General features: G+C 72.7%; 102 protein-coding genes and 3 pseudogenes (2 of these 105 only partly in view). 33 read left to right on the forward strand and 72 right to left on the reverse strand.

The annotated features are described in order from the left end of the window. Positions 1-494 carry the 5' portion of an aldo/keto reductase gene (locus AC0VYN_RS24500; RefSeq protein ID WP_475532712.1) on the reverse strand. It extends 478 nt beyond the left edge of the window, so only the first 494 of its 972 coding nucleotides appear in the window; its start codon is at positions 492-494; the stop codon falls past the left edge of the window. A 168-nt stretch (positions 495-662) separates the two neighbouring features. Then, positions 663-2,096: an argininosuccinate lyase gene (gene argH, locus AC0VYN_RS24505; protein ID WP_475532713.1), complete on the reverse strand. Its 1,434-nt coding sequence runs from the start codon at positions 2,094-2,096 to the stop codon at positions 663-665. 118 nt (positions 2,097-2,214) lie between these two features. On the opposite strand from argH, the gene AC0VYN_RS24510 reads away from it, so the two are divergent. The 5 genes from AC0VYN_RS24510 to AC0VYN_RS24530 all read left to right on the forward strand — a co-directional run bounded on the left by AC0VYN_RS24510 (position 2,215) and on the right by AC0VYN_RS24530 (position 6,228). Continuing rightward, positions 2,215-2,802 carry a pyridoxamine 5'-phosphate oxidase family protein gene (locus AC0VYN_RS24510; protein WP_475532714.1) on the forward strand — a complete coding sequence of 196 codons (588 nt, stop codon included), beginning with the start codon at positions 2,215-2,217 and terminating at the stop codon, positions 2,800-2,802. 3 nt (positions 2,803-2,805) lie between these two features. Next, complete coding sequence (locus AC0VYN_RS24515) at positions 2,806-3,501, forward strand: L,D-transpeptidase family protein (RefSeq protein ID WP_475532715.1); 696 nt, start codon at positions 2,806-2,808, stop codon at positions 3,499-3,501. 77 nt (positions 3,502-3,578) lie between these two features. Next, positions 3,579-4,961 carry a ferredoxin reductase family protein gene (locus AC0VYN_RS24520; protein ID WP_475532716.1) on the forward strand — a complete coding sequence of 461 codons (1,383 nt, stop codon included), beginning with the start codon at positions 3,579-3,581 and terminating at the stop codon, positions 4,959-4,961. 27 nt (positions 4,962-4,988) lie between these two features. Next, the gene (locus AC0VYN_RS24525; RefSeq protein ID WP_475532717.1) at positions 4,989-5,435 is read left to right on the forward strand and encodes an FMN-binding protein; all 447 of its coding nucleotides are present in this window, start codon (positions 4,989-4,991) and stop codon (positions 5,433-5,435) included. A gap of 55 nt (positions 5,436-5,490) precedes the next feature. Further along, a complete protein-coding gene (locus AC0VYN_RS24530; protein WP_475536976.1) occupies positions 5,491-6,228 on the forward strand; it encodes an FAD:protein FMN transferase in 738 nt (245 codons plus the stop codon). A gap of 398 nt (positions 6,229-6,626) precedes the next feature. Here the strand turns inward: AC0VYN_RS24530 and AC0VYN_RS24535 are convergent, their stop codons facing one another. Genes AC0VYN_RS24535 through argC form a run of 5 tightly spaced genes read right to left on the reverse strand, consistent with a single transcriptional unit; the run spans position 6,627 to position 11,451 of the window. Next, entirely contained in the window at positions 6,627-7,166 is a 540-nt protein-coding gene (locus tag AC0VYN_RS24535; protein ID WP_475532718.1) for an arginine repressor, read from the reverse strand. A gap of 7 nt (positions 7,167-7,173) precedes the next feature. Then, the gene (locus AC0VYN_RS24540; protein WP_475532719.1) at positions 7,174-8,379 is read right to left on the reverse strand and encodes an acetylornithine transaminase; all 1,206 of its coding nucleotides are present in this window, start codon (positions 8,377-8,379) and stop codon (positions 7,174-7,176) included. Next, on the reverse strand, positions 8,376-9,278 hold the full coding sequence (argB, locus tag AC0VYN_RS24545) for an acetylglutamate kinase (RefSeq protein ID WP_385458370.1): 903 nt from the start codon (positions 9,276-9,278) through the stop codon (positions 8,376-8,378). The genes AC0VYN_RS24540 and argB overlap by 4 nt, the downstream gene beginning before the upstream one ends. Beyond that, on the reverse strand, positions 9,275-10,426 hold the full coding sequence (gene argJ / locus AC0VYN_RS24550) for a bifunctional glutamate N-acetyltransferase/amino-acid acetyltransferase ArgJ (protein ID WP_475532720.1): 1,152 nt from the start codon (positions 10,424-10,426) through the stop codon (positions 9,275-9,277). Before argJ ends, argB begins: the two co-directional genes overlap by 4 nt. After that, positions 10,423-11,451, reverse strand: a complete 1,029-nt coding sequence (gene argC, locus AC0VYN_RS24555) for an N-acetyl-gamma-glutamyl-phosphate reductase (protein ID WP_475532721.1) — start codon at positions 11,449-11,451, stop codon at positions 10,423-10,425. The genes argJ and argC overlap by 4 nt, the downstream gene beginning before the upstream one ends. A 166-nt stretch (positions 11,452-11,617) precedes the next feature. Here argC and AC0VYN_RS24560 point away from each other — a divergent pair, with 166 nt between their 5' ends. Further along, positions 11,618-12,238: a hypothetical protein gene (locus AC0VYN_RS24560; RefSeq protein WP_475532722.1), complete on the forward strand. Its 621-nt coding sequence runs from the start codon at positions 11,618-11,620 to the stop codon at positions 12,236-12,238. Between the two features lie 63 nt (positions 12,239-12,301). Here AC0VYN_RS24560 and AC0VYN_RS24565 read toward each other — a convergent pair whose 3' ends face one another. Further along, a complete protein-coding gene (locus AC0VYN_RS24565) occupies positions 12,302-14,776 on the reverse strand; it encodes an alpha-L-arabinofuranosidase C-terminal domain-containing protein (protein ID WP_475532723.1) in 2,475 nt (824 codons plus the stop codon). A 135-nt stretch (positions 14,777-14,911) separates the two neighbouring features. On the opposite strand from AC0VYN_RS24565, the gene AC0VYN_RS24570 reads away from it, so the two are divergent. After that, positions 14,912-15,355, forward strand: a complete 444-nt coding sequence (locus AC0VYN_RS24570; protein ID WP_475536977.1) for a DUF6314 family protein — start codon at positions 14,912-14,914, stop codon at positions 15,353-15,355. A 36-nt stretch (positions 15,356-15,391) separates the two neighbouring features. On the opposite strand, the gene AC0VYN_RS24575 is transcribed toward AC0VYN_RS24570, so the two are convergent. The 3 genes from AC0VYN_RS24575 to AC0VYN_RS24585 form a co-directional block, all read right to left on the reverse strand. Further along, positions 15,392-15,976 carry a histidine phosphatase family protein gene (locus AC0VYN_RS24575; protein WP_475532724.1) on the reverse strand — a complete coding sequence of 195 codons (585 nt, stop codon included), beginning with the start codon at positions 15,974-15,976 and terminating at the stop codon, positions 15,392-15,394. A 73-nt stretch (positions 15,977-16,049) separates the two neighbouring features. Further along, positions 16,050-16,490 (reverse strand): GNAT family N-acetyltransferase, encoded by a 441-nt coding sequence (locus AC0VYN_RS24580; protein WP_475532725.1) that lies wholly within the window; start codon positions 16,488-16,490, stop codon positions 16,050-16,052. A 39-nt stretch (positions 16,491-16,529) separates the two neighbouring features. Beyond that, a complete protein-coding gene (locus AC0VYN_RS24585) occupies positions 16,530-17,984 on the reverse strand; it encodes an aminotransferase-like domain-containing protein (protein ID WP_475532726.1) in 1,455 nt (484 codons plus the stop codon). Between AC0VYN_RS24585 and AC0VYN_RS24590 the strand changes: the two genes are divergently transcribed. Both AC0VYN_RS24590 and AC0VYN_RS24595 read left to right on the forward strand, forming a co-directional pair. After that, on the forward strand, positions 17,983-18,945 hold the full coding sequence (locus tag AC0VYN_RS24590; protein WP_475532727.1) for a DMT family transporter: 963 nt from the start codon (positions 17,983-17,985) through the stop codon (positions 18,943-18,945). The genes AC0VYN_RS24585 and AC0VYN_RS24590 overlap by 2 nt on opposite strands. 44 nt (positions 18,946-18,989) lie before the next feature. Next, positions 18,990-19,184, forward strand: a complete 195-nt coding sequence (locus AC0VYN_RS24595) for a DUF1918 domain-containing protein (protein ID WP_385458379.1) — start codon at positions 18,990-18,992, stop codon at positions 19,182-19,184. A 1-nt stretch (position 19,185) separates the two neighbouring features. Here AC0VYN_RS24595 and AC0VYN_RS24600 read toward each other — a convergent pair whose 3' ends face one another. Beyond that, entirely contained in the window at positions 19,186-20,445 is a 1,260-nt protein-coding gene (locus AC0VYN_RS24600) for a glycoside hydrolase family 10-like protein (RefSeq protein WP_475532728.1), read from the reverse strand. A 176-nt stretch (positions 20,446-20,621) separates the two neighbouring features. Between AC0VYN_RS24600 and AC0VYN_RS24605 the strand changes: the two genes are divergently transcribed. After that, entirely contained in the window at positions 20,622-21,494 is an 873-nt protein-coding gene (locus tag AC0VYN_RS24605) for a 3-hydroxybutyryl-CoA dehydrogenase (protein WP_385458381.1), read from the forward strand. 194 nt (positions 21,495-21,688) lie between these two features. Next, positions 21,689-21,946, forward strand: coding sequence for a hypothetical protein (locus tag AC0VYN_RS24610; protein WP_475532729.1), 258 nt, complete (start codon positions 21,689-21,691; stop codon positions 21,944-21,946). A gap of 30 nt (positions 21,947-21,976) precedes the next feature. Here the strand turns inward: AC0VYN_RS24610 and AC0VYN_RS24615 are convergent, their stop codons facing one another. The 9 genes from AC0VYN_RS24615 to infC form a co-directional block, all read right to left on the reverse strand. After that, positions 21,977-22,522 (reverse strand): NUDIX hydrolase, encoded by a 546-nt coding sequence (locus AC0VYN_RS24615; protein WP_385458383.1) that lies wholly within the window; start codon positions 22,520-22,522, stop codon positions 21,977-21,979. A gap of 118 nt (positions 22,523-22,640) precedes the next feature. Then, positions 22,641-23,981 (reverse strand): transcriptional regulator, encoded by a 1,341-nt coding sequence (locus tag AC0VYN_RS24620; RefSeq protein ID WP_475532730.1) that lies wholly within the window; start codon positions 23,979-23,981, stop codon positions 22,641-22,643. Positions 23,982-24,468: 487 nt separating this feature from the next. Next, the gene (pheT, locus tag AC0VYN_RS24625; RefSeq protein WP_475532731.1) at positions 24,469-26,982 is read right to left on the reverse strand and encodes a phenylalanine--tRNA ligase subunit beta; all 2,514 of its coding nucleotides are present in this window, start codon (positions 26,980-26,982) and stop codon (positions 24,469-24,471) included. Further along, complete coding sequence (pheS, locus tag AC0VYN_RS24630; protein ID WP_385458386.1) at positions 26,982-28,103, reverse strand: phenylalanine--tRNA ligase subunit alpha; 1,122 nt, start codon at positions 28,101-28,103, stop codon at positions 26,982-26,984. The genes pheT and pheS overlap by 1 nt, the downstream gene beginning before the upstream one ends. A gap of 162 nt (positions 28,104-28,265) precedes the next feature. After that, positions 28,266-29,405 (reverse strand): sensor histidine kinase, encoded by a 1,140-nt coding sequence (locus AC0VYN_RS24635; RefSeq protein WP_475532732.1) that lies wholly within the window; start codon positions 29,403-29,405, stop codon positions 28,266-28,268. Positions 29,406-29,456: 51 nt separating this feature from the next. Beyond that, positions 29,457-30,305, reverse strand: a complete 849-nt coding sequence (locus AC0VYN_RS24640) for a TrmH family RNA methyltransferase (protein WP_475532733.1) — start codon at positions 30,303-30,305, stop codon at positions 29,457-29,459. Positions 30,306-30,486: 181 nt separating this feature from the next. Further along, positions 30,487-30,870, reverse strand: a complete 384-nt coding sequence (gene rplT / locus AC0VYN_RS24645) for a 50S ribosomal protein L20 (protein WP_004002577.1) — start codon at positions 30,868-30,870, stop codon at positions 30,487-30,489. A 97-nt stretch (positions 30,871-30,967) separates the two neighbouring features. After that, positions 30,968-31,162 (reverse strand): 50S ribosomal protein L35, encoded by a 195-nt coding sequence (gene rpmI, locus AC0VYN_RS24650; protein WP_003977225.1) that lies wholly within the window; start codon positions 31,160-31,162, stop codon positions 30,968-30,970. 111 nt (positions 31,163-31,273) lie between these two features. After that, a complete protein-coding gene (gene infC, locus AC0VYN_RS24655) occupies positions 31,274-31,939 on the reverse strand; it encodes a translation initiation factor IF-3 (protein ID WP_189230733.1) in 666 nt (221 codons plus the stop codon). Between the two features lie 388 nt (positions 31,940-32,327). Here infC and AC0VYN_RS24660 point away from each other — a divergent pair, with 388 nt between their 5' ends. Beyond that, positions 32,328-32,684 (forward strand): DUF1844 domain-containing protein, encoded by a 357-nt coding sequence (locus AC0VYN_RS24660; protein ID WP_385458389.1) that lies wholly within the window; start codon positions 32,328-32,330, stop codon positions 32,682-32,684. A 4-nt stretch (positions 32,685-32,688) separates the two neighbouring features. Here the strand turns inward: AC0VYN_RS24660 and AC0VYN_RS24665 are convergent, their stop codons facing one another. Then, a complete protein-coding gene (locus tag AC0VYN_RS24665; RefSeq protein ID WP_475532734.1) occupies positions 32,689-33,417 on the reverse strand; it encodes an SseB family protein in 729 nt (242 codons plus the stop codon). A 117-nt stretch (positions 33,418-33,534) separates the two neighbouring features. Here AC0VYN_RS24665 and AC0VYN_RS24670 point away from each other — a divergent pair, with 117 nt between their 5' ends. Continuing rightward, positions 33,535-34,536, forward strand: a complete 1,002-nt coding sequence (locus tag AC0VYN_RS24670) for a serine hydrolase (RefSeq protein ID WP_475532735.1) — start codon at positions 33,535-33,537, stop codon at positions 34,534-34,536. Here the strand turns inward: AC0VYN_RS24670 and mycP are convergent. Both mycP and AC0VYN_RS24680 read right to left on the reverse strand, forming a co-directional pair. Continuing rightward, entirely contained in the window at positions 34,521-35,702 is a 1,182-nt protein-coding gene (mycP, locus tag AC0VYN_RS24675) for a type VII secretion-associated serine protease mycosin (RefSeq protein WP_475532736.1), read from the reverse strand. The two genes, AC0VYN_RS24670 and mycP, sit on opposite strands and share 16 nt — an antisense overlap. Continuing rightward, complete coding sequence (locus tag AC0VYN_RS24680) at positions 35,699-37,138, reverse strand: hypothetical protein (RefSeq protein ID WP_475532737.1); 1,440 nt, start codon at positions 37,136-37,138, stop codon at positions 35,699-35,701. The genes mycP and AC0VYN_RS24680 overlap by 4 nt, the downstream gene beginning before the upstream one ends. Before the next feature lie 279 nt (positions 37,139-37,417). Here AC0VYN_RS24680 and AC0VYN_RS24685 point away from each other — a divergent pair, with 279 nt between their 5' ends. Then, positions 37,418-38,620 carry an amino acid deaminase/aldolase gene (locus AC0VYN_RS24685; RefSeq protein WP_475532738.1) on the forward strand — a complete coding sequence of 401 codons (1,203 nt, stop codon included), beginning with the start codon at positions 37,418-37,420 and terminating at the stop codon, positions 38,618-38,620. A 1-nt stretch (position 38,621) separates the two neighbouring features. Here the strand turns inward: AC0VYN_RS24685 and AC0VYN_RS24690 are convergent. From AC0VYN_RS24690 to AC0VYN_RS24705, 4 genes and pseudogenes are all read right to left on the reverse strand, one after another. Further along, a pseudogene (locus AC0VYN_RS24690) lies at positions 38,622-39,576 on the reverse strand (DUF2510 domain-containing protein). A gap of 36 nt (positions 39,577-39,612) precedes the next feature. Next, the gene (locus AC0VYN_RS24695) at positions 39,613-40,404 is read right to left on the reverse strand and encodes a 3-oxoacyl-ACP reductase (protein WP_385458395.1); all 792 of its coding nucleotides are present in this window, start codon (positions 40,402-40,404) and stop codon (positions 39,613-39,615) included. Further along, the gene (locus AC0VYN_RS24700) at positions 40,401-41,792 is read right to left on the reverse strand and encodes an aldehyde dehydrogenase family protein (protein WP_475532739.1); all 1,392 of its coding nucleotides are present in this window, start codon (positions 41,790-41,792) and stop codon (positions 40,401-40,403) included. Before AC0VYN_RS24700 ends, AC0VYN_RS24695 begins: the two co-directional genes overlap by 4 nt. A gap of 8 nt (positions 41,793-41,800) precedes the next feature. Then, complete coding sequence (locus AC0VYN_RS24705; protein ID WP_475532740.1) at positions 41,801-43,165, reverse strand: glutamine synthetase family protein; 1,365 nt, start codon at positions 43,163-43,165, stop codon at positions 41,801-41,803. Positions 43,166-43,236: 71 nt separating this feature from the next. On the opposite strand from AC0VYN_RS24705, the gene AC0VYN_RS24710 reads away from it, so the two are divergent. Further along, positions 43,237-43,971, forward strand: coding sequence for a FadR/GntR family transcriptional regulator (locus tag AC0VYN_RS24710; protein WP_475532741.1), 735 nt, complete (start codon positions 43,237-43,239; stop codon positions 43,969-43,971). A 68-nt stretch (positions 43,972-44,039) separates the two neighbouring features. After that, positions 44,040-44,741: a gamma-glutamyl-gamma-aminobutyrate hydrolase family protein gene (locus AC0VYN_RS24715; RefSeq protein ID WP_475532742.1), complete on the forward strand. Its 702-nt coding sequence runs from the start codon at positions 44,040-44,042 to the stop codon at positions 44,739-44,741. A gap of 214 nt (positions 44,742-44,955) precedes the next feature. Here the strand turns inward: AC0VYN_RS24715 and AC0VYN_RS24720 are convergent, their stop codons facing one another. Then, a complete protein-coding gene (locus tag AC0VYN_RS24720; RefSeq protein ID WP_475532743.1) occupies positions 44,956-45,912 on the reverse strand; it encodes a LysR family transcriptional regulator in 957 nt (318 codons plus the stop codon). Positions 45,913-45,982: 70 nt separating this feature from the next. Here AC0VYN_RS24720 and AC0VYN_RS24725 point away from each other — a divergent pair, with 70 nt between their 5' ends. Next, positions 45,983-47,140: a TDT family transporter gene (locus AC0VYN_RS24725; protein WP_451686967.1), complete on the forward strand. Its 1,158-nt coding sequence runs from the start codon at positions 45,983-45,985 to the stop codon at positions 47,138-47,140. Here the strand turns inward: AC0VYN_RS24725 and AC0VYN_RS24730 are convergent. The 4 genes from AC0VYN_RS24730 to AC0VYN_RS24745 all read right to left on the reverse strand — a co-directional run bounded on the left by AC0VYN_RS24730 (position 47,067) and on the right by AC0VYN_RS24745 (position 52,490). After that, entirely contained in the window at positions 47,067-47,795 is a 729-nt protein-coding gene (locus AC0VYN_RS24730; RefSeq protein WP_475532744.1) for a helical backbone metal receptor, read from the reverse strand. The two genes, AC0VYN_RS24725 and AC0VYN_RS24730, sit on opposite strands and share 74 nt — an antisense overlap. Positions 47,796-47,802: 7 nt before the next feature. After that, positions 47,803-48,372, reverse strand: a complete 570-nt coding sequence (locus AC0VYN_RS24735) for a helix-turn-helix domain-containing protein (RefSeq protein WP_475532745.1) — start codon at positions 48,370-48,372, stop codon at positions 47,803-47,805. Between the two features lie 421 nt (positions 48,373-48,793). Continuing rightward, positions 48,794-51,409, reverse strand: a complete 2,616-nt coding sequence (locus AC0VYN_RS24740; RefSeq protein ID WP_475532746.1) for an ABC transporter permease/substrate binding protein — start codon at positions 51,407-51,409, stop codon at positions 48,794-48,796. Next, entirely contained in the window at positions 51,402-52,490 is a 1,089-nt protein-coding gene (locus AC0VYN_RS24745; protein ID WP_475532747.1) for a quaternary amine ABC transporter ATP-binding protein, read from the reverse strand. The genes AC0VYN_RS24740 and AC0VYN_RS24745 overlap by 8 nt, the downstream gene beginning before the upstream one ends. Positions 52,491-52,645: 155 nt before the next feature. Here AC0VYN_RS24745 and AC0VYN_RS24750 point away from each other — a divergent pair, with 155 nt between their 5' ends. Further along, entirely contained in the window at positions 52,646-53,590 is a 945-nt protein-coding gene (locus AC0VYN_RS24750; RefSeq protein ID WP_475532748.1) for a 5'-3' exonuclease, read from the forward strand. Between the two features lie 164 nt (positions 53,591-53,754). Then, the gene (locus AC0VYN_RS24755) at positions 53,755-54,597 is read left to right on the forward strand and encodes a siderophore-interacting protein (RefSeq protein ID WP_475532749.1); all 843 of its coding nucleotides are present in this window, start codon (positions 53,755-53,757) and stop codon (positions 54,595-54,597) included. A 72-nt stretch (positions 54,598-54,669) separates the two neighbouring features. On the opposite strand, the gene AC0VYN_RS24760 is transcribed toward AC0VYN_RS24755, so the two are convergent. Continuing rightward, positions 54,670-55,251 (reverse strand): GNAT family N-acetyltransferase, encoded by a 582-nt coding sequence (locus AC0VYN_RS24760; protein WP_385458407.1) that lies wholly within the window; start codon positions 55,249-55,251, stop codon positions 54,670-54,672. 81 nt (positions 55,252-55,332) lie between these two features. Here AC0VYN_RS24760 and AC0VYN_RS24765 point away from each other — a divergent pair, with 81 nt between their 5' ends. After that, complete coding sequence (locus AC0VYN_RS24765; RefSeq protein ID WP_475532750.1) at positions 55,333-56,304, forward strand: RluA family pseudouridine synthase; 972 nt, start codon at positions 55,333-55,335, stop codon at positions 56,302-56,304. On the opposite strand, the gene AC0VYN_RS24770 is transcribed toward AC0VYN_RS24765, so the two are convergent. The 16 genes from AC0VYN_RS24770 to AC0VYN_RS24845 all read right to left on the reverse strand — a co-directional run bounded on the left by AC0VYN_RS24770 (position 56,298) and on the right by AC0VYN_RS24845 (position 72,654). Beyond that, positions 56,298-57,788, reverse strand: coding sequence for a cytochrome P450 (locus AC0VYN_RS24770; RefSeq protein WP_475532751.1), 1,491 nt, complete (start codon positions 57,786-57,788; stop codon positions 56,298-56,300). The genes AC0VYN_RS24765 and AC0VYN_RS24770 overlap by 7 nt on opposite strands. A 51-nt stretch (positions 57,789-57,839) precedes the next feature. Continuing rightward, entirely contained in the window at positions 57,840-58,460 is a 621-nt protein-coding gene (locus AC0VYN_RS24775; RefSeq protein ID WP_475532752.1) for a GTP-binding protein, read from the reverse strand. Beyond that, the gene (locus AC0VYN_RS24780; RefSeq protein ID WP_475532753.1) at positions 58,441-58,845 is read right to left on the reverse strand and encodes a DUF742 domain-containing protein; all 405 of its coding nucleotides are present in this window, start codon (positions 58,843-58,845) and stop codon (positions 58,441-58,443) included. The genes AC0VYN_RS24775 and AC0VYN_RS24780 overlap by 20 nt, the downstream gene beginning before the upstream one ends. Continuing rightward, positions 58,842-59,219 carry a roadblock/LC7 domain-containing protein gene (locus AC0VYN_RS24785; protein ID WP_202436838.1) on the reverse strand — a complete coding sequence of 126 codons (378 nt, stop codon included), beginning with the start codon at positions 59,217-59,219 and terminating at the stop codon, positions 58,842-58,844. The genes AC0VYN_RS24780 and AC0VYN_RS24785 overlap by 4 nt, the downstream gene beginning before the upstream one ends. 26 nt (positions 59,220-59,245) lie before the next feature. Next, positions 59,246-60,853 (reverse strand): sensor histidine kinase, encoded by a 1,608-nt coding sequence (locus tag AC0VYN_RS24790; RefSeq protein WP_475532754.1) that lies wholly within the window; start codon positions 60,851-60,853, stop codon positions 59,246-59,248. Between the two features lie 387 nt (positions 60,854-61,240). Further along, the gene (locus tag AC0VYN_RS24795) at positions 61,241-64,048 is read right to left on the reverse strand and encodes a DEAD/DEAH box helicase (protein ID WP_385458413.1); all 2,808 of its coding nucleotides are present in this window, start codon (positions 64,046-64,048) and stop codon (positions 61,241-61,243) included. Positions 64,049-64,174: 126 nt separating this feature from the next. Continuing rightward, positions 64,175-65,080 (reverse strand): twin-arginine translocase subunit TatC, encoded by a 906-nt coding sequence (gene tatC / locus AC0VYN_RS24800; RefSeq protein ID WP_475532755.1) that lies wholly within the window; start codon positions 65,078-65,080, stop codon positions 64,175-64,177. A 92-nt stretch (positions 65,081-65,172) separates the two neighbouring features. Further along, positions 65,173-65,454: a Sec-independent protein translocase subunit TatA gene (gene tatA, locus AC0VYN_RS24805; RefSeq protein ID WP_385458415.1), complete on the reverse strand. Its 282-nt coding sequence runs from the start codon at positions 65,452-65,454 to the stop codon at positions 65,173-65,175. A 266-nt stretch (positions 65,455-65,720) separates the two neighbouring features. Further along, positions 65,721-65,915 (reverse strand): hypothetical protein, encoded by a 195-nt coding sequence (locus AC0VYN_RS24810; protein ID WP_385458416.1) that lies wholly within the window; start codon positions 65,913-65,915, stop codon positions 65,721-65,723. Positions 65,916-65,963: 48 nt separating this feature from the next. Then, positions 65,964-66,197 (reverse strand): hypothetical protein, encoded by a 234-nt coding sequence (locus tag AC0VYN_RS24815; protein ID WP_361577975.1) that lies wholly within the window; start codon positions 66,195-66,197, stop codon positions 65,964-65,966. 56 nt (positions 66,198-66,253) lie between these two features. Continuing rightward, positions 66,254-67,339 (reverse strand): helix-turn-helix transcriptional regulator, encoded by a 1,086-nt coding sequence (locus AC0VYN_RS24820; protein ID WP_475532756.1) that lies wholly within the window; start codon positions 67,337-67,339, stop codon positions 66,254-66,256. A 17-nt stretch (positions 67,340-67,356) separates the two neighbouring features. Next, a complete protein-coding gene (locus AC0VYN_RS24825) occupies positions 67,357-68,310 on the reverse strand; it encodes a helix-turn-helix transcriptional regulator (protein WP_385458418.1) in 954 nt (317 codons plus the stop codon). 126 nt (positions 68,311-68,436) lie between these two features. Next, a complete protein-coding gene (locus AC0VYN_RS24830) occupies positions 68,437-68,808 on the reverse strand; it encodes an FKBP-type peptidyl-prolyl cis-trans isomerase (protein WP_328428862.1) in 372 nt (123 codons plus the stop codon). A gap of 58 nt (positions 68,809-68,866) precedes the next feature. Then, entirely contained in the window at positions 68,867-69,868 is a 1,002-nt protein-coding gene (locus AC0VYN_RS24835) for an FKBP-type peptidyl-prolyl cis-trans isomerase (protein WP_475532757.1), read from the reverse strand. Between the two features lie 155 nt (positions 69,869-70,023). Beyond that, entirely contained in the window at positions 70,024-71,385 is a 1,362-nt protein-coding gene (gene pafA / locus AC0VYN_RS24840; protein WP_055416065.1) for a Pup--protein ligase, read from the reverse strand. 9 nt (positions 71,386-71,394) lie between these two features. Continuing rightward, positions 71,395-72,654 carry an MFS transporter gene (locus AC0VYN_RS24845; RefSeq protein WP_475536978.1) on the reverse strand — a complete coding sequence of 420 codons (1,260 nt, stop codon included), beginning with the start codon at positions 72,652-72,654 and terminating at the stop codon, positions 71,395-71,397. Positions 72,655-72,761: 107 nt separating this feature from the next. On the opposite strand from AC0VYN_RS24845, the gene AC0VYN_RS24850 reads away from it, so the two are divergent. Continuing rightward, positions 72,762-73,772: a LacI family DNA-binding transcriptional regulator gene (locus tag AC0VYN_RS24850; RefSeq protein WP_475532758.1), complete on the forward strand. Its 1,011-nt coding sequence runs from the start codon at positions 72,762-72,764 to the stop codon at positions 73,770-73,772. 120 nt (positions 73,773-73,892) lie between these two features. Here AC0VYN_RS24850 and prcA read toward each other — a convergent pair whose 3' ends face one another. From prcA to arc, 6 genes and pseudogenes are all read right to left on the reverse strand, one after another. Then, on the reverse strand, positions 73,893-74,654 hold the full coding sequence (gene prcA / locus AC0VYN_RS24855) for a proteasome subunit alpha (protein ID WP_475532759.1): 762 nt from the start codon (positions 74,652-74,654) through the stop codon (positions 73,893-73,895). A 66-nt stretch (positions 74,655-74,720) separates the two neighbouring features. Then, positions 74,721-75,521 (reverse strand): proteasome subunit beta, encoded by an 801-nt coding sequence (gene prcB / locus AC0VYN_RS24860; protein ID WP_475536979.1) that lies wholly within the window; start codon positions 75,519-75,521, stop codon positions 74,721-74,723. Continuing rightward, a pseudogene (locus tag AC0VYN_RS24865) lies at positions 75,518-75,589 on the reverse strand (endonuclease VII domain-containing protein); the annotation flags it as partial. The gene prcB and the pseudogene AC0VYN_RS24865, both read right to left, overlap by 4 nt. Before the next feature lie 191 nt (positions 75,590-75,780). Next, positions 75,781-75,999, reverse strand: coding sequence for a ubiquitin-like protein Pup (locus tag AC0VYN_RS24870; protein ID WP_016325855.1), 219 nt, complete (start codon positions 75,997-75,999; stop codon positions 75,781-75,783). Between the two features lie 178 nt (positions 76,000-76,177). Continuing rightward, the gene (gene dop / locus AC0VYN_RS24875) at positions 76,178-77,689 is read right to left on the reverse strand and encodes a depupylase/deamidase Dop (RefSeq protein WP_451686938.1); all 1,512 of its coding nucleotides are present in this window, start codon (positions 77,687-77,689) and stop codon (positions 76,178-76,180) included. Positions 77,690-77,918: 229 nt separating this feature from the next. Continuing rightward, positions 77,919-79,685 carry a proteasome ATPase gene (gene arc / locus AC0VYN_RS24880; protein WP_475532760.1) on the reverse strand — a complete coding sequence of 589 codons (1,767 nt, stop codon included), beginning with the start codon at positions 79,683-79,685 and terminating at the stop codon, positions 77,919-77,921. Between the two features lie 245 nt (positions 79,686-79,930). On the opposite strand from arc, the gene AC0VYN_RS24885 reads away from it, so the two are divergent. Continuing rightward, positions 79,931-80,236: a ferredoxin gene (locus tag AC0VYN_RS24885; protein ID WP_475532761.1), complete on the forward strand. Its 306-nt coding sequence runs from the start codon at positions 79,931-79,933 to the stop codon at positions 80,234-80,236. 72 nt (positions 80,237-80,308) lie between these two features. On the opposite strand, the gene AC0VYN_RS24890 is transcribed toward AC0VYN_RS24885, so the two are convergent. The 3 genes from AC0VYN_RS24890 to AC0VYN_RS24900 form a co-directional block, all read right to left on the reverse strand. After that, positions 80,309-80,887, reverse strand: coding sequence for a hypothetical protein (locus tag AC0VYN_RS24890; protein WP_475532762.1), 579 nt, complete (start codon positions 80,885-80,887; stop codon positions 80,309-80,311). 297 nt (positions 80,888-81,184) lie between these two features. Continuing rightward, on the reverse strand, positions 81,185-82,087 hold the full coding sequence (locus tag AC0VYN_RS24895) for a tRNA (adenine-N1)-methyltransferase (RefSeq protein ID WP_475532763.1): 903 nt from the start codon (positions 82,085-82,087) through the stop codon (positions 81,185-81,187). A gap of 121 nt (positions 82,088-82,208) precedes the next feature. Continuing rightward, positions 82,209-83,792 carry a site-2 protease family protein gene (locus tag AC0VYN_RS24900; RefSeq protein ID WP_475532764.1) on the reverse strand — a complete coding sequence of 528 codons (1,584 nt, stop codon included), beginning with the start codon at positions 83,790-83,792 and terminating at the stop codon, positions 82,209-82,211. Between the two features lie 173 nt (positions 83,793-83,965). Between AC0VYN_RS24900 and AC0VYN_RS24905 the strand changes: the two genes are divergently transcribed. Both AC0VYN_RS24905 and AC0VYN_RS24910 read left to right on the forward strand, forming a co-directional pair. Next, on the forward strand, positions 83,966-84,949 hold the full coding sequence (locus AC0VYN_RS24905) for a RecB family exonuclease (RefSeq protein WP_475532765.1): 984 nt from the start codon (positions 83,966-83,968) through the stop codon (positions 84,947-84,949). Positions 84,950-84,963: 14 nt separating this feature from the next. Continuing rightward, positions 84,964-85,635, forward strand: a complete 672-nt coding sequence (locus AC0VYN_RS24910; protein ID WP_385459658.1) for a response regulator — start codon at positions 84,964-84,966, stop codon at positions 85,633-85,635. 130 nt (positions 85,636-85,765) lie between these two features. Here AC0VYN_RS24910 and AC0VYN_RS24915 read toward each other — a convergent pair whose 3' ends face one another. The 3 genes from AC0VYN_RS24915 to metH all read right to left on the reverse strand — a co-directional run bounded on the left by AC0VYN_RS24915 (position 85,766) and on the right by metH (position 92,166). Further along, entirely contained in the window at positions 85,766-87,370 is a 1,605-nt protein-coding gene (locus AC0VYN_RS24915) for an ABC transporter substrate-binding protein (protein WP_475532766.1), read from the reverse strand. A gap of 443 nt (positions 87,371-87,813) precedes the next feature. Beyond that, positions 87,814-88,515, reverse strand: a complete 702-nt coding sequence (locus AC0VYN_RS24920) for an HAD family hydrolase (protein WP_475532767.1) — start codon at positions 88,513-88,515, stop codon at positions 87,814-87,816. Between the two features lie 138 nt (positions 88,516-88,653). Further along, positions 88,654-92,166 carry a methionine synthase gene (gene metH / locus AC0VYN_RS24925; RefSeq protein ID WP_475532768.1) on the reverse strand — a complete coding sequence of 1,171 codons (3,513 nt, stop codon included), beginning with the start codon at positions 92,164-92,166 and terminating at the stop codon, positions 88,654-88,656. A gap of 388 nt (positions 92,167-92,554) precedes the next feature. Between metH and AC0VYN_RS24930 the strand changes: the two genes are divergently transcribed. The 5 genes from AC0VYN_RS24930 (at position 92,555) to AC0VYN_RS24950 (ending at position 98,992) form a co-directional block, all read left to right on the forward strand. After that, on the forward strand, positions 92,555-93,328 hold the full coding sequence (locus AC0VYN_RS24930; protein ID WP_385459666.1) for an IclR family transcriptional regulator: 774 nt from the start codon (positions 92,555-92,557) through the stop codon (positions 93,326-93,328). Positions 93,329-93,667: 339 nt separating this feature from the next. Beyond that, entirely contained in the window at positions 93,668-94,462 is a 795-nt protein-coding gene (locus AC0VYN_RS24935) for an MIP/aquaporin family protein (RefSeq protein ID WP_385459668.1), read from the forward strand. 84 nt (positions 94,463-94,546) lie between these two features. Continuing rightward, entirely contained in the window at positions 94,547-96,085 is a 1,539-nt protein-coding gene (gene glpK, locus AC0VYN_RS24940) for a glycerol kinase GlpK (protein ID WP_385459670.1), read from the forward strand. 8 nt (positions 96,086-96,093) lie between these two features. Continuing rightward, the gene (locus tag AC0VYN_RS24945; RefSeq protein ID WP_475532769.1) at positions 96,094-97,710 is read left to right on the forward strand and encodes a glycerol-3-phosphate dehydrogenase/oxidase; all 1,617 of its coding nucleotides are present in this window, start codon (positions 96,094-96,096) and stop codon (positions 97,708-97,710) included. Positions 97,711-98,008: 298 nt separating this feature from the next. Further along, on the forward strand, positions 98,009-98,992 hold the full coding sequence (locus AC0VYN_RS24950; protein ID WP_475532770.1) for a PAC2 family protein: 984 nt from the start codon (positions 98,009-98,011) through the stop codon (positions 98,990-98,992). A gap of 59 nt (positions 98,993-99,051) precedes the next feature. Here AC0VYN_RS24950 and mshC read toward each other — a convergent pair whose 3' ends face one another. The 4 genes from mshC to AC0VYN_RS24970 all read right to left on the reverse strand — a co-directional run bounded on the left by mshC (position 99,052) and on the right by AC0VYN_RS24970 (position 102,540). Further along, a complete protein-coding gene (gene mshC / locus AC0VYN_RS24955) occupies positions 99,052-100,281 on the reverse strand; it encodes a cysteine--1-D-myo-inosityl 2-amino-2-deoxy-alpha-D-glucopyranoside ligase (protein ID WP_475532771.1) in 1,230 nt (409 codons plus the stop codon). 103 nt (positions 100,282-100,384) lie between these two features. Next, a complete protein-coding gene (locus AC0VYN_RS24960; RefSeq protein ID WP_475532772.1) occupies positions 100,385-101,215 on the reverse strand; it encodes an SCO1664 family protein in 831 nt (276 codons plus the stop codon). After that, positions 101,179-101,769: a DUF3090 domain-containing protein gene (locus tag AC0VYN_RS24965; RefSeq protein ID WP_475532773.1), complete on the reverse strand. Its 591-nt coding sequence runs from the start codon at positions 101,767-101,769 to the stop codon at positions 101,179-101,181. Before AC0VYN_RS24965 ends, AC0VYN_RS24960 begins: the two co-directional genes overlap by 37 nt. Positions 101,770-101,853: 84 nt before the next feature. Continuing rightward, positions 101,854-102,540, reverse strand: a complete 687-nt coding sequence (locus AC0VYN_RS24970; protein WP_451686915.1) for a histidine phosphatase family protein — start codon at positions 102,538-102,540, stop codon at positions 101,854-101,856. A 63-nt stretch (positions 102,541-102,603) separates the two neighbouring features. Here AC0VYN_RS24970 and corA point away from each other — a divergent pair, with 63 nt between their 5' ends. Next, a complete protein-coding gene (gene corA / locus AC0VYN_RS24975; protein ID WP_385472817.1) occupies positions 102,604-103,599 on the forward strand; it encodes a magnesium/cobalt transporter CorA in 996 nt (331 codons plus the stop codon). Positions 103,600-103,641: 42 nt separating this feature from the next. Here the strand turns inward: corA and AC0VYN_RS24980 are convergent. Both AC0VYN_RS24980 and AC0VYN_RS24985 read right to left on the reverse strand, forming a co-directional pair. Then, positions 103,642-104,429 (reverse strand): annotated as a pseudogene (locus AC0VYN_RS24980) (ferritin-like domain-containing protein). Between the two features lie 244 nt (positions 104,430-104,673). Continuing rightward, on the reverse strand, positions 104,674-105,729 hold the full coding sequence (locus tag AC0VYN_RS24985; RefSeq protein ID WP_386925509.1) for an LLM class F420-dependent oxidoreductase: 1,056 nt from the start codon (positions 105,727-105,729) through the stop codon (positions 104,674-104,676). 110 nt (positions 105,730-105,839) lie between these two features. Here AC0VYN_RS24985 and AC0VYN_RS24990 point away from each other — a divergent pair, with 110 nt between their 5' ends. Further along, positions 105,840-106,826, forward strand: coding sequence for an aldo/keto reductase (locus AC0VYN_RS24990; RefSeq protein WP_385472810.1), 987 nt, complete (start codon positions 105,840-105,842; stop codon positions 106,824-106,826). Further along, positions 106,823-109,120, forward strand: coding sequence for a helix-hairpin-helix domain-containing protein (locus AC0VYN_RS24995; protein ID WP_475532774.1), 2,298 nt, complete (start codon positions 106,823-106,825; stop codon positions 109,118-109,120). The genes AC0VYN_RS24990 and AC0VYN_RS24995 overlap by 4 nt, the downstream gene beginning before the upstream one ends. A gap of 90 nt (positions 109,121-109,210) precedes the next feature. On the opposite strand, the gene AC0VYN_RS25000 is transcribed toward AC0VYN_RS24995, so the two are convergent. After that, positions 109,211-109,942: a hypothetical protein gene (locus AC0VYN_RS25000; protein WP_475532775.1), complete on the reverse strand. Its 732-nt coding sequence runs from the start codon at positions 109,940-109,942 to the stop codon at positions 109,211-109,213. A gap of 47 nt (positions 109,943-109,989) precedes the next feature. Between AC0VYN_RS25000 and AC0VYN_RS25005 the strand changes: the two genes are divergently transcribed. Further along, on the forward strand, positions 109,990-110,178 hold the full coding sequence (locus AC0VYN_RS25005; protein ID WP_161163089.1) for a DUF5703 family protein: 189 nt from the start codon (positions 109,990-109,992) through the stop codon (positions 110,176-110,178). A gap of 83 nt (positions 110,179-110,261) precedes the next feature. Here the strand turns inward: AC0VYN_RS25005 and AC0VYN_RS25010 are convergent, their stop codons facing one another. The 3 genes from AC0VYN_RS25010 to AC0VYN_RS25020 all read right to left on the reverse strand — a co-directional run. Continuing rightward, positions 110,262-111,062 (reverse strand): chaplin family protein, encoded by an 801-nt coding sequence (locus AC0VYN_RS25010; RefSeq protein WP_475532776.1) that lies wholly within the window; start codon positions 111,060-111,062, stop codon positions 110,262-110,264. Between the two features lie 165 nt (positions 111,063-111,227). After that, positions 111,228-111,461 carry a chaplin ChpH gene (gene chpH / locus AC0VYN_RS25015; protein ID WP_385473610.1) on the reverse strand — a complete coding sequence of 78 codons (234 nt, stop codon included), beginning with the start codon at positions 111,459-111,461 and terminating at the stop codon, positions 111,228-111,230. 168 nt (positions 111,462-111,629) lie between these two features. Beyond that, positions 111,630-112,833: the 3' portion of a M20/M25/M40 family metallo-hydrolase gene (locus AC0VYN_RS25020; protein ID WP_475532777.1), read on the reverse strand. It continues 122 nt past the right edge of the window; only the last 1,204 of its 1,326 coding nucleotides appear in the window; its start codon lies off the right edge, out of view; its stop codon occupies positions 111,630-111,632.

Here is a 112,833-nt window from a genome sequence, read left to right on the forward strand (position 1 = left end):
GCGGCCTCGGCGAGCCCGGCGTGGAGCTTGGCGTCGGTGAGGGCCGGGCTGTCCGGGGTGAGGGAGTGGATCTGGTAGAGGTCGAGCCGGTCGCCGAGGAGCGCGTCGGTCTCGGCGCGCTGGCGCTCGTACGTGGCGACGCCGTGGTCCTTGACCTCGTGCTGCTCGGCGTCGGCGGACCAGTCGGCGGTGTAGGTGTAGCCCCACTTGCTGCCGACGACGACGTCGTCGGCGTCGGGACGCCCCCGCAGCCAGGCGGCGAGGAACTCCTCCGACCGCCCGTAGGAGCGGGCCGCGTCGAAGTAGCGCACGCCCTGCGCGTAGGCGGCGTCGAGGAGGTCGTGGGTCCGTTCGCGCAGCGCCTCGACGCTGCGGTCCTCTCCGAGGTCGCGCGCTCTGCCGAGGTTGATGTAGCCGGGGCGGCCGACGGCGGCGAGACCCAGGCCGATGTGGCAGGTCGGGGTCGTCGCGGCGGCGAGACGGGCGAAGGGCATCGCGGGCTCCGTTCGGTCGGCTCCGGTACGGCTTCGACCAACGTACCCCCGATGCCCTCCGCCCCCGTGTCCGGACCGGCCGGTGCGTCGGCGGGCGCGGGGCCGCCGGGGCGTGTCGCGCTCGGGCGGCGGAGCCGGCCGTGTCCCGGCTCCGCGCGCCTGCCGGGGTCAGGCCTGCTTCTTCGCCCCGGCCCACGCGTGCTGGGCCGCCACGTCCGCCTTGACCTCGGCGAGCTGCACGGCGACCGCGCTGGGCGCGGTACCGCCGCGGCCGTTGCGGGAGGCGAGGGCGCCGGGGACGTCGAGCACCGAGCGGACCTCGGGGGTGAGGTGCGTGGAGATCTTCGCGAACTGCTCGTCCGTCAGCTCGTCCAGTTCCTTGCCCTCGGCCTCGGCGGCCTTCACGCACTCGCCGGCCACCTCGTGCGCGACCCGGAACGGCACGCCCTGCCTGACCAGCCACTCGGCGATGTCGGTGGCGAGGGAGAACCCGGCCGGGGCCAGTTCCTCCATCCGCTCGCGGTGCACGGTGAGGGTGGCCATCATGCCGGTGAAGGCCGGCAGCAGGACCTCCAGCTGGTCGATGGAGTCGAAGACCGGCTCCTTGTCCTCCTGGAGGTCGCGGTTGTACGCGAGCGGGAGGGCCTTGAGGGTGGCCATCAGGCCGGTGAGGTTGCCGATGAGACGGCCGGACTTGCCGCGGGCCAGCTCGGCGATGTCCGGGTTCTTCTTCTGCGGCATGATCGACGAGCCGGTGGAGAAGGCGTCGTGCAGGGTCACGAAGGAGAACTCCTTCGTGTTCCAGATGATGATCTCCTCGGCGATGCGGGAGACGTTCACCCCGATCATCGCGGCGATGAAGGCGAACTCGGCGACGAAGTCCCGGGAGGCCGTGCCGTCGATGGAGTTGCCGGCGCTGCCGCGCTCGAAGCCGAGGTCGCGGGCGACCGCCTCCGGGTCGAGGCCGAGGCTGCTGCCCGCGAGCGCGCCCGAGCCGTACGGCGAGACGGCCGTCCGCTCGTCCCACTGGCGCAGCCGCTCCGCGTCCCGGGACAGCGCCTGGACGTGGGCGAGGACGTGGTGGGCGAAGAGCACGGGCTGGGCGTGCTGGAGGTGGGTGCGGCCGGGCATCGCCACGTCCGGGTGGGCCTCGGCGAGGCCGATCAGGGCGTCCTGGAGGTCGGCGATCAGGCCGGCGACGACGCGGGCGTGGTCGCGCAGGTACATCCGGAAGAGGGTGGCGACCTGGTCGTTGCGGGACCGTCCGGCGCGGAGCTTGCCGCCGAGGTCGGGGCCGAGGCGCTCCAGCAGGCCGCGCTCCAGGGCCGTGTGGACGTCCTCGTCGGCGATCGTGCCCGTGAAGGAGCCGTCGGCGACGTCCGCCTCGAGCCGGTCGAGCCCGGCGGTCATCCGGGTCAGCTCGTCCTCGGTGAGGAGACCCGCCCGGTGCAGCACGCGCGCGTGGGCACGTGAACCGGCGATGTCGTAGGGGGCGAGCCGCCAGTCGAAGTGGACGGACGCGGACAGCTTCGCCAGGGCCTCGGCGGGGCCGTCGGCGAAACGGCCGCCCCAGAGCCGTACGTCACCGTTGTTGCTGCTCACTTGTGTCGCTCCTCACCGTGCAATCACTGGCTTGCATGAGTATGCAGAACCCTGCATGATTCGTCAATCTCACTGGTCCGTGGGACGCGCTCCGCCCCGCGGACCATAATCGTTAGACATGGGAAAGACTTATGAGCGCATAGACGGCCGGCTCCGCACCTTCATCGAGGCGCAGCCCCTCTTCTTCACCGCCACCGCTCCCCTGACCGCCGACGGGACGGTCAACCTCTCGCCCAAGGGACTCACGGGATCCTTCGCCGTCCTCGACGAACTCACCGTGGCCTACCTCGACTTCGCCGGCTCCAATGCCGAGACCATCGCCCACCTCCGGGAGAACGGGCGGATCACCCTCATGTGGTGCGCCTTCCAGGGCCCGCCGAACATCGTCCGGGTGCACGGCCGCGGGGAGCCGGTCTTCCGCGACGACCCGCGCTTCCCGGAGCTGCTGACCCACTTCCCCGACATCGACACCGGCGCGCACGGACTGCGCGCGATCATCGTCGTGACCGCCGAACTCGTCCGCGACACCTGCGGGTACGGCGTCCCCTTCATGGCGTACGAGAACGACCGGGATCTGCACGGCAAGCGGTTCGCGCGGGAGGACGACGCCTCGCTCAGCGCGTACTTCACCAAGAAGGAGCACATCGCGACGAGCCTGGACGGACTTCCCGGGCTGCCGCTGCCGCTGCCGCCGTCTACGGTCTGAGCCATGCGCCCCGGTGCCCTCGCCGCCCTCCTCGCCCTGTCCGCCCTGGCCCTGGGCGCCGCGCCCGTGCCCCGGCCGCTGCCGGCCCGGATGGCGGACACCGGCGGCGGCACCCAGCTCATCGTCGCGGTCGCCCCGGACACCGACTCGACCACGGGCACCGTCACCTGGTGGGACCGCCGGGGCGGCCGGTGGGTGAGGACCGGTTCGGCGCCGGCCCGCTTCGGGGCGAAGGGGCTGACGGACGGGGCGACGCGCGTCCAGGGCACCGACACCACCCCGACCGGCCTGTACGACCTGCCGTACGCCTTCGGTGTCCAGGCCGCGCCGGACGGGACGGCGTACCCCTACCGTCCGGTGCGCGAGGACTCGTGGTGGTGCCAGGACAACGCCTCCCTCGCCTACAACCGCTGGACCGAGCCCCGCCCCGCCGACTGCCGCGCCACCGAGGCCGAGCACCTGATCACGTACGGCACGCAGTACGCGCACGCCGTGGTCGTCGGCTTCAACTACGAGCGTCCGGTGCGCGGGCGCGGTGCGGGCATCTTCCTGCACGTGAACGGGCGGGGGGCGACGGCCGGCTGCGTGTCGGTGCCGAACGACGCCATGCGGCGCATCCTCACCTGGGCCGACCCGGCGGCCCGGCCGCACATCGCCATCGGCACGCGGGGCGGTGCCACCGCGGTGACCCGCTACTGAGTGAGCGGCCCGGACTGAACATCCGGGCGGTGCGACGCGTATCTGTGGGCCAGCGGTCGAGTCCCCACGGAGGAACCGTGACCACCACGCTCGCCGGCGGCCGTGCCGCCCGCCGTCAGACGATGCGGCGCATCCGCCCGCGCCGTTCCCCGGCCGTCCCCCTGCTGCTCGCCGTGTGGGCGGGCGCGGCGGGCGTGTTGTGGCTGTGGTGGCGCAACACGCCCGCCATCACCGACGACACCGGGAGGGTCCTCAACGCGGGCCGGATCACCGGGCTGCTCGCCGGCTACCTCATGGCGCTGGTGGTGCTCCAGATGGCCCGGGTGCCAGCGCTGGAGCGGCGGGTGGGCTCCGACCGGGTGGCCCGGTGGCACGCCATGACCGGCCGCTACACGCTCTGCCTGGTCCTCGCGCACGTCGTCCTGGTCATGTGGGGCTACGCGGTGCAGGCCGGCCTGGGCCCCGGCGGCATCGTCCGGCAGACGGTCGACTCCGTGACCCACCTGCCGGACATGGGCAAGGCGGCCGTCGGCACCGCGCTGTTCCTGCTCATCGGGCTGCTGTCCGCCGGCCCCGTGCGCCGCCGGATCCCGTACGACGTCTGGTACCACGTGCACCTGCTCACCTACGCGGCGGTGTTCCTGACCTTCTGGCACCAGCTGGCCACCGGCAACGACTTCGCCGTCGAGCCGGTCGCCGGGACCGTCTGGTACGCGCTGTACGGGACGGTGACGGCGCTCGTGCTCTGGTACCGCGTCCTGACCCCCCTGCGCCTCAACCTGCGGCACCGGCTGCGTGTCGAGGCGGTGATCGAGGAGACGCCCGGGATCGTGTCGGTGCTGATCGGCGGGCGCCGGCTGCACCGGATGGGCGCGGAGGCCGGCCAGTTCTTCCGCTGGCGGTTCCTGGCGCCGGGCATGCGGTTCAGCTCCCACCCGTACTCGCTGTCGGCGGCGCCGCGCCCGGACATGCTGCGGATCACCGTGAAGGCGATCGGCGACCACAGCGCCCGGCTGCGCGAGCTGGCCCCCGGCACCCGGGTGTGGGCGGAGGGCCCGTACGGCGCGCTGACCGCCCGGCGCCGCAGCCGCGGCAAGGTCCTGCTGGTCGCCGGCGGGGTCGGGATCACGCCGATGCGGGCCCTGTTCGAGACGCTGCCCGGCGCGTCCGGCGACATCACCCTGCTGTACCGGGCCAACAGCACCCAGGAGCTCGCGCTGTGGGACGAGCTCTCCCGGATCGCCGACGAGCGGGGGGCCCGGCTGATGTACGCGGTCAACAGCCCGGACGGGGAACGGCCGGACATCTCCGCGGAGAGCCTGAGCCGCAAGATCCCGGACGTGGACCGCCACGACGTCTTCCTGTGCGGGCCGCCCGGTTTCGCCCGGTCGGTCTACGAGGCACTGCGCGGCGCGGGTGTCCCCGCCCGCCGTATCCACCACGAGTCGTTCGCGATGTGAGCGACGGACGTCAGGAGCTCAGCGGAGATGAGGAAGAGCCACCCCGTGCGGCGTGCCGTGCTCGCCGGCGCCGCGACCGTGTCCGGGATCGTGCTGCTGCTGTCCCTGAAGCCGGCCTCCGACCCGGGTGCCGCCGCGGCGGCGGGCGGTACCGTGCCGCCGGCCGCCGCGCCGTCGCCGCAGGGCGGGCGGGGCGCGGGCGCCGGTACGGTCACCGGCGACGTGGCCGACACCCAGTACGGGCCCGTGCAGGTGCGGGTCACCGTCAGCGGCGGCGGGATCACCGCGGCCGAGGCCGTCCGGGCGCCCGGCGGCGGGCGCAGCGGCCAGGTCACCGCCGACGCCGTGCCCCGGCTCAACCGGGCGGCGGTCCTGGCCGGCGACGCCGACATCGACGCCGTCTCCGGAGCGACCTACACCAGCGCCGGATACCGGCGGTCCCTGCAGTCGGCGCTGGACCGGGCTGGTGGCTGACGCGGTGCCGGGACCCGCACAGGCTCCCGCCGCGGTACGCCGGGTGGTGGAGACGATGGGGACCGTCTTCTCCTTCGACGTCCGCGGCGGGGCACCCGCTGCCGTACGCGCCGCGCTGGACGAGGCGGCCGCCGGGCTGCGCCGGGTGGACGAGGTGTTCAGCTCCTACCGGGAGGACAGCCAGGTCTCCCGGCTGGCGCGCGGCGAGCTGGCCGTCGGACAGTGTGCGCCCGAGGTGGCCGAGGTGCTGGGGCTGGCGGCCGAGGCGGAGCGGGTGAGCGACGGCTGGTTCAGTCCGTCGTACGGGGGGCGGCTCGACCCGTCCGGGATCGTCAAGGGCTGGGCCGTGGAGCGTGCGGCCCGGCTGGTCGCGGGGGCGGGCGCGAGCGGTGTCAGCGTCAACGGGGGCGGTGACGTGCAGATGCTCGGGACGCCGGAGGCGCGCAGGCCGTGGCGGGTGGGGGTGGCGGATCCCCTGCGTCCGGGCGGGCTGGCGGCCGTCGTCTCCGCCGCGGGCGCGACGGAGCTGGCCGTCGCGACGTCCGGGACCGCGGAGCGGGGGGCGCACATCGTCGATCCGCGCACCGGGCGCCCCGCGGTGACGGACCTGGTGGCGGTGACGGTGGTGGCGCCCCGGCTGACGTGGGCGGACTGCTGGGCGACGGCGGCGTTCGCGATGGGGTCGCGGGAGGGGGTGCGGTGGCTGGAGTCGCTCGACGGGGTCGAGGCGCTGTTGCTGACCGCGGGCGACGAGGTGCGGTGCACCGGGGGTCTGGCGGGCCGGCTGGGGTGAGCGGAGCCGGCGGGTGCCCGGCGTCCCGGCTCGGGTATCGGCGCTTCACCGGCCCGCGGTCGCGGGGTGCCTCCCCCACTCTCGGCTTCGCTCGAGCGGGGGGGGGGACCCCCATTGCCCACCCGTGCCACCCTGGGGGTACCTCCCAGGCCCTCGAGGCCCTGGGGGAGGCACGACGTCCCGCAGCTGGGGTGGAACAGGTGAGCGGGCCACGACTGCCCGCGGCGGCAGCGGTGCGGGCGGGCGGACGGGCGGTGCGAGTGATCGTGGCCGGGGCGGGCGCTCCCCTCGAGGGGCGCGGGGAACTGCGCGACCAGCCACCGGCCACCCGCACCCTGCGTCCGGCGGAAACCCCCGCGGCGCCGAGACCGGCGTGTCACGGAGTAGCCGCGCGGCGCTCAGTGGCCGTTCTGGGCCAGGCGCAGGAGGTGGTCCGCCAGGGCCTTGCCGCCCGTCGGTTCCCTGCTGATCAGCATCAGCGTGTCGTCGCCCGCGATCGTCCCCAGGATGTCGTGCAGCTCCGCCTGGTCGATCGCCGAGGCGAGGAACTGCGCCGCCCCCGGAGGGGTGCGCAGGACCACGAGGTTCGCGGACGCCTCCGCGGAGATCAGCAGCTCCGCGGAGAGCCGCCGCATCCGCTCCTCCTTCGCCGACTCCCCGAGCGGGGCCCGCGGGGTGCGGAAGCCGCCCTCGCTGGGCACCGCGTAGATGAGGTCGCCGTCGGTGTTGCGGATCTTCACCGCGTTCAGCTCGTCCAGGTCCCGGGAGAGCGTCGCCTGCGTGACGGTCAGCCCGTCGTCGGCGAGCAGCTTCGCGAGCTGGCTCTGCGAGCGCACCGCCTGCCGGTTGAGGATGTCCACGATCCGGCGGTGACGTGCGGTGCGGGTCTGCGGTACGGCAGGCCCGTTGGTCTGCTCGTGCTCCTGCGCCTGGCTCATCGTCGTCTCATTCTCCGGATCGTCCGTCCCCGTCGGCCTCGTGGGCCTGGTCAAGGATGCCGGGCAGCGCCCCGAGGAACGCGTCCACCACGTCGTCGCCGAGGTTCAGCGCCGGCATCAGCCGTACGACATCGGGTGCGGGCGCGTTCACGAGGATCCCGGCGTCCTGAGCCGCCCGCTGCACGGTGGGCGCGAGCGGCTCGGTGAGCACGATACCCAGGAGCAGTCCGGCACCCCGGACGTGGGCGACCAGCGGGTGGCCGAGGGCCTCGATCCCGTCGCGGAGTTTCTCGCTCTGCCGTTTGACGTTGTCCAGCAGTCCCTCGTCCGCGACGGTGTCGAGGACGGCGAGCCCGGCGGCGCAGGAGACGGGGTTGCCGCCGAAGGTCGTGCCGTGCTGGCCGGGCTTCAGCAGCTCGGAGGCCCGGCCGAAGGCGACGGTGGCGCCCAGCGGCAGCCCCCCGCCGAGTCCCTTGGCGAGCGTGACGACGTCCGGCAGGACGCCCTCGTGGGCCTGGTACTCGAACCAGTGCCCGGTCCGGCCGATGCCGGTCTGCACCTCGTCCAGCACCAGCAGGGCACCGGTGGCCGCGGTGATGGCCCGCGCCGCCTTCAGATAGCCGGGCGGCGGGACCACGACGCCGTTCTCGCCCTGGATCGGCTCGATGATCACGAGGGCGGTGTCCTCGGTGACCGCGGCGGCCAGCGCCTGGGCGTCGCCGTAGGGGACGTGGGTCACGTCACCGGGCAGCGGCCGGAACGGCTCCTGCTTGCCGGGCTGCCCGGTCAGCGCCAGGGCACCCATCGTGCGGCCGTGGAAGCCGCCGTCGGTGGCGACCATGTGCGGCCGCCCGGTGAGCCGGCCGATCTTGAAGGCGCCCTCGTTGGCCTCGGCGCCGGAGTTGCAGAAGTAGACCCTGCCGTCGCGGCCGAAGTGCTGGAGCAGCCGTTCGGCGAGCGCGACGGGCGGCTCGGCGACGAAGAGGTTGGAGACGTGGCCGAGGGAGGCGATCTGCCGGCTCACGGCCTCGACGACCGCCGGGTGGGCGTGGCCGAGGGCGTTGACCGCGATGCCGCCGACGAAGTCGAGGTACTCCGTGCCGTCGGCGTCCCAGAGCCGGGAACCCTCGCCGCGCACCAGGGGCAGGCGGGGCGTGCCGTAGTTGTTCATCAGCGCGCCCTGCCACCGCGCGGTCAGTTCCTCGTTGCTCACGACTCCCCCTGTTCGTCCGGCACGACCATCGTGCCGATGCCCTCGTCGGTGAAGATCTCCAGCAGGATCGAGTGCTGGACCCGGCCGTCGATGACGCGGGCGGTGGTGACGCCGCCTCGCACGGCGTGCAGGCAGCCCTCCATCTTCGGCACCATGCCGGAGGACAGCTCCGGCAGCAGTTTCTCGAGCTGGGACGCGGTGAGGCGGCTGATCACCTCGTCGCTGTTCGGCCAGTCCTCGTAGAGTCCCTCGACATCCGTGAGGACCATGAGCGTCTCGGCGCCGAGCGCCGCAGCGAGTGCCGCAGCCGCCGTATCAGCATTGACGTTGTAGACATGGTGGTCGTCCTGGCTGCGGGCGATGGAGGAGACGACCGGGATGCGGCCGTCGGCGAGCAGTGCCTCGATCGCGCCCGTGTCGATGTCGGTGATCTCGCCCACCCGCCCGATGTCGACGAACTCGCCGTCTATCTCGGGCTGGTGCTTGGTGGCGGTCAGGGTGTGCGCGTCCTCGCCGGTGATGCCGACGGCGAGCGGCCCGTGCTGGTTGAGCAGCCCGACCAGCTCGCGCTGGACCTGCCCGGCCAGCACCATCCGTACGACGTCCATGGCGTCCTCGGTGGTGACGCGCAGGCCGGCCTTGAACTCGCTGACGATGCCGTGCTTGTCCAGGGCGGCGCTGATCTGGGGGCCGCCGCCGTGCACGACGACGGGCTTGAGGCCGGCGTGGTGCAGGAAGACGACGTCCTGGGCGAACGCGGCCTTCAGGTCCTCGTCGATCATGGCGTTGCCGCCGAACTTGATGACGACCGTCTTGCCGTTGTGCCGGACGAGCCACGGCAGCGCCTCGATGAGGATCTGCGCCTTCGGGAGGGCGGTGTGTTTCCGAGTGGTGCTCATGAGGAGTACGCGCTGTTCTCGTGGACGTAGTCGGCGGTGAGGTCGTTGGTCCAGATGGTCGCGGTGGCGTCGCCGGCGGCGAGGTCGGCGACGACGTGTACCTCCCGGTAGCGCATGTCGACCAGCTCGCGGTCCTCGCCGACGCCGCCGTTCTTGCAGACCCAGACGCCGTTGATGGCGACGTTGAGCCGGTCGGGCTCGAAGGCGGCGGACGTGGTGCCGATGGCGGACAGGACGCGGCCCCAGTTGGGGTCCTCGCCGTGGATGGCGCACTTGAGGAGGTTGTTGCGGGCGATGGTGCGGCCCACCTGGACGGCGTCCTCCTCGGTCGCGGCGTTCACGACCTCGACCCTGATGTCCTTGCTGGCGCCCTCGGCGTCCCGGATGAGCTGCTGGCCGAGGTCGTCGCAGACGGTCCGTACGGCCTCGGCGAACGCGGCGTACCCGGGGGCGACGCCGGACGCTCCGGAGGCGAGCAGCAGCACGGTGTCGTTGGTGGACATGCATCCGTCGGAGTCGACCCGGTCGAAGGTGACGCGGGTGGCGTCGCGCAGCGCCCGGTCGAGCACCTCGGCGTCGAGGTCGGCGTCGGTGGTGAGGACGACGAGCATGGTGGCGAGGCCCGGGGCGAGCATTCCGGCGCCCTTGGCCATGCCGCCGACGGTCCAGCCGTCCCGGGTGACGACGGACGTCTTGTGCACGGTGTCGGTGGTCTTGATGGCGATGGCGGCCTTCTCGCCGCCGTGCTCGGAGAGCAGGCCGGCGGCGGTCTCGACGCCGGGGAGCAGCTTCTCCATGGGCAGCAGGACACCGATGAGGCCGGTGGAGCAGACGGCGACCTCGCCCGCGCCGATGCCCAGCGCCTCGGCGGCCTTCTCGGCGGTGGCGTGGGTGTCCTGGAAGCCCTTCGGGCCGGTGCAGGCGTTGGCGCCGCCGGAGTTGAGGACGACGGCGGTCAGCTCACCGCTCCTGAGGACCTGCTCGGACCAGAGGACGGGCGCGGCCTTGACGCGGTTGGAGGTGAAGACGCCCGCGGCGGAGCGCCGGGGGCCGGTGTTGACCACGAGGGCCAGGTCGGGGTTGCCGTTCTCCTTGATCCCGGCGGTGATGCCCGCCGCCGTGAATCCCTTCGCTGCCGTCACACTCACGGCGCAACTCCGATCGTCGTCAGTCCGGTGGTCTCGTCGAGACCCAGGGCGATGTTCATGCTCTGGACGGCACCGCCCGCGGTGCCCTTGGCCAGGTTGTCGATGGCGCCGATGGCGATGACGCGGCCCGCGGCGGCGTCGTACGCGACCTGCACGTGGACGGCGTTCGAGCCGTAGACGGAGGCGGTCGCGGGCCACTGCCCCTCGGGCAGCAGGTGCACGAACGGCTCGTCGGCGAAGGCCTTCTCGTAGGCCGCGCGGACGGATTCGGCGCTCACGCCGTCCTTCGCCCGCGCGCTGCACGTGGCGAGGATGCCGCGGGGCATCGGCGCGAGGGTCGGGGTGAAGGAGACGGAGACCGGCTCACCGGCGACCGCGCCGAGGTTCTGGATCATCTCGGGGGTGTGCCGGTGGACGCCGCCGACGCCGTAGGGCGACATGGAGCCCATGACCTCGCTGCCCAGCAGGTGGGGCTTGGCAGCCTTGCCCGCGCCGGAGGTGCCGGAGGCGGCGACGACGACGGCCTCGGGCTCGGCGAGGCCGGCGACGTAGGCCGGGAAGAGGGCCAGCGACACGGCGGTCGGGTAGCAACCGGGCACCGCGATGCGCTTGGACCCCTCCAGCGCGGCACGGCAACCCGGCAGTTCGGGGAGGCCGTAGGGCCAGGTGCCGGCGTGCGGGGAGCCGTAGAACCGCTCCCAGTCACCGGCGTCCTTCAGCCGGAAGTCGGCGCCCATGTCCACGACCAGCACGTCCGGCCCGAGCTGCTCGGCGACGGCGGCGGACTGCCCGTGCGGCAGCGCGAGGAACACGACGTCGTGCCCGGCGAGCACCTCGGGCGTGGTCGCCTCCAGGACGCGGCCGGCCAGCGGCAGCAGGTGCGGCTGCAGCGCGCCGAGCCGCTGTCCGGCATTGGAGTTGCCGGTCAGGGCGCCGATCTCGATCTCGGGGTGCGCGAGGAGCAGACGCAGCAGCTCTCCGCCCGCGTACCCACTCGCTCCGGCCACCGCCGCACGTACCGCCATGGAAAACCCTCCTCCGTATGGCATGACTATACGTTTCGTTGCACGTTTATGCAACGCGGTCGGCGGACCGTGGAAGCGGGGCCGTGTGGTCGGGTAGCCGGAGTGGCTGCGCGAGCGCCCGCCCCGCACGCCGTGGGCTGCGTGGCCATCCGGAAGGATGAGCGCCATGACTCCGATCACGGGCATGGATCTGACAGGCTTCACCGAGCGCGAGGCGGGGGTGTGGACCGACGGGTGGGGGACGGTGCTGTCGGTGCACTTCTTCCCGCTCGTGCCGGACCTCCCGGCCCCGCTGGACGCGCCCGGCGCCCTGCGCGCCGGTCTCGCGCACGGCGTCGCGGGCGCGGGCGGTGGGCTGATAGAGGCGCTGGACGGCGAGGTGGACGGGGTGCCCGCCGTGCGGCAGCTGATCAAGGTGCCGCGGCCGAACGGGCACGGGCAGGTGTTCCTCGGCTCGTGGACGGTGCCGCGGGCCGCGTGCAGCACGGTCCTGAAGGTGCAGGCGGCGGAGGGGCCGACGACCGGGGTGCGGGAGGCTACGGTGATGGCGCGGGTCGGACCGGCCGACTACTTCCGGCCCCACCCCTACGCGCCCGGGGTGACCGGCGGGCTGCCGTACCACGTGGCCGACGACGCGTCGTGGGACGCGCACTTCCCCGGCCACCCGCTCACCCTGGTCCGGGCCGCGCTGGACCGGATCACCCCGACGGTCACGCTGGACGAGCGCTTCAAGGCCCTGCCGCCGTTCGCCGGGCCGGCGGCGCCCGGAGGCGGCGGGCGGCGGTGACCGCGCGGCCCCCGTGGGGAGACCGCGCGGCCCGGTGCCGCACCACCACCTCCGCTTGATCCGCTACCGCTGCTTGATCCGCAGGAACGTCACCGAGTTGGCCGGGAACGTGTACGTGAACTTCCCCGCCACTCCGGAGAAGGTCGACGTCACGGGGGTGACCGGTGCGTCCGTCTCGGTGTTCACCGCGTCCTGGTCGGCCGCCAGCGTGGTGACCCGGGCCCGTGACGCGACCTTGGCGCCGCCGAGGTCGACGGCCGTGCGGGCCGCCGTGTCCTGGGCGTTGACGACCTTGAGGATCAGTTCCCCGGTCCGCGCGTCCTTCGTGACGATCTGGCGGAACGGCTCGGCCGGCTTGTCGTCGGTGAAGCCGCCCCACTCCCGGCCGTCCAGGTAGAGGGTGACCTGGCGGCCCCGGACCTTGATGTCGATGTCGTAGGCGCGGCCCGTCTCGATCGACCCGGCCTTCGACACGAGCGTCGACTTGCCGCCGTCCGAGGCCTGTTCGACGGCGGACTGGGTGTTGTTCCAGCCGCCCAGGTTCCACCAGTAGTAGTTGCCGGTGTCCTTGACGCCGAAGGCGACGAGGAAGCCCTCCTTGCCGGACTTCTTGGTGGCCTTCACGTGCAGGTCGTAGTTCTGCCAGGCCGGGTCGCCCGCCGTGACGAGGGTGTTCTCGGCGGCGGCGTCGGTCTGGACGTACTGGCCGTCCTGGACGGTCCAGTTCCCGGCGCCGCTGTGCGTCCACCGCGAGGCGTCACCGGAGAAGTCGTCGGACAGCAGGGTCCGCCCGTCGGCCGAGGTCACCTTCACGTCGTCGTAGGCCGCGCTGGTCGCCCAGGTGGACAGGCCGACGGCGCCCGTGACGGGGCCGCTGACGGCCGGCGTGCCGGTGGCCGTGGAGGGGACGACGCGGTCGCCGGTGTTGTTCATGAACAGCTTCTGGACCTCGTAGTTGACCGAGTTCCAGGAGGCGCGGTTGTTGAACCAGACGAGGTCCGGGCGCCACTGCACGTAGTCCTCGTTGGCGAGCAGCGGGGCGTAGGAGGCGAGCTTGACGACGTCGGCGTTGCGTTCCAGGCCGGTCATGAACGCGGCTTCGGCGAGGGCGTTCTTCCAGGCGTTGCCCTGCGAGGCGTACTCGCCGAGGAAGACCTTGGGGCCGCCGCGGTCGTAGGAGTCGTAGCGGTCGTTGTTCTGCAGGAACCACTGGGGGCTGTTGTAGTAGTGCTCGTCGACCAGGTCGACGCCGGCGTCGCGGTTGAGCTTCCAGGCGGTGTCGAAGGTGGTGCCGGAGTCGTCGGGCCCGGAGTTGGAGATCACCGTGACCTCCGGGTACTTCGCCTCGACGGCGGCGCGGAACTTCTGGAAGCGGGCGAAGAACTCGGCCGGGAGGTTCTCCTCGTTGCCGACCTCGAGATGGGTGAGGCGGAACGGCTCGGGGTGGCCCATCTCGGCGCGCTTCCTGCCCCAGGTGGACGTCACGGGCCCGTTGGCGAACTCGACGAGGTCCAGGGTGTCCTGGACGTGCCGCTTCAGCAGCGCCTCGTCGTCGACGGCCCTGTTCTGGCCGCAGCCGGTGACCAGGGCGGGGACGACGGGCAGCGGCATGGCGCCGATGTCCTCGGCGAAGCGGAAGTACTCGTAGTAGCCGAGGCCGTAGCTCTGGTTGTAGCCCCAGAAGTTGGCGTTGGTGGCGCGCTCCTCGACCGGGCCGACGGTGTCCTTCCACTGGTAGGAGCGCTTGCGCTGCCAGCCGGAGGCGGCGCTGTAGTCCTCCATGGAGCCGGTGTTGACCAGGCAGCCGCCAGGGAAGCGCAGGAAGCCCGGGTGCAGGGCCTCGATCTTCTCGGCGAGGTCCTTGCGCAGGCCGTTGGGCTGTCCCTTGTACGTGTCCCGGGGGAAGAGGGACACCATGTCGAGGGCCGCGGGCGCGGTGGTGGCGACGGCGAGCCGGCCGCGGTTGCTGGTCCGGTCCGCGGTGAAGGTGGCGGTGTACTTGCGCCACGCCCCCCGGGCGGTCACCTGCCGCACCTTCGCGAGCGTGCCCGCGCTGTCCCGCAGGGAGACGGTGAGGGTGGTGCCGTGCTCGGCGCGGGCCCACACCGAGAAGTCGTACTTCCTGCCCGCCTCGACGCGGATGCCGGTGTTGTAGCCGGCGTTCGTGACCGACGCACCGGCGGCCAGGGTGAGGTAGTTGCGGTTGCGCTCGTTCAGCCGGCCGGCGTCGTCCACCACCTCGGCCGTGCCGTCGGCCGTCCATGCGGTGAGCGGTGTGTACGAGCCGTTGTCGGCGGTGGAGTACTCGAAGGAGCGGTTCTGGACCAGCTCGGCGTAGAGGCCTCCGTCGGCGGCGCGGTTGATGTCCTCGTAGAAGACGCCGTACATCGCGTCGTCGATCGCGGGGCCGGTGGCTGCCGGGTCGACGGTGATCGTGTAGTCGGCGGCGGCCTCCGCGCGGGCGGGGGACGGCAGCAGGGCCGTGGCGGTCAGGAGGGCGGTGGCGCCGAGAGCGAGTCTCAGGCGGGTGCGTGACATGGATACTCCGCGGCTCTCACTAGGGATTGTTCGAGATATCGGACATTGGTCAGCACTTCGAACGGCAACATAGGGAGGGGGCGGATGCGCGTCAATGGGTCGCGCAGCGATGCGTGGGACGGAGAGCGGCACGGGATGGGCGAGTTCTGGCCAGTACCGGACGTACTGGCGTACCTGGCGGGGCGGTGGCGCACGGAGCGGTCGGTGCGGGACCACGCGAGCGGTGAGTCCGGCCGCTTCGAGGGGACGACCGTGTTCGAGCCACGTGAGGGCGGCGGTCTGCGCGGTCACGAGTCCGGTGCCTTCACATGGCGCGGCGTGACCCGCCCCGCCGAGCGGACGCTGCGCTACGAGCCGGGCGGCGCCCCGGGCACGGCGGACGTGCGCTTCACGGACGGCCGGCCCTTCCACGACCTGGACCTGACGTCGGGTCGCCATACGGCCGGCCATCCCTGCGCGGCCGACCTCTACCGCGGCGAGTTCACCGTCCGGGACCCGGACCACTGGCGGACGGTGTGGCGCGTGGGCGGCCCGGCCAAGGACCTGCTGCTGATCACGGACTACACGCGCGAGGGGTAGGGCCTGCCGCCCCGGGGGCCCCGGCGCCCGGGCGCGTCAAGGACGGGCCGGTGTCCCGTCGAAGCGGAGGTTCCAGTGGCCCGCGCGGCCGGTGAGCGTGGTCGTCGACAGCGGGCGCACGTCGAGGTTCCAGTACGTCGTGGGCGGTGCCTTCAGCGCGTACACCAGGGCCGCCCGGATCACGGAGGACTCGGCCACCGCGACGATCCGGTCGCCGTCCTCCCCGGGCCGGGTGTCGAGCCATCCGCCGACGCGGGTGATGAGGGCGAACAGCGACTCACCGCCGTGCGGGGCGGAGCGCGGGTCGGCGAGCCAGGCGTCCACCGCGGCCGGCTCCCGGGCCATCGCCTCACCGGGCGTCAGCCCGCTCCAGCGGCCCATGTCGCATTCCCGCAGGGCGAGTTGGGCCAGCGGGGCGTAGCCGAGGGCGTCGCCGGTGGCGCGGCTGCGGGGCGTGGGCGAGCAGTAGCGCAGCTCGGCGGCCGCGAGCGGCAGCAGTTCCGGCGCGGCACGCAGCGCCTCGTCCCAGCCGGCCCGGTCCAGCGGCCGGTCGTCCCCGAAGCGATCCGCGAACAGGGGTGCGCTGCGCGCAGCCGCGACGAACGTGACCCGAAGCGCCATGCGGTGATGGTGGGCCGCGGAAGGGGGCCGGTCAAGAGGTGTTACCCGCGGGACACCCGGTATGCGCCACGGCTCACCGGCCGAAGGCGAACGCCATCCACTGGTCGGGCCGGTCCAGGGAGGTGAAACCGAGCTTCTCGTAGACCCCGTGCGCGTCGTGGGTGGCGAGCAGGATGCGGCGCAGCCCGTACGGCCTCAGGTGCTCGCGCACGGCGCCGACCAGGGCGGTGCCGAGGGCCTTGCCGCGCACCGCGGGGTCGACGTACACGTCGCACAGCCAGGCGAAGGTCGCCAGGTCGGTGATGACGCGGGCGTACGCCACCTGCTCCCCGGACAGCACCTCGTACACGCCGAAGTTGAGCGAGCCGGCGATGGCCCGGTCCTGCTTGTCGCGGGCCCGCCCGAGCGCCCAGTACGCGTCGGTGGACAGCCACCGGTGCACGCGTTCCGCGTCGATCCGGTCCGGGTCGGTGGAGATCTCGTAGCCCTCGGGCAGGCGCGGCGTTTCGGTCATGCCGGGATGGTCGCAGCGCGGGCGGGTGGCGTCGACCGGTTATCCGCGTGTCCCGGCCTGCTCGCGGACCTCGGCCCAGGCCGTGCTCAGCCGCCGCACCCCCTCCGCGATCTCGCCGGTTCCGGCCACCGCGGCGAAGCTCAGCCGCAGGTGGGGCGCCGGGGGTTCGGCGCTGAAGTACGGGCGGCCCGGTGTGACCGCGACGCCCGCGCGCAGGGCGGCCGCGGTGAGGGCCGCCTCCCCCGTGCCGTCGGGCAGGCGCGGCCACAGGTGGTAGCCGCCGGACGGCACGTGGGCCAGGGAGAACTCGGGCAGGTTCAGGCGCAGCGCGGACGTCATCGCGTCGCGGCGGACCCTCAACTCGGCGGAGACGGCGCGCAGATGGCGCGGCCAGGCGGGCGAGCCGACGAGTTCGAGCGCCGCCTCCTGAAGGGGGCGGGGCACGAAGAAGGTGTCGACGACCTGGATGGCCCGCAGCCGCTCCAGCACGGGGCCGCGGGCGGCCAGGGCACTCACCCGGAAGCTCGGCGAGGTGGCCTTGGTGAGCGAGCAGACGTGCACGACGACGCCGTCCGGGTCGTCGGCGGCCAGGGGACGCGGCAGGGGGCCCGCGTCCTCGTGTACGAGCCGTCGCACGAAGTCGTCCTCGACGACGAAGGCGCCGGCCTCGCGGGCGATGCGCAGCACCTCGCCGCGCCGTTCGGGGGCGAGTACGGCACCGGTCGGGTTCTGGAAGAGGGGCTGGCAGACGAGGACGCGGGCCCCGGTCGCCCGGAAGGCGTCGGCGAGCAGGGCCGGCTTCACGCCGTCCGCGTCGACGGGCACCGGTACCGAGCGTAGGCCGGCGGCCCGCGCGATGGCCAGCATGCCGGGGTACGTCGGCGACTCCACGAGGACGGGCGCGCCGGGCGGCGCGAGGGCGCGCAGGGCGGTGGTGAGGGCCGACTGCCCGCCGGCGGTGACGAGCACCTCGGCGGCCGTGACCGCGCCGCCGATGCTGCGGGCGAACCACTCACGAAGTTCCGGCAGTCCCTCCATCGGCGGCCGGCCCCAGGCGCCGGGCCGGCGGCCGGCCCGGGACAGTGCCGCCGCCATGGCCCGTTCCGGCTGGAGCGAGGGGTGCAGGTAGCCGCCGTTGAACTCGACGACCCCGGGCGGCGGGGCGGCCAGCGAGACCAGGACGCCGGAGGCGTCCACCGAGCGCGGTACGAGGTCGGCGGCGCCGTCGGCGCTGAGCGCGACCTCCTGCCAGGAGGTGTCGCCGGCCGGAGCGGTGCCGGGCCGCGACGGCGCCCGGAAGGCCCCGGCGCCGGGCCGGGTCACCACCAGGCCCTCGGCGGCCAGTTGCGCCAGGGCGCGGGAGACGGTCACCGGGCTGACCCGGAAGCGGTCGACGAGGGCACGGCTGGACGGGAGCTTTCCACCGGGCGAGTAGCGGTCGAGCTCCCGTCGCATCTGGTTCGCCAGTTCAGCGACGCTGCTACGCTCTTGCATGAGAGTACAGAGTAGCGCTACCGGTCCGACGGGGATAGCGGTCGACGACCCGGCCATCGGCTCCGGCGCACATTCCTCCGGCACCCTGCCGGCCGCGCTCGGCGTCGTCGCGTTCTCGCTGACGTTCCCCGCCACCGCCTGGGGGCTCGAAGGCTTCGGCCCCTGGTCCCTCGTCGCCGTGCGCAGCGTCCTCGCCGCGCTGATCGCCGGGGGGTGTCTGCTCGCGGTGGGTGTCCCGCCGGGCGAGCGGGGCCGGGCGGGGCGGCGGGTCCCGCTGCCCGAGCGGCGGCACTGGCCCGGCCTCGCCGTGGTCGCCGCGGGGGTGGTCCTCGGCTTCCCCCTGCTGACCACCCTCGCGCTGCGGACCTCGACCACCGCGCACGCGGCCGTCGTGGTCGGCCTGCTCCCCCTGACCACCGCACTGCTGTCCGCGCTGCGCATCGGCACCCGCCCCTCACGCACCTTCTGGATCGCGGCGCTGGTGGGCGCGGCGGCGGTGGTGGCGTTCACCGTGCAGCAGAGCGGGGGCGCCCTGACGACGGCCGACGCCTACCTCTTCGCCGCGCTGCTGGTGTGCGCGGCCGGGTACACCGAGGGCGGCCGGCTGGCCCGGGTGATGCCGGGCTGGCAGGTCATCGGCTGGGCCCTGGTGCTGTCCCTGCCGCTCACCGTGCCCGCCACCGCACTGGCCCTCGCGTACGAACCCGTGCGTCTCACGGCGCACAGCGTGACCGGGCTGCTGTGGGTGGCGGCGGGCTCGCAGTTCCTCGGGCTGGTCGTCTGGTACCGGGGCATGGCGGCGATCGGGGTGCCGAAGGCCAGCCAGTTGCAGCTCGCCCAGCCGCTGCTCACACTGGTGTGGTCGGTACTTCTCCTGGGCGAGCACCTGACGGTGGCCGCCCCGCTGACGGCGGCCGCCGTGCTGGTGTGCATCGCGGTCACGCAGCGGTCCCGGGGCTGAGCAGCGGCAGACACGTGCGGCAGACGCGTGAGGAGGCCTCACAGATGCACGCGACGAAGGGCGACCAGCTGGTGCAGCACGGCCGGGTGGTCGGTGAGCACGACAAGGTCGCCGAGATTGTGGAAGTGATGGGCAAGGAAGGCTCCCCGCCGTACCGGGTCCGGTTCGAGGACGGGCACGAGGCGGTGTGCTCGCCCGGCCCCGACTCCGAGATCCGGCACAGGGAGATGCGGATGTGACTCAGCGCGGGGTGTCCGCGGGCCGCCGGTAGTGGTCGGCGGCCACCCGCGCCATCGCGCCGATCCTGTCCTCAGCCACTTCCTTCGCGGCGAAGAAGACATGCCCGCGCACCTCCGGGTGGTCCGCGGCCAGGGCGAGGTGCCGGGACAGCTCCTCCCGGTCCTGCCACGCGGCGGGCTGCGCCGGATCGCCGGCCTTGTACAGCGCCTCCCCCACGTACAGCCGCGTCCGGCTGCCCCGGGCCACGTCCGCCCACCACGACAGCAGCTCCGCGTAGTCGGCGGCGGGCAGGCCGATGTTCCAGTACAGCTGCGGGACGACGTAGTCGATCCAGCCCTCGCGCACCCAGGTGCGGGTGTCCGCGTACAGGTCGTCGTAGGTCTGGACACCGGCGCCGGTCCGCGAGCCGCGCTCGTCGGTGGCCGCGTTGCGCCACACCCCGAAGGGGCTGACGCCGAAGCGTGCGGCGGGCCGGGCCTTTTTGACGCGGGCCGCCGTCTCGCGCACCAGCCGGTCGATGTTGTCCCGCCGCCAGGCGGCCCTGGTGGCGAAGCCGCCGCCGTGGGCGCGGTACGCCGCGTCGTCGTCGAAGGTCCGGCCCGCCACCGGGTACGGGTAGAAGTAGTCGTCGAAGTGGACGCCGTCCACGGCGTACTTCTCCACCGCGTCGATCATCGCGTCCTGCACGAAGGCGCGGACCTCGGGCAGCCCCGGGTTGTAGTGGAGCTTCCCGCCGTACGGCACCACCCAGCCGGGGTTCCGGCGGGCGGGGTGCGCGGGGACGAGGTGGGACGGGTCGTCGTGCAGGGCGACGCGGTAGGGGTTGAACCAGGCGTGCAGTTCCAGGCCGCGGGCGTGGGCCTCCTCCACGGCCGTCCCCAGCGGGTCCCAGCCCGGGTCCCGGCCCTGGCTGCCGGACAGGTACTGAGACCACGGCTCGTACGCCGACGGCCACAGCGCGTCGGCGGTGGGCCGCACCTGGAAGATCACCGTGTTGAGGCCGTGGCGGACCGCGGCGTCGAGGAGTCCGACGAGTTCGGCGCGCTGCTCGGACGCCCGCAGGCCGGCCCGGGTCGGCCAGTCGCGGTTGTTCACCGTGGCCAGCCACATGCCCCGCATCTCCGTGACGGCGCGGCGCCGGCCACCGGGCCGCCCCGGGGGCGCCGGTGGCACGGGCGCCGCCGACCCCGCGGGTGCGGGCGCCAGGGTGAGCGCCGACAGCGCGGCCACCGCGAAGGTCCGACGCGAGACACGGCCCATGGAAGACCTCCAGAACGCTGTGGATCCGCACCGTCACGGATCGTGCACGGGACCTCAGCATGCCCGACCCGGGCGACGGATCCGCGGCACTCCGGGGGTAACGTGCACGATCGGAGCAGGCGCAGGGGGACCCCCGGCGGACCTGCCTCAGCCGTGGAGTCAGCGAAAGGGACGATGTGATCGGCATCTCGGGAGATATCGCACGCGTCGGCGTGGTGGGCTGCGGCCAGATGGGGGCGGGCATCGCCGAGGTGTGCGCCCGCGCCGGCCTGGAGGTGAAGGTCGCCGAGACCACCGGCGACGCCCTGGAGATCGGCCGGACCCGGCTGTTCACCTCCCTCACCAAGGCCGCGGAGCGCGGCAAGATCACCGACGAGGAGCTCGAGGCGACCCAGGCGCGCCTGAGCTTCACCACCGACCTGGGCGAGTTCGCCGACCGTGACCTCGTGATCGAGGCGGTCGTCGAGAACGAGCAGGTCAAGACCGAGATCTTCCAGGTGCTCGACCAGGTCATGACCCGGCCGGACGCGATCCTGGCCTCCAACACCTCCTCGATCCCGCTGGTGAGGCTGGCGGTCGCCACCTCGCGGCCGGACCACGTCATCGGCATCCACTTCTTCAACCCGGCCCCGGTGCAGCAGCTCGTCGAGCTGATCCCGGCGCTCACCACCTCCGAGGGCACGCTCAGCCGGGCGCAGCTCTTCACGGAGAAGGTGCTGGGCAAGCACTCCATCCGCGCCCAGGACCGCTCCGGCTTCGTGGTCAACGCGCTGCTGATCCCGTACCTGCTCTCCGCGATCCGGATGTTCGAGTCGGGCATCGCCAGCCGCGAGGACATCGACAACGGCATGGAGATGGGCTGCGCCCACCCGATGGGCCCGCTCAAGCTGTCCGACCTGATCGGCCTGGACACGGTCGCCTCGGTCGCCCACTCGATGTACGAGGAGTACAAGGAGCCGCTGTACGCCGCTCCCCCGCTGCTCCAGCGCATGGTGGACGCGGGCCGGCTCGGCCGCAAGAGCGGCTCGGGCTTCTACACCTACGGCTGACGCTGAGTGACCGCTTCGCGGGCCCGGCACCCGACGCGGTGCCGGGCCCGCGGCGTTCGCACCCCGTGTGCGCGCCGGGCTCGCATATGCCGTCCGCACACTCTCCCCACGCGCCCACCAGGCGAGTTGACTCATCATGTGCATTGCAAGGGATGTGATTCGACCCCCGTTTCGACCACGAAAGGAGCGGTTTCGTGACCGCCGATCCCGAGCATCCCGCCGTCCCTGGAGAACTCGCAGAGTTACGGCGCCGCCTCGATGTCGCCTACGCCCGCGTGGAGGGCGGGCTGGCGCTGCTCAGCCATCGCACCGAGGAGACCGCCAAGGACCTGGACGAGCTGAGCACCCGGCTCGTCTCGCTGGAGCACGCCCGCTGGCCCCTGCCGGCGATCACCGCGGTCACGGCCGTGGGCGCGCTCGTGGTGGCCCTCTGGCAGGCGTTCGGCCGCTGAGCGGCGCGGCGGGACGCGGACGGCGCCGGATCACGTCACGGCGTCCTGCCCGAGCCGCAGGTGGTGCAGCAGGAGTAACGCGGCCGCCATGTTGGCGGCCGGGACCTCCCCGCGGGCGACCAGATCGGGGACGAGCTTGAGCGGCACCCACTCCCGGCGGTCCGACTCGAAGTCGTCCACGGGGTGTCCGACGTACTCGCCCTCGTCGGCCCAGTAGATGTGGTGCCGGGCGTCGGTGAGTCCGTTGGACGGCTCCACGCTCATGAGGTGGCGCAGCGGTCCCGGCCGCCAGCCGGTCTCCTCCTCCAGCTCCCTCGCCGCCGCCACCGCGACGTCCTCGCCGTCCTCGACGACGCCGGCCGCGAGTTCCCAGCCCCAGCTGTCGGTGATGAAGCGGTGCCGCCACAGCAGGAGGACCTCGTTCGCCTCGTTGACCACCGTGGCGACGGCCACCGGGCGCATCCGTATGAGGAAGTGGTCGAGGTGCCGGCCGTCCGGTAGCTCGACATCGGCGAGATTGACGCTGAACCAGCGGTTTGCGTACACATTCTGTTCGTTCTGTTTCGTCCACTGCACGGTTCTGCCACCTTTCTTGAGTAGGTGGCAATATCGCAGCCGAAGTGGTCCGGCAGCAGGCGCACGACGGCCGCTCACGGCGCAGTGGCGGGCGCGGCGCCCGTGGAGGGCGGGCGGGCTAGAGCGGTACGCGCAGTGCCCCGTCGATGAGTTCGGCGGCCTCGGCCGTGCCCGCGCAGCCGCTGCGCACCAGGTGCTCGCGCACCGCGCGCAGTCTGTCGCGCAGGCGCTGGGACTCCATTCCGCGGGCCTGTTCGGCCATCTGCACGGCGGTGGCGACCGCCTTCTCGGCGTTTCCCCGGCGCAGTTCGACGGTGCTGAGCATGGCGAGCCGGTGCACGCGGCCCCGGTCGTGCGCCGGGTTGTCGACCGCCTCCGCGGCGTGCTCCCCGGCGGCCGCCAGCTCGCCGAGACTGAGCAGCGCCTCCGCCACCTGGACGTTGACGAGGCCGGGCTGGACATAGCCGGTCTCGTCGGGTTCGTGGCCGCGCCGGATGCGTTCGGCGGCCTGCTCGGCGCGCCGGATGCAGGACAGCGCCCCGGTGCCGTCGCCGAGGTGGGCGTACGCCTTGGCCTGCATCGCGTACAGGTCGGAGGCGAGCGCCGGGGTGATGTGCCGGCCGGCGGTGCGCAGCGCGGCCTCGGCGAAGGCGACGGCCTGGCGGTACTCCCGCATGAACAGCGCCTGATTGACCAGCAGCGCGATGACGTACGCGCCGAGCCCCCGGTCGCCGCTGGCCTTGGCGAGGCGGAGCGCCTGGTGGAAGTACCGCTGGGCGAGGCCGTGCGCGTCGGAGTCGTACGCGCAGATGCCGGCGACCGCTACCAGGCCGCCGGTGGCACGGTGGAGCTGACGGCCGGTGGCGTCGGTGTAGCCGCCGCGCAGCAGCGGAGCGGCCTCCGTGTTGAGGAAGCCGACGATCCGGGCGCGCGTCGCGACGCCGCCGGCCTTTCGGTACAGCTGCTCGTAGTGGGCGCGGGCCGAGCGCAGCATCTCCAGGTCCGCCGCGGTGACCCGGTGCCGGCCGCCGCGGGAGACGTCCACGTCCTCGGGCGGGTTCTCCCACTCCCACACCGGCATCACGGCGGGCGTGCCGGTGAGCGCGGGCGCGTCGAGGAGGTGCGGGCGCTGCTGCTGGTCGGAGCGCCACAGGGCGGTCGCCCGCTCCACGAACCCGGACAGCGACCCCGTGTGCGGCGCGGCCGGCTCGCCGGGCACGCCGAGGCCGATGTCGTCGAGGGTGACGGGGCGGCGCAGCCGGGCGGCGAGGACCTCGCAGATCAGGTCGGGCACCTGGCCGCGCGGCCGCTGGCCCTTCAGCCACCGGGCGACGGCGGTGTGCTCGTATCTCAGCGAGAGCCCGCGTGCCCGCCCCGCCTGGTTGACGTGCGCGGCAAGTCCCGCGTGCGAGACGCCCGCCTCGTCCAGGATCGCGTCGAGCAGAGTGTTGGGCTGCATGGTGCCCCCCGGGTGATTCGGTGCCGACAGCGTAGTGTGCCGGCCCTCACACGGGGTGTGAACGGAGTACGCGCATCCGCGCCGTGTGCGCGCTGTCGCGGAGAGTGCCGGGCCGGTTGACTGAACTGCCTCGAAAGAGGCCGGCCGGGCCGCCGGCTCCCCCTCGTACAGTGCGGCGGCCCGTCCGGCGCCGTCCGCCCGGCCGCCTGCCCGACACTCCGTGGCGGGGCGGACGGCTCCGCCGGCCCAGCGGTGCGACTGGCTCCGCCGGTTACGTGCGGGTCCGCGATGCGTCGTCGTCCGCGGGCGCGTCGTGGTTGCTCGTGCGGTTCCCCGCGCCCCTCACCGGGCAGGACCGCAACCGCCCTCGACGGGCCCGCGCTTCTCGATGGGCGTCGCGCCGACGGACTCGAGGGGCGCGGGGAACTGCGCGACCGGCCACCGTCAGCCGCCGGCCGGCAGAAGCCCCCGCCCCTCGGGCGCACCGCTAACTGCGCAGCACCGCTCCGACCCGCTCGCCCGCGAGGGCGACCGCCGCGTCGCGGGCCGCGGAGGCCTCGTCGACCGTCAGCGTCCGGTCCCCGGCGCGGAAGCGCAGCGCGTACGCCAGGGACTTGCGGCCCTCGCCGAGCTGCTCCGCGTTGTCGTAGACGTCGAACAGCCGGATGGACTCCAGCAGTTCGCCCGCGCCCTCGCGCAGCGCGGCCTCGACGTCCGCCGCCGGGACGAAGGCGTCGACGACCAGGGCGACGTCCTGCGTGGCGACCGGGAAGGTGGAGATGCCCGGCGCCTGCGGGATGTCGTCGCCGACCCGCTCGAGGGTGTCGAGGTCCAGCTCCATCGCGCAGGCCCGCGCGGGCAGGCCCAGGGCCTTGACGACCCGCGGGTGCAGCTCGCCGGCGTGGCCGATGACCCGCTCCTCACCGTCGACGGTGACGAACAGCTCGGCGCAGCGGCCTGGGTGCCAGGGACCGTACTGGCCCTTGCGGATGCCCAGTTCGGCACCGGCCTCGCGTGCGACGAGCCGGGCGGCCTCGACCGCGTCGGCCCAGTCGGCCGGGCGGCCCCTGCCCCACCAGCCGGCCTGCTCGCGGCCGCCCGCGAGGACCACGGCGACGTGCCGGGGCTGGTCGGGCAGCGCGGCGTCCAGCGCGGCGAGGTCCTCCTCGCTGGGACGCCGGTCGACGGGCAGGTCGACGGCGACACGCCGCTCGTCGCGCGGGTGGAAGACCAGGCCGGTCTCGAACAGCGCGAGGTCGTGGCTGCCCCGGCCGTCGTTGCGGCGCAGTGCGCCGAGCAGGCCCGGCAGCAGCGAGGTCCGCAGCGCGGGCTCCTCGTCGCTGAGCGGGTTGACCAGCTTGACCACGCGGCGGTCCGGGTCGTCGGCGTCCAGGCCGAGCTGGTCGAAGACCTGCTCGCTGACGAACGGGTAGTTCGGCGCCTCGACGTACCCGGCGCCGGCCAGGGCGCGGCCGGCACGGCGGTGCAAACGCTGCCGGGCGGTGAGGCCGCGGCCCGCCGGGGGCCGGGGCAGCGTGGAGGGCAGGTTCTCGTAGCCCTCCAGCCGGATGACCTCTTCGGCCAGGTCGTTCGGGTCGGTGAGGTCGGGCCGCCAGGACGGGACGGTGACGATCAGTTCGTCCTGCCCGTAGACGTCGCAGCCGACCTCCTGGAGGCGGCGTACGACGGTCTCCCGGCCGTACGTCACGCCGGCCACCCGGTCCGGGTGGTCGGCGGCCATGGAGACGGTGCGCGGCGCGGACGGGGCGCTGATCCCGGTGACGCCGGCCTCGGCGGTGCCGCCCGCGAGGAGCACGAGCAGGTCGACGGTGCGCTGGGCGGCGGCGGCCGCGGCCTGCGGGTCGACGCCGCGCTCGAAGCGGCGGGACGCCTCGGAGGACAGCTTGTGACGGCGGGCGGTGCGCGCGACGGACACCTGGTCGAAGTGGGCGGCCTCGATGACCACGTCACTCGTCGTGTTCTCGGCGGCGTCGTGGTCGGCGATCTCCGTGTTGGCGCCGCCCATGACGCCCGCGAGGCCGATCGGGCCGCGGTCGTCGGTGATGACCAGGTCCTCGGCGTGCAGCTTCCGCTCGACGCCGTCGAGGGTGACGATCTTCTCGCCCTCCTCGGCCCGGCGCACGCCGATGGTGCCCTGGACCAGGCCGCGGTCGTAGGCGTGCAGGGGCTGGCCGAGCTCCATCATCACGTAGTTGGTGACGTCGACGGCGAGCGAGATCGGACGCATGCCGACCTTCTGCAGGCGCCGCTGGAGCCAGATCGGGGAGCGTGCCTCGGGGCTGAGGCCGGTGACCGTGCGGGCGGTGAAGCGGTCGCAGCCCGTGGGGTCGGCGATCTTCACGGGGTAGCCGTAGGCGTTCGGGCCGGGCACGTCGAGCAGGGCCGGGTCGCGCAGCGGCAGGCCGTAGGCGATGGCGGTCTCGCGGGCGACGCCGCGGATGGACAGGCAGTCGCCGCGGTTGGCGGTGACGGCGATGTCCAGGACCTCGTCGACCAGTTCCAGCAGCTCGATCGCGTCCTTGCCCACCTCGGTCTCCGGCGGCAGCACGATGATGCCGTGCGTGCCGTCGTCGCCCATGCCCAGCTCGTCGCTGGAGCAGATCATGCCGTGGGACGTCTTGCCGTACGTCTTGCGCGCGGAGATCGAGAAGCCGCCCGGCAGGGTGGCGCCGGGGAGGACCACGACGACCTTGTCGCCGACGGCGAAGTTGCGGGCGCCGCAGACGATCTCCTGGGGCTCACCGGTGCCGTTGGCCTGCCCGACGTCCACCGTGCAGAAGCGGATCGGCTTCTTGAAGCCCTCCAGCTCCTCGATGGTCAGCACCCGGCCGACGACGAGGGGGCCCTTGAGGTCGGCGCCCAGGTGCTCGACGGTCTCGACCTCGAGGCCGGCCGAAATCAGCTTGGCCTGCACGTCGCGGCCGGTCTCGGTGGCCGGCAGGTCGACGTACTCCCGCAGCCAGGAAAGCGGGACCCGCATCAGATCTCCATCCCGAACGGCCGGGTGAACCGGACGTCACCCTCGACCATGTCTCGCATGTCCTCGACGTTGTGGCGGAACATCAGCATCCGCTCGATGCCGAACCCGAAGGCGAAGCCGCTGTACTTCTCGGGGTCGACGCCGCAGGCGACGAGCACCCGCGGGTTGACCATGCCGCAGCCGCCCAGCTCGATCCAGCCTTCGCTGGAGCAGGTGCGGCAGGGCCGGTCGGGGTTGCCGACGGACTCGCCCCTGCAGACGTAGCAGAGCATGTCCATCTCGGCGCTCGGCTCGGTGAAGGGGAAGAAGTTCGGCCGCAGCCGGGTCTTCATCTCCGCGCCGAACAGCGACTGGACCATGTGGTCCAGGGTGCCCTTGAGGTCCGCCATGGTCAGGCCCTCGTCGATGGCGAGCAGCTCGACCTGGTGGAAGACGGGCGTGTGCGTGGCGTCCAGCTCGTCGGTGCGGTACACGCGGCCGGGGCAGATCACGTAGACCGGCAGCTCGCGGCCGAGCGCGGAGCGGATCTGCACGGGCGAGGTGTGGGTGCGCAGCACGACGCCGGACTCGGTGCCGCCCTCGGGGCCCTCGACGAAGAAGGTGTCGGCCTCGCCGCGGGCCGGGTGGTCCGGGCCGATGTTCAGCGCGTCGAAGTTGAACCACTCGGCCTCGGCCTCGGGGCCCTCGGCGACCTCGTAGCCCATGGCCACGAAGATGTCCTCGATGCGCTCGGAGAGGGTGGTGAGCGGGTGGCGGGCGCCGGCCGGCACGCGGTCGTGGGGCAGCGTGACGTCCACGGCCTCCTCGACCAGCACGCGGGCGTCGCGCTCGGCCTCCAGCTCCTCCTGGCGGGCGGCGAGGGCCTTGTTCACGGCGCCGCGGGCCATGCCGACGCGCTTGCCGGCGTCTGCCTTGGCGTGCGGGGGCAGGGCGCCGATCTCGCGGTTGGCCAGCGACAGCGGGGAGGTGCCGCCGGTGTGGGCGACCTTGGCCTCCTGGAGCGCGTCGAGGGAGTCCGCGGCGGCGAAGGCGGCGAGCGCCTCGTCCCGCATGCGCTCGATCTCTTCCGGTTTCAACGCCTCGACCTCGACTGGGTCGTACGACTTATTCGGTGCCGACATCTCTTCCCGTGCTTCCGATTGGCTGGCTGATGGTCCCCGTCACCGGCTCGTGGACGAAGCGTCTCGCTCTGGGCGTCTCCGTCTGCGGGACACAAAGGTGCCAAACGCCGAGTCTAACGGGGTGGAGAAAGGCGGATGCGCCCGTGGGGGTCCCGGACCGTCTCAGGTGAGATACGAGGGAGCCGCCACGGGCAGCGTAAATCGGAACTCGGCGCCGCCGCCGGGGGCGCGGCCGACCGTGATGGTGCCGCCGTGGGCCTCGACGATGCCCTTGACGATGTACAGCCCGAGGCCCGTCCCGCCGCGCTTGCTGCCCCGCCAGAAGCGGGTGAAGACGCGGTTCATGGACTCCTCCGGGATGCCGGGCCCCTCGTCGCTCACCGTGACCGACGTGCCGGCGTCCTCCTCTTCGCGCGGGGACGCCGCGGGCGTGATGTCGATGGTGACGGTTCCCTCGCCGTGACGCACGGCATTTTCGATGAGGTTGCTGAGTACCTGGTCGATCTTGTCGGGGTCGGCCCACAGGGCGGGCAGCGGCCGGCCGAGGCGGAGCAGGAAGCGGTCGGCCGGTTGCCCGGCGGCGACGTAGGCCTGGATGTGGCGGCCGACGGCGGCCCCGATGTCGACGGGCTGGCGGCGCACCTCGAGCCGTCCGGAGTCGATCCGGGAGATGTCCAGCAGCTCGGCGATGAGCCGGGTGACGCGGTCGGCGTCGGCGTCGACGGTCTCCAGCATCAGCCGCTTCTGGTCGTCGGTGAACCGCTCCCACTTGGCCAGCAGCGTCGCCGTGAAGCCCTTGACGGAGGTGAGCGGTGAGCGCAGTTCGTGGGCGACGGTGGCGATCAGCTCGGCGTGGCTGCGCTCGGTGCGGCGGCGGGCCTCGGTGTCGCGCAGGGTGACGACGACGCGGTGGACGGGGCCGGTGCGCCCGGTGCGGACGTAGCGGGCGCAGACGAGGACCTCGCGGCCGCCGGGGAGCAGCAGGTTGCGCTCGGGCTGGCCGACGCGGATGGCGAGCCCGCCGTAGGGGTCGGTGAGCTGCCACCAGCGCCGCCCGTCGAGGTCCTCGAGGGGCAGGACCTCGTCGAGGGGCTGTCCGAGGGCGTGGGCCGCGGGGACGGCGGTGATGCGGGACGCGGCCGCGTTGAAGCAGATCACCCGCCCGTGCTCGTCCGCGACGACGAGGCCGTCGGGCAGCTCGTCGGGGCCGATGCCGAGGTCGGCGAGGTCCCCGGGCCGGCGCGGCGCGGGAGGGCGGCCCGTCCGGCGTGCCCCCGGTGCGCTGCTCGTGCCGACGCTCATCCCCGTGCCCCACCTCTCACCTGGTCTGGGGTCCCCGCGCTGGTCACCCTACTAGGTGGTGGTGACGGAGCGGCACCCTCCGGCGGCGCGCTGTGCACGCGCCGACGCGTAGAGACATACGGCCGCGGCGGTGGCGAGGTTCAGGCTCTCGGCCTTCCCGTGGATCGGGACGCGGACGACGGCGTCGGCCAGTGCCCGGGTCTCCTCCGGCAGTCCCCAGGCCTCGTTGCCGAAGACCCAGGCGGTGGGCCCGCCCATGGTGCCGGCGTCCAGCTCGGCGTCGAGGTCGTCCTCGCCCGCGCCGTCGGCGGCCAGCACGCGTACGCCGGCGTCGCGCAGCGCGGCCACGGCCCGTTCCACGGGGACGCCGACGGCGACCGGCAGGTGGAACAGGGAGCCGACGGACGCGCGTACCGCCTTGGGGTTGTACAGGTCGACGGAGGCGCCGGTGAGGACGACGGCCTCGGCGCCGGCGGCGTCGGCGCAGCGCAGCACGGTGCCGGCGTTGCCGGGGTCGCGGACGTGCGCGAGGACGGCGACGAGCTTCGGGCGGGCGGCGAGGATGTCGTCGAAGGGGGTGTCCACGAAGCGGCAGATGCCGACCAGGCCCTGCGGGGTGACGGTGGTGGAGATGTCCTCGATCACCGCGTCGGCGGCGAGGTGGACCCGCGCGCCGGCGTCACGGGCGGCTCCGACGATGTCGGCGTACCGTTCGGCGGCCTCGACGGTGGCGAAGACCTCGACGAGGGTGTCCCCGTACGCGGCCGCCTCCCGCACGGCCTGCGGCCCCTCGGCCAGGAACAGCCGCTCCTTGCCCCGGAAGTTCCGCCTGGCCAGCCGCCGCGCGGCAAGGACACGGGGGGACCGGGGGGAGATCAGCTCTGGGCTGACGGGACGCACTCCTGCTCACCTTCACATCTGAATCGACGCGGACTGCAACGCGCCCCTCCAGGGGCGCGGGGTACTGCGCGACAAGCCACGACGCACCCGCAGCCGAAGGAACACGGAGGGGCGGCAACAACAGGACCCGCAGGCGCAAAACCTGCGGGTCCAGTCACGTCGGCTCACAGCCGGCGCAGCGTCACGCGGCCTTCGGCGCGTTGACGTCGCTCGGCAGCGCCTTCTGGGCGACCTCGACCAGCGCGGCGAACGCACCGGCGTCGTTGACGGCCAGCTCGGCGAGGATCTTGCGGTCCACCTCGACGTTGGCGGCCTTCAGACCCTGGATGAAGCGGTTGTACGTGATGCCGTTGGCGCGGGCAGCGGCGTTGATGCGCTGGATCCACAGCTGGCGGAAGTCACCCTTGCGCTTCTTGCGGTCGTTGTAGTTGTAGACCAGCGAGTGGGTGACCTGCTCCTTGGCCTTGCGGTACAGGCGCGAACGCTGACCGCGGTAGCCGGAGGCCTGCTCGAGGATCGCCCGGCGCTTCTTGTGGGCGTTGACTGCCCGCTTGACGCGTGCCACTTGTTAACTCCTTGTAGCGGGGCCGTGGTTGTCCTCACACGGCCCGGTATCGATGGGGTCCCGGTCCTGCCGTACGGCGCTCAGTGGCGCCCGTACGTCACTTGCCGAGAAGCTTCTTGATCTTCGCGGCGTCGCCCGGGGCCATCTCGGCGTTGCCGGTGAGGCGGCGCGTCACGCGGGACGACTTGTGCTCGAGCAGGTGGCGCTTGCCGGCGCGCTCACGGAGCACCTTGCCGGAGCCGGTGATCTTGAAGCGCTTGCTGGCACCGCTGTGCGACTTGTTCTTCGGCATAGCGCCGTTATCTCCTCGTCGGTGGCGCTCCTGTGCCCGGTCGTGAGAACCGGGCACGGTGGAGCGTCGCTCTTGTTTCGGTTACGTCCTGGGGACTGGCGTCCCCCGGGGTCACGCCTCGGCGGAAGCCTCGGCCGGCGCCTCGGACGGGGCCTCGGCGTTGGCGGCGTCGGGGTCCGCGGCGTTCATCGAACGGCCGGGGTTGGCCTTCGCTTCGGCCTTGCGGGCTTCCTGCGCCTGGCGAGCCTCGGCCATCGCCTCGGTCTTCTTCTTGTGCGGACCGAGGACCATGATCATGTTGCGGCCGTCCTGCTTCGGGTTCGACTCCACGAAGCCGAGGTCGGCCACATCCTCCGCGAGACGCTGCAGCAGTCGGTAGCCGAGCTCCGGCCGGGACTGCTCGCGACCACGGAACATGATCGTGATCTTGACCTTGTCGCCCTGCTTGAGGAACCGGACGACGTGACCCTTCTTGGTGTCATAGTCGTGCGGGTCGATCTTCGGCCGGAGCTTCATCTCCTTGATGACCGTGTGCGCCTGGTTCTTGCGCGCCTCACGGGCCTTCATGGCCGACTCGTACTTGAACTTCCCGTAGTCCATGAGCTTGCACACGGGCGGACGTGCGTTCGCCGCGACCTCCACGAGGTCGAGGTCGTACTCCTGCGCAAGCTCCAGGGCCTTGGCAAGCGGGACAATCCCGACCTGCTCGCCGCTGGGACCGACAAGTCGCACCTCGGGAACGCGAATCCGGTCGTTGATGCGGGGCTCGGCGCTGATGGATCCTCCTCGGTAGCACCACGCGACGGTCTGGCGGACAGCCGCGTAACGTCTGTGTTCGTTAGACCTAACCGCGCCGGCGCACAAAAAATGCCCCGGGCGATCACAGGCGGGGCTCCTCGAACTACTACCGGAGCACCGTCGCGATGGCCGCGGGGCGCGCTTTTCGGGCCGGTCGCCGTCGTGAGGACGGGACCGCCTGACCGGTGACCCGCCGTCCCGGGGGACGGTCAGGTGGGAGTTCGAAAGCCTCCACTTGTGGGCCGGGCCCGCCGCCGTGAGGCGTACGTGTCCGACCGGTCGTTACACAAGGTTAGCAGCTCGGCAGGGGAAGGGCTAACCGAGACCGAGTGGGGCCCCGCCCGTTGCTGCGCCTATCGTGAGTCGCATGAGTGAGACCCCTCCTGAGACGCCCGACTTCGACGCCATGACCCGCGACATCGCGGAGGTCCCCGCGGTCGAGGTGATCGTGACGGTCGCCGTCAACCTGATGAGCGCCGCCGCCGTGAAGCTCGGACTGACCGAGGAGGGCGACGCCCACAAGGACCTGGACGAGGCGCGCAAGCTGGTGCACGCGCTGGCCGGTCTGCTGGACGCGAGCGCGACCGAGATCAGCTCGTTCCACGCGGCGCCGCTGCGCGACGGGCTGAAGTCGCTCCAGCTGGCGTTCCGCGAGGCCTCGCTGGTACCGGACGAGCCGGGCCAGGGCCCGGGCGAGAAGTACACCGGAGCCGTCTACGGCTGAGCCGTCACCGCACGTACAAGGGCTCGCCCGGAGGCGTCGCCCCGGCCGGCAGCAGTGCCAGGTCGAGGCCGCGCACCAGGCGGGCCCTCAGTGTCTCGTCGGCGGCCAGCCGCCCGGCGACGGCGCGGGCGGCCTCGGCCGGGGCCGCGGCGGGGTCCAGCACCAGCGCCAGGGTGCCGTCGGCCTCTCCCGGCCCGAGGTGCGCCCGGAGCACGGCGGGCTCGGCGGCCACGGCACGGCGTACGGCCTCGACGACCGCCGGGTCGGCCAGCGGATCGGTCGTCGTGCGTCCCTCGGCCACGGCCAGCAGGGCCGCCCCGCTCAGCTCGAAGGGCACCGGCCCGGCCATGTCCAGCACGACCGTGTCCGCCTTCTCGTGGGCGGCGGCCTGGAGGGCCTGGTGCAGGGGTACGGCGACGGGGCGCGCCGCGGGGTCCCAGCGGGCGAGCGAGTCGGTGGAGGTGAAGGCGGGCAGGGCGGTGCGGTTCCCGGCCTTCAGGGTCGGCACGGCCATGTCGCTGGTCTTCTCGCGGCGCAGTCCGTTCTCGTCCTCCTCGACCTCGCCGAGGACGGCCACGACGGGCACGAGCAGCCGGGCGCCCTTGAGCGCCTCCAGCACGGGTGCGAGGGCGGTGCGGTCCCCGGCCCAGGCGGCGAGCGCCGCGCTCAGCCGGGGGTCGGCGGAGCCGTCGTCGTCGGAGAAGCCGGGGTCGGGAATGTTCTTGTTCGCCACGGTCCCCGACCCTATCGGGGGGCGGCCGGCCGTCCTCACCGGCCTCTCAGGGATCTCTGAGCCGCGTTTCACCTCCGTCCCACGGTCCGCACAGCCGGCGCGCCGAGCATCGCGGGCATGGAGTCCCCCCGAGCCCGGCGGCGCCGTCGTGCGCGCCCGCCCCGGCGCCGCGCCCTGTTGTCCGCCGCCCTGGCCACGGTCGCCGTGGTGGGCGCCACGGCGGCCGGGACGGTGTACGTGACGGCGCGGGCGCACCCCGGCGCGGGGGCCGTATCGTCGGCCGCCTCGGCGACCGCGGACGGGGAGGCACCGGTGGACAGCGCCATGGAGGCGGCCGTGGACCGCGACGCCCTGCTCGCGAGGGCGATGGAGGCGGTGCCCGTGGCGGACGGCACCGAGGTGTCGGTGGCGGTGCTCGACCTCGAGTCCGGCGAGAGCGCCATGTACGGCACGGCGGCCTTCGACACCGCGAGCATCGTCAAGGTCGACATCCTGGCGGCGCTGCTGCTGGACGCGCAGGACGCGGGCCGGGCGCTGACCGCCGGGGAGAAGGCGTACGCCGTCGACATGATCGGGAACAGCGACAACGACGCGGCCTCGGCGCTGTGGCGGACGATCGGGGCGGCGCAGGGGCTCGACGCCGCGAACGAGCGCCTCGGTCTCACCGCGACCGAGGGCGGCGACGGACCGCTGTGGGGACTGACGCGGACGACGGCCGCCGACCAGCTCGCGCTGCTGCGGCAGGTCTTCGGGGCGGGGGAATCCCCGCTGAGCGGGGCCTCGCGGACGTACCTGCGCGAGCTGATGGGCGGGATCGCCGCGGATCAGCGGTGGGGTGTGTCGGCGGCGGCCGACGGCGGCGACGGCTCGTGGGCGCTGAAGAACGGCTGGCTGCGGCGCAGCACCACGGGGCTGTGGGTGGTCAACAGCATCGGGCGGGTGACGGCCGGCGGCCACGACCGCCTGGTGGCGGTGCTCTCGCGGGGCAGCGCGACCCGGGCGGCGGGCGTCTCGCTGACCGAGGCGGCGGCGCGGGCCGCGGTGTCGGTGTTCGCCGGCGCTGCCGGGGAACCGACGGCGGCCGGGGGCGGCGCGGCCGGGGATCAGAAGTCGTCGTAGCGTTCGCGGCGGCCGCGCCACAGGACGACGGACGCGACGATCAGCACGCCGCCCGCGCCGCCGGCCAGCGGCGCCGCCCAGGCGGAGGTGTCGTCGTGCGAGGCGGGGGCGTCCGGCCCCGGGCCGAAGTACTTCTCGCCGTAGGCCGCCGGGGCCGGTCCGCCCGGCTTCAGACGTCCGGCGGCCTCGATCGCGGCGGCGGGGTCGACGAAGCCGAAGCCCCGGGAGTCGTCCCGTCCGTCGGCGGGCGCGTTCCGGGCAGTGTCCTCCAGGAGCCTCTTGACCTGGGCGGGAGTGAGATCCGGGTGGGCGGCCTTCACGAGGGCGGCGGCGCCGGAGACGAACGCGGAGGCGGCGCTGGTGCCCCAGCCCTCGTAGTAGCGGTGGTCCGGGTCGGCGATGATCACGTCGACGCCGGGGGCGGCGACCGTGGCGTACCAGCGGCGGGTGGAGAAGGAGGCGCGGGTGCCGAAGCGGTCGACGGCGGTCGCGGCGACGACGCCCGGGTAGGCGGCCGGGTAGGAGATGTGGTCGCCCTTCTCGCCGCCGTTGCCGGCCGAGGCGACGACGATCACGCCCTTCTTCAGGGCGTACTGGACGGCCTCGTCCTCGGCGGGTTCGGGATGGGCGGAGGCGGAGTCGTCGCCGAGGGAGAGGTTGATGATGTCGGCGCCGTGGTCGGCGGCCCAGCGGATGCCCTCGGCGAGCGCGTTGCCGCGGGTCTTGCGGGCCTTGGCGCGGGAGGGGTCGCCGTCCTCGAGGATCACGCGGACGGGGAGGATCCTGGCCTCCGGCGCGATGCCCATGACGCCCTCGGCGTTGCCGGGTCCGTGGCCGTGGCCGGCGATGATCCCGGCCATGGCGGTGCCGTGCCGGGCCCAGGAGCGGTCGCCCTCGCTCGCGCCGAAGCCGACCATGTCGTTGCCGGTGAGGACGTTGCCGGCCAGGTCGGGGTGGTCGGCCTCGACGCCGGTGTCCAGGACGGCGACGGTGACGCCGGCGCCCCTGGTGGTGCGCCACGCCCGGTCGGTGTGCAGGGCGTCGAGGGCCCACTGCTTGGCGCGGATGCCGTCGGCGTGCGCGCCGGGCGCCGGGACGAGGACGAGGGCGGCGGCGAGGAGGAGGCTCAGGGCGCCGCCGGCCCGGCGGGCGGTGGGGGTGTTCACGAGGGCTGCTCCGTGGCGGTGCCGACGTTCTTGCGCAGGGCGCGTTCGACGCGGTCGGCGAGTCCCTGCGCCTCGTGCCCGAGGCCGGCCTGGGCGGGGGTGGAGGTGGCGCCGGACTCCGTGGCCTCCTCGGCGGGTTCGGGCCGGTCGACGGCGCGGCCGTCGGCCCAGCCGGAGACGGCGTAGACGACGACGGGGGCGTCGGTGAGGACGGAGACGGTCCAGGAGGCGCGTCCGTCCGCGCCGAAGCCGGCGGCGACGGTGTCCTCGGCGGCGTACGGCAGTGGCACGAGGTCGGCGCGCCGGTCCAGGCCCTCCTTGTCGAACCGGCTCGCCAGCGCGGTCATGGCGGCGGCGTCCGCCTTGGTGAAGAGCAGGCCGACGGTGGTGACGTAGCTCTGGGTGGCGTCGGTGTAGGTGGCGCGCAGCAGGCGCGCGCAGCCGGCCGGGTCGAGGGCCTTGGCCAGCAGCGGGTCGAAGGCGCCGGTGCAGCCGCTGTCGGGGGCCACGGCGACGCGGGTCCAGGTGCGGTCGGCGCCGCCGGGACCGGCGCCCTCCCCCTGCACGGTGGGCGGGAAGAGCTGGTCGACGGGCACGCTGTGCCACAGGTCCCCGGCCGCGGTGAAGGCGCTGCGCGCCTCGGCCTCCCCGGAGTCCCCGGCGAGCCAGCTTCCGGTGACGGCGCCGGTGACGAGGCCGGCGCCGAGCACCAGGCAGACGGCCGCGGCGACGGCCTGGGGCCGCAGGCGTCCGCCGAGCGGGCGCGGCCGGGCGTGCTCGTCGTACCCCTCGGGCTCGGCGAACGACACGCGGGGCCGGGTGCCGCCCCACGACGGGGCCGGAGCGGGGGTGTGCGGCGGTCCGGGGTCCGCCGGGATCGGGCGCAGGCGGGTGGTCGTCTCCGACGGGGTCTCGGCGAAGGCGGCGCCCGGGCGGGGTCGCGGCCGTCCGTCGCGCCCTCGCGGAGCCCCGGCCGCCGCACGGCCGACGGACGGCGGGGCATCCGGGAAGCGGGCGGTGGCCCGCGGCGGCGGAGGCGTGTCCGTGTCGCGCGGCCCGCGTGGGCGGGGCATCGCACCCTCGGCCGGCGCGGGCCCCGGGGACGCCGGCACGCCGGTGCGGGACACCGGCTCACCACCGGACGTCCCGCCGTCCGGCCGCGACGGCGCCCCCGGGCGGCGGGCAGTGCCGGCGGGCGGCGGTGAGGTGGAGCGGCCCGGGGCCGTGGAGCCGGCCGCGTCCGGGGTCCGCGGTGTGCCCGGACGCTGCGGCGGTCCCGCGGGCGGCGGCGGGGTGGGGCCGGCGGCGTCGGCGGGCGGTGCGGTGCTGGGGCGCGGGGGCTGGGTGGGCCGGGAGCCGTCGGGCGGGGTCGCGTTGCCGCGGGGCGGGTGCGGGGGGTGTGGGGGGAGGGCGGCGCGGCGTGCTTCCGTGCTCATGCACCCCCCGTTTCCTCGGGCCCGGGCCGGCCGTCCGGCGCGGGCCGGCGTTCCCTGCCCGGGCCCGGAGCGGACTGGCCGTCCCGGGCACGCATACCCGCACGGGCCAACCGCCATCCCGGCGCGGGCCCCCGGGCCCTGCTGCCCGGACCGCCCGGCCGTGCGTGCGCGTCACTCTACGGCGTGTCCCGGCCCGACGGGGAACCAGTCCGCAGGCCCGTGGCATTGGCCCGGAACGTCCCCCTACCCTGCGGTAATCCCGTCTGGCAGGCTTCGTTCATGACTGCGCGCGCCGCCGACCGGGCCCGTTACGACCGGGCCACCGCCCATCTGGACGCCCCCGTGGCGATCGTGGACCTGGAGGCTTTCGACGCCAATGCGGACGATCTGGTCCGCCGGGCCGGCGGCAAGCCGATCCGGGTCGCCAGCAAGTCCGTACGCTGCCGTGCCCTGCTCGAACGCGCCCTCGCCCGGGACGGCTTCGCGGGCGTCATGTCCTACACGCTGGCCGAGTCCCTGTGGCTGGCGCGCTCCGGGTTCGAGGACGTGCTGCTGGCCTATCCGTCCGCGGACCGCGCCGGGTACGCGGAGCTGACCGCCGATCCGAAGCTCGCCTCGGCCGTGACCGTGATGACCGACGACCCGGCACAGCTGCGGCTCATCGACGAGGCGCGGGACGGCGGTCGCGAAGTGGTGCGGGTATGCCTGGAGTTGGACACCTCGCTGCGGCTGTTCGGCGGACGGGTGCGCGTGGGGGCGCGGCGATCCCCGCTGCACTCCCCCGCGCAGGTCGCCGACCTGGCCCGGGTGGTGGCCCGGCGGCCGGGTTTCCGGGTCGTCGGCGTCATGGCGTACGAGGGGCACGTCGCCGGGGTCGGGGACGCGGTGGCGGGACGGCCGCTGCGGTCGCGGGCGGTGCGGCTGATGCAGGCCGCCGCGCGCCGCGAACTCGCCGAGCGGCGCGCCGCGGTGGTGCGGGCGGTACGGGCCGTGGTGCCGGACCTGGAGTTCGTCAACGGCGGCGGCACGGGCAGCGTGCAGCACACCGCCGCGGAGGACGCGGTCACCGAGATCGCCGCCGGATCGGGGCTGTACGTGCCGCGGCTGTTCGACAACTACACGTCGTTCAGCGGGCGTCCGGCGGCCCTGTTCGCCCAGCCCGTGGTGCGGCGCCCTGGCGTCGGGGCGGTGACCGTGCTCGGCGGCGGCTATCCGGCGTCCGGCGCGGCCGGGGCCGACCGGCTTCCGGTGCCGTATCTGCCCGAGGGGCTGCGCTACGACCCGCAGGAGGGCGCCGGCGAGGTGCAGACGCCGCTGCTGGGCTCCCCCGCGGACGACCTGCTGATCGGCGACAAGGTGTGGTTCCGGCACGCCAAGGCCGGTGAGCTGTGCGAGCGGTTCGACACGCTGCACCTGGTGGAGGGGGACGCGGTGACGGCGACGGTGCCGACGTACCGGGGCGAGGGGCGCACCTACCTGTAGGTCAGGCCGAGGGGCCGATGCTGCTGCCGACGCCGCCGCCCGTGCCCGCGTCGCCGACGGGCCGGATGCCCTTGGTGATCCGGTCCATGTCGGCGAGCGGCGGCCCGTCCTCGCCGGCGTCGAAGACGTAGCGGACGAGGATCGGGGACTCGGTGCCGACGGTGGACGGGAACACCAACGACTGCACGTAGCCGCCGGGGCCCTTGGCCGTCGTCACCCGCCAGCGCACGTAGTACCCGGCGCGTCCGGCGACCGCGACCGGCCCCGAGGCGACGACCCGGTGGGACTCGACGCCCCCGAAGGGACTGCCGCCGACCGTGTCGTGGTCGTAGGCGTCGTCCGCCGCGTCCTCGATGTCCTGCTCGGCGAGGACCTTCGGGGAGCTCTCGGCGTTCGCGGTGACCGTGCGGGAGACGACCAGGCCGTGCCGGCACACGCCGCCGTCGCCGGGGCAGTCGTAGGTGCCGTCCGTGGTCATCACGGCGTCGTCCTCGGGGACGTACCGCGGGCGCACCCAGCCGGCCGGCAGCGGGAAGGTGATGCCGTTGAGCTGGTCCTCGACCACGGCGGGGTCGTCCGCGGAGGGCTCGGAGGGCTTCGGCGAGGCGGTCGGCGGCCCGGTCGGCGGTGCGGGGTCCGTGGGGGTCGCCGCGGTCGGCGGGGTCGGCGGGGTCCCGGCCCGGGTACCCGTGTCGTCGTCCTCGCCGAGGAGGACGACGCCCGTGGCGATCGCCGCGACGAGGACCACCGCGGCGGCGGTGAGGGCGGCGGCCCTCACACCCCGGCCGCCGCCGCCCGGGGCCGCCGTCCGGCGCCCGCGGTACGGCCGGGGGCTGCGGCACGGGCGGGCCGAAGCCCTCGGGCGTACGCCGGTGCTCGGTCCAGGCCGCGCCGTCCCACCAGCGTTCCCGGTGCGGGGCCGACGGGTCGGGGTACCAGCCGGGCGGAGGCGTCATGCTCATCCCGGCACTGTAGGACGCCGGTGCGGCGTTCTACAGCGGTGTGACGTAGGCCCCGGAGATCCCGCCGTCCACCAGGAAGTCGGTGGCGTTGACGAAGGAGGAGTCGTCGCTGGCCAGGAAGGCGACGGCGGCGGCGATCTCCTCGGCCTCGGCGAAGCGCCCGACCGGGATGTGAACGAGCCGGCGCGCGGCCCGCTCCGGGTCCTTGGCGAACAGCTCCCGCAGCAGCGGGGTGTCGACCGGGCCGGGGCACAGGGCGTTGACGCGGATGCCCTCCCGCGCGAACTGCACGCCCAGCTCCCGGGACATGGCGAGGACGCCGCCCTTGGAGGCCGTGTACGAGATCTGGCTGGTGGCGGCGCCCATCCGCGCGACGAAGGACGCGGTGTTGATGATCGAGCCCCTGCCCTGGCGCCGCATGTGGGGCAGGGCGGCCCTGCAGCACAGGTAGACGGAGGTGAGGTTGACCTCCTGGACGCGTTTCCAGGCCTCCAGGCCGGTCTCCAGGATGGAGTCGTCGTCGGGCGGGGAGATGCCGGCGTTGTTGAAGGCGACGTCGACGCTGCCGTACGTGTCGTACGCCGCCCGGAACAGCGCCTCGACCTGCTCGGGGTCGGTGACGTCGGCCCTGACGAAGAGGCCGCCGGTCTCCTCGGCCGCCGCCCTGCCCCGGGTCTCGTCCACGTCGCCGCAGACGACGTGGGCGCCCTCGGAGGCCAGCCGGCGGGCGGAGGCGAGGCCGATGCCGCTGCCGGCTCCGGTGACGACGGCGGTGCGGCCGGTCAGGCGGCGGCAGATGATCTCCTCGGTCGCTTCGCTCACTGTGCGGGGCCCTCCGGGCTCGTCGGGACGTTGCTGAGGAAGACGTTCTTGGTCTCGGTGAAGGCGGCCAGTGCGTCCGGGCCCAGTTCGCGGCCCAGCCCGGACTGCTTGAACCCGCCGAACGGCGTCCAGTAGCGCACGCTGGAGTGGGAGTTGACGGACAGGTTCCCGGCGCGCACGGCGCCCGACACGCGCAGCGCGCGGCCGACGTCCCGGGTCCACACGGAGCCGGAGAGGCCGTAGTCGGTGGCGTTGGCCAGGCGGATCGCGTCGGCCTCGTCCTCGAAGGGCAGGACGACGGCGACGGGCCCGAAGACCTCCTCGACGGCCACCCGGGCGTGCGGGTCGGCGCCGGTGAGGACGGTGGGCGGGAACCAGAAGCCGGGGCCGCCCTCGGGTGCCTTGCCGCGGATGCCGGCCGCGCCGTCGGGGACGTAGGAGCGGACGCGGTCCAGGTGGGCCCGGGAGATCAGCGGGCCCATGTCGGTGTCCTCGTCGGCCGGGTCGCCGACGCGGACGGACTCGACGGCGGGGGCGAGGAGGTCGAGGAAGCGGTCGTGGACGGCGCGCTGGACGAGGATGCGGGTGCGGGCGCAGCAGTCCTGGCCGGCGTTGTCGAGGAAGGACATGGGTGCGGCGGTCGCGGCGGCCTCCAGGTCGGCGTCGGCGAAGACGATGTTCGGGCTCTTGCCGCCGAGTTCGAGGGTGACGGGCTTGAGCAGGGCCGCCCCCGCGGCGGCCACCCGGCGGCCCACGGTGGCCGACCCGGTGAACACGATCTTGGCGACGCCCGGGTGCCGGACGAGCGCGTCGCCCGTGACCGGGCCGCGTCCGGGCAGCACCTGGAGCAGGCCCTCCGGCAGGCCGGCCTCCAGCGCCAGTTCGCCCAGGCGCAGAGCGGTCAGCGGGGTCGTCTCGGCGGGCTTGAGGAGGACCGCGTTGCCGGCCGCGAGCGCGGGGGCCGTTCCCCAGGCGGCGATCGGCATCGGGAAGTTCCAGGGCGCGATGACGCCGACCACGCCGAGCGGTTCGAGGAGGGTCACGTCGAGGCCGCCCGCCACCGGGATCTGCCGGCCGGTGAGCCGCTCCACTCCCCCGGCGGCGTAGTCGAGCAGGTCACGCACGTTGCCCGCCTCCCAGCGGGCGTTGCCGACGGTGTGCCCGGCCTCCCGGACCTCCAGCCGGGCGAGCTCCTCCAGGTGGCCGTCGACTGCGGCGGCGAAGCGGCGCAGCAGCCGGGCCCGGTCGCCGGGCGCGAGGGCCGCCCAGGCCGTCTGGGCCCGCGCCGCCCGGACGACGGCGGCGTCCACGTCGGCGGCGGAGGCGGCGGGGACGATCGCGAGGACCTCTTCGGTGGCGGGGTTCAGTACCCGCAGGTCGTCGGGCAACGGGGGCCTCACAGGCGTTCGAAGGAGCGGCGCAGCTCCCAGTCCGTGACCGCGGCGTCGAAGGCGTCGAGTTCGACGCGTGCCATGTTGCGGTAGTGGGCGACGACCTCGTCGCCGAAGGCGGCCCTGGCGATGGCGCTGTTCTCCCACAGCTCGGCGGCCTCGCGCAGGGTGGTCGGGACGTGCGCGAAGTCGGCGGCGTAGGCGTTGCCCGGGCAGGGTTCGGGCAGCTCCAGGCGCTGTTCGACGCCGTGGAGGCCGGCCGCGACCATGCCGGCCACCGCGAGGTACGGGTTGACGTCGCCGCCGGGGAGCCGGTTCTCGAAGCGCAGGGAGCGGCCGTGGCCGACGACGCGCAGGGCGCAGGTGCGGTTGTCGTGCCCCCAGGCGACCGCGGTCGGGGCGAAGGAGCCGGGCTGGAAGCGCTTGTAGCTGTTGATGTTCGGGGCGTAGAGGAGCGAGAACTCCCGGAGCGCCGCGAGCTGACCGGCGAGGAAGTGCCGCATGACCTCGGACATGCCGCCCTCCCGGTCGCCGGGCATGACGGTGTTCCCGTAGGCGTCCGCGAGGGAGAGGTGGATGTGGCAGGAGTTGCCCTCGCGCTCGTTGTACTTGGCCATGAAGGTGAGCGACATGCCCTCCTGGGCGGCGATCTCCTTGGCGCCGGTCTTGTAGACGGCGTGCTGGTCGCAGGTGACGAGGGCCTCGTCGTAGCGGAAGACGATCTCGTGCTGGCCGGGGTTGCACTCGCCCTTGGCGGACTCGACGGCGAGGCCGGCGCCGGCCATCTCGTTGCGGATGCGGCGCAGCAGGGGTTCGACGCGGCCGGTGCCGAGCACCGAGTAGTCGACGTTGTACCGGTTGGCCGGGGTCAGGGCGCGGTAGTCGGCGTCCCAGGCCTGTTCGTAGGTGTCCCGGAAGACGATGAACTCCAGTTCCGTGCCGGCCCGGGCGGTCCAGCCGTGTCCGGCGAGGCGGTCCAGTTGGCGGCGCAGGATCTGGCGGGGCGCGGCGGACACCGGGGAGCCGTCGGCCCAGGCGAGGTCGGCGACGGCCAGGGCCGTGCCCGCGTTCCAGGGCAGGCGGCGCAGGGTGTCCAGGTCGGCGTGCAGGGCGAAGTCGCCGTAGCCGCGGTCCCAGGAGGACATCGCGTAGCCGTCGACGGTGTTCATGTCGGTGTCGACGGCGAGGAGGTAGTTGCAGCCCTCGGTGCCGTGCTCGAGGACCTCGTCGAGGAAGAAGCGCGCGGCGAACCGCTTGCCCTGCAGGCGCCCCTGCATGTCCGGGAAGGCCAGGACGACGGTGTCGATCTCACCGCCCGCGACCAGGGCGTGCAGTTCCTCGACGCCGAGCGGGGCTGTGCGGTCTGCCACGGAGGGGCCTCCTTCCGACCGGACCCATAAGGTATTGCCGGGAACCATTGTTGGGAAGGGGGCGCGACGGCATGCCGGAGGGGAACGGTGGGAGCGTGCCGGACCGGCTCACGCCGGTGCTGCGGCCGGTGCGGGCCGGCAACGGCTTCGAGGAGGCGCTGGAGCAGATCCTCCAGGTGGTCCGGCTGGGCCTGGTGCCGGTGGGCGGGCGGCTGCCTGCCGAGCGGGAGCTGGCGGAGCGGCTGGGGGTCAGCCGGGTGACGCTGCGCGAGGTCCTGAAGGTGCTCCAGGACCAGGGGCTGCTGGAGGCCCGGCGCGGCCGGTACGGCGGCACGTTCGTGCTGCCCCGCCCGGACGCGGGCGGCGAGGACGAGCTGCGGCGCCGGATCGCCGGGGTCGACCTCGAGGACGTGCTGCGCTTCCGGGAGGTGCTGGAGGTGGGCGCGGCCGGGCTGTGCGCGGCGCACGGGCTGACGGGCGGACGGGCGGCGCGGCTGCGCGCGGCGCTGGACGCCACGCACGACGCGCCGCTGGCGGAGTACCGGCGGCTGGACACGATGCTGCACCTGGCCCTCGCGGAGCTGTGCGGCTCGCCGACGCTGACCGCGCAGTACGCGGCCGTCCGGGCGAGCGTGAACGGCCTGCTGGACTGCATCCCGCTGCTGGTGCGCAACCTGGAGCACTCGCAGCGGCAGCACACCGCGCTGGTGGAGGCCGTGCTCGACGGGGACGCGGACGGAGCGCGGGAGATCATGCGGGAGCACTGCGCGGGGACGGCCGCACTGCTCCGTGGCTTCCTGGCGTGAGCGTTACGCGCGCGGGCCGGCCGGCAATGGTATGACGACGGTCCTTTGGTCCTTTACCGGGAGGTCGGATGGGTGACAGGCCGCTGATCGGCGTCAATACGTATCTGGAGCCCGGGGCTCGCTGGGGGGTCTGGGAGCTGGAGGCGGCGCTGCTGCCCGCCGCGTATCCACGGCTCGTGCAGCGGGCGGGCGGACTGGCCGCTCTGCTCCCGCCGGACGCGCCGGAGCACGCCGCCGCGGCCGTCGCCCGCCTCGACGGTCTGGTCGTCGCGGGCGGCCCGGACGTGGAGCCGGTCCGCTACGGCGCCGAGCCCGACCCGCGCACCGGTCCGCCCGCACGCGCCCGCGACGCGTGGGAGCTCGCGCTCGTCGGGGCGGCCCTCGCGGCACGCGTCCCGCTGCTGGGCGTCTGCCGGGGCATGCAGCTGCTGAACGTCGCGCTGGGCGGCACGCTCGTGCAGCACATCGAGGGCCACGCGGAGGCGGTGGGCGTGTTCGGCGGCCATCCGGTCACGCCGGTGCCGGGGACGCGGTACGCCGGGGTGGTGGCGGAGGAGATGTTCGTGCCGACGTACCACCACCAGGCGGTGGAGCGGCTCGGCGCGGGCCTGGTCGTCTCGGCGTACGCGGCGGACGGAACGGTGGAGGCGGTCGAGCTGACGCCCGCCGACGGCTGGGCCCTGGGCGTGCAGTGGCACCCGGAGATGGGCGAGGACGACCGCGTGATGCGGGCCCTGGTGGACGCGGCGACGCGGGTCGGCTCCGCCTGAACGACCTGGTGGCCGGGCCGTGCGCCCCGCCCGCCGGACGACGGCTTCCCGGGCGCTCGTGCCCCACCGGGCGCCCGCCGCGGAGAGGCCGCCGCGCCTTGGCACCCGCCGCCGTCGCGGCCGGCCCGCCGTGGCGAGGTCGCGGCCTCGACCGCCGCCACCCGCACACTCCGCCCGCCCCCGGGTGCCGGCCGCTCGCCGCCGGTGTGCCGGGTCAGCCCCGGGTCAGGGACAGCAGTTGGCGTGCCGGGCCCGTCGGGCGGTGGCCCGTCGGCCACACGGCGCGCAGGTCGCGGGCCAGGGCGACGTCCGCCACGGGCACGCTGACCAGGCGCCGCGTCGTGAGTTCCTCGCCGACGGCGAGTTCGCTGAGGACCGCGGGGCCGGCGCCGCCGACCGCGGCGGCCTTCACCGCGGTGGTCGACGACAGCTCGATCAGGGGGCGGGCCAGGCCACCCAGGGCCGCGTCCAGGACCTGCCGGGTGCCCGAACCCTCCTCGCGCAGGATCAGCGGGGTCGCCGCGAGCTCCTGCGCGGCCAGCGGGCGGCGCCGGCGGGCCCAGGGGTGGGTGGGTGCCGCCACGACGATCAGCCGGTCGTGGGCGATGACGGCGGAGTCCAGGCCCGCCGGGACGCTCACGCCCTCCACGAACCCGAGGTCGGCCTCGTCGGCGAGCAGCCGCTCAGCCACGGCCGCCGAGTTCCCGGCGAGCAGCGACACGGCCGTGTCCGGCAGCTGGCCGCGCAGCGCGACCAGCCAGCCCGGCAGCAGGTACTCGGCGATGGTCATGCTCGCCGCCACCCGCAGCCGCGAGTCGCGCCGGTCCCGCAGCGCCTGCGCGCCCGCGTCGAACGCCTCGGCCGCCTCCACGATCCGGCGCGCCCAGTCCGTGACCAGCGCACCGGCGTCGGTGAGCCGGGACCCGCGCGGCGAGCGGTCCACCAGGGCCACCCCGAGCTGGCGCTCCATCGAGCGGACGCGGCTGCTGGCGGCCGGCTGGGTGATGCCCAGCTCGCGCGCGGCCGCGCCGAGGCTGCCCAGCCGCGCCACCGCCAGCAGCAGCTCCAGGGCGCCGAGATCCGGCACCCGGTGCGACAGCGAGCCCGCCACGTGCCGCCCCGGCTCGCCGGGTCCGTCCTCCCCGTTGCCCCTGACACTCCAGCCGCTCATAACTCCAGCTTATGCCCTCATAGGGGCATGGTCCCTGGTCAGGGGCTTCGGGCGCCGGGACCGTAGGACCATGGTCACCGCAGCCCAGCCCCTGTCCCCCGCGCCCGTCCCGGTACGGCGTGTCCCGGCCGTCCGTCATCTCGGCCCGAACTGGTACGCGTGTGTCATGGGCACCGCCGTCGTCGGCACCGCGGGCGCCGGGCTCCCCCGGCAGGTGCCGGGTCTGCGCCCCGTCTGCACCGCCGTCTGGGCGCTGTCCCTGGCCGTGCTGGCGGCCCTGCTCCTGGCCCGGTCCCTGCACTGGCGGTACCACCGCGACCAGGCCCGCGCCCATCTGCTGGATCCGGCGGCGGCCCCCTTCTACGGCTGCCTCTCCATGGCCCTGCTGGCGGTCGGCGGCGGCGCCGTGACCGTCGGCCGGGACTGGACCGGCGAGCCGGCCGCGGTCGCCCTCGGCACGGTGCTGTTCACCGCCGGTACGGCGATCGGGCTCGCGGCGGCGGTCGCCGTGCCGTACCTGATGGCCGTACGGCACCGGATCGAGCCGGGCCAGGCCACCCCGGTGTGGCTGCTGCCGCTCGTCGCGCCGATGGTGTCCGCGGCCGTCGGCCCGTTGCTGGTGCCGCATCTGCCGCCGGGCCAGCCCCGCGCGACGCTGCTGCTGGCCTGTGTCGCGATGTTCGGGATGAGTCTGCTGGCGACGCTGGTGACCCTCCCGGTGATCTTCGGGAGGCTGCTGACGGGCGGCCCGCTGCCGCTCGCGCTCACCCCGTCGCTGTTCCTGGTGCTCGGCCCGCTCGGGCAGTCCACGACCGCCGTGGGGAAGTTCGCGGACGCGGCCCCCGGTGTGCTGCCCGGCCCGTACGCCGAGGGGTTCGCCGTGTTCGCCGTCCTGTACGGCGTTCCGGTGACGGGTTTCGCGCTGCTGTGGCTGTGCCTGGCCGCCGCACACGTCGTGCGGGCCCGGCGCCGGGGCATGCGCTTCTCGATGACGTGGTGGTCGTTCACCTTCCCGGTGGGGACCTGTGTCACCGGCGCCGAGGCGCTGGCCCGGCACACCGGTCTCGCCGCCTGCGAGGTGCTCGCCCTCGTCCTGTACGCGCTGCTCGTCGCCGCCTGGGCCGTCGCCGCCGTGCACACCGGGCGCGGGCTCGTCAGCGGCGCGCTGCTCGCAGGGCCGCGCCCAGCCGCCGGGGCGCCTCGGCCAGTGACGGCCCGTACCAGGTGAGGCACCGCCCGTCGACGAGGGCGCAGGGCAGGCCGGGGAAGGCGTCCGGGCCGTCGGCGGCGGTGAAGCGGTACGGCTCGTCCGGCAGCACCACGACGTCCGGGCGGGCCGCCCGCAGTTCCTCGACCGGGACCCTCGGGTAGCGCTCGGCGTGGCCGGCGTACAGGTGGTCCACGCCGAGGCGGGCGAGCACGTCACCGGCGAAGGTGTCGCGGCCCAGCACCATCCAGGGCCGGCGCCAGACCGGCACGACGGCCGTGACGCGCTGCTCCGCGGCCGACGGGGCAGGCACGGCCGACCAGGCCTGCTCGGCCGCGTCCAGCCACCCGGGCCGGGACGGCGCGCCGCAGGCAGCCAGCACCCGGGCGAGTTCCACGAAGGCCTGCGCCACGGTGCGCACCTCGGTGACCAGGACCTCGACACCGGCCGCGCGCAGCGCCTCCAGGTCGGGGGCCCGGTTCTCCTCCTCGTTGGCGAGCACCAGGTCGGGCGAGAGGGCGAGGATCCGGTCGACGTCCGGGTTCTTCGTGCCGCCGATCCGGGCGGCATCGAGACCGGCCGGGTGCGTGCACCAGTCGGTGACGCCGGCCAGGACACCGGGGACCGTGCGGGCCACGGACTCGGTCAGGGACGGCACCAGGGAGACGACCCTCACCGCGGCCTCACCGGCGCGGCCGGTTCCGTACGGCCTCGATGTGCTCGGCGACCGCGACGACGATCAGCCGCGTGTCGGGCACCGTCGCCCGCCAGCGGTGCCGCACCCCGCCGGTCAGGTACAGGGTGTCGCCGCGGCCGAGCCGGTAGGCGCGCCCTTCTGCCTCGATCTCCACGGCGCCCTCGGCGACGAACATCAACTGGTCGTTGCGGTACTGCAGTTCCCGGCCCGCGTCGTGGTCGCCGGTGAACTCGGAGGCGTGCATCTGGTGGTGGCCGCGCACCAGGGAGCGCACCCTGGGCCCGAGTTCGGGGTCGGGGTCCTCGGCCCGCACCACGTCCACGCTGCACGCGGGGTCGGCGGCGGCGAGCAGCTCCACGGCGGTGGTGCGCAGGGCGTCGGCCACCTTCTCCAGGGAGGTCTGGCTGGGGCGGGCCCGGTCGTTCTCGATCTGGCTCAGGAAGGGCACGGACAGGCCGCTGCGCTCGGCGACCACGGCGAGCGTGAGCTCCAGGGTCCGGCGGCGGCGCCGTACGGCCGCGCCCACTCGAAGGTGCTGGTCTTTGTGGTCGCCCATCGCTCCGGCTCCCTCCTTCGCCCGTCGCCGTGATCCCGCCGTCCCGTGCCGGGGCACCGTCCCCCGAGGGGTTCTCTGCACCCTACGCATGTTCGGCAAACCGTTTCATGCGGCCGTCACATCGATGTCACGGTGCGGTGGCCGCGACCTCTCGGTTCTCGCCACGCGACGAGCCGCCCGCTTCGTGCGGCGGGCACCCTACCGGTTCAAGGCACCGGCGGCTCCCGGTGTTCCCGCCGGTCCGCATCATGTCGCCGACCGTCCCGCGGGGTGGCGTGGCGCTCCGTGGTTGTCCGGATCCCGACCGTGGTCCGGCGGAGAAACGACCCGAGGGGTGGGCCCTCGCGCTCTCGGGAAGCGCGGGGGCCCACCCCTCGGGGGCGTCCGGTGCGGAAGGCCGTCCCACCGCCGGTTCATCCGGTCACTGCGGGGTCATGCGCCCGACCATGTCCGGGTGTTCCTTCAGCCAGTCGGCCACCGCCTGCTCCTCGTGCCCCTGACCGCGGTTCTTGATCTCGGCCTCCAGGCTGCCGAGCTCGTCCTCGCTCATGTGGAAGTTCTTGATCCACTTGGTGAGCTGCGGGTACTGCCCGGGGAACTTCTCGCTGGAGATCGTGCGGATCGTGTTGCCCTCGCCGAAGGCCTTCTTGGGGTCCTTCAGCTTGGTCAGCCCGTACTCGCTGTACGCCCAGTGCGGCGACCACAGGACGACGGCGACCGGCTCGTGCTTGGCGTAGGCCCGCTTGAGTTCGGCCAGCATCGCCGGGGTGGAGCCGTCGACGACCTTGTATTCCTTGTCCAGGCCGTAGCCCGGCAGGACCTCGTCCTTGAGGAGCTGCATCTCGCCGGTGCCGGGCTCGATGCCGATGATCCTGCCGTCGAAGAGACCGGCCTTGCCCTTGAGGTCCGCGAGGGACTTGACGTCCTTCACGTAGGAGGGGACGGCGATCTCCAGGGAGGTCGGCTCGTACCAGGTGCCCAGGTCGGTGAGTCTGTCCTTGTTCTTCTCCCAGTAGTTCTTCTGGGCGTGGGGCAGCCACGCGTCGAAGTTGAGGTCGATGTCGCCGGAGGCCAGGCCGGTGTAGACCGGGCCGACGTCCATCTGCTTGAGGTTCAGCTTGTAGCCGCGCCGCTCCAGGACGTTCTTCCACAGGTAGGTGACGGCGACGTCCTCGTCCCAGGGGAACCAGGCGACGTCCACGGCGCGCTCGGCCTCGGCCGGGGTGGTGCCGGAGCCGCCCTGCACGGGGGCCAGCTTGTCGACGAGGCCCGGGTTGGACTTGAGCCAGGTGCGCACGGCGTCCTGCTGCTTGCCCTTGCCGGCCTTGTTGATCTCGGCCTCGAGGCTGGTGAGCTGCTTCTCGGTGAGCTTGAAGTCCTTCATCCACCCGGCGACGGTGGGGTCGTCGCCGGCGAAGCCCTTGCGGGACAGCGTGTGCACGCCGTCGCCCTGGCCCCAGGCGCCCTTCGGGTCCTTCAGCTTCTTCAGGTCGAGGTCGTTGTACGCCCAGTGCGGGGACCAGAGCGTGACGACGATCGGTTCCTTCTTGCTCATGGCCCGCTTCAGCTCGGCCAGCATCGCCGGCGTGGAGCTGTCGACGACCTTGTACTCCTTGTCCAGGCCGTACTCGCCGAGGACCTTGCTCTTCAGCAGGGCCATCTCGCCGGCGCTGGACTCGATGCCGGTGACCTTGCCGCCGAACAGGCCGGCCTTGCCCTTGAGGTCCGCCAGCGAGTCGACGTCCTTCATGTAGGCGGGGACGGTCAGCTCCAGGGAGGTGTCGTCGTACCAGGAGCCGAGGTCGTCGAGCCGGTCGCCGTACTTCTTCCAGTACTGCTCGTGGGTGGTCGGCAGCCAGGAGTTGGTGACGACGTCGATGTCGCCCTGCGCGAGGGAGGTGTAGAGCGGCCCGGCGTCGAACTGCTTGGCCTCCACGTCGTAGCCGCGCTGTTCGAGCATCTCCTTCCACAGGAAGGTGGAGGCGACGCCCTCGTCCCACGGGACGTAGCCGAGGGTGACCTTCTTGCCCTGGCCGACGTTCTTGCCCTCGGCGACGCCCCCGGTGTCGCCGGAGCCGCCGAAGACGCCCATGCCGCCGGCCACGAGGCCCAGCACGACGACGCCGATCACGGCGACCTGGGGGCGGGGCCGGTAGGACCAGATCTTCAGGCCGCTCGCGGCGCGGGCCTTGGCTGCGGCGCGCCGGCCCAGCGGCGACACCTGGGTGCCCAGGGCACTGGTCATGCGGTCGAGGTAGATCGCCAGGATGACGATGGCGACGCCGGCCTCGGAGCCGAGGCCCACGTTGAGCTGGCCGATGGCCTCGTTGACGTCGCCGCCGAGGCCGCCGGTGCCGACCATGCCGGCGATCGCGGCCATGGACAGGCCGAGCATGATGACCTGGTTGACGCCCGCCATCACCGTGGGCAGCGCCAGCGGGAGCTGGACGCGCAGCAGCGTGTTGCGGGGGCTGGTGCCGAAGGCCTCGGCGGCCTCGACCAGTTCCTTGTCGACCTGGCGGATGCCCAGCTCGGTCATGCGCACGCCCGGGGCGAGCGCGAAGATCAGGGTGGCGACGATGCCCGCGGAGGCGCCGGTGCCGAAGAACAGGATCGCCGGGATGAGGTAGATCATCGCGGGCAGCGTCTGCATGAAGTCCAGCACCGGCCGGACGATGCCGCTGACCCGGTCGGAGCGGGCGGCCCAGATGCCCACGGGCACCGCGACGACCAGCGCGATGATGGTGGCGACGAGCACCAGCGCCAGGGTGATCATCGCGTTCTCCCACAGTTCCAGGGAGACGATGAACGCGAATCCGAGGAAGGTGAGGACACCGGCGACGGTGCCGCGCAGCCAGAAGGCGATGACGGCGAAGATGCCGACGAGGAGCAGCGGTTCGGGCGCCTGGAGGACGGCGTTGATGCCGTCGTAGGTGCCGGTGAAGACGGTCTTCAGGAAGTCGAAGAGCCACGCGACGTGCTGGAGCAGCCAGTCGACGGCGTCGTTGACCCAGTCGCCGAGCGGAATCCTAGGCACGGGCCATCACCTTCTCGGGGCCCTTGCCGCGCCGGGAGTCGCAGGTGCCGGCGTCGGCCTGCTCGTCGCCCAGGAAGCCGATCAGGCGGCGGGACGGGACGACGCCCACCAGGTCCCCGTCGCCGTCGACGACCGCGACGGGGTGCGGGACGCGCGCGCTGATGGCGCACAGCTCGGTGAAGGGCGTGCCGGGCGCGGCCGTCTCGCAGTCGCAGTCGGCCTCGTCGCCGCGCAGTTCCGTCTCCATGACGGCGCCCGCGGTCAGGACGCGGGAGCGGTCGACGTCCTGGGTGAAGGAGGCGACGTAGTCGTTGGCGGGACGTATGAGGATGTCCTGCGCGGTGCCGATCTGCACGATGCGGCCGTCGCGCATGACGGCGATGCGGTCGCCCAGGCGCATGGCCTCGTTGAGGTCGTGGGTGATGAAGACGATGGTCTTCTTCAGGGTCTTCTGCAGCTCGATCAGCTGGTCCTGCATGTCGCGGCGGATCAGCGGGTCGAGGGCGCTGAAGGACTCGTCCATCAGCAGCAGGTCGGCGTCGGTGGCGAGCGCGCGGGCCAGGCCGACGCGCTGCTGCATGCCGCCGGACAGCTCGTCCGGCCACGACTTCTCCCAGCCGGCCAGGCCACACAGGGCGAGCGCCTCGTCGGCGCGGCGTTCGCGCTCGGCGCGGGGCACGCCCTGCACTTCAAGACCGTAGGCAGCGTTGTCACGGACGCTGCGGTGGGGGAAGAGCGCGAAGTGCTGGAAGACCATGCTGATCTTCTTCGAGCGGACCTCGCGGAGCTGCCGCTCGCCGATCTCGGTGAGGTCCTCGCCGCCGAAGCGGACGCGTCCGGCGGTCGGCTCCAGCAGCCCGTTGAGCATGCGCAGCAGCGTGGACTTGCCGGATCCGGACAGCCCCATGACCACGAAGATCTCGCCGGGCTCCACGGTGAAGGAGGCGTCGATGACGGCGGCCGTGGTGCCGTCGGCGCGCAACTCCTCCCGGTCGGCAGACTTGCGCAGTCGTTCGACCGCCTGATCCGGTTTTCTGCCGAACACCTTGTACAGGTGCTCGGCCTCTAGCCTCGCTGACACGCTTACCTCTTGGCTCGGGGGCAGGGACAGGGATGCGAAGACTGGCTAACAGTTGAACGAATCAACCAGCTATGACCCGGCTGCGCGCCTGCCCTGATCACCCCGACCCAAACACATGAGTGACCCAGTTCACACGCCCTCCGCCGCCCGCCCCCATGACCTGCGGCATGATGCGAGGCGTGACCGGACGACTGATGCTCCTCGACACCGCCTCCCTCTACTTCCGCGCCTACTTCGGCGTACCGGACTCCGTGAAGGCCCCCGACGGCACACCGGTGAACGCCGTGCGCGGACTCCTCGACTTCATCGACCGCCTGGTGAAGGACCACCGTCCCGACCACCTGGTCGCCTGCATGGACGCCGACTGGCGCCCGTACTGGCGGGTGGAGCTCATCCCCTCCTACAAGGCGCACCGCGTCGCCGAGGAGCGGCCGGCGGGGCCGGACACCGAGGAGGTGCCCGACACGCTGTCCCCCCAGGTGCCGGTCATCGAGGCCGTCCTGGACGCGCTCGGCATCGCCCGCGTCGGCGTGCCCGAGTACGAGGCGGACGACGTGATCGGCACGTACACCGCCCGCGCGACGGGACCGGTGGACATCGTCACCGGCGACCGCGACCTCTACCAGCTCGTCGACGACGCCCGGGGCGTGCGCGTGCTCTACCCGATCAAGGGCGTCGGCACGCTCCAGCTCACCGACGAGGCGGTGCTGCGCGAGAAGTACGGCGTGGACGGCCGCGGGTACGCCGACCTGGCCCTGCTGCGCGGCGACCCGAGCGACGGCCTGCCGGGCGTGGCCGGCATCGGGGAGAAGACGGCCGCCAAGCTGCTCGCCGAGTTCGGGGACCTCGCCGGGATCCTCGCGGCGGTCGACGACCCGGCGGCGAAGCTGACCCCCTCGCAGCGCAAGCGGCTGACCGAGGCCCGGCCCTACCTCGCGGTCGCCCCCACCGTCGTCCGGGTCGCCGGGGACGTCCCGCTGCCGGACGTCACCACCGCCCTCCCGCACGCCCCACGCGACCGGGCCGCGCTGGACGCGCTCGCGTCCCGCTGGGGTCTGGGCGGATCCCTTGAACGACTGCTGACGACACTCACCGCCTGAGCCGTACCGTCGGGTGCGGGCACCGCCCGCGCCCCGAATCAGGTCCCGGACGAGGGGAAGCCGTACGGTGCGCCCGCGAGCTCGGGGAGTCGTGGACCGCGAGGTCCCGACGGTGACGGGGATGCTAACTTAGGTAAACCTAACTCAGGGACTGGGAGGCCGTCATGGCAGAGCGTCCGGGCCGCAGGCCGCGCAAGCCGCACACCGCGCAGGTCGTCCGCACGGAGCGGCTGACCCCGCACATGCACCGCGTGGTCCTCGGCGGTGAGGGTCTCTCCGCGTTCTCCGCGGACACCTGCACCGACCACTACGTGAAGCTGCTGTTCCCCGCCGAGGGCGTGACCTACCCGGAGCCCTTCGACATGGAGCGGATCCGCGAGGAGTTCCCGCGCGAGCAGTGGCCGGTGACCCGGACCTACACGGTCCGCCAGTGGGACGCCGAGCACCGTGAGCTGACCCTCGACTTCGTGATCCACGGCGACGAGGGCCTGGCCGGCCCCTGGGCGCGGCGCGTCCGGCCCGGCGAGACCGTCCGTTTCGTGGGCCCCGGTGGCGCCTACGCCCCCGACCCCGCCGCCGACTGGCATCTGCTCGCGGGCGACGAGAGCGCGCTGCCCGCGATCGCCAGGTCCCTGGAGGCGCTGCCCGACGGCGCCCGCGCGTTCGCCTTCGTCGAGGTCGAGGGCCCCCAGGAGGAGCAGAAGATCGACTCCGACGTGGAGGTCGTCTGGCTGCACCGCGGCGGCCGTCCGGTGGGCCAGGCTTTGGTCGAGGCCGTGCGCGGCCTGGACTTCCCCGAGGGCCGGGTGCACGCGTTCGTGCACGGCGAGGCGGGCTGCGTGAAGGAGCTGCGCCGGCTGCTGCGGGTGGAGCGGGAGATCCCCCGCGAGGACCTGTCCATCTCCGGGTACTGGCGGCTCGGCCACAACGAGGACGGCTGGCAGGCGTCCAAGCCCGAGTGGAACGCCCGCGTCGAGGCGGAGCAGGAGGGCGCGTCGGCCGCCTAGAAGGCGCCGGCGGTCCGGCCCCGCCCCGGCCGGCGGCCGGCCGCGGGGCGACCGGCTGCGGGATGCCCCGCCTCAGTCGCCGCGCACGCGCGCGTGCAGGTGCATGTCGTGCCAGCCGTCGGGGTGCAGCACGGCCTGCCGTTGGGTGCCCTCGAGGGCGAATCCGGTCTTCTCCGCGACGCGGCAGGACGCCTCGTTGGCGACCGAGTGCACGAGCTCCAGCCGCTGGAAGCCGATCTCGTCCAGGGCCCAGCGGGAGAGCGCGGTCGTGGCGCGCGCGGCGACGCCCCGGCCGCGGGCCGGCGCCGCGGTCCAGTAGGCGACCTCGGCGACGCCGTCGCCGAGCACCACCTCCCGGAACGCCACCCGGCCGAGGAGCCCGTCGGTCGCCGCGTCGGCGACCGCCCACTGCGGCGCCCGCTCCTCCTCCCAGGCCTGCTGCCACTCGGCGATCCAGCCGCGCACCTCCTCCTCGGAGTCGGCGGCGCGCGCGTGCCACCGGTGCATCACGGGGTCCTGGAAGACGGCGTGGACGGCGGGCGCGTCCTCGGTGCGCCAGGGGCGCAGGACCAGGCCGTCGCCGGCCGGGATCACGGGCTGCGGGGTGCGGGAGAGGGTGCCGGGCGGAAGGACGGGACGCGTCAGAAAGGGCATGACCGGCATCCTGTCAACGGCGGCCGTGGGCGGACCATCCGTTTTTCCCGGGCCGCCCCCGGCCTCGTACGCTGGCACCCGATGAGACGCCGTACCCCTCCCCCGCCCTCGCCCCTCCCCCAGCGCCACGGGGTGGACCCGGTACGGGTGCGGCTGCCGGCCGCCGGGCCGTGGGCCACCGTTGGCGAGCACCTGGTGGAGCGGCTGTCCGGCGCGGGCGCCGGCACGGTCGAGGGCATGTTCGACGCGGGCCGGATCGTCGGGGCCGACGGACGGCCCGTCGCGGCGGACGCGCCGTACGAGCCGGGGCTGTACGTCTGGTTCCACCGCGACCTGCCGCCGGAGGTGCCGGTGCCCTTCCCGCTGGAGGTCGTGCACCGCGACGAGCACATCGTCGTCGTCGACAAGCCGCACTTCCTGGCCACCACCCCGCGCGGCGGCCACGTCACCGAGACGGCGCTCGCTCGGCTCCGCCTCGAGCTCGGCGTCCCGGCGCTCGGCGCCGCGCACCGCCTGGACCGGCTCACCGCCGGCCTGGTGCTGTTCACCGTCCGCCCCGAGGAGCGCGGCGCCTACCAGTCGCTGTTCCGCGACCGGCGGGTGCGCAAGGTGTACGAGGCGGTCGCGCCCTACGACCCCGCGCTCGCCCTGCCCCGCACCGTGCGCAGCAGGATCGTGAAGGAGCGCGGCTTTCTGGCCGCCCGGCAGGTCGAGGGCGAGCCGAACGCCGTGACCCGCGTCGAGCTGACCGGGCACCGCGGCCCCGGCCCGGCGGGCGCGCCGTCGCTGGGGCGGTACCGGCTGGTGCCCGCCACCGGGCAGACCCACCAGCTGCGCGTGCACATGAGCGCGCTCGGCGTGCCGATCCTCGGCGATCCGCTCTACCCCGAGGTGGCCGCGCCCGTAGCGGCCGGCGACTTCCGGCGGCCGCTGCAACTCCTGGCGCGGGAGCTGTCGTTCACCGATCCGGTCACGGGGCGCGAGCACCGGTTCCTGAGCGGGCGGTCGCTCGGGGCGTGGGCGGCGTACGAGGAGTGGGCCGGCGGTCAGTAGCCGCGCCACCAGAGCAGGAAGCGCTGCCACGCTCCCGCGGGGCGGCCCGGTGCCGTGGGCCCGGGCGTCGCGGCCGTCGCCGTGGGAGCGGTGGGCGCGGCCGGTTCCGGGGCCGTGGGCGCGGGTTCCGGTGACGGCGGCGGGGTGCCGACGTGCCAGGCGGCGCGCTGCCGCGGTTCGTCGGTGTGGCTGGGCCGCTGGTTCACCTCCTGCTGCGGCCGCGGTTCGAACCGCACCGGCAGCTCCACCAGGTGGCGCGACGCGATCGACGACCGCCAGCCGAGCTCGTCCTCGGCGCAGTCGAGCCGTACGTCCGGCAGCCGCATCAGCAGCGCGTCGATGCCCGCGTCCGCGATGGCACGCCCGATGTCCTGGCCGGGGCACTCGTGCGGGCCGCCGCCGAAGGCGAGGTGGGAGCGGTTGCCCTGCATGCCCGCGTCCAGGTCGGGGCGGATGCGCGGGTCGACGTTGCCCGGTGCGATGCCGAGCAGCAGTCCGTCGCCCGCGCGGATGCGCCGGCCGCCCAGTTCCGTGTCCTGCTTGGCGAAGTAGGCGAAGACCGTGCTGAACGGCGGCTCGTCCCACAGGGACTGCTCGACCGCCTCGGGCACCGTCATCTGGCCGCCGCTGAGCTGGGCGCGGAAGCCCGGGTCGGTGAGCACCACGCGCAGCACGTTGCCGATGAGGTTGACGGTCGCCTCGTAGGCGGCGAGCAGGACCAGCCGCAGGTGTTCCCTGACCTCGTCGTCGGTGAGCCCGGCCGGGTGGGCGACGAGATGACTGGCCATGTCGTTCCCGGGCCGGGCCCTGCGGGCGGCGGTGAGGCGTCCGAGGGCGTCCATGACGTAGGCGTGGCTGGCGATGGCCGTCTCGGTGCCCTTGAGCGTGTCGCGGGCGGCCTCCACCATCCGGTCGGTGTACTCGTCCGGCATGCCGAGGACCTCGCACATCACGCCCATCGGCAGGTGCTCGGCGAACTCGCCGACGAGGTCGGCGCGGCCCTCCTCGCAGAAGCGGTTGACGAGGCGCTGGGTGTGCCGCGTGATGTGCCGGCGCAGCCCGCGGTAGTCGATCGTGGACATGGCCCCGGTGACCGCGCCGCGCAGCCGCTTGTGCTCGTCGCCCTCGGCGTGCGAGCAGATCGGCTGCCAGGCGATGTGCGGCATGAGCGGGTGGTCCGGCTTGACCATGCCCTCGTTGAGCGGGGTCCAGATCCGGCTGTCGCGGGAGAACTGGGCCGGGGTGCTCACCATGTGGAGGTTCTCGGCGTGGCCGAGGACCACCCACATCGGCACGTCGTCGTGGAGCAGCACGGGCGCCACCGGCCCGTACTGTTCCCGCAGCTTCTCGTAGAGCTCGTCCAGGTCCTCCGTCTCGTGCAGCCGGCGCAGTCCGCCCGGTCCGAGGCCGTGCGCGGGGCAGCCGGAAGGCGGTCCGGGCAGCAGGTCGCCCGTTCGGGTCGGGGAGTGGCGTTCAGGCGTCACAGGGTCGCTCCGCAGCAGGGGTGAGAGTCGGTCGGGGGGCGTCCGGGCGGGTCAGGTGAGCGCGCCCTTCAGGGCGAGGGAGTGGAGGAGGCGCATCAGCGTCATCAGGACGTCCCGGCTGGAGGCCCGGCGCCGTACGTCGCAGTCGAGGATGGGGATCTCCTCGGGCAGGTCGAGAGCGGTGCGCAGTTCCGCGACGGGGTGACGGGGCGCGTCGGGGAAGGAGTTGACGGCGACGACGAAGGGCACGCCGCGTTCCTCCAGCCGCCCCATGACGTCGAAGCTGACCTCCAGGCGGCGGGTGTCCACCAGTACCACCGCACCGAGCGCGCCCTCGAACAGGCCGTTCCACAGGAACCAGAAGCGCTCCTGGCCGGGCGTGCCGAACAGGTACAGCACCAGCTGGTCGGTGATGGTGATGCGGCCGAAGTCCATGGCGACGGTGGTGGCGGTCTTGGAGGCGGAGCCGTAGTCGTCGTCCACGCCGACGCCCGCCTGGGTCATCGTCTCCTCCGTGGTCAGCGGTCTGATCTCGCTGACCGAGCCGACCATGGTGGTCTTGCCGACCCCGAAACCGCCCACGATGACGATCTTCACGGCGGCCTCGGCCGTGTGCGGCAGCCGGTCCTCCGTCCGTGGGCCCGGGATCGTGTCAGAGCTTTTGAAGTCCATGCATCACCGCTTCGAGAAGGGATCGGTCGGCGACCTTCTGGCGGACGACCGGGGCGCGGGCCTGCACCAGTTCCGCCGTCAGCAGGTCGGTGAGCAGCACGGTCACCACGCTGAACGGCAGGCTCAGGTAGGCCGACAGCTCGGCTACGGACAGGGGTGCGGCGCACAGCCGCAGCAGGGCCGCCTGTTCCGGTGTGGCGGACACCGGCGGGTCGGCGCGGGCCACGATCAGCGTGACCAGGTCGATGTCGGCGCGCGCGCCGCTTCCGTCCCCGCCGATGACGAACAGCCGCTCGGGGTTGCGGAGTTCGCCTTCCGCGGGTGGCGGGGGCGCCGGGGACGGATCGTGGCCGGGGGTTCGCCTCTGGCGCCGCGGAGGAGTCATACGGTCTGCCCGTTGCGCCGCGCGGGGCTGGTCAGGTGGGGTCCGATGCGGGCGACGAGGTCGGCCATGCTGAGGCTCATCCGGCCGGGCTCGCAGCGGACGTCGGAGAGCACGGCGAGGAAGGCGTTGGGGCCGGCGGCCATCAGGTAGAAGTAGCCGCCGTTCATCTCGATGATGACCATCTTCATCTCGCCGTCGCTGGTGGGGATCTCCTGGGCGACGGCCCCCGCCAGGCTCTGCAGGCCCGCACAGGCCGCGGCGACCCGGTCGGCGGCGTCCGGGTCGCCGGAGTAGCGGGCGATGCGCAGTCCGTCGGCGGAGAGCACCACGATCATCTCGATGCCCGGGACGCCGTCGTAGAGGTCCCTGAGCATCCAGTCGAACTTGCCCTGCTGTTCGATCACTTGAGGTTCCCCTCGTCGTCGGCCGGGGCGCCGGCCGGCCGGCTGGTGGACTGCTGGTGGGCCTGGGTCAGGCCCGGGTGCTGCTTGAGGCCCTCCCAGAAGGCCTCGACCCACTGCCCCGGCGGGGTCGTCCCGGCCGGCTCGGGCTCGGGCGCCGCCGGGATGCCGTTCCGGGTCCGCTCGGCGGCCTCCCGGGCCTCGCGCTCGGCGTCCTCGCGCTCCCAGACCGCCTGCTCGGCGAGCCGCCGGCTGAGCGGCATCTTCACCCTGCTGCGGCGCTGCGGGAGGCCGCCCGCCGTCCACTCGGTGACCTCGGGGACGTCGTCCTCGAGCGAGACCGTGGCCGGGACGCGCGGGCTGGTGGGGCGGCGCTTCTTGGGCCTGCGCTGGGGGCCGGGGAGGGCGTCGGGGCCCGGGGTGGGGATCGAGGTCGCGCCGATGCCGTGGGCGAGGCCGACGCCGGGCTCGGTGGTCAGCATCGTGCCGGGCACGATGAGGATGGCGCGGACCCCGCCGTACGCGGAGGCCCGCAGCGAGACGTCCATGCCGTACTGGGTGCACAGCCGGCCGACGACGGACAGGCCCAGGCGGGGATGCTGGCTGAGGTCCTGCACGTCCGTGCCGCGCTTGGCGTCCTCGAGCAGGCCCTCGATGCGGGCGCGGGACTCCTCGCTGAGGCTGACGCCGGCGTCCTCGATCTCGATGCACACGCCGCTCTGCACCTCGGTCGCGGTGACGTGCACCTTGGACCCGGGCGGCGAGTAGCGGGTGGCGTTGTCGAGGAGTTCCGCGGCGGCGTGGATGACCGGCTCGACCGCGGTGCCCTTGATGTTGACCTTGGCGATGGAGGCCAGGTTGATCCGGCGGTACTCCAGGATCCGGGACATGGCGCCGCGCAGCACGCTGTAGAGCGCGACGGGGTCGGGCCACTGGCGTCCGGGCCGGCCGCCGCCGATGACGGAGATCGAGTCGGCGAGGCGGCCGATCAGCGCGGTGCCGTGGTCGATGCGCAGGAGGTCGTCGAAGACCTCGGGGTTGCGTCCGTGGTCCTCCTCCATCTCGCGCAGTTCCTTGTTCTGCTGGTGGACGATCGCCTGGACGCGTCGGGCGATGTCGACGAAGGAGCGCTCGGCGGACTCGCGCATGGAGTCCTGGTGGTCGATGATCGCGCACACCGAGCGGATGAGGTCCCGTTGCGGCTCGCCTAGGTCGGCGTAGGAGGCGTCGAGTTCGGGCAGGTGCCGCATCGTCTCGTCGGGCGTGTTGCCCCGGCGCATGTGGCGGACGGCGGCGGGCAGGATCTCGCCGCCGATGCGGGCCATCTCCTCGTGGTGCCCGGCGACCCGCCGTTCCAGATACGCGCTGTGACGGGCGTGTTCGGCGCGCAGCGCGCGCAGGGTACGGCCGCGGCGTACCGCTTCGGCCGCCGTGGCGACCACCAGCAGCGTGGCGACGGCGCCGCACCAGCCGACGGCGGGGCGGGCCGGTTCCGTCACCAGGGCGACGGCGGCCCCGGTCGCCGCGGCCATCAGTATGACGGGGAGCAACAGCGTTCGCGCGTAAGGAAGTTCACGGCGCCCTGGAGGGGAATCAACACTCACCATGTAGGCCCTCTGAAACGAGTCGGCGGGGATGGGGAAGCTTGCAGGGGGGTATGTGTGCGGAGCTGACGGGACGTTCGGCGCATTGGGAACAAGCGCGCGAATTCACCTCAACTCGGTGCGCTGCGGGCGAGCCTAGTCCGAGCGGATCATCGTCGTGTCATATTCGGCAAGCACCTGAAACGGGCATGGGTGCCGGAGTAGCCTCGAGCCCATTTGCACGCTGAGCAGTCGTTCGAACACCTGAAGTAAGGGCGTTCGGGCGTGCGAATACCACTCACCGTGACGAGGGATCGGGACGCCGTGCCCCGGACGCACGAAGGCCCGGCGGGGCGCGGTCCGTCCGCGTGTGCGGGGACGGACCGCGCCCTGCCGGGCCGGTGGGGCGGATCAGCCCACGGACGAGTAGGCGACCACTCCGCGCAGCAGCCCTTCGACCGCCTTGCGGGCGTTCTTCGGGACCGTCGAGCCCTCGCGGGGCGCGGCCGCCGCGATCTGGCCGAGGACGTCGATGACCTGCTTGCACCAGCGCACGAAGTCACCGGCCGGCATCTCCGCCTCGCGGAGCACCTCGTCGAGGCCCTTGCCGGACGCCCACTCGTGGGCCGCCCAGGCGAAGCCGAGGTCGGGCTCGCGCTGGCCGACCCCCTCGGTCTGGCTGATCCGGAACTCCTCCTCCAGGGCGTCCAGCCGTCCCCAGATGCGCACCGTCTCACCGAGCGCGGCCTTGGCCTTCCCGGAGGGCACCTTCGGCGCCATCGCGTCGTCGGCGACCCGCGACTCGTAGACCAGCGCCGAGACACAGGCGGCGAGTTCGGCCGGGGAGAGCCCCTCCCAGACGCCCTCGCGCAGGCACTCGCTGGCGAGCAGGTCGAGTTCGCCGTACAGCCGGGCGAGCCGCTTGCCGTGCTCGGTGACCTCGTCGGCGCGCAGGTAGTCCATCTCGGTCAGCAGGGCGACGATCCGGTCGAAGGTGCGGGCGATGGTGTTCGTCCGTCCCTCGATCCGGCGCTCCAGCTGGGAGGTGTCACGCATCAGCCGGTGGTAGCGCTCGGCCCAGCGGGCGTGGTCCTCACGGTCGTCGCAGCCGTGGCAGGGATGGGCGCGGATGGCCTTGCGCAGCCGGGCGATCTCCCGGTCGTCGGCCGCCTGGGAGCGCTTCTTGCGGGCCCGCTCCGGCGGGATGTGCCCGGCCTTGGTGCGCAGCGCGGAGGCGAGGTCCCGACGGGACTGCGGGGAGCGCGGGTTGAAGGACTTCGGGATGCGCATCCGCTCCAGCGCCTCGACGGGCACCGGGAAGTCCATCGACGCCAGCCGCTTGACCTGCCGCTCGGCGGTCAGCACCAGCGGGCGCGGGCCGTCGTGGTGCTCGAAGCCGCGGTGGCCGTTGGAGCGTCCGGCGGGCAGGCCCGGGTCCAGCACCAGGGCGAGACCGGCGTACTTGCCCGTCGGCACGTGGATCACGTCACCGGGCTTCAGCTTCTCCAGCGCCACGGCGGCCTCGGCGCGCCGCTGGCTGACACCCTGCCGGGCCAGCTCGGTCTCGCGGTCCTTCAGCTCGCGGCGCAGCCGCGCGTACTCCTCGAAGTCGCCGAGGTGGCAGGTCATGGAGGCCTTGTAGCCCTCCAGGCCTTCCTCGTTGCGCTGGACCTGCCGGGAGATGCCGACGACCGACTTGTCGGCCTGGAACTGCGCGAAGGAGGTCTCCAGCAGCTCCCGCGAGCGGTGCCGGCCGAACTGCTCGACCAGATTGACCGCCATGTTGTACGACGGCCTGAAGCTGGAGCGCAGCGGGTAGGTGCGGGTGCCGGCCAGCCCGGCCAGGTGCTCGGGGCTCATGCCGCGCTGCCACAGCACGACGGCGTGGCCCTCGACGTCGATGCCGCGCCGGCCGGCCCGGCCGGTGAGCTGCGTGTACTCGCCGGGGGTGATGTCGGCGTGCTGCTCGCCGTTCCACTTGACCAGCTTCTCCAGCACCACCGAGCGGGCGGGCATGTTGATGCCGAGGGCGAGGGTCTCGGTGGCGAAGACGGCCTTGACCAGGCCGCGCACGAAGAGCTCCTCGACGACCTCCTTGAAGGTCGGCAGCATGCCGGCATGGTGGGCGGCTATGCCCCGCTCCAGTCCCTCCAGCCACTCGTAGTAACCGAGGACGTGCAGGTCCTCGGCCGGGATGGAGGCGGTGCGCTCCTCGACGAGGGCGCGCACCTCGGCGCGCGCCTCGTCGTCGTTCAGCCGCAGTCCGGCGTACAGGCACTGCTGGACGGCGGACTCGCACGCGGCCCGGCTGAAGATGAACGTGATCGCGGGCAGCAGGCCCTCGGAGTCGAGCCGCTCGATGACCTCGGGCCGGCCAGGCGTCCAGATGCGGGAGCGCTGTCTGCGCTCGCGCTCGCGGTCGGCCTCCCGCATGTGCCGGCCCCGGCGGCGGTCCTGGTACGACGGGCGGGTCGCCTCCATGCGGGCCATGCGCATGAGGTCCGGGTTGACGGCCTTCTTGTGGCCCTCGCCCTCCTCGAACAGGTCGTACATGCGGCGCCCGGCCAGCACGTGCTGGAACAGCGGCACCGGACGGTGCTCGGAGACGATCACCTGGGTGTCGCCGCGCACCGTGTCCAGCCAGTCGCCGAACTCCTCGGCGTTCGACACGGTCGCCGACAGCGACACCAGGGTCACCGACTCGGGGAGGTGGATGATCACTTCCTCCCACACGGCGCCGCGGAAGCGGTCGGAGAGGTAGTGCACCTCGTCCATCACCACGTAGCCGAGGCCGAGGAGGGTCTGCGAGCCGGCGTACAGCATGTTCCGCAGCACCTCGGTGGTCATCACGACCACCGGGGCGTCGGAGTTCACGCTGTTGTCGCCGGTGAGCAGCCCCACCTTGTCGGCGCCGTAGCGGCGGCACAGGTCGGCGTACTTCTGGTTCGACAGGGCCTTGATGGGTGTCGTGTAGAAGCACTTCTTGCCCTGCTGGAGGGCGAGGTGGACGGCGAACTCGCCGACGATCGTCTTGCCGGAGCCGGTGGGCGCGGCGACCAGCACGCCCTTGCCGGCCTCGAGTGCCTGGCAGGCCTCGATCTGGAAGGGGTCGAGGCCGAAGTCGTACATCTCGCGGAAGGCCGCGAGCGCGGTGGCCTGCTCGGCAGCACGCTGACGGGCTGCCGCGTACCGCTCGGCCGGTGAGAGATCCTCTGTCATCGTACTTTCGAGCGTACCGGGCCCCACTGACAACAGGACGATCTTTATCCGGCCCGCGCCCGGATACCGGCGTCACGTCCCCGATGTGATGTTCGTCCCGGGTGCCCCTCCCGTACCGCTGCTGGGTCAGGTCACGTCGTCGTAGCCGTTGTACCGGGTCGACGGGGTGCCGTCGACGGCACCGCTCGCCTGCTGGGGCAGGGCCCGCGCCGCCGTCACGGGTTCGATCTCGTCGACCGGTTCCGGCGTGAGGTCGAGCTGCGACGCCTCGTCGTCGTCGAGTTCGGCGTCACTGTCGGCGCGGCGGCGTCGCTTGTCGTTCAGCAGGGCGAACCCGACCGCCATGAAGTACAGGACGACGATCGGCCCGGCGAGGGCGATCATGCCGACGGGGTCGGTGGTGGGTGTCGCCACGGCGCCGAAGACGAAGACGCCCATCACGACGCCACGCCACCAGCCGGCCATCCTGCGCCCGGTGACGGCACCGGCGAGGTTGAGCATGACGAGGACCAGGGGCAGTTCGAAGGCACCGCCGAAGATCAGGATCATCCGGACGATGAAGTCCAGGATCTTGTCCATGGGCAGGATGTTCGCCGAGCCGTCGGGCGTGATCCCCAGCAGCACGCGCATGCTGATGGGCATGATCGTGTAGGCGAGCCACCCGCCGCCGAGGAAGAGGGGTACGGCCGCCGCCACGAACCAGTACGTGTACTTCCGCTCGTTCTTGTGCAGACCCGGCGCCACGAAGGCCCAGAGCTGGTAGAGCCAGACCGGGCTGGAGAGGACGATGCCCGCCATCAGGCACACCTTCACCGTCGTGGTGAAGGGGGACAGCAGGTCGGTGTAGGCGATGACGGCGCAGGCGCCTCCGGTGGACTCCCCGAGACCTTCGGTACAGCGCGGCACGGGGTCCATGAGGAAGGTCATCAGCTGCTGGCTGTAGAAGACAGCCGCCACGGTGACGACCGTGATCGCCAGCATGCCTTTCGCGAGCCGGTTGCGCAGCTCACGCAGGTGCTCCACGAGGGGCATCCGCCCCTCGGGATCCTTCTCTTTCTTGCGGGCGGACTTGAGCAACCCACGTCCTCATCTCGTGCGGCGGGCCGGTCCTCACCGGCCCTGCGTCAGCGCTTGGTCGTGTCCGTCGGCTCGGTGACCGGGCGGGAGCTGGTCACGTCGCCGGGGGCGGCCTGGATGGTGCGCTGCGTCGCGGACTGCTCGGGGTTCGGCGGGTCGGCGGGGGCGGCGGACTTGTTGTCGTCCTTCATCGCCTTGGCCTCGCTCTTGAGGATGCGCGCGGACTTGCCGAGCGAGCGCGCCATGTCCGGAAGCTTCTTCGCGCCGAACAACAGGACGATGACGACGAGGATGAGAATGATCTCGGGGGCGCCGAGCCTTCCGAACATAAGTCTTTACCTTCTCACCGAGGCGGCTGGGTGGGGGTGCTGTGCGACCCGTTGGACAGATGTCCGACCGATCGTCTCGTGCAGCGATCGTAACGCTCAGGGGTGAACGTCAGGCAATCCCCGTGCGTACTCCCGTCCGCGTCCGGGCCTCGTTTTCCGGAGCGCGATCAGCAGCGTACCTCTCGGAACCTGCGTGGTGACAGGGCGAAGTCGTCCGGAACGCGGCTCTCGGCACCCGCCGGGTCACTCCAGGAATGGGGCCGGACTCACAGGGCGTCCGCGGAGCGGGCGGCGCTCTGGGCGGCGCGCTCCAGGTCCGCGGCGGCACGGTTGATGCGGGACGCCGAGTCCGTCACCTGCCGTCCCAGCCTCTGCGCCTCGACGAACACCCGTACGGCGCACACCGCGAGAACGGCGAGACCCAGGAAACCCACGGCAACCGCGAACATCGGCCAGAACATGACACCGAGCCTAGACCGTCCCGCGGGCCGGTCGTGAACGGCGGCCGGTCACACGGTGGAGTGCAGCCGCAGGGTCCTGACCCCGCCGCCCGTGAGCAGCTCCACGATCCGCTCCCCCGCGGGCTTGCGGACGGCGGACCCGCACTCGGGACATGTGAAGGAGTAGAACGTGGTGCGGCTCGTGGCGCCGATGGCCAGGCGCAGGGCGCTCGCGGCGAGTTCGAAGCGGCCCCGGCAGTCCGGGCAGCCGGCCCGGAAGACGACCGGGGAGACACGTCTCATGCCGGCGAACGCCGAGGCCGCCGTCACGTCCGGCGGACCCGGTCCCGTCACCTCGCTCACCGTGCCCGCTCCGGCCCGTCGTGCCGGTCCGGTCCGCCGGCCGCCGTGGGCCCCGCCCCGGTCGCCGGTGCCGGCCCCGCACCGTGCGCCGCGACGGCCTCGATCCCGTCGTAGGCGGCGAGCGCCTCGCGGGCCGCCCGCCGGGCGCTGCCGGCGAGCTCGGGTGGGGACACGATCCGGCCGTCGCGCCCGAGCCGGAGCGCCAGCCGTCGCAGGGACGCCGGGTCGGGCGTGCGCAGGGTGATGCGCAGGCCGCCGTCGGGCAGCTCCTGCGCACTGTCGTGCGGGTAGTACTCGGCGACCCAGCGTCCGCCCGGACCGACCTCCACGACGACCTCGGGGTCCTCGGCGGCCGGCTGCACCAGTGCCTCGGACAGGTCCCGCAGCTCCACCTCGGGCGGCGCGGCCGGCTCGTCCAGGATCCGGATCTCGGCGACCCGGTCGAGCCGGAAGGTGCGCCGGGCCTCGGAGCGGCGGCACCAGGCCTCCACGTACGTGTGCCCCACGCTGACGAGGCGGATGGGGTCGATCTCGCGCTCGGTGAGCTCGTCGCGGGCCGGGGAGTAGTAGCGGATCCACAGGCGCCGCCGCTCGGAGATCGCCCGGTCGACGTCGGCGAAGACACCGCCCTCGGACTCGAAGGTGACGGACAGGCGCGAACTGGCGCCCGCGGCCTCGCCCGCCGCCGTCTCGACCTTGGCGGTGGCCCGCAGCAGCGCCTGCCGGTCGCTCTCGCGCAGACCGGGCAGGGTCGCCACCGCGCGGGCGGCGACGAGCAGCGCGGTGGCCTCGTCGGCGGCGAGCCGCAGCGGCTCGGCCGCGTCGGCGCCCAGGGCGGCCGGGTTGTGCCACCAGATGCGCTCGCCGTCGGTGTCGATGTCGAGCAGATCGCCGCCGCGGAAGCTGGTGCCGCACATGGGCAGCACGTCGAGGTCGGAGACCAGCTCGTCCTCGGTGATGCCGAAGGCACGCGCGACGTCCTCGACCCGGGCGCCGGGACGCTCGCGCAGATACGTCACCAGGGACAGCATCCGTCGGGTCTGGTCGATGGCGTTCACGGGCCTGACCGGTTTGCCTGCCACTGTGTTGTCCGTCCCCCTCAGCCCTTGGCCACGGCGCGCAGCCGGTCCACCACGTCCGCACGCAGCTCCGCGGGCTCCAGGACCACCACGTCCGGCCCGAACTCCACCAGCCAGGCGTCCAGGCCGTGCCCGTACGGAATCTCCAACTCGTCCCAGCCGTCTCCGCGTTCCCGCACGGCGGTGGCCTTCGCCCGAAGGGGGTAGCCGGCCCCCGTCCGCAGCCGGATCAGCGCCGAGCGGTCGGCGGTCTCCCCCGCCCAGCTCGCGACCGTCTCACGGACGGTGACGACGTCGGGAACGGGAGCGGTGAACCGCGCGCCGCGCGAGCGCACCTTGCCGGTGATCCGCGACAGCCGGAAGACCCGCTCCGCGCCGCGGTCGCGGTCGAAGCCCGCCAGGTACCAGTGGCCGCGCCAGCACTCCAAGGCCCATGGCTCGACGTGCCGCGGCTCGGGCTGCGCCGCGTTGGCCTTGCGATAGTCGAAGAGGACCGGCCGGCGGTCGCGGCAGGCCAGCATCAGCGGCTCGAAGGCGGCCTCGTGCACGGGGATGCGCGGCTCGAGCGCGCCGTGCGCCTCGTACGGGTCGACGTCCTCGGGCAGCCCGGCCGCCCGCAGTTTCTGCAGCGCGCCACTGGCGGCGCCGGCGAGCCTGGCCTGCTGCCACACCTTGGCGGCGAGCCCGAGGGCCGCGGCCTCCTCGGCGTCGAGGGTGATGGGCGGCAGGCGGTTGCTGTCGCGGCGGGCCAGGTACCCGATCTCGCCGTCGAGGCCCTCGACGGTCTCGATGACCAGGCCGAGTTCCCGCAGGTCGTCCTTGTCCCGCTCGAACATGCGGTTGAAGGAGTCGTCGGATCCCGCCTCGAGGTAGGCCTCGATGGACTCACGCAGCTCGCGCTTGCTGAGTGGCCGCCGCGTCCCGAGCAGACACAGCGCCAGGTTCATCAGCCGCTCGGCCTTGGCAATGGCCATCGACGCCCTTCTCCCTATGGTGCTTACGACGGATGACCGTACCGCCCCGCGGTGGCGCGGCAAAAGCCGAGGGCCCATGCCCGACCAGGCATGGGCCCCGGATGACCGGCTTCGATCGGGCGTCGGTCAGACTCCGAGCAGATCGACGACGAAGATCAGCGTCTCGCCGGGCTGGATCGCCGGGGTCGGGCTCTGGTTGCCGTAGGCGAGGTGCGCGGGGATGGTCAGCTGGCGGCGGCCGCCGACCTTCATGCCCTGCACGCCCTGGTCCCAGCCCTTGATGACACGGCCGCCACCGAGCGGGAAGCGGAACGGCGCACCGCGGTTCCAGCTGGCGTCGAACTCCTCGCCCGTGCTGAAGGCCACGCCCACGTAGTGGACGGTCACGGTCTGGCCGGCCTGCGCGACCGGGCCGTCGCCCTCCCAGATGTCCTTGATCTCGAGGTCCGCCGGGGGCTCGCCGCCGGGGAAGTCGATCTCGGGCTTGTCGATGCTCACGTGTCTGGCTCCTGCTTGTCTGCGGAAAGGCAACGCCCAAGTCTTACATCCCGGCGGGTCACATCGAAGCGAGGATGTCGACCGAGAACACCAGCGTGGAGTCCTTCTCGATGCCGCTGCCCTGCGGCGGGTTGTCGCCGTAGCCCAGGTCCGGCGGGATGACGACGAGGACGCGGCTGCCGACCTTCTTGCCGGTCAGGCCCTGCGACCAGCCCTTGACGACCTGCTGGAGCGAGAAGGACGTCAGCTGCTTCCTGCTGTACGTCGAGTCGAACTCCTTGCCGCCGTCCCACACGACGCCCTTGTACTGGACGAGCACGGTGCTCTGCGCGCCGACCTCGGGGCCGTCGCCCTCGATGACGTAGTTCGCCACGAGATTCTTCGGCGCCTGCGTGTCGGGCACCTCGATGGAGGGCGCCGCGCCGTCGGTGTTCGTGCCGACCTTGGGCAGCGCCGCGTCGTCCTGCGGGACGTCCTTGCCCTTGGCGGAGCTCTTGGCGTTGAAGGTGTCCTTCACGTCGACCACGAACACGAGGGTGTCGGTGCCCTTGATGCCCGCCTGCTCGTTGCCCTGTTCGCCGTATCCGTAGGTGGGCGGCACGGAGAACTCGACGCGGCTGCCGGTCTTCTTGCCGGCCAGCGCGTACCGCCAGCCGTCGATGATGCTGCCCTGCGCCAGCTGGATGACGATCGGCGTCTTGCGGTCGTAGGAGTTGTCGAAGACCTTCGCGCTGGACCAGATCTGGCCCAGGTAGTCGGCCACGAGGAAGTCGTTCTCCGCGACCGCCTTGCCGCCGCCGGCGATCACCGTCTTCACCGCGAGGTCCTTGGAGGGCTCGCCGCTGCCCTTGGCCACGGTCGGCTTCTCGCCGAACTTCGTGCCCGCCGTGATCGCCGGCAGCGGGCCGTCGACGATCTTCGGGCTCGGAGCGGCGGACGTGGCCGACGCCTGGGGCGTCGCGCTGTCGGTGGCCTTGCTCGAGCCGGAGCCCTCGTCACCGCATGCGGCGAGCGTGACCAGTCCGGCGGGAACGGCGATGAGGAGTGAGCGTCGGCGCACGGTGGGGGCCTCGTATCGGTGTCGGTATGGGTCGATCTTGCTTGTGGCGTGCGCGCAACTCTACGACGTGAGAAGGGCACCGTACGGCTAACGTACGGTGCCCGTGTGGCGTTCCGTGCCCTTCGGGCGCGGAACGCCTTCCCGGTGCGTCCGGATCACATTCCGGCGATCAGCTTCTCCACCCGGTCGTCCACCGAACGGAACGGGTCCTTGCACAACACGGTGCGCTGCGCCTGGTCGTTGAGCTTGAGGTGGACCCAGTCGACCGTGAAGTCCCGGCGCTGTTCCTGGGCCCGCCGGATGAAGTCGCCGCGCAGCCGGGCCCGAGTGGTCTGCGGCGGAACCGACTTGCCCTCGAAGATCTTCAGGTCGTTGGCGACCCGGGCGGCCTGGCCCTTCTTCTCGAGCAGGTAGTACAGGCCACGACGGCGGTGGATGTCGTGGTAGGCGAGGTCTATCTGCGCGACCCGCGGGTGGGACATGGTCATGTTGTGCTTGGCCCGGTACCGCTCGAGGAGCTTGTACTTCATGACCCAGTCGATCTCGGTGTCGATGCGGTCCAGGTCCTCGGCCTCGATCGCGTCCAGCGTGCGGCCCCACAGTTCCAGCACCCGCTCCACCGTCCCGGTGCGGATGCCGCGGCGCTCGCAGAAGTCCACGGCCTTCTCGTAGTACTCCCGCTGCACCTCCAGCGCGGAGGCCTCCCGGCCGCTGGCCAGGCGCACCTTGCGCCGCCCGGTGATGTCGTGGCTGACCTCGCGGATCGCCCGGATCGGGTTCTCCAGGGTCAGGTCGCGCATCACCGTGCCCGCCTCGATCATGCGCAGCACCAGGTCGGTGGCGCCGACCTTGAGCAGCATGGTCGTCTCGGACATGTTGGAGTCACCCACGATGACGTGCAGGCGCCGGTAGCGCTCGGCGTCGGCGTGCGGCTCGTCGCGGGTGTTGATGATCGGCCGGGAACGGGTGGTCGCCGAGGAGACGCCCTCCCAGATGTGCTCGGCCCGCTGGCTGACGCAGTACACGGCACCGCGCGGCGTCTGCAGCACCTTGCCGGCGCCGCAGAGCAGCTGCCTCGTCACCAGGAACGGGATGAGGATGTCCGCGAGCCGGGAGAACTCCCCGTGCCGCGCCACCAGATAGTTCTCGTGGCAGCCGTAGGAGTTTCCCGCGGAGTCGGTGTTGTTCTTGAAGAGGTAGACGTCGCCCGCGATTCCCTCCTCGTGCAGGCGTCGTTCGGCGTCCACCAGGAGTCCTTCGAGAATGCGCTCGCCCGCCTTGTCGTGGGTGACGAGTTCGATCACGTTGTCACATTCGGGTGTCGCGTATTCCGGATGTGATCCCACGTCGAGATAGAGGCGGGCCCCGTTGCGCAGAAAGACATTGCTGCTGCGGCCCCATGACACGACACGGCGGAAGAGGTACCGCGCCACCTCGTCAGGCGACAGGCGGCGCTGTCCCCTGAACGTGCACGTGACGCCGTACTCGTTCTCCAGCCCGAAAATGCGGCGGTCCATGACTGAACATTACGCCTGATGACCCGAACTGAAACGGGGTTCGACGGCACGGTTCGGATCATTTTCCGATGAAGCGGCAACCACCGCTCCCCGGGCGGGAGCTGCGAGGACCCGTCCCGTGCACGCCAGCACGAGCAGGGACACCACGCCGGCCGCCCCCGGCACGGCGAAGCCCCACAGGGCCCCGCCCGCCTCGACGACCGGACCGGCCAGGCCCGTACCCACCGAGGCCCCCACGGTGAACGTCGTCACCAGCCAGGAGAAGGCCTCCGTCACCGTGCCCCGCGGCGCGTGCCGGTCGACCAGGACGAACGCGCAGGCGATGCACGGCGCGAGGAAGACACCCGCGACCGCGGTGAGCAGCACCATGGCGACCGTGCCCGGCATCAGCATCAGCGGCAGGTAACACACCGCCAGAAGGGCCACCAGGAGCGTCAGTCGCCGCGCCGGGTCCCCGGCCCACTGCCGGGCCCCGTAGACGGCCCCGCCGACCAGTGCGCCGAGCCCCAGGGCGGCCATCAGCCAGCCGTAGACGGCGTCACCGCCGTGCTCGTCCGCGTAGGGCACGGAGGCCACGGTGATGGACCCCAGCGCCATCCCGATGAACAGGAAGGCCCCCAGCAGGGCCAGCAGCCCGGACGACCGCAGCGCGCCCAGCCAGTGCGCCTCGCGCGGAGCCGACCGCCACGCGCGCGAGGGGGGCGACACGACCACCGACAGGGCACCCAGCACACCCACCGCGTTCAGCACGAGCAGCGCCACCAGGGGCGACCACAGCGACACGCACACCGTGACGAGCAGCGGCCCGACGGTGAACATGACCTCCTGCGCCACGGCGTCCATGGCGTAGGCCGTGTGCACCTGGCCCTCCTCGCGGAGCACACTCGGCCACAGCGCCCGCAGTCCGCCCTCCAGCGGGGGCGTGAACAGTCCCGCGGCACCCACGGCCGCGTACGCGAGCACCGCCTGCCCGGTACCGGCGAACGCGAAGACCGCCATGGCCAGCCCCGACAGCACGGCGGCCGGCAGCTGCACCCGCGGCTGCCCGTGCAGGTCGACGAGCCGGCCCAGCACGGGCTGCCCGACGGCGTTGGCGACGCCGTACACGGCGGCCAGCGCCCCCGCGAGGCTGTACGAGCCGCCCTCGGCCCGGACGAACAGCACGATCGCGATCGCCGCGGTGGCGTTGGGCAGCCGCCCCACGAGCGTGCCGACGAGCAGCCGTACGGCGTGTCGCGCCCGGAGAATGTCCAGGTATCCGGCGACCACGACCCACCCCCTTCGCATGGGACCTCGATGAGGTTTTACGTATAACTTCCGCCGTCATACGTACCATGTCGGCTGTTCACGAGTCCAGACGAAAGCGCAGGCGAACGGTGGCACGAGGCAGCACCCGCCCCACCAGCCGGGACGTCGCCCAGGCCGCCGGCGTCTCCCAGGCCGCGGTCTCCCTGGTCCTGGGCGACAAGTGGCGCGGCCGCGTGTCGGAACCCACCGCCCAGCGCGTCCGCGAGGCCGCCCACGCGCTCGGCTACCGCCCGAACCTGGCCGCCCGCAATCTCCGCCTGGGCCGGACCCGCACGGTTCTGCTGGTGGTCCCCGCGCTGACCACCGAGTTCTTCGCCGGCGTCTACACCGGCGCGGCGCGCGTCGCCGCCGAGCACGGCTTCGGAGTGGTCCTCTACCCCTCCCCCGAGGGCGTCGGGCCCGCCCGGGACCCCTTCGCCTCCGCCCAGGCCGCCCTGGACGGGGTCATCGCGTCCTCCATGGCCGCCGACGCGCTCACCGCCATCCGCGGCGACCAGCTCCCGCTCGTCATGCTGGACAGCGATCCGGAGGGCAGCCTGGGCGCGGCGACGGTCAACCTGGACATCGCGGACGCCATCCGTCAGATCACGGAGCACCTGCTGTCGCTGGGCCACCGCCGTTTCCTGCACCTGGCGGCGGACGTCCCGTCCTGGACGTTCGAGGTCCGCGCGCGGGAACTCGCGGCGCGGCTGGAGGCCGTTCCCGGCACGACGCTGCGCACCGCCAGGGCCCCGATCTCGATCGAGGACGCGCTGACGGCCACGGAGGCCGCGCTCGCGGGCCCCGGCCCCTGTCCGACGGCGCTGGTCTGCGACGACGACAAACTGGCGGCCGGCGCGTACAAGGCGGCCCGCCGCGCGGGGCTGCGCGTCCCCGACGACCTCTCGGTGACCGGCCTGGACGACCTCGGCCTGGCCACGGCCATCGACCCCGAGCTGACGACCGTCCGCCTGGACACGGAGCTGTTCGGCGAACGGGGGATGCGGGCGCTGCTGGCGGTCCTGGAGGGCGGGACCCCGGAGGCCGGCGACATCCCGGTGAACCTGGTCGTGCGGGGCTCCACGGCGCCACCCCGGTGAGGCGCCCGGCGCCGGGTGGGTGACGCGCGGGCGACCGCACGCGCTACGCGCACCCCCGCCGAACCGGCACAGGCCGCCGCGGGCGTCCCACGGCGGCCGACTGCTGAGGCACCAACGTGCCTACTCCTCGTCCCCGCCCTCGTCCTCGGACGTGGCCTCGGACGTGGTCCCGCCCCCGCCCGCTCCCCCGTCCAGGAGCCGCGACAGCTGACCCCCCACGATCCGCTTGAACTTCCGCTTCTGCGGCCGCGTACGGTCCAGCACGGCGACCTCCAGCCGCTCCGCCGGGATCTCCCGCTCGCTGCCGTTGGTGTCGCGGGACAGCGCCTGCACCGCCAGCTTCAGCGCCTCGGCCAGCGTCATGCCGTCCCGGTGCCGCTGGTCCAGGTACCCGCTGATCTGCTCCGCGTTGCCCCCGACCGCGACCGAGCCGTGCTCGTCCACGATCGAGCCGTCGTGCGGCAGCCGGTAGATCTGGTCGCCCTCGGGGCTCTCGCCGACCTCGGCGACGACCAGCTCGACCTCGTACGGCTTCTCGGCCGAGCTGGAGAAGATCGTGCCCAGCGTCTGGGCGTACACGTTGGCGAGCCCGCGGGCCGTCACGTCGTCCCGGTCGTAGGTGTAGCCCCGCAGGTCGGCGTACCGCACACCACCGATGCGCAGGTTCTCGTACTCGTTGTACTTGCCGGCGGCCGCGAAGCCGATCCGGTCGTAGATCTCACTGAACTTGTGCAGCGCACGGGACGGGTTCTCGCCGACGAACACGATGCCGTCGGCGTACTGCAGCACGACCAGGCTGCGGCCACGGGCGATGCCCTTGCGGGCGTACTCCGCCCGGTCGGCCATCGCCTGCTGGGGTGAGACATAGAACGGCGTCGACACCGGTTATCCGTCCCTTTCTGTCGAAGTCACTGGACCACTTGTCATCCGCACGGCGAGGCCTTGCCGCTACAGCAGCGCGGCCCGCGGGCCGTCGGGCTGCTCCAGCCGCCGGTCGAGGACCGAGCGGGCGAGCTGCGAGCTCTCGTCCTCGGTCAGCCGGCGGAAGCCGTCCTCGGTGATCACAGTGATGATCGGATAGATCCGGCGCGCGACGTCGGGACCGCCGGTCGCCGAGTCGTCGTCCGCCGCGTCGTACAGCGCCTGGACCACGAGTGTCGTGGCCTCTTCCTCGCTCAGGTCCTCGCGGAAGAGCTTCTTCATCGCGCCGCGCGCGAAGATCGATCCGGACCCGGTGGTCGCGTAGTGGTGCTCCTCGGAGCGCCCGCCCGTGACGTCGTACGAGAAGATGCGGCCCCTGCCGCGGTCCACGTCGTAACCGGCGAACAGCGGCACCACGGCCAGCCCCTGCATCGCCATGCCCAGGTTGGAGCGGATCATCGTCGACAGGCGGTTCGCCTTGCCCTCCAGGGACAGCTGCGCGCCCTCGACCTTCTCGAAGTGCTCGAGCTCCAGCTGGAAGAGCTTCACCATCTCCACGGCCAGACCCGCCGTGCCGGCGATGCCCACCGCCGAGTACTCGTCGGCCGGGAACACCTTCTCGATGTCCCGCTGCGCGATCATGTTGCCCATGGTCGCCCGCCGGTCACCGGCGAGCACGACGCCCCCGGGGAAGGTCACGGCCACGATCGTGGTGCCGTGGGGCGCCTCGACCACGCCCTGCACCGGCGGCAGCTGCCGGTTGCCCGGGAGCAGCTCGGGCTGGTGCTCTCCCAGGAAGTCCATGAACGAAGAGGACCCGGGCGTCAGGAAGGCAGCTGGTAGACGCCCGGTGCTACGAGTGTTGGCTTCCACGCGATTCCTTCCAGGTATGCGTCTGTTGTGCCACGGACCCTACCCGCCTGGCGGCGGTGATCCACATACTCGGCGGGAACCACGGAACGAACACCACGGCCCCCCGTTTTCCGGCCGCGCGCGGCACGGCTTCCACCGCACCGCGCGCGACACCCGGCCTGCTCGTCCGTCCCTCGTCGGCCCCCGGGCACACGTGTCCAGGGGAGGGACAGGCCTACTGGCCGCCCTTCTGCACGAAGGAGCGCACGAAGTCCTCGGCGTTCTCCTCGAGGACGTCGTCGATCTCGTCCAGGACGGAGTCGACGTCGTCGCTGAGCTTCTCCTGGCGCTCCTTGAGGTCCTCCGACGCCTGCGCGTCCTGCGCCTGCTCCTCGACCTCCTCGGTGGAACGCGTGGCCTTCTGCTGCCCGCCGCCGGTGTCCTTGGTCGCCATAACCCTCACCCCGCTCGGTTCGCCCGACACAGTTGCTCGGTCAAGATCAGACCCTACAAGCCGGGTCCGACATCGGCCCCGCAGTTTCCTCAACGTGCGGGGGTCTTCTCGATGGTTCCCGGACGCGGTGACTTTCACCCTGTCCGGCGGTCGTCTCCCGGGTACCCGCTCGGCGCCGTCACCCGCCGGACAGGACCCTGACCAGGTCGTCCGCGGTGCGGCAGCGGTCCAGGAGCTCCTTGACGTGATTACGCGTTCCGCGAAGCGGTTCCAGGGTCGGCACCCGCTGGAGGGAGTCCCGCCCCGGCAGGTCGAAGATCACCGAGTCCCAGGAGGCCGCCGCGACGTCGTCCGCGTACTGCTCCAGGCAGCGGCCGCGGAAGTACGCCCGGGTGTCCTCCGGGGGCTTCGTACGGGCCCGCTCGACCTCGGTCTCGTCCAGCAGCCGCTTGATGCGGCCGCGGTCCACCAGACGGTTGTACAGGCCCTTGTCGGGCCGTACGTCGGCGTACTGGAGGTCGACCAGGTGCAGACGGGCGGCGTCCCAGTCCAGGCTGTCCCGGCGTCGGTAGCCCTCCATCAGCTCCCGCTTGGCGACCCAGTCCAGCTCGCCGGCGAGGCTCATCGGATCGTTCTCCAGCCGGTTGAGGGTGTCCTCCCAGCGGCCCAGGACGTCCTTGGTCTGCTCGTCGGCGTCCGCGCCGTACCGCTCCTCCACGTACTTGCGCGCCAGCTCGTAGTACTCCATCTGGAGCTGCACCGCGGTGAGGGTGCGCCCGCTGCGGAGGGTGATCAGGTGCTGGAGGGACGGGTCGTGCGAGACCTGGTGGAGGGTGCGCACGGGCTGGTCCACGGCCAGGTCGACGGCGATGAAGCCGTCCTCGATCATGGACAGGACCAGGGCCGTCGTACCCAGCTTCAGGTAGGTCGAGATCTCCGACAGGTTCGCGTCGCCGATGATCACATGCAGGCGGCGGTACTTCTCCGCGTCCGCGTGCGGCTCGTCGCGCGTGTTGATGATGGGCCGCTTCAGCGTCGTCTCCAGGCCGACCTCGACCTCGAAGTAGTCGGCGCGCTGGCTGAGCTGGAAGCCGTGTTCGTGCCCGTCCTGGCCGATGCCGACGCGGCCGGCGCCGGTGACGACCTGGCGGGAGACGAAGAAGGGCGTCAGGTGGCGCACGATGTCCGAGAAGGCGGTCTCCCGCTTCATCAGGTAGTTCTCGTGCGTGCCGTAGGAGGCGCCCTTGTTGTCGGTGTTGTTCTTGTAGAGGTGGATCGGCTGGGCGCCGGGCAGCTGGGCCGCCCGTTCGGCCGCCTCGGCCATGATGCGCTCGCCGGCCTTGTCCCACAGCACGGCGTCCCGCGGGTTGGTGACCTCCGGCGCGCTGTACTCGGGGTGGGCGTGGTCGACGTAGAGCCGTGCTCCGTTGGTGAGGATGACGTTGGCCAGACCGATGTCCTCGTCGGTGAGCTGGCTGGAGTCCGCCGCCTCGCGGGCGAGGTCGAAGCCTCGCGCGTCCCGCAGCGGGTTCTCCTCCTCGAAGTCCCAGCGGGCCCGGCGGGCCCGGTGCATCGCCGCCGCGTAGGCGTTGACGATCTGGGACGAGGTGAGCATGGCATTGGCGTTGGGGTGACCGGGGACGGAGATCCCGTACTCCGTCTCGATGCCCATTACTCGCCGTACGGTCATGCGGCCCTCCTTGCCCGGCGGCGCCCTCGGTCGTGGGCGCCGCTCACGTGGCGCTCCGGTGCGTGTGCGGTGCCCGTCCCCGCACTGCGCGACTCGGCGGTACGGAAGAGCCTAGAACGCCTCTGCGCCGGTGGGGAGATCATTTGCCTCATTGCCTTGCTCCAGCCGTGGCCCCCAAAAACAGTCGGCTGCGGGTACCCGCTGAGGGCACCCGCAGCCGCCCTGCCTTTTACAGGTACTGACCGGTGTTCGCCACCGTGTCGATGGAGCGTCCGGTGTCCGCGCCCTGCTTTCCGGTGACGAGCGTACGGATGTACACGATCCGCTCGCCCTTCTTGCCGGAGATGCGGGCCCAGTCGTCCGGGTTGGTGGTGTTGGGCAGGTCCTCGTTCTCCTTGAACTCGTCCACGCAGGCCTGGAGGAGGTGGGAGACGCGGAGACCCTTCTGGTTCTTGTCGAGGAAGTCCTTGATCGCCATCTTCTTGGCGCGGCCGACGATGTTCTCGATCATGGCGCCGGAATTGAAGTCCTTGAAATAGAGGACTTCCTTGTCGCCGTTGGCGTAGGTGACTTCCAGGAAGCGGTTCTCCTCGGATTCGGCGTACATGTGTTCCACCGCCGTCTGGATCATGCTCTGGACGGTGGCCGCCTTGTCCTTCTCGTGCTCCACGAGGTCGTCCTCGTGGAGCGGGAGGCGCTCGGTGAGGTACTTGCCGAAGATGTCCTTGGCCGCTTCGGCGTCCGGGCGCTCGATCTTGATCTTCACGTCGAGCCGGCCGGGCCGCAGGATGGCGGGGTCGATCATGTCCTCGCGGTTGGAGGCGCCGATCACGACCACGTTCTGCAGGCCCTCCACACCGTCGATCTCGGCGAGCAGCTGCGGGACGATGGTGTTCTCCACGTCCGAGCTGACACCGGAGCCGCGGGTGCGGAAAAGGGACTCCATCTCGTCGAAGAAGACGATGACGGGGGTGCCCTCGCTGGCCTTCTCCCGAGCACGCTGGAAGACGAGGCGGATCTGCCGCTCGGTCTCGCCGACGTACTTGTTGAGGAGCTCGGGTCCCTTGATGTTGAGGAAGAAGCTCTTGCCGGCGGCCTGGCCGGTCACCTCGGCGACCTTCTTGGCCAGCGAGTTGGCGACGGCCTTGGCGATGAGCGTCTTGCCGCATCCGGGGGGCCCGTAGAGCAGGACGCCCTTGGGCGGACGCAGCTCGTGCTCCCGGAAGAGGTCCGGATAGAGATAGGGGAGCTCGACCGCGTCGCGAATGGCCTCGATCTGTCCGCCGAGGCCACCGATCTGCTCGTAGCCGATGTCGGGGACCTCTTCGAGGACGAGTTCCTCGACCTCGCTCTTGGGGACGACCTCGTATACGTATCCGGAGCGTGGTTCGAGCAGGAGGGCGTCGCCGGGGCGGATGGTGATGCCCCGCAGCGGCTCGGCGAGCCGGACCACGCGCTCCTCGTCGGTGTGCCCGAGCACGAGGGCGCGCTCGCCGTCCTCGAGGATCTCCTTGAGGGTGACGATGTCGCCGACGCTCTCGTACTCCATGGCCTCGACCACGTTGAGGGCTTCGTTGAGCATCACTTCCTGGCCGCGCCGGAGCTCCTCGAGCTCGACGCTCGGGCTGACGTTCACCCGGAGTTTGCGGCCGCCGGTGAAGATGTCGGCGGTGCCGTCCTCGTTGGCCTGCAGAAAAACGCCGAAGCCCGCCGGTGGCTGGGCCAGCCGGTCGACCTCCTCCTTGAGGGCCACGATCTGGTCGCGGGCCTCGCGGAGCGTGCCGGCGAGTCGCTCGTTCTGGGCGGACACGCCAGCCAGGTTGGTCTGCAGCTCGACGATCCGCTCTTCGAGAATTCTCGTGTGCCGCGGAGAGTCGGCGAGCTTGCGTCGCAGGACGGCGATCTCCTGCTCAAGGTAGGCCACCTGCCCGGCCGGGTCCTCGGACCCGCGTCCCGGGCGGATGCCGCGGTTCATGTCGTCGTCGTGGGCTGCCACGGTCCTCACCTCCTCCAAGGGGAGCTGGACGCTTCCAGACCCTACCTGGGTGGGTGTCGATTGAAACCCCTAGATCACAAAGACTGCGGGGTGTGTCCGATCTTCACCCTTGCGCTCTCCCTCACGCCAGGGGAATACCCACGGAACGTGACGGGAACCCAGGCGGGGGTAGGGTCGAAGCGTTCAACACCCGTCAGAGCTGGCCGGATTCCCGACCGGTTCGACGCAGGAAACGGCAGGAAGCAATGAGTGTGCAGCAGGAGGCCGGAGTCGACGGCGAGGCTCTCGAGGTCTGGATCGATCAGGACCTGTGTACCGGTGACGGCATCTGCGCGCAGTACGCGCCCGAGGTGTTCGAGCTGGACATCGACGGTCTGGCCTACGTCAAGGGCGCGGACGACGAGCTCCTGCAGGCGAAGGGAGCGACAACGCCCGTGCCGTTGCCGCTCCTGACGGACGTGGTCGACTCGGCGAGGGAATGCCCCGGCGAGTGCATCCATGTACGTCGCGTTTCGGACAGGGCCGAGGTCTACGGTCCGGACGCAGAGTGACCGAACTGTGACATAGAACCACGCACGGTGACCGTAGCGGTGGGGTCAGGTCACGCGTGGGGGCCCAGTCGTTCAGACCGTCCGTGCTTGGGACGGCGTGTCGCGGACGAACGCGCCGTTCTTCCACCGCCACTTCACGTCGTCGGTGACGTCCGGGCAGCAACTGGGCACGTCGGCCGTCGAGTAGCCGAGGAGCGTGGCGAGGACGGCGCCGCCGCGCACCGAGAGGCCGGTGACGGTCCGGCGCTCCTTGGGGTCCACCAGGGTGGCCACCACACGGGACTTGCCGCTGCCGGTGTCCCGGGTGATGACGTAGACGCCGTCGGGCGGGGTGCCCATGGGGGCGTCGCAGTGCACGGCGGCCACCGTCTCGGGCCGGCCGTCGCCGTCGAGATCGCCTGACGCCTTCTTCTGCACCAGGGCCCGGACCGGGCCGCAGTCCAGGGGGAACGTGACGGTGGCCGGGTCGGGCGCGGTGACGTGCGCCGGGGCGGTCTTCGTCTCCGGTCCGGCGGCCTGGGCCGCTGTCGCGGCGTCGGGCTGCAGGACCGAGGAGAGGGCCACGACTCCGGCGAGAGCGGTGGCGGTGGCGACCCAGTGGATCGGCCGGGTGTGCGTGTGCGACAGGTCCGGAACGGCGGGGTGCTGCACGAGGAGTGTCTCCTGTGAGGGCTGTGCCGGTGGGGGTGGCCTGCATCGTGCCACACGTCACAGTGCGGGGGAACGGCGGGGTGGGTACTCACTCGGGTTCCGCCCGGCCCTCGGGCCCGGCCCTCTGGCCCGGACAGCGGCCCCGGCCCCGGGGGCCCGGACCGGGCTACCGTCGGCGGACCGCCCGGCGAGCCGGCCGGAGAGGACCCTCAACGCGGCGGCGCCGTGGTGCAGTTCCCCGGGATGTGCGGGAACTGCATCACGGCGCCGTTGCGTTGCGGGCGGGAAGGGACCGCGTCAGCGGCCGGAGCCTCCGTCGGCGTTGGGGCCGGCGTAGTCCTCGCCGTAGGCGCCCTTGGCGGGGCGGCGGCGGCGCATGGGGGGCTCGACCCCGTCGGCGAGGCGGCGGGCGGTCAGCAGGAAGCCGGTGTGGCCGATCATCCGGTGGTCCGGGCGCACGGCCAGGCCCTCGATGTGCCAGTTGCGGATCATCGTCTCCCACGAGGTCGGCTCGTTGAAGCAGCCGATCTCGCGGATGAACTCGACGGTGCGGGCCAGCTGGGTCGTGGTCGCGACGTAGCAGCACAGGATGCCGCCGGGCACGAGCGCCTTGGAGACGGCCTCCAGGCACTCCCAGGGGGCGAGCATGTCGAGGATGACCCGGTCGACGTCGGCGTCGGACAGGTTGTCCTGGAGGTCGCCGACGGTGAGCTGCCAGGCGGGGTGCGGGCCGCCGAAGTAGCGCTCCACGTTCTGCTGGGCGATCTCGGCGAAGTCCTCGCGGCGCTCGTAGGAGTGCAGCATTCCCTGGTCGCCGATGGCACGCAGCAGGAAGCTGCTGAGCGAGCCGGAGCCGACGCCGGCCTCGACGACGCGCGCGCCGGGGAAGATGTCGGCGAAGGCGAGGATCTGCCCCGCGTCCTTCGGGTAGACGACGGCGGCCCCGCGGGGCATGGACAGGACATAGTCGGGGAGCAGGGGGCGCAGCGCGAGATAGGCGACGTTACCGGTGGTGCGGACAACGCTGCCCTCAGGAGCACCGATCAGTTCGTCGTGGGGGAAGGAACCCTTGTGGGTGTGGAAGTTCTTCCCGGCCTCGAGCGTGAACGTGTAGTGGCGGCCCTTGGGGTCGGTCAGCTGAACCTGGTCCCCGACCTTGAAGGGCCCGCGCCTGCGGGCGGCACCGGTCGGTTCGGACATGTGACCAGCCTACCGGTTCCCTGCCGGGCGCTTTACCGGCCGAGGGGCGGGACGGCGGTGCGGGGGACGCCGCGGGCGGCGCGTGGTCGCCCACCCGCTTCCCGGCGCCCTCGGGGCGTGCTCAGCTCGGCCGCGCCATCGCCTTGACGAAGGCACGCTCCACGTCCGCCGCGGACAGCACGCCGAAGATCTCGCCGGTCTCCTCGACCACCAGGTACTCGGTGGCCGGGGACGCCCGCAGCGCGTCGAGGAGCTCCTCGCCCGACAGCTCGGCCGAGACGCGCATGCCCTCGGTGAGGTCCTGCGCCAGCTCGCTGACCTGGACCCAGGGGCGGCGGTGCTCGGGTACGCCGACGATGGCGGCCTCACGGACCAGGGAGACCGGCCGGCCCTCGGCGTCGACGACGACCAGGGCGCGGGCTCCGGACGCGTTGGCGCGGCGCAGGGCCTCGGAGAGCGGGGTGGCGGCGGGGACGGGGACCGCCCGCCGGGTGAGGGCGCGGGCGCGCAGCTCGGGCAGGTGCTCGCGCAGGCGGGCCATGCGCAGGCTGTTGCCGGCGCCGGTCCAGATGATCGCGGCCAGGATCGCGGCGAGCAGGGCGTCCATCAGGGTGTCCATGCCCACGTTGTCCACGGCGCCGGAGCCGAGCGTGCCGGACTGGGTGAGCAGCGGCAGCCCGATCAGGACGGAGACGGCGAGTGCCCGGCCGACCCAGGCGGCGGCGACCGTGCCGGTCATCGGCTTGCCGGTGATCTTCCAGACGACGGCGCGGAGCATCCGGCCGCCGTCCAGGGGGAGGCCGGGGAGCAGGTTGAAGACCGCCACGATGAGGTTGGAGATCATCAGGCCGGCGAGCAGGACGCCGGGGACGGTGCCCGGCTCGACGGGCAGCAGGGCGAGGTAGAAGACGCCGGCCAGGACCAGGGAGAGCAGCGGGCCGACGAAGGCCAGCACGAACTCGCGGCCGGGGGTCTCGGCCTCCTTCTCGATCTCGGAGACGCCGCCGAAGAACTGGAGCTGGATGCGGCGCACCGGGAGCTTGAAGCGGAGGGCGGCCACGGTGTGCGCCAGTTCGTGGACGAGGACGGAGGCGTAGAACGCGACCGCGAAGAAGAGGGAGACCAGGTAGCGTGCGGCGCCGAGCTCGGGCAGGACCCGGTCGAGCTGGCCGCCGAACACCCAGGTGATCAGCGCGGCGACCAGGAACCAGCTCGGCGCGACGTACACGGGCACGCCGAAGGGCCGCCCCATCAGCAGCCCGCCTCCAGGCTCGGGGCGGCGCTGCGGTGGCCGTCCCGGGCCGGCGCCGGTGTGGGCCTCGGAACGGGCGTGGTGGTGGGGTGCCGGGCCCGCCGGCGGGGTGCCGGCCTCCGGCGGGCGGCCGTCGGAAGCGGGGTGCTGCGGTGCGGGCGCGTGCGGGGTGTCCTTCCCCGGCTCGTTCCGTGCGGCGGCGTCCTCGGCGGGGGACCCGTCCGAAGGAGCGGCCGCCGGCGGGTCCGTCCGGCCTCCGGTGTCCTCGCCCTCCTGGCCTACTGTCCGTGACTGTTCCGCGGGGCCCTCCCCCGGGTGCGAAGGCCGTTCCCCGGGCGTGTCGGCAGCCGTGGGCTCCGGGTGCACGGGGTCCGGGGCCGGGGACCCCGCGTGGGGACCGGCCGGCTCGTCGTTGCCGGACCGCGGGTGCCCGCTCCCGCCGCTCACGTCCACGGTGTCCCCTCGTTCGAAGCGTTTCCCGCGCCTGCGGTGCGGGAGGGTCTGATGTCGATGGTATGCGGCCGTCGCGGCCCCTTCCGCCCCGGCACCCTGTGCTTCCCCGTCCCTCGCGCGGGTCACGGCCGCGACTGGGTCACTGTCGGTGGCGGGCCGTAAGGTCTGTGGACATGGAGACGAGCATCGAGGATGTCGCGGAGGACGCCGGCGGCCCCGCCCCGGCGGCAGCGGCAGTGGCGGAGACGGCGGACACGGTCCAGGGCGCGTCGGCGGCCGCCGGCCCGCGGCCGCCCGTGTCCGTGGCCACGGCGCCCGCCTCGCTCTCGCCGTCGCGGGCCGGCGACTTCATGCAGTGCCCGCTGCTGTACCGGTTCCGGGTGATCGACCGGCTGCCGGAGAAGCCCAGTGAGGCGGCGACCAGGGGCACCCTGGTGCACGCGGTGCTCGAGCGGCTCTTCGACGCACCCGCGGCCGAGCGCACGCCGCCGCGGGCCAAGGCGCTGATCCCCGGGCAGTGGGACCGCCTGCGGGAGACCCGGCCCGAGGTCGGGGAGCTGTTCGCGGACGACCCCGAGGGCGAGCGGATGGCCGGCTGGCTCGCCGAGGCGGAGCGGCTCGTCGAGCGCTGGTTCACGCTGGAGGACCCGAGCCGGCTGGAGCCCGCCGAGCGGGAGCTGTTCGTCGAGGCCGACCTGGAGTCCGGATTGCGGCTGCGCGGCATCATCGACCGGGTCGACGTGGCCCCCACCGGCGAGGTGCGGATCGTCGACTACAAGACGGGCAAGGCGCCCCGGCCGCAGTACGCCGAGGGCGCGCTGTTCCAGATGAAGTTCTACGCGCTGGTGGTGTGGCGGCTGAAGAAGGTCGTCCCGCGGCGGCTCCAGCTCGTCTATCTCGGCAGCGGTGACGTCCTCACGTACGACCCGGTCGTCGCCGACCTGGAGCGGGTCGAGCGCAAGCTGCTGGCTCTGTGGGAGGCCATCCGGCTCGCCACCGAGACCGGTGACTGGCGGCCGCGTCCCACCAAGCTGTGCGGCTGGTGCGACCACCAGGCGCACTGCCCGGAGTTCGGCGGTACTCCCCCGCCCTATCCGCTGCCGGTGAGGGCGGCCGAGTCGGGCACCACCGAGCAGGGCAGAATGGGGCCGGACTAGCGAAGGAGACTTACGTGGCCATCCGCGTCCTACTGGTCGACGACCAGCCGCTGCTGCGCACGGGCTTCCGGATGATTCTGGAGGCGGAGCAGGACCTCGCGGTCGTCGGCGAGGCCGGAGACGGCCTTCAGGCTCTGGACCAGGTGCGGGCGTTGCAGCCCGATGTGGTGCTGATGGACATCCGCATGCCGCGGATGGACGGTGTGGAGGCGACCCGGCAGATCACCGGCCCGGAGCGGGACGGTCCGGCCAAGGTGCTGGTCCTGACGACCTTCGACCTCGACGAGTACGTCGTGGAGGCGCTCAAGGCGGGTGCCAGCGGGTTCCTGCTGAAGGACGCCCCGGCCCATGAACTGGTGCAGGCGATCCGCGTGGTGGCGAACGGCGAGGCGATGCTCGCGCCGAGCATCACCAGGCGGCTGCTCGACAAGTACGCCACCCACCTGCCCTCCGGCGACGAGCCGGTGCCGGACACCCTGCACACGCTGACGGACCGTGAGGTGGAGGTCCTGAAGCTGGTGGCGCGTGGCCTGTCCAACGCGGAGATCGCCGCCGACCTGTTCGTCAGCGAGACCACCGTGAAGACGCACGTCGGGCATGTGCTGACCAAGCTGGGGCTGCGCGACCGGGTGCAGGCAGCCGTGTACGCGTACGAGAGCGGGCTGGTGCGCCCCGGCGCGCAGTAGGCCCGCGGCAGCCGGCGCCACCGTCTCGCGGTGGCCCCGGCCCGGGAAGCCCGAAGGGCGCCCTCTTCCACTGGGGAGGAGGGCGCCCTTCGGTTCGTACGGCGCGGCGGGCGCCGGGGGCCGGGTGCGGTCAGCCGCTCACACCGCGGGCCAGCTCCCACAGCTGCAGCGAGGAGGCGGAGTTGAGGACGTAGGCGGTACCGGTGATGTCGTCCCGGGCCGCGACGTACTGCTTGCCCTGCCACAGCGGGATCATCGGGACGTCGGCGGCGACGCGGTTCTGGATCTCGGTCAGGCTGTCACGGGCGGACAGCCGGTCGGCCTCGCGGCGGGACTCCGGGATGAGCTGGTTGATGACCTCGGTGTTCGCGTAGGGCGAGTTCAGCATGTTGCCCTTGTCGAGGAACGGCGCGAGGAAGTTGTCCGCGTCGGGGAAGTCGGGGAACCAGCCCATGCCGAAGACGTCGTACTCGCCCTTCAGCTCGGCCGGCCGGAACTTGTCCCAGGGCGTGCCCTTGACGTCGACCTGGAACAGGCCGCTGTCGTTGAGCTGCTTCTGCAGATGCTCGAACTCCTGCTCGGTGGCCGCACCGTAGTGGTCGGTGGTGTAGTTCAGGGTCAGCTTCACCGGCGTGGAGACGTTGGCGGACTCCAGCAGGGACTTGGCCTTCTCGACGCTCGGGTCGCCGTACTTGTTGAAGAACGAGTTCGAGTGGCCGGTGATGGTGGCCGGGACCAGCGAGTACAGCGGTTCGGCCTGCGAGCCGTAGACGCTCGAGACCAGTTCGCTGCGGTTGATGAGCTGGGCGACCGCCTGCCGGACGGCCTTGGTCCGCACGCTCGGGGCCTTGGTGTTGAAGGCGAGGTAGCGGATCTCGAGACCGGCCATCTCGACCAGGTCGACGTCGGTGCCCGTGGCGTTGGCGAGCTTCTGGATCTGGTCCGGCGTCATCGCGCGGGACATCACGTCGATGTCGCCCTTGGCGAGCGCCGTGCCCATGCTGTCGGCGTCGGCGAAGGAGACGACCTCGGCCTTGTCGTTGTTCACCGTGAGAGCGCCCTTGTAGGAGGGGTTCTTGGAGAACACGGCCTTGGTCAGCTCGCCGTCCTTCACCTCGGACTTCATGGTGTACGGACCGGAGCCGTCCACCTCGAAGCCCGCGCGCAGCTTGCCCTTGTCGTAGTCGTCGGGGTTGAGGATGCCGGCGACCGGCGTCGACAGCTTGAACGGGAAGGTCGCGTCGGCGGTGTTGAGGTGGAAGATGACCTCGCGGTCGCCCTGGGTCTCCACGGTGTCGACGGTGGACAGCAGGGAGGACACACCGCTGTCGGCCTTGATGGACAGGGCGCGTTCGATGGAGAACTTCACGTCGGCCGCCGTGACGGGGTCGCCGTTGGCGAACTTCAGTCCGTCACGCAGGGTGCAGGCGTAGCGCTCGTTGCCGGTGTCGGTGAAGTCGCACTTCTCGGCCGCCTCGGGCACCGGCTGGCCGTCGCCGCGCGGCTGGATCATCAGCGTCTGCACGGTCTGACGCAGCAGGTTCCAGGAGCCGACGTCGTAGGCGTACGCCGGGTCGAGGGGCGCGGGGGCCTCCTCCGAGGCGGTGAACCGGTCCGTGGTGCCGACGACGATCGCGTCCCCGCCGCCGCTGCCTCCGTCGGACCCGCCGCAGGCGGCGAGTACCGGGGCGAGCAGGCCGACGACGGCCGGCAGCACCAAAGTCTTGCGGTTCATGCTCGAGTTTCTCCAGAGCTGTCGGTCCGTGTATGCGGCATGCAGGGGTGTCGCTGGCCGATCACGGGGGTAGTGGCCGAGGTTCTCGCGACGAGATTAGTCCGCGCCCGCACGGAGGCCCGCAGCCCCCGGAGTTGAGGGCTCATCACAGAGCGAAACCGGGCGCGGACACACCGAAAACCCGACAGCGGAAGGATTAGTGCAGCGCTTCACCAATCGGGACACAAGGGCGCGCCGACAACGTTCTCCTGGGACGAATCTGCACAGCCGAACGCGCCTGTCGACCCCTGATTGCGTGGTGAACGTCACATGTGAGCGGGTTCGGTGGCCGTCGTAAACCGGCCGTCCGCGCGTCCGGTTTCACGCTCCGTGCGCGGCCCCGGTCCGGCCGGGGCGTTCGCGCACACGGCCGGGCCGACGGCTCCGCACGCGTGGGCGCGTGCTCAGCCCACGTGGGTGATCAGGCCGCGCAGGAAGAACAGGTCGACCTCTTCCAGTGACCCGACGACGGTGCGCCGGGCGGCCGGGGTGATGGGGGCGACCGAGGGGACGGCCACGACGTGGCAGCCGGCGGCCTCCGCGGCGGCGACTCCGGTCGCCGTGTCCTCGACCACGGCGCACCGGGCCGGGTCCACGGCGAGTCCGGCGGCGGCGGCCAGGTAGGGGTCGGGGTGGGGCTTGGTGCGCGGCACCTCGTCGCCGGCGACGGTGAGCGCGAAGTGGTGGCGGCCGAGCGAGGTCAGGACGCGGTCGATGATGCGCCGGTGCGAGGCGGAGACCAGGGCGGTCGGGATCCGGTGCTCGGCCAGCTCGGCGAGCAGCCGGGCCGCGCCCGGCATGAGGGGCAGGGTGCGGCCGATGCGCTCCTCGAAGCCGTCGTTGAGCAGCACGCTGAGTTCGGCGAGCGAGATGTCGGCCCCGGTGGCCTCGATGAGGAAGCCCGCGCTGCGGGTCATGGGACCGCCGACCACCACGTGGCGCCACGAGTCGTCGAGGGTGTGGCCGAGCGAGGCGAAGACCGCCTTCTCGACGTCCCACCAGAAGCCCTCGGTGTCCACCAGGGTGCCGTCCATGTCGAGGAGCACCGCCTGGAGGGCTGAGCCTTCGGCCGTGCGGGTTCCGAGCGCGGGGACCGTACTGGTCATCCACGTACCTCCTTGAGGGACGATCAGGCCGGTTCCCACGAAGGGAACCGGCCTGCAGTGGACCGACCAGTGTACGTCGTGCCGAACCGGAACGCCTGGTGTGACGCCCGCAGCGGTGCGGAAGGCCCCGTACCGGCGTCAGCGGGCGTTGAAGTACTTGGCCTCCGGGTGGTGGATCACGATGGCGTCGGTGGACTGCTCGGGGTGGAGCTGGAACTCCTCCGAGAGGTGGACACCGATGCGCTCCGGCCGGAGCAGGTCCGCGATCTTGGCGCGGTCCTCCAGGTCGGGGCAGGCGCCGTAGCCGAGGGAGAAGCGGGCGCCCCGGTACTTCAGGGCGAACATGTCCTCCATCCCGGCCGGGTCCTCACCGGCGAAGCCGAGCTCGGAGCGCACGCGCGCGTGCCAGTACTCGGCGAGGGCCTCGGCGAGCTGGACGGACAGTCCGTGCAGCTCGAGGTAGTCGCGGTAGGCGTTGGCCTGGAACATCCGGGCCGTCTCCTCGCCGATCCGGGAGCCGACGGTGACGACCTGGAAGCCGACGACGTCGGTCTCGCCGGACTCCTCCGGGCGGAAGAAGTCGGCCAGGCACAGGCGCCGGCCGCGCCGCTGGCGGGGGAAGGTGAAGCGGGTGCGCTCGTTGCCGGCGTCGTCCAGGACGATCAGGTCGTCGTCCTTGGAGACGCAGGGGAAGTAGCCGTAGACCACGGCGGCCTCCAGCAGGTTCTCCGTCTGGAGCCGGTCCAGCAGGCCGCGCAGCCGGGGCCGCCCCTCGGTCTCGACGAGCTCCTCGTACGTGGGTCCCTCGCCGGTGCGGGCCTGCTTCAGGCCCCACTGGCCCTTGAAGAGGGCGCCCTCGTCGAGCCAGGACGCGTACTCCTTGAGCTGGATGCCCTTGACGACGCGGGTGCCCTGGAAGGGCGGGGTGGGGACGGGGTTGTCGGTGGCGACGTCGGAGCGGACGTGGCCCTCCTCGGGCCGCTCCTCCACCTCGACGGTGGCGGCCCGCACCCGGCGCTGGCGCAGCTCGGGCAGCTTGGCCCCGGGCACCCCGCGCTTGATGCCGATCAGGGCGTCCATCAGGCGCAGCCCCTCGAACGCGTCGCGGGCGTAACGGACCTCGCCGTCGTAGATCTCGTGCAGGTCCTGCTCGACGTACGCCCTGGTGAGGGCGGCGCCGCCGAGGATGACGGGGTAGTCGGCGGCCAGTCCCCGCTGGTTGAGCTCCTCCAGGTTCTCCTTCATGATCACCGTGGACTTGACCAGGAGTCCGGACATGCCGATGACGTCGGCCCGGTGCTCGTCGGCGGCCTCCAGGATCGCGGAGACCGGCTGCTTGATGCCGAGGTTGACGACGGTGTAGCCGTTGTTGGACAGGATGATGTCGACGAGGTTCTTGCCGATGTCGTGGACGTCGCCGCGGACGGTGGCCAGCACGATCGTGCCCTTGCCCTCGTCGTCGGTCTTCTCCATGTGCGGCTCGAGGTGGGCGACCGCGGTCTTCATGACCTCGGCGGACTGGAGCACGAACGGCAGCTGCATCTGGCCGGAGCCGAAGAACTCGCCGACGACCTTCATGCCGTCCAGGAGCGTCTCGTTGACGATGTCGAGGGCCGGGCGCTCCTTCAGGGCGTCGTCCAGGTCCCTCTCGAGGCCGTTCTTCTCGCCGTCGATGATGCGGCGCTTGAGGCGCTCCTCCAGCGGGAGCGCGGCCAGTTCCTCGGCCTTGGACGCCTTCAGCGACTTGGCGGTGGCGCCCTCGAAGAGCTGCATCAGCTTCTGCAGCGGGTCGTAGCCCTCGCGGCGGCGGTCGTAGATCAGGTCGAGGGCGGTGGTGACCTGCTCCTCGTCGAAGCGGGCGATCGGCAGGATCTTGGAGGCGTGCACGATCGCCGAGTCCAGCCCCGCCTTGACGCACTCGTCCAGGAAGACCGAGTTCAGCAGGATGCGGGCGGCCGGGTTGAGGCCGAAGGAGATGTTGGACAGGCCGAGCGTGGTCTGGACGTCCGGGTGCCGCTTCTTCAGCTCGCGGATGCCCTCGATGGTCGCCAGGCCGTCCTTGCGGGACTCCTCCTGGCCGGTGCAGATGGTGAAGGTCAGGCAGTCGACGAGGATGTCCGACTCGTGGACGCCCCAGTTGCCGGTGAGGTCCTCGATCAGGCGCTCGGCGATCTCGACCTTCTTCTCGGCGGTGCGGGCCTGGCCCTCCTCGTCGATGGTCAGCGCGATCAGCGCGGCGCCGTGCTCCCGGGCGAGCCCCGCGACCTTGGCGAACCGGGACTCGGGTCCGGCGCCGTCCTCGTAGTTCACCGAGTTGATCACCGCACGGCCGCCGAGCTTCTCCAGCCCGGCGCGCAGGACGTCGACCTCGGTGGAGTCCAGCACGATCGGCAGCGTCGAGGCGGTCGCGAAGCGTCCGGCCAGCTCCTCCATGTCGGCGACGCCGTCCCGGCCGACGTAGTCGACGCACAGGTCCAGCATGTGGGCGCCCTCGCGGATCTGGTCGCGGGCCATCTCCACGCAGTCGTCCCAGCGGCCGGCCAGCATGGCCTCGCGGAACTTCTTCGAGCCGTTGGCGTTGGTGCGCTCGCCGATCGCCAGGTAGGAGGTGTCCTGGCGGAAGGGCACGGTCTGGTAGAGGGAGGCGGCACCGGGCTCGGGGCGCGGGTCGCGCTCGCCGGGGGTGAGGTCGCGGACGCGCTCCACGACCTGCCGCAGGTGCTCGGGGGTCGTGCCGCAACAGCCGCCGACCAGGGACAGGCCGTACTCGCGGACGAAGGTCTCCTGCGCGTCGGCCAGCTCGGGCGCGCTCAGCGGGTAGTGGGCGCCGTCCTTGCCGAGGACGGGCAGGCCGGCGTTGGGCATGCAGGACAGCGGGATGCGGGAGTGCCGGGCCAGATAGCGCAGGTGCTCGCTCATCTCGGCCGGGCCGGTGGCGCAGTTCAGGCCGATCATGTCGATGCCGAGCGGCTCCAGCGCGGTGAGCGCGGCGCCGATCTCCGAGCCGAGCAGCATGGTGCCGGTGGTCTCGACGGTCACCGACACGATCACGGGCAGGTCGAGTCCCAGGGCGTCCAGCGCGCGCCGGGCGCCGAGCACGGAGGCCTTGGTCTGCAGCAGGTCCTGCGTGGTCTCCACCAGCAGGGCGTCGGCGCCCCCGGCGACCAGGCCCTCGGCGTTGCGCTGGTAGGCGTCGCGCAGGGTGGTGTACGGGGCGTGGCCGAGGGTGGGGAGCTTGGTGCCGGGGCCCATGGAGCCGAGCACCCAGCGCTGCCGGCCGTCGCGGGCGGCGAACTCGTCGGCGACCTCGCGGGCGACCCGGGCGCCGGCCTCGGACAGCTCGTGGACGCGTTCGGCGATGTCGTACTCGCCGAGGGCGGAGTGGTTCGCGCCGAAGGTGTTGGTCTCCACGCAGTCGACGCCGGCGGCGAAGTACTCCTCGTGCACCGAGCGGACGATGTCGGGCCGGGTCAGGTTCAGGACCTCGTTGCACCCTTCCAGCTGCTGGAAGTCGTCGAGCGAGGGGTTCTGCGCCTGCAGCATGGTGCCCATCGCCCCGTCGGCGACCACCACACGGGTGGCGAGTGCCTCACGGAGGGCGGACACACGGGTCCGGGTGTCGGCGGACGGGGTGGACGGCGACGAGGCCATGAAGGGGCTCCCTAGGATGCGACGGCTGTCGGCTTTGCGCTGCCCGGTGCCGTCCGTCCAGAACGTCCCGGGGAGAACGCACGTCGCCAGGGTAGCCGGGAGCCGGGGCCGGTGGTCGGGGCGTCCACGAGACGGACGAGGATGGAGGGCCGGATGCCTTCCCCCAGGGGTGACGCGCACACCCGAAGGGACGAATCCCGCCACCGATCCGACGCCGGGGGACGGCCGCGTTCCGGACAGCCGGGACCCGTCCGGAACGCGGTCCGGATGCAACAGTTGCCCGCCGACCATTAGCGGGAGGTCGGCATGGACCGGTAGTGTTCGGCATTGCCGAACGACGTCAGCGACGCCGAGGTCGGCAGTCGAAGGGGACGGAGGCAGTACGTCGATGGCACGGAACATCCAGTCGCTCGAGCGGGCGGCCGCGATGCTGCGCCTGCTCGGGGGCGGCGAGCGGCGGCTCGGCCTGTCGGACATCGCCTCGTCGCTGGGTCTGGCCAAGGGCACCGCCCACGGCATCCTGCGCACGCTCCAGCAGGAGGGCTTCGTGGAGCAGGACGAGGCCTCCGGGCGCTATCAGCTGGGCGCCGAGCTGCTGCGCCTGGGGACCACCTACCTCGACGTGCACGAGCTGCGGGCGCGCGCCCTGGTGTGGACGGACGACCTCGCCCGGTCCAGCGGCGAGAGCGTCCATCTCGGCGTCCTGCACCAGCAGGGCGTGCTGATCGTCCACCACGTCTTCCGGCCCGACGACAGCCGGCAGGTCCTGGAGATCGGGGCCATGCAGCCGCTGCACTCCACCGCCCTGGGCAAGGTGCTGTCGGCGTACGACCCGGTGGCGCACAGCGAGGCGCTGGAGGCCGAGCGCAAGGCGTTCACCGACCGGACCGTCTGCGAGCCGGACGGCTTCGAGCACATCCTCGACATCACGCGCGCGCGGGGCTACGCGGCCGACGTGGAGGAGACGTGGGAGGGCGTCGCGTCCATCGCCGCCCCCATCCACGACCGGCGCCGCATGCCGGTCGGCGCGGTCGGCATCACCGGCGCCGTGGAGCGGCTGTGCCGGTCCGACGAAGAGGGAGCGCTGCGGCCGGAGCTCATCGCGGCGGTACGGGACTGCGCCCGCGCGGTGTCGCGGGACCTGGGCGCCGGGCGGTTCTGAGGCGCGCACGCACACGAGGGGCCGGACGCCGGGCGCGTTCCGGCCCCTCGTCGTACCCGCCCGCGGACGCCTGCCGGCAGGAGCCCGGCACCCCGTCCGCGGCACCGATAGGCAGCGGCGATCAATAACGATCGTGCTTTCGATTACAGAACTCTTGACGCACCCGTGACGCCAGGCAAGACTCCCGTCCATCGGTCGGCATTGTCGAACACTTACCGGTAATGCGCGTTAGAGTGTGACAACGCCAAGGGCCGCCATCGCTCTCACACCGAGGGCGCCGGAACACCCGGAGGGACCCGGGGTTCGGCTTCCCCTGGACGAAGGACAAAGGAGTCGCGGGTGTCCAGCTCCGACATCTTCATCGGCGAGACCATCGGTACCGCCATACTCATCCTGCTCGGCGGCGGTGTCTGCGCCGCCGTGACGCTCAAGGCCTCGAAGGCCCGCAACGCCGGCTGGCTCGCCATCACCTTCGGGTGGGGCTTCGCCGTGATGACGGCGGCGTACATCTCCGGTCCGCTCTCCGGCGCGCACCTCAACCCGGCCGTGACGGTCGGCATCGCGATCAAGGACGGCGACTGGGGCAACGTCCCGACCTACCTCGCGGGCCAGCTGCTCGGAGCCATGATCGGCGCGGTCCTGGTCTGGGTCGCCTACTACGGCCAGTTCCAGGCGCACCTCACCGACCGTGAGATCGTCGGAGGCCCGGGCGCGCAGGACACGACGGCCAAGGCCGTCGAGGCGCAGGAGACCGGAGCCGGCCCCGTGCTGGGCATCTTCTCGACCGGTCCCGAGATCCGCAACGTGGTGCAGAACCTCGCCACGGAGATCATCGGCACCTTCGTCCTGCTGCTCGCCATCCTCACCCAGGGCCTCAACGACGAGGGCAACGGTCTCGGCACCCTGGGCGCCCTGGTCACCGCGTTCGTGGTGGTCTCCATCGGTCTGTCCCTCGGTGGTCCGACGGGCTACGCCATCAACCCGGTCCGCGACCTCGGCCCGCGCATCGTCCACGCGCTGCTGCCCCTGCCCAACAAGGGCGGCTCCGACTGGGGCTACGCCTGGATCCCGGTCGTCGGTCCGCTCATCGGCGGAGCGATCGCGGGAGGTGTCTACAACGTCGCGTTCGCCTGAGCGGGTATCCGCTCGGCCATCATCGAGCCGCAGCACACGCGCCGTAGCACCGGCCGTCCCACCACGGAATCCCAGGAGCACACAGTGACCGACGCCCACACCGCAGGCCCCTTCATCGCCGCCATCGACCAGGGCACCACCTCCTCCCGCTGCATCGTCTTCGACCGCGACGGACGCATCGTCGCCGTCGACCAGAAGGAGCACGAGCAGATCTTCCCCAAGCCGGGATGGGTCGAGCACGACGCCACCGAGATCTGGACCAACGTCGAGGAGGTCGTCGCCGGGGCGGTCGAGAAGGCCGGCGTCACCCGTGACGACATCAAGGCCATCGGCATCACCAACCAGCGCGAGACGACGCTGGTCTGGGACAAGAACACCGGCGAGCCCGTCCACAACGCCATCGTCTGGCAGGACACCCGCACCGACGCGCTGTGCCGGGAACTCGGCCGCAACGTCGGCCAGGACCGCTTCCGCCGCGAGACCGGCCTCCCCCTCGCCTCGTACTTCGCCGGCCCCAAGGCCCGCTGGCTGCTCGACAACGTCGACGGCCTGCGCGAGCGCGCCGAGGCGGGCGACCTGCTCTTCGGTACCATGGACACCTGGGTCATCTGGAACCTGACCGGTGGCGTGAACGGCGGCCGGCACGTCACCGACGTCACCAACGCCTCCCGCACCATGCTCATGAACCTGCACACCATGGAGTGGGACCCGCGGATCTGCGAGTCCATCGGTGTGCCGCTGCAGATGCTCCCCGAGATCCGCTCCTCCGCCGAGGTCTACGGCGAGATCAAGGGCGGCAGGCTCGGCGACCTGCTCGGCGGCATCCCCGTCGCCTCTGCGCTCGGCGACCAGCAGGCGGCCCTGTTCGGCCAGACCTGCTTCTCCGAGGGCGAGACGAAGTCGACGTACGGCACCGGCACCTTCATGGTGATGAACACCGGTGACAAGATCATCAACTCCTACTCGGGCCTGCTGACCACGGTCGGCTACAAGATCGGCGACCAGGACACGGTCTACGCCCTGGAGGGCTCGATCGCCGTCACCGGTTCGCTGGTGCAGTGGATGCGCGACCAGATGGGCCTGATCTCCACCGCCGCCGAGATCGAGACCCTGGCCCTGTCGGTCGAGGACAACGGCGGCGCCTACTTCGTGCCGGCCTTCTCGGGCCTGTTCGCCCCGTACTGGCGCTCCGACGCCCGCGGTGTGATCGCCGGCCTGACCCGGTACGTCACCAAGGCGCACCTCGCGCGCGCCGTCCTGGAGGCGACCGCCTGGCAGACCCGCGAGATCGCCGACGCCATGACGAAGGACTCCGGTGTCGAGCTGTCGGCCCTCAAGGTCGACGGCGGCATGACCTCCAACAACCTGCTGATGCAGACCCTCGCCGACTTCGTGGACGCCCCCGTGGTGCGCCCGATGGTCGCCGAGACCACCTGTCTCGGCGCCGCCTACGCCGCCGGCCTCGCCGTCGGCTTCTGGAACAGCACCGACGACCTGCGCGCCAACTGGCGACGGGCCGCCGAGTGGACCCCCCGCATGGACGCGGAGACCCGCGACCGTGAGTACAAGAGCTGGCTCAAGGCCGTCGAGCGGACCATGGGCTGGCTCGAGGACGAGGAGTAAGAACCGCAATGACCACTCAGTCCACCCTGCAGTCCGTGCCTGCCCTGGGGACCCGCCCGGCCTCCGGCTCCAACCCGAGCCGCGCCGAGACCCGGGAGCAGCTCTCCAAGGCGTCGTACGACCTTCTCGTGATCGGCGGCGGCATCCTCGGCATCTCCACCGCCTGGCACGCCGCGCAGTCCGGCCTCAGGGTGGCCGTGGTCGACGCCGGTGACTTCGCCGGTGCCACCTCCTCCGCCTCCTCCAAGCTGCTCCACGGCGGACTGCGCTACCTGCAGACCGGCGCGGTGAAGCTGGTGGCGGAGAACCACTTCGAGCGCCGTGCGGTCTCCCGCCAGGTGGCCCCCCACCTGGCGAACCCGCTCACCTTCTACCTCCCCGTGTACAAGGGCGGGCCGCACGGCGCGGCGAAGCTCGGTGCCGGTGTCTTCGCGTACTCGGCGCTCTCCGCCTTCGGCGACGGCGTCGGGCACCTGCTCTCCCCGGCCAAGGCCGCGCAGGACGTGCCGGAGCTGCGCACCGACAACCTCAAGGCCGTGGCCGTGTACGGCGACGACCAGATGAACGACGCCCGCATGGCGCTGATGACCGTGCGCGCGGCGGTCGACTCGGGCGCCGTCGTCCTCAACCACGCCGAGGTCACCGGCCTGCGGTTCACCAAGGGCCGGGTCACCGGCGCCGAGCTGAAGGACCGGCTCTCGGGCGACGAGTTCGGGGTGAACGCCCGCCTGGTGCTCAACGCCACCGGCCCCTGGGTCGACCACCTTCGCCGGATGGAGGACCCGAACGCGGCGCCGTCCATCCGCCTGTCCAAGGGCGCGCACCTGGTGCTCAAGCGCACCGCGCCCTGGAAGGCGGCGCTCGCCACCCCGATCGACAAGTACCGGATCACCTTCGCCCTCCCCTGGGAGGACATGCTGCTGCTCGGCACCACGGACGAGGAGTACGAGGGCGACCCGGGGGAGGTCGCGGTCAACGACGGGGACATAGCCCAGATCCTCGACGAGGCCGCGTTCTCCATCCGCGACCAGCAGCTCGACCGGGACCTGATCACGTACTCGTTCGCGGGTCTGCGCGTGCTGCCGGGCGGTCCGGGCGACACGGCGAAGGCCAAGCGCGAGACGGTCGTCACCGAGGGCCGGGGCGGCATGCTGTCCGTCGCCGGCGGCAAGTGGACCACCTTCCGGCACATCGGCCGCACGGTGATGAAGAAGCTGGAGGCGCTGCCGGGCCACCCGCTCGGCGACGACTTCGAGCCGATCGCCTCGCTGCCGAAGAAGCTGCCGCTGCCCGGCGTCGCCAACCCGCGCGCGGTCGCCCACCGGCTGCTGGTGGACCACCCGGCGCCCGGCCCGCGGATGGCGGCGGACACCGCCCGGCACCTGGCCACCCACTACGGTTCGCTGGCCTTCGACATCGCCCGGCTCGCCAACGAGAGCCCGGAGCTGGCCGAGCGGGTCCACCCCGACGCCCCGGAGATCTGGGCGCAGGTCGTGTGGGCGCGCGACCACGAGTGGGCCGAGACGCAGGACGACGTGCTGCGCCGCCGGACGACGCTGACCATCCGCGGCCTGGCCACGGACGAGGTCCGCGCGAAGGTCCAGGACCTGCTCGACGAGAAGTAGGGCTGCCGGAGGGAGATCCGACGGCCGGACGGCCCTGCGCGACGGAAGGGGCGCCTCCCCGCACGGAGGCGCCCCTTCCGCATCACGTGGGGCGCTGCCCGGACCCGCCGGCCGCGAACGGCTCCCGCCGGGGCCGGGCGAGTCGTCCGAGGCCGGGGCCGCGCGCCCGACGGGGTGTCCGGGGGCCGTCGACGGGGCAGTGATCCGTTCACTCCCCCGTGCAAGGGGGCTGCGGGCGGCCCCTCGGCACGCCGTAAGGTTGGGGGGTACGCGAGGGCACGTCGGAAGGAGGCGCTGGGTGATCGAGCTCGAGGGGGTTCCCGAGCTGATCGACCCGGTCATGGTGGCCGCGTTCGAGGGCTGGAACGATGCCGGTGACGCCGCCTCCGCCGCGGTCGCGCACCTGGACAAGGAGTGGAAGGGCGAGGTCTTCGCGGCGCTGGACGCCGAGGACTACTACGACTTCCAGGTGAACCGCCCCACGGTGTTCATGGACGGCGGTGTCCGCAAGATCACATGGCCGACGACCCGGCTCTCCGTGGTCCGCGTCGGCGGCGACAAACCGCGCGATCTCGTCCTCGTCCGCGGCATCGAGCCGTCCATGCGCTGGCGCTCGTTCTGCAACGAACTGCTCGGCTTCGCCCACGAGCTGGGCGTGGAGCTGGTGGTCGTGCTGGGTGCCCTGCTGGGCGACACCCCGCACACCCGTCCGGTGCCGATCAGCGGGACCACGTCGGACGCCGACCTGGCCCGCCGCATGGACCTGGAGGAGACCAAGTACGAGGGCCCCACGGGCATCGTCGGCATCCTCCAGGAGGCGTGCACGCACGCCGGTGTGCCGGCCGTGTCGCTGTGGGCGGCCGTGCCGCACTACGTGTCGCAGCCGCCCAACCCGAAGGCCACGCTGGCCCTGCTGAACCGGCTGGAGGACCTGATCGACGTGCGCATCCCGCTGGGCGAGCTGCCCGAGGACGCGCGCGCCTGGCAGGTCGGCGTGGACCAGCTGGCCGCGGAGGACAGCGAGGTCGCGGAGTACGTCCAGTCGCTGGAGGAGGCCCGGGACACCGCGGAGCTGCCTGAGGCCTCGGGCGAGGCGATCGCCCGCGAGTTCGAGCGGTACCTGCGGCGCAGGGACGGCGGCTCCGGGCCGGGCGGGCACGCCACGGCGGACGGCGGTGAGGGCCCGCCCGGGACGCCGTACCTGCGGGACAATCCGAGCGGCCGCACGCACCCGCCGAAGCCGCCGAAGGCGGGCGGGGACGACGAGGCGTCGGAGGACTAGCGAAGAACTGGAGAGGGGGCGCTTCCCGGCGGGAAGCGCCCCCTCTTGTGTGCGGGTGCCTACAGTGCGACGCCGAGCAGGGCGTCGACGGCGCGGGAGACGACGCCGGGCGCGCCGGTGTCCGTGCCGCCGGTCTCCTGCTGGCGGGCCGCCCAGCGGTCGACGGCGTCCAGCGCGGCCGGGGAGTCCAGGTCGTTCGCGAGGGCCTCGCGGATCTCCTCGACGAGCGCCTCGGCGGGCGGGCCGTCGGGCCGCGACACGGCGGCGCGCCACCGGTCCAGCCGGGCGACGGCGTCCGTCAGCACCTGGTCGGTCCACTCCCAGTCGGAGCGGTAGTGGTGGGCGAGCAGCGTGAGCCGGATGGCGGCCGGGTCGACGCCGTCGCGGCGCAACTGGGAGACGAAGACCAGGTTGCCCTTGGACTTGGACATCTTCTCGCCGTCGAGGGCGACCATGCCGGCGTGGACGTACGCCTTGGCCATGGGGAACTCGCCGGTGAGCACCTGGGCGTGCGAGGCGCCCATCTCGTGGTGCGGGAAGGCGAGGTCGGAGCCGCCGCCCTGGACGTCGAAGCCCATGCCGAGGTGGTCGAGGGCGATCGCCACGCACTCGATGTGCCAGCCGGGGCGTCCGCGGCCGAGGGAGCCGCCGTCCCAGCTGGGCTCGCCCTCGCGGGCGGCCATCCACAGCATCGGGTCGAGCGGGTTCTTCTTGCCCGGACGGTCCGGGTCGCCGCCCCGCTCGGCGGACAGCAGCCGCATGGCGGCCGCGTCGAGGTGGGAGACGCCGCCGAAGTGGGGGTCGGACTCGACGGAGAAGTAGACGTCCCCCTCGAGCTCGTAGGCGGCGCCGGCGTCGCGCAGCCGCTCGACGAGCGGCACGATGCCGGGTATGGCCTCCACGGCGCCTATGTAGTGCCGGGGCGGGAGCATGCGCAGTGCGGTCATGTCCTCGCGGAAGAGGGCGGTCTCCTTCTCGGCGAGGGCGGTCCAGTCGACGCCGTCCCGCTCGGCCCGCTCCAGGAGGGGGTCGTCGACGTCGGTGACGTTCTGGACGTAGTGAACCTGCCGCTTGGTGTCGAGCCACACGCGCTGCACGAGGTCGAACGCGTTGTAGGTCGCCGCGTGTCCCATGTGGGTGGCGTCGTACGGCGTGATGCCGCAGACGTAGATACGGGCGACGGGACCGGGGTCGAGGGTGACCGGACCGCCGGTCGCGGTGTCGTGGATCCTCAGGTCGCGGCCCTGACCAGGCAGGGCGGGGACCTCGGAAGCGGGCCAGGCATGCATGTCATGAGCCTAACCGGACGGCTGTACCGTCCACGAACCGGACCGGACCGGATGGCCGGTAAGGCGCTCTTGCGCGATACCGGCCGCTGTGCAAATGCCCCGTCTACACCGGCGGCCAGGGGATGGCCGGCCACTCCCCGCTCGGTTCCGGGTGCTTCCCGGACTCCAGAAGCGCATCCACACGCGCGCGGGTGGCGTCGAGTTCGGCGGGGGTGATCAGTTCGCCGAGGCGGACGGCCAGCGGCCCGCCGTCCCCGAGGGCCTCCCGCAGGGCGCCGAGCGCCGCCAGGGCCTCCGCGGTCAGCGGGTCGCCCGCCCAGCCCCACAGGAGCGTCCGCAGCTTGTTCTCGGCGTGGAAGGTCACCCCGTGGTCGATGCCGTAGAGCCGCTCCCCGGCCGCGGGCAGCAGGTGGCCGCCCTTGCGGTCGGCGTTGTTGACGACGGCGTCCAGGACGGCGAGCCGGCGCAGCCGCTCGTCGTCGGCGTGCACGAGCAGCGCCGTGCGGCCCTCGCCGACCTCGGCGAACGCGACGGCCTTCCAGCCGGGGCCGGGCTCCTCCGCGTCCAGCAGGGCCAGCAGCTCCGACTCCGGCACCGCGTCGATCCACAGCTGGACCATGCCCTCGCCGTACGGGCCGTCGCGCAGCACGGTGGGCGGTACGAGACCCCAGCCGGTCGCCTCGGAGACCTCGTACGCGGCGACCTCGCGCTGGGCGAGCGTGCCGTCCGGGAAGTCCCACAGGGGGCGCTCCCCCGCCACGGGCTTGTAGATGCAGGCCGCCTCGCGTCCCTCGTGCGCCACCGTGCAGTACAGCGCCGCGTTGGACGCCTCACGGATTCGGCCGCGCACGGTCAGCTCGCCCCGGGCGAGCAGCTCGGCGGCCGCCGCGTCGGTGGTCACGCTCCGCGGCGGTATCCGTTCTGGCGCGGACATACGTGTCCTTCCGGGTCGAGTGGGAGGCTGCACAGCGGGCACGGCGGGCGCCCGGCGTTGACGACGTCGAGGGCGCGCTTGGCGAAGGCCCTGGCCTGCGCGCCGGTGAGGCGGACCCGGAGCATCGGAGGGCCGTTCTCCTCGTCCTGGAGGAGACGTTCCTCGGCCTCCGCCAGATCCTCCTCGGACTCGGCCTCGAGCTCGACGAGGGCCTGCGCCTCGACGATCATGCACTGGTCCTCGCCGTCCCAGGCGAGCGCCATGGTGCCGACCCGGAACTCCTCCTCGATGGGGGTGTCCAGCGGCGCCGTGTCGGTGCTCTCGGTGGGGGCGACGGCGGGTACGACGGTGCTGCCGCCGCTACGCCGTACGACCTCGTCGAGCAGCTCGTCCATGCGTTCGGCAAGCGCGGCGACCTGCGTCTTCTCCAGGGCCACACTGGTCACCCGGGGGCCGGCGATGGCCTGGAGGAAGAACGTACGGCGTCCGGGCAGCCCGACCGTGCCGGCCACGAAGCGATCCGGTTGGTCGTAGAGGAACACCTGACGGGACACGTCCTGTCTCCATGGGAAGTCGGGGGAAGCGGGAATCGGGGGGCGGGCACAGCTGCGATCGCTTCACCCTACTGCGGGCGACGATCACGGTGCGCCCGCACCACCACCGACCGGGGCGTCGCCCTCCGCGGGCTCCTCGCGCGGCGCCAGGGAGGCGAAGTCGCCGGTGTCGCCGAGGCGGACGAGGAACGGCCGCAGCCGGGTGTAGCGGATCGCGGTGACGGAGCAGGGTTCGACGGAGATGCGCTGGAAGAGGTCGAGGTGGAGGCCGAGTGCCTCCGCGACGAGGGACTTGATGATGTCGCCGTGGGAGCACATGAGGTAGACGGCGTCGGCGCCGTGGTCGCGCTCCACGCGCGCGTTCCACTCGCGGACCGCCTCGGCGGCGCGGGTCTGCATGGCGCGCATCGACTCGCCGCCGGGGAACGCTGCCGCGGAGGGGTGCGCCTGCACCACCTCCATCAGGGGCTCGTCCTTGAGTTCGGCGAGCTTGCGGCCGGACCAGTCGCCGTAGTGGCACTCCCCGATCCGTTCGTCGGTGTGCGCCCGCAGTCCGGGGCGGGCGTCGAGCAGGGGCCGGATCGTCTCCTGACAGCGCTGCAGCGGGCTGGCGACGACCTCGGCCAGCGGCAGGGCGGCGAGCCGCCCGGGCAGGGCGGCGGCCTGAGCGGCGCCGCGTTCGTCGAGGGCGACGCCGGGCGTCCAGCCGGCGAGCAGCCCCTCGGTGTTGGCGGTGGAACGTCCGTGCCTAACCAGGATCAGCGTGGGCATGCGGCCAGGGTAGGCGCACGGCATACGGTGCGAGGACGAAGGGGCGAGGGGAGACGGCGTTCGGTGATCGTGGACTGTGCCATCTACCGGGACGGGCACCGGACGGACGGGCCCGAGGACTTCTCCGACGCGCTCGGCGAGGCGCGCGGGGCGGGCGGCTTCGTGTGGGTCGGGCTGCACGAGCCGACGGAGGAGGAGTTCGACCTGGTCACCGAGGAGTTCGGGCTGCACCCGCTGGCCGTCGAGGACGCCCTGAAGGCGCACCAGCGGCCCAAGCTGGAGGTGTACGAGGACTCGCTGTTCGCCGTCCTCAAGCCGGTGGTGTACGAGCCGGAGAGCGACACCGTGTCCACCGGTGAGCTCATGCTCTTCCTGGGCGACGGGTTCGTGGTCGTCGTCCGGCACGGCGAGGGCTCTCCGCTGAAGGCCGTGCGGCAGCGTCTGGAGCACGAACCGGAACTGCTCGGCAAGGGCCCCACCTCGGTGCTGTACGCGATAGCCGACGCCGCGGTCGACCACTACCTGGACGTGGCCACCGAGCTGCAGACCGACCTGGAGGAACTGGAGGCGGAGGTCTTCTCGCCGGAGGGCGGCGGCTCGCGGCACACGGCGTCGCGCATCTACAACTTCAAGCGGCAGATCCTGGAGTTCCGCCGGGCGACGGGTCCGCTGGCGCCGCCGCTGGCCCGCCTGGCCGGGACGGGGGCGTTCGGCGCCGGGGTTCCGTTCGTGAACGACAAGGCGCGGCCGTTCTTCCGGGACGTCAACGACCACCTCACGCGGGTGAACGAGTCGGTGGAGGGTCTGGACCGGCTGGTCTCCGACATCCTGTCCGCGCACCTGGCGCAGACGAGCGTCCGCCAGAACGACGACATGCGGAAGATCTCCGCGTGGGCGGCCATGGCCGCGGTGCCCACGATGATCGCGGGGATCTACGGCATGAACTTCGACCACATGCCGGAGCTGCACTGGGTGTGGTCCTATCCGGCGGTGATCGCGCTGATGGCCGTCCTGGAGGTGCTGCTGTTCAGGCAGTTCAAGCGCCGGGGCTGGCTCTAGACGACACCCCCCGGGGGCCGGGCCGGGCGGGCGAGGGGCGCGTCAGGCGAGCTCGGGGGCCGCGGTCGCGGGTCCGCCGAGGGCGTCGCGCCGCTCGGTGCCCGCAGGGTCACCATCCGGCGCCAGCCGGCCAGCCGCTCGTAGGCGTACACCGCGTGGATGCCCGCCGCGAGCAGCGCCGACCTCGCCCGCGACCAGCCGAGCAGCCGTCCCATGCGGGCCATCACCGCGAGGCTGACGTCCCGGTGGACGCGGATCTCGGCGTGCGCGCAGTCGCGCAGCGTCCGCTGGATGTAGCGGCCGTGTCCGGCGGCGGCGTAGCGCAGCAGTTCCTCGTGCGAGTAGGCGAGGTGGTTGTCCTCGTCGGCCGAGATCATGCGCACGGCCCGCCCCAGGTCGGGGTGGTCCCCGAAGTGCTTCAGGAGCATCGCCATCTGCTCGGCCGCGCGCTGCTCGGTGACCCTGCTGTGCGCGAGGTAGGTGATGACGTCCCGCACGGTCAGGGGCCGGTCGGCCCTGAGCTTGTCGTGGGCGAGGCCGATGCCGTGGCGCTCCAGGAGCATGGTGTAGTCGGTCTCGGGGGGCACGTCGACGGGTTCGAGGCCGCGCTTCCTCAGCAGGGCGCCGAAGATCCGCCCGTGCTTGTCCTCGTCCGCGCCGTGCCGCGTGATCTTGGGGGCGAGGGCGCGCTCGCTCTCCGGTACCAGCGCCGCGATGCGCGCGTTCTCCCAGCCGCCCTGCGACTCGCCGCCGGCGGCGATGGAGCAGAAGAGCCGGAACGACTCGTCGTTGTCGAGGATCTCCTGGAACAGGCTCTTGGCCGAAAGCATCGCTGACACCTCTCCGCATCCCGCAGGGCTGCGCGTCGTCCGCGGTCTCCGCAGAAGACGAGTCAAGTGCGCGGCGCGGGACACGGCAACAGGTGCGAGGGGGAAGTGCGCCGAACGAAGGAGGGCGTGCCCTCGCCAGGGCGTAACCCCGCACGCGCGGACGCGTTGTTCCGCGTGACGGCCGTGGCGGGGAGGACCCCCGAGCCCCCACCACGGCCGCGGAACTTCGGCGACGCGCCCCGCGTCAGGCGAGCCCGGCGCGCTCCAGGGCCTCGGTGCCGGCGCGGAGCGCGGCGATCCGCTCGTCCAGGGTGAAGCCCGCGGGGGCGAGGGTCAGCGTGGTGACACCGGCGGCGGCGTAGGCCTTCATGCGGTCCGCGATCCGGTCGACGCTGCCGAGCAGCGTCGTCCGGTCGATCAGGTCGTGCGGTACGGCCGCGGCGGCGCCCTGCTTGTCGCCGGCCAGGTACTTGTCCTGGATCTCGGCGGCCTCGCGCTCGTACCCCATGCGCTGGGCGAGCTGGTTGTAGAAGTTCTGCTTGCGGCTGCCCATGCCGCCCACGTAGAGCGCGGTGTAGGGCCGGAAGGTGTCGGCGAGCGCGCTGACGTCCTTGTCGTCGCCGAGGGCGAGCGGCAGGGTCGGGACGACGTCGAAGCCCTCGAGGGTCTTCCCGGCCTTCTCGCGCCCGGCGCGCAGATGCCCGATCGCGGTCTCCTCCAGGTGGTCGGCGGAGGGGAAGATCAGCAGGGCGCCGTCGGCGATCTCACCGGTCTGCTCAAGGTTCTTCGGGCCGATCGCGGCGATGTACAGCGGAATGTGCTCGCGCTTCGGGTGCACGGTCAGCTTGATCGGCTTGCCGGGGCCGCCGGGCAGCGGCAGCGTCCAGTGCTGCCCCTCGTACGACAGCCGCTCGCGGGTCATGGCCCGGCGCACGATCTCGACGTACTCGCGGGTGCGGGCGAGCGGCTTGTCGAACTTCACGCCGTACCAGCCCTCGGAGACCTGCGGCCCGGAGACGCCGAGGCCGAGGCGGAACCGGCCGCCCGAGAGGGAGTCGAGGGTGGCGGCCGTCATCGCGGTCATGGCCGGCTGACGGGCGGGGATCTGGAAGATGGCCGAGCCGACGTCGATGCGCTCGGTCTGGGCGGCCACCCAGGTGAGCACCGTCGCGGCGTCCGAGCCGTAGGCCTCGGCGGCCCAGCACACGGCGTAGCCGAGCCGGTCCGCCTCCTGGGCGACGGCCAGGTTGTCCGCGTCCATTCCGGCACCCCAGTAGCCGAGGTTGATCCCGAGCTGCATGGCCGATTCCCCTTACCGATCAGTAACGTCTGGTGCCCCGACCCTAGCGCGTGAATTCGGTTGTCCACAGGCCCCCACGGCGCGGGCCGTGGCCAGTAATCTCGGCGTTCATGGAGCAGAGGCATCTGGGTCGCACCGGCCTGCGTGTGTCCCGCATCGGTCTGGGCACCCTGACCTGGGGCAGGAGCACCGACGAGCACGACGCGGCGGACCTCCTGAAGACCTTCTGGGAAGCGGGCGGGACCCTCGTCGACACCGCGGACGTGTACGGCGACGGGGAGGCCGAGTACCTCCTCGGCCGGCTCATGGAGGGCCTGGTGCCGCGCCGGGACCTGGTGATCTCCACCAAGGCGGGCAGCGTTCCGGATCCCGAACGCCGCTCCGACGGCTCGCGCGGCCATCTGCTCTCCGCGCTGGACGCCTCCCTGGCCCGGCTGGGCACGGACCACGTCGACGTGTGGCACCTGCACGCCTTCGACCCGCACACGCCGCTGGAGGAGACGCTGCACGCCCTGGACGTGGCGGTCGGCAGCGGCCGCGCCCGCTACGCCGGGGTCTCGAACTTCTGCGGCTGGCAGCTCGCCAAGGCCGCGACCTGGCAGCTGGCGGCGCCGGGCGTGCGCAGCAGGCTGGCGAGCACGCAGATGGAGTACTCGCTGCTGCAGCGCGGCGTCGAGCGCGAGGTGCTGCCGGCCGCCCTGGACCTGGGCATCGGTCTGCTGCCCTCCTCGCCGCTGGGCCGGGGGGTCCTCACGGGCAAGTACCGCAAGGACGCGACGCCGCCGGACTCGCGGGGCGCCTCGGACCAGCTGGCCCCGTTCGTCGAGCCCTACCTCGACGAGGCGGCCGGTCACATCGTGGACGCGGTGGCGACGGCGGCGGACGGGCTGGCGGTGACCCCGCTCCAGGTCGCCCTCGCCTGGGTGCGGGACCGGCCCGGGGTGGTCGCCCCGATCATCGGCCCGCGCAACGCGCGGCAGCTCACGGCGGCGCTGTCAGTGGAGACCCTTAGTCTTCCTGACGAGATCTGCCGGGCGCTCGACGACGTGTCGGCGCCCGTGCACCGCTATCCCGATCACGAGTGGAGCACGCTGTGAGCACGTCGCCCGAACCCGCCGAGGACACCGCGGAGGCCGTGGACGCCGAGCCGGGAACGCCGGGCGCCGCGCAGGAGGCCGCACCGGACGACGCCGCCGGCGCGGAGACTCCCGAGGGCCCGCGGGCCACGGAGCCCGAGGATGCCGCGGCCGGGGCGGGCGACGGCGGGGAGGCGCCGCCGACCGGTGACGGCGCCGCGGCCCAGGTGTCCGAGGCGGAGGCCGAGCTGGCCGCCCAGCGACTCGAGCGGGAGCGGATCGAGCGGCGGAAGGCGGAGAAGCAGCAGCCGATCGACAGCGGCGCCAAGCTCAGCGGCACGGCGGCCGAGCTGCTCGCCGCCGTGCGCGCCGTGGAGAGCGGCGAGAAGCCGGACGCGACGGTCTTCGACGAGTCCCGTCCCGCGCCCCGCCGCGCCGCCCCCGAGCCGGTACGACGCCCGCAGCCGGCACCGGCCGAGCCGGTGACCGTGCCCGCGGGGCCCGCGCCGGAGACCGTCCAGGCCGTGCGGCGCGTCCTGGCCGAGGGCGGCGCCCCGGAGACGCTCGCGCCGCGGACCGCCGCGCTCCTCGGTGAGGCGGCGGAGGAGTCGCTGCGCGCGGACCCCTGGCAGCTGCTGCGGGTCACCGCGGTCCGGCCGGAGCAGGCCGACGGGTTCGCCCGGGCACTGCTCGGCGCGGAGTGCCGCCCGGACGACGAGCGGCGGGGGCGTGCGGTCACCGTCTGGCTGCTGGAACAGGCGGCCCTGACCGGTCACACTGCTTTGGAACTGCCCCGGCTCACGACCGCGCTGGCCCAGCGTGGCGTTCCCGATCCGGACGCCGCCGTCCAGAGCACGCTGGCCGAGGGCGAGGCCCTGGCCTTCCAGGACGCCCTGGAGGAGACCGGCCCCCAGGCCGGCCCCCGCCCGGACGACGGGCCCGCGGACGCGGAGGGGGCGGACGGGGCCGGGGAACGGCCGGTCCGCGTCCTGGTCGGTCTGGAGCGGTACGCGCTGGCGGAGGAGAGTCTCGCCGACGGCCTCGCCCGGCTGGTCAACTCGGTGCCGAAGCAGGACGGTGCGGCGGACGACTGGGAGCGGGCGGCCGCGGCCGCGCAGGGTTCCGCCGCGGACCTGATCCGGGCGGTCGCGGGCCACGGGCTGGTCCTGCACACCGGCGGAGAGGCGTCCCTGGCCGAGCCGGCGGCGCTGCTGGGGGCCGCGCACGGGCTCGGGCTGCGCGCCTGGGCCGCCGCGCACGGCCCGCTCGGCCGCGACCGCTTCGCCGCGCTCGTGGGCGACCGGCGGACGGCGCCCCGGCCCGGCTCCCCCACGCCGGACGGACCGGCCCCGGACGGCACGCGGGTGGTCACCGTCGCCGGGCTGCTGGCCGGGACCGAGGGGCCCGGGCGGGACGCGGACGGCGCGCTGGACCTGGACCTGCTCGTCGTGCTCGACGCGCCGCAGGTGGACGTCGAGACGGGCGCCCTGCTGGCGGAGTCGCTGCCCGACGGGGCGCGGCTGGTGCTGGCCGGCGACCCGGGCGTGCTGTGGTCCGTGGGGCCGGGGAGGGTCTTCGCGGATCTGCTGGCGGCGCGGATCTGCCCCCAGGTCGCCTCCCGGCGTCCGGACCCGGGTCCGCTGGGCGAGCTGGTCTCCGGCATCGGCATCGGTGAGCTGAGCCAGGTGGAGGCGCCCGGCAAGGAGGTCGTGATCGTGCCGGTGCGGGACGCGGGCGAGGCCGTGCACCGCACCGTGCAGCTCGTGGCGGACTCGGTGCCGCGCGCGATCGGCGTCCCCGCCGAGGAGACGCTGGTGATCACGCCGGGCCACGGCGGCGCCGCGGGCACGCGGGCGCTCAACGCGGCGCTGAAGGAACGGCTGAACCCGGGCCCCGGCCGCTTCGGCGGATTCGACCCCGGGGACCGTGTCGTCCACTCCCCCGTGCCGGGCCGTACGCTGCCGGGCCGCGTGGTGAAGGCCGACGCCGACGGGCTGCACCTGTCCTGCGGGGGCGAGGCCGTCGTCGTCCCGAAGGAGCGGCTGGAGGGGACCGTGCGGCACGGGTGGGCGCTGACCGCGCACCAGGCGGCCGGCGGCCGGTGGCCCGCGGTGGTCGTGGTGCTGCCCGGAGACGCCGCGCAGGCGCTCAGCCGCCCGTGGGTCTACACGGCGTTCGGCCGGGCGGCCCGTCATCTGTCCGTGGTGCACGGTGTGGACCAGGCGCTGCCCCGTGCCGTCGCCGAGGTGCCGGCCAAGCCGCGCACGACACGGCTGCCGGCGCTGCTGGCCCCGCAGGTTCCGGTGAGCGGCTGAGCCGCCGGGCGCGGCCGGCGGCGGCACGCGCGACGGCGGCGGTCCACGGGGACCTCCTCCCGTGAACCGCCGCCGTGCGAGGTGTGCCGCTCAGCGGTCCGCCCGCGGCCCCTCCGGCGCGCCGTCCTCTTCGTCCTCTTCCCCGTCCGGTTCGTCGTCGAGGTCCGTCTCGGGGTCTTCCTCCAGCGCCGGTACGTCGTCGTCATCGTCGTCGTCGAATTCGTCGTCGAAGACCGCGCTGACGTCGAAGCGGCAGACCACGCGCTGGGAGTCGACCTGGTCGAACGGCGCCTCGAGCCACTCTCCGGGCTCGGCGCTTTCGTCCGCGGCGGTCACCCAGAGCGTGGAGTCGCCCTCCTCGAGGCCGAACTCCTTGTGCCGGGAGGCGATCTCGTCAGCCTCGAACTCGCCGAACAGGATGCCGAGCGCCCCGTGGACCGTGCCGGCGACGTCCGCGCCCACGGCCGCCTCGTCGTCGGCCGCCTCGATCCGCCGCGCCTGCGCCATCAGCCGCTGCGGCTCCGCCACCGCGTAGTCGCGGCGGATCAGCACGCTCAGCGCGTTCGGTTCCTCGGGACCCGTGTACGGCAGTGTGTCGTCCGCGCCGGGGATCTCGAACGGGGTCACCTCGTCGTAGCGGTCGTAGAGCAACTCGTCGTAGGCCTCCGCGGCCGCGGCCAGCTCGTTGAACGCCTGGTAGACGGCCGGGTCCTCCTCCCCCGACCTGCGTTCGACCGAGGCCAGGTGGCGGTCGAGCGCGGTCTTGACCGCCTCGGCGGCGGCGCGTACCTCGGCAGCGGTGGGCTGCGCAGCATCAGACATAGTGCAGACGCTATCCGTACCGGGCCCCAGCCCGCACAATAGATGCGATGCCGGAATACGAATTTGTCGACGTGTACGTGCCACGCGGGGTCTCCCGCAAGGAGACGACACGTCTGCTGACCGACCACGCCGAGTACGGACACTGGGAGTTGTACCGCCTGAGCCTGCTGCGCGACGGCAGTCGCAAGGTGCGGCTGCGGCGACGGATCATCCGCCAGGTGCGCGCCACCTGGTAAGCACGGCGACGCCCGGGCGACCGGGCGCCGGTGACACGACAACGGGAGCGGGCCCCGCCGAGGCGGGGCCCGCTCCGTGTGCGTCAGGCCGCGGCGCGGGCCCTGCGGTAGAGCACCGTGCCCGCGAGCAGCGCACCCGCGCCCACCGGCAGGGCGAGCCCCAGCGGCAGGTCGCTGCCGGTCTCGGCGAGCTGCGCGTCACCACCGGGCGGGGTGACGTCCTGGGCGCCCGGCTGGTTGACGTGCGAGGAGCCGCCCGGCGTCTTGTCACCCGGGGCGCCGGGGGCACCGGGCTCGCCCGGGGTGCCGGGGTTACCAGGGTTGCCGGGCTCACCCGGATTGCCGGGGTTACCGGGCTCACCCGGATTGCCGGGGTTACCGGGCTCACCCGGGTTACCAGGGTTGCCGGGCTCACCCGGGTTACCGGGGTTGCCCGGCTCACCCGGCGGGGTGGTGTGGGATCCGCCACCCCCGTTGACACAGTGGTTGCCCTTGGCCGGGTTGAGGACACCGACGACATTCACGCTGTTGCCGCAGACGTTCACCGGCACGTGCACCGGCACCTGCACGGTGTTGTCGGAGCCGACCCCGGGCGAGCCGGTGGCGCGTCCGCCGGCGTGCGCACCGTCGTGGCCGCCACCGCCCCCGTTGGCGCACACGTTGCCCACCGCCGGGTTGAGGACGCCGATGACGTCGACCGTGTTGCCGCAGACGTTGACCGGCACGTGCACGGGCGCCTGCACCGTGTTGCCGGACAGCACGCCGGGCGAATTCGACGTCGCTCCTTGTGCCCCCGAGTCGGCGTGGGCGACGCCGCCCACCGCGGCGAGCACACCGGTGGCGGCCGCCATCGTCATCAGGCCCTTGCGGGTGACCTGTCGCATTTCCGAAATCCCTGCCTTGCCTAGTCCCACAGCGCCGGGAATTCCGTCGTTTCCGACGCCGACGCACGCTGATGTTCCTTTTCCCGGAAGTCCGTCGGCCCCGGAGCCGCATGGCGCGCGCTCCGGGGCCGACGGGCTCGGTCCCTCATGGGGCGGGACGCAACGTCACTTGTTGATGCAGACGTTGCCGAAGGTGGGGTTCAGCAGGCCGATCACGGAGATCGTGTTGCCGCAGACGTTCACCGGGACGTGCACGGGAACCTGGATGACATTGCCGGAAACGACGCCCGCGGAGTGCGCGGCGACACCCTGAGCACCCGAGTCGGCGGCGGCCAGACCCGCGCCCGCGAGAACCAGACCACCGGTGGCAGCCGCAACGGCGACGATCTTCTTCAGCATTATTCCTCCTGGTTGGCAAAGGCGATCCGGTATTGCCGATCGCATTACCTGTAACGAGGAAGGAGTAATGAGGCTACGAGCTTATGAGCGCATTCACCCCTCCCGGTGGCCTCCCGCACGCACGGTCGAATACCGGTGAAGGGTGGAGCGCCGTCCCGGCGAACCGCTTCAGGACGCGTCGAGGAACCGGTCGAGCACCCGCACGCCGAACCGCAGGCCGTCCACCGGCACGCGCTCGTCGACGCCGTGGAACATGCCCGCGAAGTCGAGCTCCGGCGGCAGCTTGAGGGGCGCGAAGCCGAAGCCGCGGATGCCGAGGTCGTCGAAGGACTTGGCGTCGGTGCCGCCGGAGAGCATGTACGGGATCGCCTTGGCGGCCGGGTCCTCCGCCACCAGCGCGGACTGCATCGCGTCCACGAGGGCTCCGTCGAACGTGGTCTCGACGGCCTTGTCGGAGTGGACGTCCTCGCGCCGCACCTTCGGTCCGAGGATCCGGTCGAGGTCGGCGAGGAACTCCTCCTCGTGCCCGGGCAGGAACCGTCCGTCGACGTGCGCGGTCGCCTCGCCCGGGATGACGTTGACCTTGTAGCCCGCACCCAGCTGGGTGGGGTTGGCGGTGTTGCTCAGGGTCGCGCCGATGAGCTTGGCGATGCCGCCGAGCCTGGCGAGGGTGCCCTCCATGTTCTCCGGGTCGAGCTCGGTCCCGAGGGCGTCGCCCAGTTCGTCGAGGAACGCCCGGGTCGTCTTCGTGACGCGGACGGGGAACGTGTGCCGGCCGAGGCGCGCGACGGCCTCCGAGAGCTCGGTGATGGCGTTGTCGCGGTGGATCATCGACCCGTGCCCCGCGGTGCCGGCCACGGTCAGCTTCATCCAGTGCATGCCCTTCTCGGCCGTCTGGATCAGGTACAGCCGGCGCTGCTCGCTGACGGTGAAGGAGAAGCCGCCGACCTCGCTGATCGCCTCGGTGACGCCCTCGAAGAGGTGCGGGTGGTGGTCGACCAGGTGACGGGCGCCGTACGTGCCGCCGGCCTCCTCGTCGGCGAGGAACGCCAGGACGACGTCCCGGGGCGGCTTGCGCCCGCTGCGCATCCGGTCGCGGACGACCGCGAGGGTCATCGCGTCCATGTCCTTCATGTCGACCGCGCCGCGTCCCCACACGCACCCGTCGGCGACCTCGCCGGAGAAGGGATGGTGGGTCCAGTCGTCCGCGTTGGCCGGTACGACGTCGGTGTGGCCGTGGATGAGCAGCGCGGGCCGCGACGGGTCCTCGCCCTCGATCCGGGCCACCGTGGAGGCGCGTCCCGGGTGGGACTCGAAGATCTGGGGCTCCAGTCCCACCTCGGCGAGCTTCTCGGCGACGTACTCGGCCGCC

It is taken from the genome of Streptomyces sp. 63XJN7_1_ISO-PGPR-S23-121 (assembly GCF_056173025.1).

Excerpts from the sequence above, each read along its gene's own strand:
- AC0VYN_RS24510 (WP_475532714.1), top strand. The coding sequence starts at position 2,215 with ATGGGAAAGACTTATGAGCGCATAGACGGCCGGCTCCGCACCTTCATC.
- AC0VYN_RS24515 (WP_475532715.1), top strand. The coding sequence starts at position 2,806 with ATGCGCCCCGGTGCCCTCGCCGCCCTCCTCGCCCTGTCCGCCCTGGCC.
- AC0VYN_RS24525 (WP_475532717.1), top strand. The coding sequence starts at position 4,989 with ATGAGGAAGAGCCACCCCGTGCGGCGTGCCGTGCTCGCCGGCGCCGCG.
- AC0VYN_RS24530 (WP_475536976.1), top strand. The coding sequence starts at position 5,491 with ATGGGGACCGTCTTCTCCTTCGACGTCCGCGGCGGGGCACCCGCTGCC.
- AC0VYN_RS24535 (WP_475532718.1), bottom strand. The coding sequence starts at position 7,166 with ATGAGCCAGGCGCAGGAGCACGAGCAGACCAACGGGCCTGCCGTACCG.
- argB (WP_385458370.1), bottom strand. The coding sequence starts at position 9,278 with ATGAGCACCACTCGGAAACACACCGCCCTCCCGAAGGCGCAGATCCTC.
- argC (WP_475532721.1), bottom strand. The coding sequence starts at position 11,451 with ATGGCGGTACGTGCGGCGGTGGCCGGAGCGAGTGGGTACGCGGGCGGA.
- AC0VYN_RS24560 (WP_475532722.1), top strand. The coding sequence starts at position 11,618 with ATGACTCCGATCACGGGCATGGATCTGACAGGCTTCACCGAGCGCGAG.
- AC0VYN_RS24565 (WP_475532723.1), bottom strand. The coding sequence starts at position 14,776 with ATGTCACGCACCCGCCTGAGACTCGCTCTCGGCGCCACCGCCCTCCTG.
- AC0VYN_RS24570 (WP_475536977.1), top strand. The coding sequence starts at position 14,912 with ATGGGCGAGTTCTGGCCAGTACCGGACGTACTGGCGTACCTGGCGGGG.
- AC0VYN_RS24575 (WP_475532724.1), bottom strand. The coding sequence starts at position 15,976 with ATGGCGCTTCGGGTCACGTTCGTCGCGGCTGCGCGCAGCGCACCCCTG.
- AC0VYN_RS24580 (WP_475532725.1), bottom strand. The coding sequence starts at position 16,490 with ATGACCGAAACGCCGCGCCTGCCCGAGGGCTACGAGATCTCCACCGAC.
- AC0VYN_RS24590 (WP_475532727.1), top strand. The coding sequence starts at position 17,983 with ATGAGAGTACAGAGTAGCGCTACCGGTCCGACGGGGATAGCGGTCGAC.
- AC0VYN_RS24585 (WP_475532726.1), bottom strand. The coding sequence starts at position 17,984 with ATGCAAGAGCGTAGCAGCGTCGCTGAACTGGCGAACCAGATGCGACGG.
- AC0VYN_RS24595 (WP_385458379.1), top strand. The coding sequence starts at position 18,990 with ATGCACGCGACGAAGGGCGACCAGCTGGTGCAGCACGGCCGGGTGGTC.
- AC0VYN_RS24600 (WP_475532728.1), bottom strand. The coding sequence starts at position 20,445 with ATGGGCCGTGTCTCGCGTCGGACCTTCGCGGTGGCCGCGCTGTCGGCG.
- AC0VYN_RS24620 (WP_475532730.1), bottom strand. The coding sequence starts at position 23,981 with ATGCAGCCCAACACTCTGCTCGACGCGATCCTGGACGAGGCGGGCGTC.
- pheT (WP_475532731.1), bottom strand. The coding sequence starts at position 26,982 with ATGCGGGTCCCGCTTTCCTGGCTGCGGGAGTACGTCGACCTGCCGGCC.
- pheS (WP_385458386.1), bottom strand. The coding sequence starts at position 28,103 with ATGTCGGCACCGAATAAGTCGTACGACCCAGTCGAGGTCGAGGCGTTG.
- AC0VYN_RS24635 (WP_475532732.1), bottom strand. The coding sequence starts at position 29,405 with ATGAGCGTCGGCACGAGCAGCGCACCGGGGGCACGCCGGACGGGCCGC.
- rpmI (WP_003977225.1), bottom strand. The coding sequence starts at position 31,162 with ATGCCGAAGAACAAGTCGCACAGCGGTGCCAGCAAGCGCTTCAAGATC.
- AC0VYN_RS24660 (WP_385458389.1), top strand. The coding sequence starts at position 32,328 with ATGAGTGAGACCCCTCCTGAGACGCCCGACTTCGACGCCATGACCCGC.
- AC0VYN_RS24670 (WP_475532735.1), top strand. The coding sequence starts at position 33,535 with ATGGAGTCCCCCCGAGCCCGGCGGCGCCGTCGTGCGCGCCCGCCCCGG.
- AC0VYN_RS24680 (WP_475532737.1), bottom strand. The coding sequence starts at position 37,138 with ATGAGCACGGAAGCACGCCGCGCCGCCCTCCCCCCACACCCCCCGCAC.
- AC0VYN_RS24685 (WP_475532738.1), top strand. The coding sequence starts at position 37,418 with ATGACTGCGCGCGCCGCCGACCGGGCCCGTTACGACCGGGCCACCGCC.
- AC0VYN_RS24710 (WP_475532741.1), top strand. The coding sequence starts at position 43,237 with ATGCCGGAGGGGAACGGTGGGAGCGTGCCGGACCGGCTCACGCCGGTG.
- AC0VYN_RS24715 (WP_475532742.1), top strand. The coding sequence starts at position 44,040 with ATGGGTGACAGGCCGCTGATCGGCGTCAATACGTATCTGGAGCCCGGG.
- AC0VYN_RS24720 (WP_475532743.1), bottom strand. The coding sequence starts at position 45,912 with ATGAGCGGCTGGAGTGTCAGGGGCAACGGGGAGGACGGACCCGGCGAG.
- AC0VYN_RS24725 (WP_451686967.1), top strand. The coding sequence starts at position 45,983 with ATGGTCACCGCAGCCCAGCCCCTGTCCCCCGCGCCCGTCCCGGTACGG.
- AC0VYN_RS24735 (WP_475532745.1), bottom strand. The coding sequence starts at position 48,372 with ATGGGCGACCACAAAGACCAGCACCTTCGAGTGGGCGCGGCCGTACGG.
- AC0VYN_RS24750 (WP_475532748.1), top strand. The coding sequence starts at position 52,646 with ATGACCTGCGGCATGATGCGAGGCGTGACCGGACGACTGATGCTCCTC.
- AC0VYN_RS24755 (WP_475532749.1), top strand. The coding sequence starts at position 53,755 with ATGGCAGAGCGTCCGGGCCGCAGGCCGCGCAAGCCGCACACCGCGCAG.
- AC0VYN_RS24760 (WP_385458407.1), bottom strand. The coding sequence starts at position 55,251 with ATGCCCTTTCTGACGCGTCCCGTCCTTCCGCCCGGCACCCTCTCCCGC.
- AC0VYN_RS24765 (WP_475532750.1), top strand. The coding sequence starts at position 55,333 with ATGAGACGCCGTACCCCTCCCCCGCCCTCGCCCCTCCCCCAGCGCCAC.
- AC0VYN_RS24775 (WP_475532752.1), bottom strand. The coding sequence starts at position 58,460 with ATGGACTTCAAAAGCTCTGACACGATCCCGGGCCCACGGACGGAGGAC.
- AC0VYN_RS24780 (WP_475532753.1), bottom strand. The coding sequence starts at position 58,845 with ATGACTCCTCCGCGGCGCCAGAGGCGAACCCCCGGCCACGATCCGTCC.
- AC0VYN_RS24785 (WP_202436838.1), bottom strand. The coding sequence starts at position 59,219 with ATGCTCAGGGACCTCTACGACGGCGTCCCGGGCATCGAGATGATCGTG.
- AC0VYN_RS24790 (WP_475532754.1), bottom strand. The coding sequence starts at position 60,853 with ATGGTGAGTGTTGATTCCCCTCCAGGGCGCCGTGAACTTCCTTACGCG.
- AC0VYN_RS24795 (WP_385458413.1), bottom strand. The coding sequence starts at position 64,048 with ATGACAGAGGATCTCTCACCGGCCGAGCGGTACGCGGCAGCCCGTCAG.
- tatC (WP_475532755.1), bottom strand. The coding sequence starts at position 65,080 with ATGCCCCTCGTGGAGCACCTGCGTGAGCTGCGCAACCGGCTCGCGAAA.
- tatA (WP_385458415.1), bottom strand. The coding sequence starts at position 65,454 with ATGTTCGGAAGGCTCGGCGCCCCCGAGATCATTCTCATCCTCGTCGTC.
- AC0VYN_RS24810 (WP_385458416.1), bottom strand. The coding sequence starts at position 65,915 with ATGTTCTGGCCGATGTTCGCGGTTGCCGTGGGTTTCCTGGGTCTCGCC.
- AC0VYN_RS24815 (WP_361577975.1), bottom strand. The coding sequence starts at position 66,197 with ATGAGACGTGTCTCCCCGGTCGTCTTCCGGGCCGGCTGCCCGGACTGC.
- AC0VYN_RS24825 (WP_385458418.1), bottom strand. The coding sequence starts at position 68,310 with ATGGCCATTGCCAAGGCCGAGCGGCTGATGAACCTGGCGCTGTGTCTG.
- pafA (WP_055416065.1), bottom strand. The coding sequence starts at position 71,385 with ATGGACCGCCGCATTTTCGGGCTGGAGAACGAGTACGGCGTCACGTGC.
- AC0VYN_RS24870 (WP_016325855.1), bottom strand. The coding sequence starts at position 75,999 with ATGGCGACCAAGGACACCGGCGGCGGGCAGCAGAAGGCCACGCGTTCC.
- dop (WP_451686938.1), bottom strand. The coding sequence starts at position 77,689 with ATGACCGTACGGCGAGTAATGGGCATCGAGACGGAGTACGGGATCTCC.
- AC0VYN_RS24885 (WP_475532761.1), top strand. The coding sequence starts at position 79,931 with ATGAGTGTGCAGCAGGAGGCCGGAGTCGACGGCGAGGCTCTCGAGGTC.
- AC0VYN_RS24895 (WP_475532763.1), bottom strand. The coding sequence starts at position 82,087 with ATGTCCGAACCGACCGGTGCCGCCCGCAGGCGCGGGCCCTTCAAGGTC.
- AC0VYN_RS24905 (WP_475532765.1), top strand. The coding sequence starts at position 83,966 with ATGGAGACGAGCATCGAGGATGTCGCGGAGGACGCCGGCGGCCCCGCC.
- AC0VYN_RS24915 (WP_475532766.1), bottom strand. The coding sequence starts at position 87,370 with ATGAACCGCAAGACTTTGGTGCTGCCGGCCGTCGTCGGCCTGCTCGCC.
- AC0VYN_RS24920 (WP_475532767.1), bottom strand. The coding sequence starts at position 88,515 with ATGACCAGTACGGTCCCCGCGCTCGGAACCCGCACGGCCGAAGGCTCA.
- metH (WP_475532768.1), bottom strand. The coding sequence starts at position 92,166 with ATGGCCTCGTCGCCGTCCACCCCGTCCGCCGACACCCGGACCCGTGTG.
- AC0VYN_RS24930 (WP_385459666.1), top strand. The coding sequence starts at position 92,555 with ATGGCACGGAACATCCAGTCGCTCGAGCGGGCGGCCGCGATGCTGCGC.
- AC0VYN_RS24945 (WP_475532769.1), top strand. The coding sequence starts at position 96,094 with ATGACCACTCAGTCCACCCTGCAGTCCGTGCCTGCCCTGGGGACCCGC.
- mshC (WP_475532771.1), bottom strand. The coding sequence starts at position 100,281 with ATGCATGCCTGGCCCGCTTCCGAGGTCCCCGCCCTGCCTGGTCAGGGC.
- AC0VYN_RS24960 (WP_475532772.1), bottom strand. The coding sequence starts at position 101,215 with ATGTCCGCGCCAGAACGGATACCGCCGCGGAGCGTGACCACCGACGCG.
- AC0VYN_RS24970 (WP_451686915.1), bottom strand. The coding sequence starts at position 102,540 with ATGCCCACGCTGATCCTGGTTAGGCACGGACGTTCCACCGCCAACACC.
- AC0VYN_RS24985 (WP_386925509.1), bottom strand. The coding sequence starts at position 105,729 with ATGCAGCTCGGGATCAACCTCGGCTACTGGGGTGCCGGAATGGACGCG.
- AC0VYN_RS24990 (WP_385472810.1), top strand. The coding sequence starts at position 105,840 with ATGGAGCAGAGGCATCTGGGTCGCACCGGCCTGCGTGTGTCCCGCATC.
- AC0VYN_RS25000 (WP_475532775.1), bottom strand. The coding sequence starts at position 109,942 with ATGTCTGATGCTGCGCAGCCCACCGCTGCCGAGGTACGCGCCGCCGCC.
- AC0VYN_RS25005 (WP_161163089.1), top strand. The coding sequence starts at position 109,990 with ATGCCGGAATACGAATTTGTCGACGTGTACGTGCCACGCGGGGTCTCC.
- AC0VYN_RS25010 (WP_475532776.1), bottom strand. The coding sequence starts at position 111,062 with ATGCGACAGGTCACCCGCAAGGGCCTGATGACGATGGCGGCCGCCACC.
- chpH (WP_385473610.1), bottom strand. The coding sequence starts at position 111,461 with ATGCTGAAGAAGATCGTCGCCGTTGCGGCTGCCACCGGTGGTCTGGTT.